This is a genomic window from Streptococcus hyointestinalis (genome assembly GCF_041225505.1).
GTDB lineage: Bacteria > Bacillota > Bacilli > Lactobacillales > Streptococcaceae > Streptococcus > Streptococcus hyointestinalis_B.
In genome coordinates this window covers 1-83038 of record NZ_JBCLSK010000004.1, presented here as the reverse complement: position 1 = coordinate 83038, position 83038 = coordinate 1, and the positions used below count along the sequence as shown (strand labels likewise).

The 83038-nt window shown below is 43.3% G+C and carries 81 protein-coding genes, 3 pseudogenes and 1 other annotated feature; of the genes and pseudogenes, 11 read left to right on the top strand and 73 right to left on the bottom strand.

What is annotated here, in order from left to right:
- Positions 1-90: 90 nt before the first annotated feature.
- From AALA56_RS02110 to metK, 7 genes are all read right to left on the bottom strand, one after another.
- Complete coding sequence (locus AALA56_RS02110; RefSeq protein ID WP_369908548.1) at positions 91-981, bottom strand: lactate/malate family dehydrogenase; 891 nt, start codon at positions 979-981, stop codon at positions 91-93.
- Between the two features lie 14 nt (positions 982-995).
- A complete protein-coding gene (locus AALA56_RS02105) occupies positions 996-2225 on the bottom strand; it encodes a sensor histidine kinase (RefSeq protein WP_369908550.1) in 1230 nt (409 codons plus the stop codon).
- Positions 2226-2250: 25 nt separating this feature from the next.
- Complete coding sequence (locus AALA56_RS02100; RefSeq protein ID WP_369908547.1) at positions 2251-2931, bottom strand: response regulator transcription factor; 681 nt, start codon at positions 2929-2931, stop codon at positions 2251-2253.
- Complete coding sequence (locus AALA56_RS02095; protein WP_369908546.1) at positions 2931-3560, bottom strand: GTP pyrophosphokinase; 630 nt, start codon at positions 3558-3560, stop codon at positions 2931-2933. The genes AALA56_RS02100 and AALA56_RS02095 overlap by 1 nt, the downstream gene beginning before the upstream one ends.
- Before the next feature lie 113 nt (positions 3561-3673).
- Positions 3674-4936, bottom strand: coding sequence for a UDP-N-acetylglucosamine 1-carboxyvinyltransferase (locus AALA56_RS02090; protein ID WP_369908545.1), 1263 nt, complete (start codon positions 4934-4936; stop codon positions 3674-3676).
- Between the two features lie 153 nt (positions 4937-5089).
- On the bottom strand, positions 5090-6310 hold the full coding sequence (locus tag AALA56_RS02085) for an L-lactate MFS transporter (RefSeq protein WP_369908544.1): 1221 nt from the start codon (positions 6308-6310) through the stop codon (positions 5090-5092).
- A 152-nt stretch (positions 6311-6462) separates the two neighbouring features.
- Positions 6463-7653, bottom strand: a complete 1191-nt coding sequence (gene metK / locus AALA56_RS02080; protein ID WP_369908543.1) for a methionine adenosyltransferase — start codon at positions 7651-7653, stop codon at positions 6463-6465.
- 191 nt (positions 7654-7844) lie between these two features.
- Here metK and AALA56_RS02075 point away from each other — a divergent pair, with 191 nt between their 5' ends.
- Complete coding sequence (locus tag AALA56_RS02075) at positions 7845-8633, top strand: biotin--[acetyl-CoA-carboxylase] ligase (RefSeq protein WP_369908542.1); 789 nt, start codon at positions 7845-7847, stop codon at positions 8631-8633.
- On the opposite strand, the gene AALA56_RS02070 is transcribed toward AALA56_RS02075, so the two are convergent.
- From AALA56_RS02070 to udk, 11 genes are all read right to left on the bottom strand, one after another.
- Positions 8605-8799 (bottom strand): DUF3272 family protein, encoded by a 195-nt coding sequence (locus AALA56_RS02070; protein WP_164683264.1) that lies wholly within the window; start codon positions 8797-8799, stop codon positions 8605-8607. The genes AALA56_RS02075 and AALA56_RS02070 overlap by 29 nt on opposite strands.
- 60 nt (positions 8800-8859) lie before the next feature.
- Positions 8860-10530 carry a DNA polymerase III subunit gamma/tau gene (gene dnaX / locus AALA56_RS02065; RefSeq protein ID WP_369908541.1) on the bottom strand — a complete coding sequence of 557 codons (1671 nt, stop codon included), beginning with the start codon at positions 10528-10530 and terminating at the stop codon, positions 8860-8862.
- The gene (locus AALA56_RS02060; protein WP_369908540.1) at positions 10530-11027 is read right to left on the bottom strand and encodes a GAF domain-containing protein; all 498 of its coding nucleotides are present in this window, start codon (positions 11025-11027) and stop codon (positions 10530-10532) included. Before AALA56_RS02060 ends, dnaX begins: the two co-directional genes overlap by 1 nt.
- Before the next feature lie 80 nt (positions 11028-11107).
- Positions 11108-12154 (bottom strand): zinc-dependent alcohol dehydrogenase family protein, encoded by a 1047-nt coding sequence (locus AALA56_RS02055; protein ID WP_369908539.1) that lies wholly within the window; start codon positions 12152-12154, stop codon positions 11108-11110.
- A gap of 107 nt (positions 12155-12261) precedes the next feature.
- Entirely contained in the window at positions 12262-13047 is a 786-nt protein-coding gene (locus tag AALA56_RS02050) for an L-threonylcarbamoyladenylate synthase (RefSeq protein ID WP_369908538.1), read from the bottom strand.
- A gap of 132 nt (positions 13048-13179) precedes the next feature.
- Positions 13180-13782, bottom strand: a complete 603-nt coding sequence (gene leuD, locus AALA56_RS02045; protein ID WP_369908537.1) for a 3-isopropylmalate dehydratase small subunit — start codon at positions 13780-13782, stop codon at positions 13180-13182.
- 11 nt (positions 13783-13793) lie between these two features.
- Positions 13794-15176, bottom strand: a complete 1383-nt coding sequence (leuC, locus tag AALA56_RS02040) for a 3-isopropylmalate dehydratase large subunit (protein WP_369908536.1) — start codon at positions 15174-15176, stop codon at positions 13794-13796.
- Positions 15154-15441 (bottom strand): DUF1294 domain-containing protein, encoded by a 288-nt coding sequence (locus tag AALA56_RS02035; protein WP_369908535.1) that lies wholly within the window; start codon positions 15439-15441, stop codon positions 15154-15156. Before AALA56_RS02035 ends, leuC begins: the two co-directional genes overlap by 23 nt.
- Positions 15438-16475, bottom strand: coding sequence for a 3-isopropylmalate dehydrogenase (leuB, locus tag AALA56_RS02030; protein WP_369908534.1), 1038 nt, complete (start codon positions 16473-16475; stop codon positions 15438-15440). The genes AALA56_RS02035 and leuB overlap by 4 nt, the downstream gene beginning before the upstream one ends.
- A gap of 9 nt (positions 16476-16484) precedes the next feature.
- Entirely contained in the window at positions 16485-18038 is a 1554-nt protein-coding gene (locus tag AALA56_RS02025) for a 2-isopropylmalate synthase (protein WP_369908533.1), read from the bottom strand.
- A gap of 274 nt (positions 18039-18312) precedes the next feature.
- Positions 18313-18948 carry a uridine kinase gene (udk, locus tag AALA56_RS02020; RefSeq protein WP_164683274.1) on the bottom strand — a complete coding sequence of 212 codons (636 nt, stop codon included), beginning with the start codon at positions 18946-18948 and terminating at the stop codon, positions 18313-18315.
- A 162-nt stretch (positions 18949-19110) separates the two neighbouring features.
- Between udk and AALA56_RS02015 the strand changes: the two genes are divergently transcribed.
- On the top strand, positions 19111-20196 hold the full coding sequence (locus tag AALA56_RS02015; RefSeq protein WP_369908532.1) for a DEAD/DEAH box helicase: 1086 nt from the start codon (positions 19111-19113) through the stop codon (positions 20194-20196).
- A 22-nt stretch (positions 20197-20218) separates the two neighbouring features.
- Here the strand turns inward: AALA56_RS02015 and AALA56_RS02010 are convergent, their stop codons facing one another.
- From AALA56_RS02010 to AALA56_RS01975, 8 genes are all read right to left on the bottom strand, one after another.
- Positions 20219-20464 (bottom strand): hypothetical protein, encoded by a 246-nt coding sequence (locus tag AALA56_RS02010; protein ID WP_369908531.1) that lies wholly within the window; start codon positions 20462-20464, stop codon positions 20219-20221.
- On the bottom strand, positions 20461-20955 hold the full coding sequence (gene folK, locus AALA56_RS02005) for a 2-amino-4-hydroxy-6-hydroxymethyldihydropteridine diphosphokinase (protein WP_369908530.1): 495 nt from the start codon (positions 20953-20955) through the stop codon (positions 20461-20463). The genes AALA56_RS02010 and folK overlap by 4 nt, the downstream gene beginning before the upstream one ends.
- On the bottom strand, positions 20948-21313 hold the full coding sequence (gene folB / locus AALA56_RS02000; protein WP_369908529.1) for a dihydroneopterin aldolase: 366 nt from the start codon (positions 21311-21313) through the stop codon (positions 20948-20950). Before folB ends, folK begins: the two co-directional genes overlap by 8 nt.
- Positions 21314-22120: a dihydropteroate synthase gene (gene folP / locus AALA56_RS01995; RefSeq protein ID WP_369908528.1), complete on the bottom strand. Its 807-nt coding sequence runs from the start codon at positions 22118-22120 to the stop codon at positions 21314-21316.
- The gene (locus tag AALA56_RS01990; protein WP_369908527.1) at positions 22117-23364 is read right to left on the bottom strand and encodes a bifunctional folylpolyglutamate synthase/dihydrofolate synthase; all 1248 of its coding nucleotides are present in this window, start codon (positions 23362-23364) and stop codon (positions 22117-22119) included. The genes folP and AALA56_RS01990 overlap by 4 nt, the downstream gene beginning before the upstream one ends.
- Positions 23365-23415: 51 nt before the next feature.
- A complete protein-coding gene (gene thrB, locus AALA56_RS01985; protein WP_369908524.1) occupies positions 23416-24279 on the bottom strand; it encodes a homoserine kinase in 864 nt (287 codons plus the stop codon).
- Between the two features lie 2 nt (positions 24280-24281).
- Entirely contained in the window at positions 24282-25568 is a 1287-nt protein-coding gene (locus AALA56_RS01980; RefSeq protein ID WP_369908523.1) for a homoserine dehydrogenase, read from the bottom strand.
- Between the two features lie 103 nt (positions 25569-25671).
- Complete coding sequence (locus AALA56_RS01975) at positions 25672-26358, bottom strand: YjjG family noncanonical pyrimidine nucleotidase (RefSeq protein WP_369908522.1); 687 nt, start codon at positions 26356-26358, stop codon at positions 25672-25674.
- A gap of 164 nt (positions 26359-26522) precedes the next feature.
- On the opposite strand from AALA56_RS01975, the gene AALA56_RS01970 reads away from it, so the two are divergent.
- A complete protein-coding gene (locus AALA56_RS01970; RefSeq protein WP_369908521.1) occupies positions 26523-26747 on the top strand; it encodes a hypothetical protein in 225 nt (74 codons plus the stop codon).
- A 73-nt stretch (positions 26748-26820) separates the two neighbouring features.
- On the opposite strand, the gene AALA56_RS01965 is transcribed toward AALA56_RS01970, so the two are convergent.
- The 8 genes from AALA56_RS01965 to trpE all read right to left on the bottom strand — a co-directional run bounded on the left by AALA56_RS01965 (position 26821) and on the right by trpE (position 35055).
- On the bottom strand, positions 26821-28521 hold the full coding sequence (locus tag AALA56_RS01965; RefSeq protein ID WP_369908520.1) for a hypothetical protein: 1701 nt from the start codon (positions 28519-28521) through the stop codon (positions 26821-26823).
- Between the two features lie 261 nt (positions 28522-28782).
- A complete protein-coding gene (gene trpA / locus AALA56_RS01960) occupies positions 28783-29556 on the bottom strand; it encodes a tryptophan synthase subunit alpha (protein ID WP_369908519.1) in 774 nt (257 codons plus the stop codon).
- A gap of 1 nt (position 29557) precedes the next feature.
- Complete coding sequence (gene trpB, locus AALA56_RS01955) at positions 29558-30766, bottom strand: tryptophan synthase subunit beta (protein WP_369908518.1); 1209 nt, start codon at positions 30764-30766, stop codon at positions 29558-29560.
- Positions 30756-31340, bottom strand: coding sequence for a phosphoribosylanthranilate isomerase (locus tag AALA56_RS01950; RefSeq protein ID WP_369908517.1), 585 nt, complete (start codon positions 31338-31340; stop codon positions 30756-30758). Before AALA56_RS01950 ends, trpB begins: the two co-directional genes overlap by 11 nt.
- Positions 31327-32097 carry an indole-3-glycerol phosphate synthase TrpC gene (gene trpC, locus AALA56_RS01945; protein WP_369908516.1) on the bottom strand — a complete coding sequence of 257 codons (771 nt, stop codon included), beginning with the start codon at positions 32095-32097 and terminating at the stop codon, positions 31327-31329. Before trpC ends, AALA56_RS01950 begins: the two co-directional genes overlap by 14 nt.
- The gene (trpD, locus tag AALA56_RS01940) at positions 32094-33098 is read right to left on the bottom strand and encodes an anthranilate phosphoribosyltransferase (RefSeq protein WP_369908514.1); all 1005 of its coding nucleotides are present in this window, start codon (positions 33096-33098) and stop codon (positions 32094-32096) included. Before trpD ends, trpC begins: the two co-directional genes overlap by 4 nt.
- 26 nt (positions 33099-33124) lie before the next feature.
- On the bottom strand, positions 33125-33700 hold the full coding sequence (locus AALA56_RS01935) for an aminodeoxychorismate/anthranilate synthase component II (RefSeq protein WP_369908513.1): 576 nt from the start codon (positions 33698-33700) through the stop codon (positions 33125-33127).
- Positions 33697-35055: an anthranilate synthase component I gene (gene trpE, locus AALA56_RS01930; protein ID WP_369908512.1), complete on the bottom strand. Its 1359-nt coding sequence runs from the start codon at positions 35053-35055 to the stop codon at positions 33697-33699. The genes AALA56_RS01935 and trpE overlap by 4 nt, the downstream gene beginning before the upstream one ends.
- 401 nt (positions 35056-35456) lie before the next feature.
- Between trpE and AALA56_RS01925 the strand changes: the two are divergent.
- Positions 35457-35633: pseudogene (locus tag AALA56_RS01925) on the top strand (DUF1275 domain-containing protein); the annotation flags it as partial.
- Between the two features lie 41 nt (positions 35634-35674).
- On the opposite strand, the gene AALA56_RS01920 reads toward AALA56_RS01925, so the two are convergent.
- From AALA56_RS01920 to AALA56_RS01875, 10 genes are all read right to left on the bottom strand, one after another.
- Positions 35675-36889 carry a tyrosine-type recombinase/integrase gene (locus tag AALA56_RS01920; protein ID WP_369908511.1) on the bottom strand — a complete coding sequence of 405 codons (1215 nt, stop codon included), beginning with the start codon at positions 36887-36889 and terminating at the stop codon, positions 35675-35677.
- A gap of 16 nt (positions 36890-36905) precedes the next feature.
- Positions 36906-37136, bottom strand: a complete 231-nt coding sequence (locus AALA56_RS01915) for a DUF3173 family protein (protein WP_369908510.1) — start codon at positions 37134-37136, stop codon at positions 36906-36908.
- Positions 37129-37713 carry a replication protein gene (locus AALA56_RS01910; RefSeq protein ID WP_369908509.1) on the bottom strand — a complete coding sequence of 195 codons (585 nt, stop codon included), beginning with the start codon at positions 37711-37713 and terminating at the stop codon, positions 37129-37131. The genes AALA56_RS01915 and AALA56_RS01910 overlap by 8 nt, the downstream gene beginning before the upstream one ends.
- A gap of 130 nt (positions 37714-37843) precedes the next feature.
- Entirely contained in the window at positions 37844-38464 is a 621-nt protein-coding gene (locus AALA56_RS01905; RefSeq protein ID WP_369908508.1) for a hypothetical protein, read from the bottom strand.
- A gap of 1 nt (position 38465) precedes the next feature.
- Positions 38466-39542, bottom strand: coding sequence for an AAA family ATPase (locus AALA56_RS01900; RefSeq protein ID WP_369908507.1), 1077 nt, complete (start codon positions 39540-39542; stop codon positions 38466-38468).
- Entirely contained in the window at positions 39542-39856 is a 315-nt protein-coding gene (locus AALA56_RS01895) for a hypothetical protein (protein WP_369908506.1), read from the bottom strand. The genes AALA56_RS01900 and AALA56_RS01895 overlap by 1 nt, the downstream gene beginning before the upstream one ends.
- Before the next feature lie 230 nt (positions 39857-40086).
- Complete coding sequence (locus AALA56_RS01890) at positions 40087-41325, bottom strand: hypothetical protein (protein WP_369908505.1); 1239 nt, start codon at positions 41323-41325, stop codon at positions 40087-40089.
- A gap of 36 nt (positions 41326-41361) precedes the next feature.
- Positions 41362-42819 carry a nucleotidyltransferase gene (locus AALA56_RS01885; protein WP_369908503.1) on the bottom strand — a complete coding sequence of 486 codons (1458 nt, stop codon included), beginning with the start codon at positions 42817-42819 and terminating at the stop codon, positions 41362-41364.
- A 12-nt stretch (positions 42820-42831) separates the two neighbouring features.
- Complete coding sequence (locus tag AALA56_RS01880) at positions 42832-43524, bottom strand: hypothetical protein (protein ID WP_369908502.1); 693 nt, start codon at positions 43522-43524, stop codon at positions 42832-42834.
- Between the two features lies 1 nt (position 43525).
- Positions 43526-48202 (bottom strand): DEAD/DEAH box helicase, encoded by a 4677-nt coding sequence (locus AALA56_RS01875; RefSeq protein ID WP_369908549.1) that lies wholly within the window; start codon positions 48200-48202, stop codon positions 43526-43528.
- Positions 48203-48375: 173 nt separating this feature from the next.
- Between AALA56_RS01875 and AALA56_RS01870 the strand changes: the two genes are divergently transcribed.
- Positions 48376-48948 carry a DUF1275 family protein gene (locus AALA56_RS01870; RefSeq protein ID WP_369908501.1) on the top strand — a complete coding sequence of 191 codons (573 nt, stop codon included), beginning with the start codon at positions 48376-48378 and terminating at the stop codon, positions 48946-48948.
- 23 nt (positions 48949-48971) lie between these two features.
- Here the strand turns inward: AALA56_RS01870 and mmuM are convergent, their stop codons facing one another.
- The 7 genes from mmuM to AALA56_RS01835 form a co-directional block, all read right to left on the bottom strand.
- Positions 48972-49919 (bottom strand): homocysteine S-methyltransferase, encoded by a 948-nt coding sequence (gene mmuM / locus AALA56_RS01865; RefSeq protein ID WP_369908500.1) that lies wholly within the window; start codon positions 49917-49919, stop codon positions 48972-48974.
- Positions 49920-49930: 11 nt separating this feature from the next.
- Positions 49931-51307, bottom strand: coding sequence for an amino acid permease (locus tag AALA56_RS01860; protein WP_369908498.1), 1377 nt, complete (start codon positions 51305-51307; stop codon positions 49931-49933).
- Between the two features lie 123 nt (positions 51308-51430).
- Positions 51431-52027, bottom strand: a complete 597-nt coding sequence (gene yihA, locus AALA56_RS01855) for a ribosome biogenesis GTP-binding protein YihA/YsxC (RefSeq protein ID WP_115269099.1) — start codon at positions 52025-52027, stop codon at positions 51431-51433.
- Positions 52028-52039: 12 nt separating this feature from the next.
- Complete coding sequence (clpX, locus tag AALA56_RS01850; RefSeq protein WP_369908497.1) at positions 52040-53269, bottom strand: ATP-dependent Clp protease ATP-binding subunit ClpX; 1230 nt, start codon at positions 53267-53269, stop codon at positions 52040-52042.
- Positions 53270-53316: 47 nt separating this feature from the next.
- Positions 53317-53487: a hypothetical protein gene (locus AALA56_RS01845; protein ID WP_115269095.1), complete on the bottom strand. Its 171-nt coding sequence runs from the start codon at positions 53485-53487 to the stop codon at positions 53317-53319.
- Between the two features lie 2 nt (positions 53488-53489).
- On the bottom strand, positions 53490-53996 hold the full coding sequence (locus tag AALA56_RS01840; protein WP_369908496.1) for a dihydrofolate reductase: 507 nt from the start codon (positions 53994-53996) through the stop codon (positions 53490-53492).
- A gap of 79 nt (positions 53997-54075) precedes the next feature.
- The gene (locus AALA56_RS01835; RefSeq protein ID WP_369908495.1) at positions 54076-54915 is read right to left on the bottom strand and encodes a thymidylate synthase; all 840 of its coding nucleotides are present in this window, start codon (positions 54913-54915) and stop codon (positions 54076-54078) included.
- A gap of 155 nt (positions 54916-55070) precedes the next feature.
- On the opposite strand from AALA56_RS01835, the gene AALA56_RS01830 reads away from it, so the two are divergent.
- Complete coding sequence (locus AALA56_RS01830) at positions 55071-56255, top strand: hydroxymethylglutaryl-CoA synthase (RefSeq protein ID WP_369908494.1); 1185 nt, start codon at positions 55071-55073, stop codon at positions 56253-56255.
- Positions 56236-57513, top strand: a complete 1278-nt coding sequence (locus AALA56_RS01825) for a hydroxymethylglutaryl-CoA reductase, degradative (protein WP_369908493.1) — start codon at positions 56236-56238, stop codon at positions 57511-57513. The genes AALA56_RS01830 and AALA56_RS01825 overlap by 20 nt, the downstream gene beginning before the upstream one ends.
- Positions 57514-57549: 36 nt before the next feature.
- On the opposite strand, the gene rfbB is transcribed toward AALA56_RS01825, so the two are convergent.
- From rfbB to AALA56_RS01795, 6 genes are read right to left on the bottom strand one after another with little or no spacing between them, the layout of a single operon-like run.
- Positions 57550-58596 (bottom strand): dTDP-glucose 4,6-dehydratase, encoded by a 1047-nt coding sequence (rfbB, locus tag AALA56_RS01820; protein ID WP_115269083.1) that lies wholly within the window; start codon positions 58594-58596, stop codon positions 57550-57552.
- Between the two features lie 53 nt (positions 58597-58649).
- Positions 58650-59243: a dTDP-4-dehydrorhamnose 3,5-epimerase family protein gene (locus tag AALA56_RS01815; protein WP_115269081.1), complete on the bottom strand. Its 594-nt coding sequence runs from the start codon at positions 59241-59243 to the stop codon at positions 58650-58652.
- Positions 59243-60112 carry a glucose-1-phosphate thymidylyltransferase RfbA gene (gene rfbA / locus AALA56_RS01810; RefSeq protein WP_369908492.1) on the bottom strand — a complete coding sequence of 290 codons (870 nt, stop codon included), beginning with the start codon at positions 60110-60112 and terminating at the stop codon, positions 59243-59245. The genes AALA56_RS01815 and rfbA overlap by 1 nt, the downstream gene beginning before the upstream one ends.
- A gap of 55 nt (positions 60113-60167) precedes the next feature.
- Positions 60168-61271 carry an NAD(P)/FAD-dependent oxidoreductase gene (locus tag AALA56_RS01805; protein WP_369908490.1) on the bottom strand — a complete coding sequence of 368 codons (1104 nt, stop codon included), beginning with the start codon at positions 61269-61271 and terminating at the stop codon, positions 60168-60170.
- A 9-nt stretch (positions 61272-61280) separates the two neighbouring features.
- Positions 61281-62069: a Nif3-like dinuclear metal center hexameric protein gene (locus AALA56_RS01800; RefSeq protein ID WP_369908489.1), complete on the bottom strand. Its 789-nt coding sequence runs from the start codon at positions 62067-62069 to the stop codon at positions 61281-61283.
- Positions 62066-62743, bottom strand: coding sequence for a tRNA (adenine(22)-N(1))-methyltransferase (locus AALA56_RS01795; RefSeq protein WP_369908488.1), 678 nt, complete (start codon positions 62741-62743; stop codon positions 62066-62068). Before AALA56_RS01795 ends, AALA56_RS01800 begins: the two co-directional genes overlap by 4 nt.
- Before the next feature lie 91 nt (positions 62744-62834).
- On the opposite strand from AALA56_RS01795, the gene AALA56_RS01790 reads away from it, so the two are divergent.
- The 3 genes from AALA56_RS01790 to AALA56_RS01780 all read left to right on the top strand — a co-directional run bounded on the left by AALA56_RS01790 (position 62835) and on the right by AALA56_RS01780 (position 64503).
- Entirely contained in the window at positions 62835-63191 is a 357-nt protein-coding gene (locus tag AALA56_RS01790) for a hypothetical protein (protein ID WP_369908487.1), read from the top strand.
- Positions 63121-64137 carry an Mbeg1-like protein gene (locus AALA56_RS01785; RefSeq protein WP_369908486.1) on the top strand — a complete coding sequence of 339 codons (1017 nt, stop codon included), beginning with the start codon at positions 63121-63123 and terminating at the stop codon, positions 64135-64137. Before AALA56_RS01790 ends, AALA56_RS01785 begins: the two co-directional genes overlap by 71 nt.
- Positions 64138-64239: 102 nt before the next feature.
- Positions 64240-64503, top strand: a complete 264-nt coding sequence (locus AALA56_RS01780) for a hypothetical protein (protein WP_369908485.1) — start codon at positions 64240-64242, stop codon at positions 64501-64503.
- Between the two features lie 27 nt (positions 64504-64530).
- Here the strand turns inward: AALA56_RS01780 and AALA56_RS01775 are convergent, their stop codons facing one another.
- The 10 genes from AALA56_RS01775 to miaA all read right to left on the bottom strand — a co-directional run bounded on the left by AALA56_RS01775 (position 64531) and on the right by miaA (position 74188).
- The gene (locus tag AALA56_RS01775) at positions 64531-65220 is read right to left on the bottom strand and encodes a DnaD domain-containing protein (protein ID WP_276770600.1); all 690 of its coding nucleotides are present in this window, start codon (positions 65218-65220) and stop codon (positions 64531-64533) included.
- A 9-nt stretch (positions 65221-65229) separates the two neighbouring features.
- Entirely contained in the window at positions 65230-66174 is a 945-nt protein-coding gene (metA, locus tag AALA56_RS01770; RefSeq protein WP_369908484.1) for a homoserine O-acetyltransferase MetA, read from the bottom strand.
- A 107-nt stretch (positions 66175-66281) separates the two neighbouring features.
- The gene (locus AALA56_RS01765; RefSeq protein WP_369908483.1) at positions 66282-66794 is read right to left on the bottom strand and encodes an adenine phosphoribosyltransferase; all 513 of its coding nucleotides are present in this window, start codon (positions 66792-66794) and stop codon (positions 66282-66284) included.
- Between the two features lie 80 nt (positions 66795-66874).
- Positions 66875-67453, bottom strand: a complete 579-nt coding sequence (locus AALA56_RS01760; protein WP_369908482.1) for a sugar O-acetyltransferase — start codon at positions 67451-67453, stop codon at positions 66875-66877.
- Positions 67450-69669 carry a single-stranded-DNA-specific exonuclease RecJ gene (gene recJ, locus AALA56_RS01755; RefSeq protein ID WP_369908481.1) on the bottom strand — a complete coding sequence of 740 codons (2220 nt, stop codon included), beginning with the start codon at positions 69667-69669 and terminating at the stop codon, positions 67450-67452. The genes AALA56_RS01760 and recJ overlap by 4 nt, the downstream gene beginning before the upstream one ends.
- A complete protein-coding gene (locus AALA56_RS01750; RefSeq protein WP_369908480.1) occupies positions 69666-70430 on the bottom strand; it encodes an SDR family NAD(P)-dependent oxidoreductase in 765 nt (254 codons plus the stop codon). The genes recJ and AALA56_RS01750 overlap by 4 nt, the downstream gene beginning before the upstream one ends.
- Positions 70430-71359: a ribonuclease Z gene (gene rnz / locus AALA56_RS01745; RefSeq protein WP_277281330.1), complete on the bottom strand. Its 930-nt coding sequence runs from the start codon at positions 71357-71359 to the stop codon at positions 70430-70432. The genes AALA56_RS01750 and rnz overlap by 1 nt, the downstream gene beginning before the upstream one ends.
- A gap of 1 nt (position 71360) precedes the next feature.
- A complete protein-coding gene (locus tag AALA56_RS01740; protein WP_369908479.1) occupies positions 71361-72005 on the bottom strand; it encodes a cystathionine beta-lyase in 645 nt (214 codons plus the stop codon).
- Positions 71998-73236 carry a GTPase HflX gene (gene hflX / locus AALA56_RS01735; RefSeq protein WP_369908478.1) on the bottom strand — a complete coding sequence of 413 codons (1239 nt, stop codon included), beginning with the start codon at positions 73234-73236 and terminating at the stop codon, positions 71998-72000. Before hflX ends, AALA56_RS01740 begins: the two co-directional genes overlap by 8 nt.
- Before the next feature lie 64 nt (positions 73237-73300).
- A complete protein-coding gene (gene miaA / locus AALA56_RS01730) occupies positions 73301-74188 on the bottom strand; it encodes a tRNA (adenosine(37)-N6)-dimethylallyltransferase MiaA (RefSeq protein ID WP_369908477.1) in 888 nt (295 codons plus the stop codon).
- Between the two features lie 120 nt (positions 74189-74308).
- On the opposite strand from miaA, the gene AALA56_RS01725 reads away from it, so the two are divergent.
- Complete coding sequence (locus tag AALA56_RS01725) at positions 74309-74485, top strand: DUF3042 family protein (RefSeq protein ID WP_115269045.1); 177 nt, start codon at positions 74309-74311, stop codon at positions 74483-74485.
- Between the two features lie 99 nt (positions 74486-74584).
- Here AALA56_RS01725 and AALA56_RS01720 read toward each other — a convergent pair.
- The 6 genes and pseudogenes from AALA56_RS01720 to rplJ form a co-directional block, all read right to left on the bottom strand.
- Positions 74585-74674: pseudogene (locus AALA56_RS01720) on the bottom strand (hypothetical protein); the annotation flags it as partial.
- Positions 74675-78927, bottom strand: a pseudogene (locus tag AALA56_RS01715) (glycoside hydrolase family 70 protein); the annotation flags it as partial.
- 279 nt (positions 78928-79206) lie between these two features.
- On the bottom strand, positions 79207-80985 hold the full coding sequence (uvrC, locus tag AALA56_RS01710; protein WP_369908476.1) for an excinuclease ABC subunit UvrC: 1779 nt from the start codon (positions 80983-80985) through the stop codon (positions 79207-79209).
- Between the two features lie 70 nt (positions 80986-81055).
- The gene (locus tag AALA56_RS01705) at positions 81056-81610 is read right to left on the bottom strand and encodes a TetR/AcrR family transcriptional regulator (RefSeq protein WP_369908475.1); all 555 of its coding nucleotides are present in this window, start codon (positions 81608-81610) and stop codon (positions 81056-81058) included.
- A gap of 178 nt (positions 81611-81788) precedes the next feature.
- A complete protein-coding gene (gene rplL, locus AALA56_RS01700) occupies positions 81789-82157 on the bottom strand; it encodes a 50S ribosomal protein L7/L12 (protein WP_115269041.1) in 369 nt (122 codons plus the stop codon).
- A gap of 62 nt (positions 82158-82219) precedes the next feature.
- A complete protein-coding gene (gene rplJ / locus AALA56_RS01695; protein ID WP_369908474.1) occupies positions 82220-82717 on the bottom strand; it encodes a 50S ribosomal protein L10 in 498 nt (165 codons plus the stop codon).
- A gap of 27 nt (positions 82718-82744) precedes the next feature.
- Positions 82745-82879 (bottom strand) — a sequence feature (ribosomal protein L10 leader region).
- Between the last annotated feature and the right edge of the window lie 159 nt (positions 82880-83038).

Sequence of the window (83038 nt, the reverse complement as noted above, 5' to 3'; positions counted from 1 at the left end):
ACCAGTCTCCTGTAAAGTACAGAAAACTGGCCTCATGAATGTGTTTTTCTTGTGTCCCATTATAAGGGTGCAGTGCCCTAGACTACTTTTTTACTTTGGATGTGCTTTAGATAGAATAGCTTGGGCTGATAGGGACAGCTTTTTCTCTTCCTCCTCGCTCAAGGACAAGGGGTAAGTGGAGACAATGCCGCCTCTACCAACGATAGCTGGATAGCTGAGATAGACTCCAAACTGCTCATGATAAGTCGAGACAGGATAGACACTACGGCTATCTTGGAAAATGGTCTCAATCAGCTGTTGGCAACACTTGGCGATGGCAAAGTTGGTGTAGCGTTTGCCATTAAAGACTGCCTGACCGCCTTTGCGTACGCTCTCTTCAAAGCTGACAGGCTCAATACCAGACAGCAAAACCGTATCAACTGTCGACCAAGCGATAAACTGCGAATCCCCATGCTCACCAAGCACATAACCTGATAGCGAGCTGGGATTGATACCAGTTTCCTGCCAGAGCTGTCTCTTCAGACGGCTGGTGTCCAGCAAAGTTCCTGTCCCAAAGATTTTTTCCTTTGGATAATCCAGCTCTTTTTGGAGCAATGTCGTGATAGCGTCGCAAGGATTTGAGATGACGATGATAATGCCAGCAAAAGCAGTTGCTTTTAGCTTTTCAGCGATGTCTTTGACATTCTTGCGGTTAATTTCTAGCTCCACCCAGCGGTCGGGATTGTCTCCGAAGTAAGCCTTGATGTCACCAACCGAGATGACTAAAATCTCTGCATTAGAAAGAGCTGTATAGTCATTTGTCCTGATAGTGACAAAACCTCTACTTGCAGCAAAGCTATCCTCCAAGTCCAGCTTGTCTGCTAGGAGCTTATCTTCCCTTTTATCAATCAAAACAAGCTCATCAACAGCTCCAGACTGTACCAGATTATTTGCTAGAGTGCTTCCGACATTTCCTAAACCAATGATTCCTACCTTGTGCATACCTTCTCCTTTTACTATAAAAAGACAATAAAATGAATGGTGTCATCTTTATAAGTGACCTTGATACTCCCTTTAAACAAATGCACCATGCTCTCTGCGATGGACAAACCAATACCATAGCCCGATGTCTCGCTATGGTGCGACTCATCCGCTCGATAGAAGCGCTCAAAAAAGCGACTGTAGTCCACATCACGCCCAGCCACATAAGTGTTTGAGACTGCCAAGCGAGCTCGTCTGCTGCGCTTTGGTTTGGTCAGAGTCACACTGACTGTGCCTTCTGGATCGCAGTATTTATTGGCATTGTCCACTAGCAAAGTCACCAGCTCAAAGAGGGATTTCTCCTCTGCCTTGACATGGATATTGGGCTGGATGGACATCTCAAAGGACTTGCCGTCACGAATAACTGGTCCTTTAAAGTCCTCAGCCGCATCCTCTGTGATGGCTGAAAAATCCAAATCTTTTAGCACCAACTCCGGCTGCTCTTCTAGCCTTGCCTGCGTGACTAAGCTATTGATAAGCCCTGTCAGGCGAACAATCTGGTCTTTAGTGGACTTAGTCCACTCAGACTCTCCGTTCATGAGTTCTTCAAGCTCAGTATTGGCAGAGATAATCGCTAGAGGCGTTTTGAGCTCGTGCCCTGCATTAGTGATGAAGCGGCGCTGTTTCTTGTAATTATTAACGAAAGGACGAATGGCACGCCCAGAAAAGACGACAATCACCACCACAAAGAAACCAAGACAGACGATACTCAGCCAGACAGCGGTATTTAGCAGGCGATAAGATGTGGAAGTAAAGACCGAAACGTCCAGCACCACCAGTAGATAAGTGTTGTTTTTTTGCTTGGTGACCTTATAGGCATAGGGCACACCCGATATACGAAGACGCCCCGCACTATCACCAATGTCAAAAATATCATTGCTGTAGCTCTCAACCTCATCCTCACTCAAAGCTCTGATGTGGTCAGTATTGAGCGATTTTATCTCGTTGTTTCGAGACAAGGTCGCACTGAAATAAGAATAGCGACTCAGCGTGTCCTCCGTCACAGGCTCGCCCAGAGCTTGACTGATTTCAGAGAGCTTTGGAAATTCACCGCCATTGTCTGAGAGAACGGTTAGGATATTGTTAATTTGGGTGTTGCTCTGATTGTCAACGACTAGCGTGGTAATGCCAAAAACCGTCCCCAAAATAACACAGACAGCTGCTGTTGCGATGGCGATAAACTGCAAGCGCAGCCTTTGAAACATATTGAGTCGGAAAAAAGCTAGCGTCCTATTCATGCGAAACCTCAACTAGGGTGTAATCACGTCCCTCATCTCCGATAATGTCCAAGTTAGCACCGATAGATTTCAGCTTCTGACGCAGATAAGACACGTACATAAAGACATAGCCGCTGTCGACACCATCAGCGTCATTTGACCAGACATGGTTAAACAAACGCTCGGTTGAGAGAGTCTTGCCGACATTGAGCATGAAAAACTCGAGCATTTTGGCTTCTTTACCAGCTAAGCGAATGGTGTTTTCACTGCTCAGCTCTTGCTCACCGACGTTAAGTGTAACGCTGCCAACCTCAAGGATATTAGGCGTGAAGCTATCCACTCGTCTTGCCATTGAGCGCAGGCGTGCCAGCAACTCTTTTAGCGAAAAGGGCTTGGTGAGATAGTCATCTGCTCCAGCGTCTAATCCTGTCACACGGTCATCAATCTCAGACATTGCCGTCAGCATGATGATGTGCGCTTGACTGCCTGACTGTCTGATTTCCTCAACGGCTTCGATACCTGTTTTCTTTGGCATCATGACATCCATGACCATAACGTCATAGGCGTTTTGGCTTGCCATATCTACTGCCATCTGCCCATCCTGTGCCACATCAACCTTGTAGCCCTCATGGGCTAGTGCGGTGCTTAGCACTCGTGCCATCTGCACTTCATCTTCTGCAATCAATACCCGCATTACTCTTCCTCCTTGCTACTCTCCACGATAAGCTGTCTAATAGTCTGCATGGTCAAATCAACTGACGCCATCTCATCAGCGCAGCGCTTGAGCTCACGCACGATCCTCTCGGGATTTTTAATCTCGTGCTTGTACTTCATCTGGTGCTCGAGACTCGCCCAAGAATCCTGCGCAATCGTGCGCAGTTGAATCTCGATGAAATAGCGCCCTGGCTGATTGCCCTCACAATCTGGTCTGTCCGTCTCAATCTCTAAAATCAAGTGATAAGAGCGATAGCCATTGGGCTTGGCATGTAAGATATAGTCCTTTTCAGTGACAATCCTACAATCCTCGTAGTTTCTGATAAGCTCCACCAGTCTATAAATGTCATCCACAAAACCGCAGATAATCCGTAGACCAATGCTGTCACGAATAACTTTGAGCGCTGATTGTTCGGTTTCTGGCAGACCTTTTCGCCGGCACTTTTCACGCATACTGTCCTCTGCTTTGATACGAGCGTTGAAATGCTCATAGAGTTTGTAGCCTGTTTTTGCTTTTTGGGCTTTGTTTTCAGCCATGATACGCTGGCTAAAGGTCTCTAAAATCTCCTGCAAATAGGGTTCGTATTCCCCATAAATACTGGTATCCATAACTTGCCTTTCTTATCGTTACTTTCTATCCATTATAGCACACTAAAGAGGAATTGCACCTTAAAAGGTCATCAATAAAAAGCGATGAAAGTCTCTTTCACCACTTTTTGCTCTTATTCATCAACGATGGTAATGGACGCACCCAGCGCACGCAATTTATCAATGATATTGGCATAGCCACGCAGGATGTACTCAATATGGGTAATCTCTGTCTTGCCTTTTGCCATCAAGCCAGCAATAACCAAAGCAGCACCAGCTCGTAAATCAGACGCAGCAACCTGTGTCCCTGTTAGCTCATTTGGTCCATGCGCTACGATACGACCGCCAACAAGACTGATGTCAGCTCCCATACGAGCGAGTTCTGGCACATGATTGACCCTTTTTTCATAAATGGTATCAATCACCTGTGAACGCCCATCAGCTTTTAGTAAAAGCGGTGTCAGCGGTTGCTGCAAATCTGTCGCAAAACCTGGATAAGGCGCGGTTGTGACGGAAACACCACGCAAGCTGTCTTGCTTTTCAACAAAGATAGCGTCCTCTTCGACCGTCATACGAACACCCATCTCCTCAAGCTTAGCGATAAAGGACTCCAAGTGTTCGTAGAGGACATTACTCACACGCATCCCCTCGCCAATAGCTGCCGCAAGAGCGATATAAGTACCTGCCTCGATACGGTCTGGAATGACCTGATGACGTGTACCGTGCAACTCCTCGACACCGACGATAGTAATGGTATCTGTCCCCGCCCCACGAATGTGAGCGCCCATGTTATTGAGCAGGGTCGCCACATCAATGATTTCAGGCTCACGGGCGGCATTTTCAATAACCGTGCGTCCTTTTGCCTTGCTGGCTGCAATCATGGTGTTGATGGTTGCACCAACAGAAACAGTATCCATATAAATGTGCGCTCCGTGCAATTCCTCACCTTCTGGAACGGCAATGCGCATGACCTCACCCTCATAGGAAACTTGCGCTCCCATAGCTTCAAAGGCTTTTAAATGCAGGTCAATAGGACGTGGACCAAGGTCGCACCCTCCAGGAAGCCCTACAATCGCACGCCCAAACTTGGCTAAAAGGCTACTGTAAAAGTAATAAGACGCTCGGAGATTTGTCACTTTTGAAAAGGGCAAGGGCATGTCTTTGAGCCCTCTTGGGTCAATGGTGAGACTTGTTCCACAACGCTCCACATGCACACCCATATCTAGCAAAATACCAATGAGATTTTCCACATCTGAAATGGCAGGCACGCCGTCTAATGTCACGACATCATCTGCTAGGATAATGGCTGGAATGAGGGCAACGACGCTGTTTTTAGCGCCCGAAATCACCACTTCACCCTTTAAAGACTTGCCACCTTCAATTACAATTTTTCGCATACTGTCCAATCTTTCTTATACATGAATTCAACCTTTTCATTTTACCACAAGCCTACCTCTTTAGCAATAACTTGCCCTTAGTTTCTCCTACTACGAAATTTTATCAATCTGTCAATCAAGAGAATAAAAAAGCTGCTAAAGCAGCTTTTTGTCTTAGGCATTCTTTTTGACAAGTCTTGTCAGATAGAGTGACAAAAGAAGAGCGATGAGGTAGATAACGATGAAAACCAGCAAAGTAGTGGTGTAATTGTTAAAAAGCTCATAGGTGGACGACAGCAAAATAGGACCTGCCAAACCTGCCATTGCCCAAGCCGTCAGAGCAAAACCGTGAATGGCTGCTAGCTCTCTTGTCCCAAAAATATCACTCAGATAAGCCGGCAAAAGCGAAAAGCCAGCACCGTAGCAAGTCATGACAAGGGACATAGCAATGATAAAGATAATCGGTGCGTGAGCGACCAACAGCAGCGCAGAGATGATAAGACTCACCACCAACAGAAGCGTAAAGGTCAGAGGACGTCCGATGTAGTCTGACAAAGCTGCCCAGAGAAGACGCCCAAAGCCGTTAAAGAGTCCTAGGATACCAACCATAAGAGCTGCTGCTTCTGCTGACATACCAGTCATGTCCTGCGCCATAGGTGACGCTGCTGAAATTAAACCCAATCCACAGGAAATATTGATAAAAAGCATAAGCCAAAGCAGGTAAAATTCTTTTGTTTTTAGGGCTTGATTAGCAGTCATGCCTTTTTCAGCAGGTGTGGTAGAATGTTTTTTAGTGCTTGCTTTAGACAGACTGGCAAGCTCTTCTTCGGTCGGTCTTTTGATAAATTGTGAGACGACAAACATAACCACAAAGTAGATGACCCCTAGGATGTAGAAGGTCTTGCTGACACCAAAATCAGCAATCAAGACTTGAGCAATAGGACTTGTCAACAGCGAAGCAAAGCCAAGTCCCATAATGGCAAGACCTGTCGCTAACCCCCGCTTATCTGGAAACCACTTGATAATGGTAGAGATAGGCGTGATATAGCCAGCACCCAGTCCCAAACCGCCTAAAATGCCATAAGCAAAGTAGAGCAACCACAACTCCTGTCTATCAATGGCAACTCCTGTCAAGATATTGCCCAGCGCATAGAGAACAGCGGAAATGGTCCCTGTCACCCGTGGTCCGAACTTTTCTACCAGCCGCCCCATAAAAGCAGCCGACAATCCGAGAAAGAAAATGGCCAGACTAAAGGCAAAAGCAACGGACGATGCACTCCAGCCCGTCTCTTCCATGATAGGATTGCGATAGACACTCCAAGCATAAGTTGACCCCAACATCAAGTGCAGGATAATGCCCGAAATAGCAACGATATAGCGATTGGTTTTCTGCATGAAAAACTCCTTATATATGAACGTTTTATTATTTTTTTGTTTTATCGTTCGTGTTTAGTCTAACAGCTTTTCACCTAGAAACCAATTCATTTGACTGGAAAACGCTTTCTTTGTTACGTGATAAAAAAGCTCCTTTACAGGAACTTTTCATTTTATTGCACAGCTGCTTTAAGTGCTTCAACCTTGTCCACTTTTTCCCACGGAAGGTCAATGTCTGTACGTCCCATATGTCCGTAGGCTGCAGTTTGCTTGTAAATGGGGCGTTTCAAATCCAACATCTGGATGATACCTGCTGGGCGCAGGTCAAAAATAGCACGCACAGCCGCTTCTAGCTTGCTTTCAGCAACCGCACTTGTCCCAAATGTATCAATGCGCACTGATACTGGGCGAGCCACACCGATAGCGTAAGCCAGCTGAACCTCTGCTTTTTTAGCTAGACCGGCTGCGACGATATTTTTAGCAATGTAGCGTGCCGCATAAGAAGCCGAACGGTCTACCTTGGTCGCATCCTTACCAGAGAAGGCACCGCCTCCATGGCGAGCATAACCACCATAGGTATCAACGATAATCTTGCGACCAGTCAATCCTGAGTCCCCTTGAGGTCCACCGATAACAAAGCGCCCTGTCGGATTGATGAAGTACTTGGTGTCCTCGTCCAAATATTTTTCTGGAATGACAGCCTTAATCACTTGCTCAATCACATCTTTTTGGATTTGCTCATTGGTCACGTCTGGGTCATGCTGGGTTGAGATGACGACGGTATCCACACGCACGGGTTGGTCATTTTCATCATACTCGACAGTGACTTGGCTTTTAGCATCTGGGCGCAGGTAAGACAGAGCGCCTGACTTTCTCAAATCAGCTAGTTTTTTGACCAACTTGTGAGAAAGCGAGATAGGTAGTGGCATGAGCTCTGGCGTCTCGTCTACCGCAAAGCCAAACATGAGTCCTTGGTCACCCGCACCAATCAAATCAAGCGGGTCTTGGTCTTTATTGCCACGCACTTCAAGAGCTTCATTAACCCCTTGGGCAATGTCTGGCGACTGCTCAACCAGTGACGGATGAACCCCGACAGACTCCGCAGAAAAGCCGTACTCTGCTTTGTCATAGCCAATCTCTACAATAGTATCACGCACCACACGGTTGATGTCCACATAGGCTGTTGTGGAAATCTCACCAAAAACGTGGACGCTCCCTGTATAAACGGCTGTCTCTGCTGCCACGTGCGCTTCTGGGTCTTTTTCCAAAATCGCATCTAAAATAGCATCTGAAATCTGGTCGGCAATCTTGTCTGGATGTCCCTCAGACACCGACTCCGAAGTGAATAATTTACGTTCTGACATGAACGGTCCCCCTTTTAATAAATAGTGTGTTAAAAAGTTACAAAGCACTGACCAAATAAAGCGGTCACCTTATCGGGACTTAATAACTGTTTAAGTATAACACTTTTTAGCCTTTATAGAAATAGCTGACACCTGATTTTTGATAAAAACTTTATATCAGTATTTCGCCAAAACTATTGTATAATGGTCTTATGACAAAAGGAAATACAAGTTACACAGATAGATTAGACCCCCAGTGGTTGCAAAAAGAGCTCGCTTTTTCAGTGACTTTGATGGAAAATAGCCAGTCCACACAGCTCGACGCCAAAAAAGCCAAAGAAAAAGAAGCCCTCGTGCTTCCTCATCTCTTTATAGCCAACCACCAGACAGCAGCTGTCGGGCGCTTCTCACGTCCCTTTTTTGCCAGCAATAATCAAGGTATCTACATGTCTCTCTACCTGCCAGTAAAAGCCGAAAAAGAGCTGTCTACCTACACCATGATGGCAGCTTCTAGTATCGTCAAAGCGATTAAAAAATTGACCCACATCGACACACAGATCAAATGGGTCAATGATATTTACCGCAATGGTAAAAAAATCGCTGGTATCCTAACAGAAACCACAACCAATAAGAAAACAGGGCAAACAGACGGTGTCATCATCGGTATCGGGATAAACTTTGCTATCTCAGACTTCCCAGTGGAGTTACAAGAAAAAGCAGGCAGTCTTTTTGACGACACGCCCTCTATCAGCCGAAATGCCCTCATCAAAGAGATTTGGCGACTCTTTTTTACCATTCCAGAGTATGACCATATCAAGATTTATAAGGAAAAATCGCTGGTACTTGGACAGAGAGTGCAGTTTAGTGAAAATGGCAAGCGCTTTTCAGGTCTTGCCACAGACATCCTCAATTCAGGGACACTTGTCGTAGAGCTAGACAATGGCGAGGTCAAATACCTCTCAAGCGGTGAGATTAGTCTTGATTCTTGGTCAAATCAATAATAGCGTCTGTCGCTTTTGAGACGAGATAAGCACGACGCAAATCACGATACAGCAAAAATGCCCAAACGCCTGCAAAGAAATAAGACCCTGCAAAAAAAGCTTCATTCATAAAGTAAGTCTCAGCTGCACAAAGAACAGCTGTCAGTAAAAAACGTTGTATGTTCATAAAACCATTATACCACATTCTCAAAAAGAGAGGCTAGTTGTACTAGTCTCTCTTTTAGTTCTAATCCTCCACCAGCTCAATCTTATCTGCTAGAAAGTGAAAATTTTCTGGGATGGTGGAGTCTAAAATGTTTTCCTCAGCAGGTTGGTCCTGCTGCTGCACTTTTCGCTGCTTAGCAAACTCTCCACGAATGCTGTTAAAATCCGAACGCCCAACCGCTAAGATGTTTGGTGAGAAGCCAGCGACCTTGCTCATGATATTACCAAAAATAGCGTTGAGGTCTGAGCGTTTCATGGCTTGCTCGGCGTTAAAGGCAGCGTCAAAAGCCAAAATGGCATTTTCACTATTGGCTAGCACTGGCTCTGAACCACGTAAAAGCGCCCTGTCCTGAACGGAAATGCTGTCCAAGATTTCATTCCAAGCGCTCTTGAGCGCTTCGAGGTACTTCCGTGACTTCTGACTGTCGACCACCGTTTCTTCCATGATGGTCAAAATCTTAGCTCGGTCTACCTTGTAGGTAAAGCTACTCTTAGCTCTGGCAGGAGTACTGCTAGCTTTTGGCGTCTGCGTGCGCAAGCGCTCTATTTCTTGCTTGAGCTCTGTTATCTCGCTACGCAGACTATCCAGCTTTTCAGCGACACTTTCTGGTAAAGTTGTAGTCTTACTTTCTGCTAGCTCGACCAGCTGAATAGTCATCATCTCGGCATAAATCCTTGGCTGACTGGCAGACTTGATGACACCAAGCTGCTCGGTGACCGTGTCAATCATCTCAAAGAGCATGTCATTGTCTAAGGACATATTTTCTTTGAAATCTTCGGTTTGGCTAGACAAGCTCCCGCCTGCTTTTGCCACCAGTAAATCTCGCAAATAAACCAGCAAATCCGTCGCCAAACGGCTCATGCTCTTGCCACTATCAAAAATCGTCTCCAAGTTTTCCAGCGCTTTATTGGCATCTTTTTGAGCGATATGATAGACATACTCGTCTAGAGCTCGCAAAGAGATACTGCCCGTTATCTCCTCAGCAATGGCAAGCGTCACACGATTGTCAGCGCTAAGACTCAGCGCTTGGTCGAGAATAGACAGGGCGTCCCGCATTCCCCCTTCAGCTCGTCTGGCAATAAGCGTCAGCGCTTCTTTCTCATAGCTAATCACTTCTTTCTCCAAAATAGAAGCTAAGTGTTCTTCAATCGCCTGCTGTTTAATCGCCTTGAACTCAAAGCGTTGTACACGAGAGAGGATAGTCGCTGGAATCTTGTGCAATTCCGTCGTCGCTAGAATAAAAACGACATTCTCCGTAGGTTCTTCTAGCGTTTTCAAAAGAGCGTTGAAAGCACCTGTTGAGAGCATGTGCACCTCGTCGATGATATACACCTTGTAGGTCGCACGGCTCGGAGCATAGGTCGACTTATCTCTGATGTCACGGATTTCATCGACACCGTTATTGGACGCCGCGTCAATCTCGATAACATCCTCAAGCGCACCGCTGGTGATATCTCGGCAAATATCGCAGTGATTGCAGGGCTCGCCGTCCACTTGATTGGGACAGTTCATGGCTTTAGCAAAAATCTTAGCTGCGCTGGTTTTCCCTGTCCCACGTGGTCCAGAGAAAAGATAAGCATGACTAATCTTACCTGACGCCACCGCTTGCTTGAGCGTGGTTGAGATAACCGACTGCCCCACCATCTCATCAAAAGTCTGGCTACGGTATTTACGGTATAAAGCCTGATACATTATGCTCTCACCTCAAACATTGAAAAGTCCCACTCTGTCCTTGACAACAGAATATCTAAAAATGCCTGCAAAAAGTCTAGGTCAAGGTCGTCATAATCTGCTACTTTCTGAGAATCCAAATCTAAAACACCCAGCAAATGCCCGTCCTTTAGCATAGGCAGGACAATCTCACTTCTTGCTGCTGAGTCGCAGGCGATGTAGTTAGCGTGCTTGGTCACATCCTCAACAATCATCGCTTTTTGCGACTGAGCGACCTCACCACAGACACCCTTACCAAGCGCAATCCGTACACAAGAGACGTGTCCTTGAAAAGGACCTAGGACAAGCTCATCTCCGTCGTAGAGATAAAAGCCAGCAAAAACGGTGTTTGGCAGAGTTTCTCTTAGCAGAGCTGAGGCGTTTGCGAGGTTTGCGATAACATTTGTTTCCCCTGTAAATAGCGCTTCTGCCTGCGCTAACATGAGCTGATAGTTTTCTTTTTTTCGTGCTTTTTCCATACTGTTTATTATAGCACATTTGCCACACAAACGCTTTAAATGTAAGTAAAAAACAAGATGAGAAACTCATCTTGCCTTTACTAATCAATGGTAATCATGGCTTTGATAGTCTTACGCTCTTGCATGTCCTTATAGGCTTGGTCAATGTCAGAAAGACAATAGGTTTGCGTAAAGACCTTTCCTGGGTTGATGTCACCATCAAGCACTGCCTTTAAAAGCACCGCCTTGTCATAAGTCGTCACAGAAGCTGGACCACCGGCAAAGATAGTGTTTTTCATAAAGTAATCGCCCATGTTGATGTCGCCTGTGTGAGGGACACCGACACGTCCAACGACTGCACCCGGACGAGTAATGGCAATAGCTGTATCGGTAGACAAGTGTGTCCCCACGCACTCAAGCGCCGCATCCACACCGTCACCATTTGTCAATTCCAGAACCTTAGCGATACCTTCTTCACCACGCTCAGCCACGACATCTGTCGCCCCAAACTCAAGAGCGAGCTGTTGACGGTCTTCGTGACGACTCATGATGATAATGCGCTTAGCGCCACGCAGTTTGGCTGCGATAACCGCACACAGACCAACCGCACCATCACCGACAACGGCAACCGTATCGCCTGCCTTGACATTTGCCACACGTGCAGCATGATAGCCCGTTGGCATCACATCTGCTAGTGCTAGGAAGGATTTTAGCATACCTTCGCTATAATCGTCGGGCTGACCTGGGATTTTGACCAAGGACCAATCAGCATGGGTGTAGCGCACATACTCTGCTTGATAGCCGTGTGAGAAGTTAGTTGCAGCAGAATGACTTTGACAGCCTCCCTCAAATCCCGCACGACAAGCAGCACAATGCCCACAGCCATGCGTGAAAGGAGCAATGACAAAATCTCCTGCCTTTATCGTGTTGATAGCGTCGCCAACCTTTTCAACAATCCCAATGATTTCATGTCCTGAATTGTCTGAACCGGCTTCTTTGGCGTCATCTCCTCGGTAAGCCCACAAGTCAGACCCGCAAACACAAGTGCGCACCACACGGATGACCGCATCGTCTTGCTCTATGATTTCTGGCATGGCAGCTTCTTGGATAGCTACTTGACCTTCTTTGATAAATACAGCTTTTTTCATTGTATTTTCCTTTCTGCTCTTTGTTTGTCTCCCATTATAAGCTTTTACCTTAAAAATAACAAATACCTATTAGTTATGGCTTACCATAACCAATAGGTATGATAATTTTAGTAGTATTCGCCTTGACGATAGTCCCAAGAGTTGAAGGTATCTGACAAGTGCATCATGATTTTATCAATGTCAAGCCCTTTGCGGATAACGACTGGGCATGGTGTAATTGAGCGACTGCTTGCGCCTTGCTCAGGGATGAGCTTACCATCCTTATCCACCATAGACACCATAACCCCTTGCTCGTAACGTGTCTCAACCGTCTTATCTGGCTGGATAGACGCTACATAGTCGTCTGCTTCGATGACAAGGTCAACCATAGACTCGATACGCTCACCGATACCCTCGACCTTACCACGGTTTCCTTTACCAGATGGGTTAGCTGACGATGCATAGACCATACGCCCTTCTTTTTCCCACATTTCTTTTGCCAATTGCTCACCAGCTTTACCGAACTTGATGACAAAGCATGAGGTACCACGCACGTCTGTCATGAGTTCTTCACGTCCGTCACCAATGGCAACGAGCTTTTCGTAAGCGTCTTTACGCCAAGGAAGGATACAACCAAGAAGGATGTCCTCATCCCAGTGTTTTTGGTAAAAAGCGTCGATTTCGGGAGTGAGCTGTGCTAGACTACGAAGCTCGTCCATTGAACCACAAAGCACGACACCTGGTTTGTTGCGGTTACGCTCTTTAGCTTTAAACTTACGCTCCAAACCTTTTCGGTCAGCTGTCATGATAATGTAGCCAACTTTTGTCGGGCAGACGATAACGCCACCCTCACCACGCATAATCTCAAATCCTTCCTGCGAAAGATTGCCATCCCATTGAATGTGTTTTGTCATCTTGTTTTCCTCTTCTGTATTATTTTCAACTTTTTAATAGTATCATCATTGTTTTGACAAACAAATGACTTATAAAACTTAGTTTATCATGTCAATTCTGACTTTTCAAGTATTTTTCTAAATTTTCAAAAATTATTTTTCATCGTCACGCCAATAAGCTGGTCGCTTCTTTTCATAGGCTGTAATCAATTCCTCATACTGCAAGGTAATGCCGATATCATCTAAGCCATTTAAAAGCTTATGCTTCCACTCACCATCAATCTCAAAGCTAAAATCGCCAATAGGTGTGATGAGTAACTGCTTTTCAAGGTCAACCGTTATGGTCTCCTCTGGTGAGAGCTTAGCCAGCTCTTCACGCACCTCTCTTGGCTGAACGATAGGTAAAAGCCCGTTGTTGAGTTCGTTATTGTAGTGAATGTCACCAAAAGAGCCTGCAATCACCACTCGAAAACCGTAGTCAGCCAGCGCCCAAGCAGCGTGCTCACGTGACGAGCCTGCTCCAAAATTATCCCCTGTGATGAGAATGCCTGCATTCTTATAGGGCGCTTGGTTGAATATAAAATCGGGATTTTCCGTATAATTGTCATCCAAATAACGCCATTCGTACATGAGATACTTGCCAAAGCCTTTTTTATCAATCAACTTCAAAAATTGCTTGGGCAAAATCTGGTCAGTGTCGATATTATCATTCATCAAGGGAACTGTAGTCCCTGTGTAAACGGTAAATTTTTCCATAGGTCTCCTTGCTAAGTGGCTTCTTCTAGCTCTCTCACATCGACAAAGCGTCCAAAAATAGCTGCCGCTGCTGCCATAGCTGGACTACAGAGGTGCGTCCGTGCACCAACACCCTGCCTGTCTTCAAAGTTACGATTGCTGGTAGAGGCGGCGTGTACTCCCGTTGGTACCTTGTCGGGATTCATCCCAAGACACATAGAACACCCTGGGTCACGCCACTCAAAGCCCGCTTCCTTGAAAATCTTATCCAGTCCCAGTTGTTCGGCAGCTCGTTTGACAGGACGACTGCCAGGCACCACAATGGCAGTCATATTGGGAGCGATGTGCTTGCCTTCGACAAAGCGAGCTGCCACCTGAAGGTCGCTCAATCTGGCATTGGTGCAAGAGCCTAAAAAGACATAACCCAGCTCGATATCACTGGCTTTTTGTCCCGGCTCTAAGTCCATGTAAGCATAGGCACGCTCGTCATTGAGGTCACGACTCTCTGGAAAGGCTTCGCCATAAGCCACACCCATAGAGGGATTGGTGCCCCAAGTGACCATCGGCGCTAGCTCTGACACATCAAGCGTGATGACCTTGTCATAGGTCGCATCCTCGTCGGACACCAGAGTCTTCCAGTCAGCGACCGCTTCGTCAAAACGCTTTGGACAATGCGGTTTGTCCTTTAGATAATCATAGGTGGTCTGGTCGGGATTCATAATCCCCATCTTAGCCCCAAGCTCAATGGACATGTTGCAAATGGTCATGCGCTCTTCCATACTGAGGTTGGAGATAGCCTCGCCTTGATACTCCACCACATAACCGACACCAAGAGACACGCCGTATCTAGCAATCAAAGCCAAAATGTAGTCTTTAGCATAAACACCCTTTTGCGAACGCCCAACAAAGCGCACCAAGAGTTTCTTTGGCTTGACTTGCCAGAGCGTTTGCGTCGCAAAGACATGCTCCACTTCTGTCGTTCCAATCCCAAAGGCAATAGCACCAAAAGCGCCATGTGTGGCTGTGTGGCTGTCGCCGCAGACGATAAATTTCCCCGGCTGAGTACGTCCCGTCTCTGGTCCAACCATGTGAACAATGCCCTGCAATTCTGAGCCATGATCCACATGCGGAATGCCGAATTCTTTGACATTGCGAGCAAGGGCATCCATCTGCGCCTTGGAGATGACATCACGGATATCATAGATATTGACAGTTGGGACATTATGGTCAAAAGTCCCAAAGGTCAGGTCTGGACGGCGCACTTTGCGCCCAGCTTCTCTCAGACCGTCAAAAGCCTGCGGACTTGTCACTTCATGGATATAGTGCTGGTCGACATACATGAGCTGCGGCTCACCTTCTCTACCTGTAATTACATGACGTTCCCACAATTTATCAAAAATGGATTTTCCACTCATTTGTCATCCTCCAAAGATAATAGCTAACCAGTAACAGCACGATAATACCTAGCGCCCAACTCAGCTGAAAGTACCACTTTCTTGTCTTATGATGAAAGACAAGAGCACCGAGATAAGCTCCTACACCACCTAAACAGTAAGTCATGGTGAGGAGACTCTTTTCAGACAAGCGCCAGCCCCTCACTCTAGCCTGCCGTTTATCATAACCATAGCAGCAAAAGACAAAGCTATTCCACACAAGCACCACTAAAAGATATAGTCTCATAGGTTGTCAATAATCGCCTGTGTCATCTCGCTTGTTTTGGCATTGCCGCCAAGGTCTTCGGTCAATATGCCTGCTGACAGAGTCTTCTCAACAGCTCTTTCAATCATGCTTGCCGCTTCTTTTTCTGCAAAGCTGTCACGCAACATCATGGCAACAGACAAAATCATGCTGATCGGATTGGCGATATTTTGCCCAGCAATGTCAGGTGCAGAGCCGTGAATAGGCTCGTAAAGACTTGGTCCATTAGCAGAATGGCTGGCTGACGGCATAACACCAAGCGTACCTGGTAGGACACTGGACTCGTCAGACAAAATGTCACCAAAGAGATTTTCCGTCACGATGACGTCAAATCGGCTAGGATTTGTAATCATGAGCATAGCTGCGCTATCGACCAATTGGTGCTCTAGGGTCACTTCTGGGTAGTCTTTTGCGACTTGGTCAGCGACTTTACGCCAGAGTTTTGAGGTGGCAAGGACATTTTGCTTGTCAATGCTAGTGACTTTTTGCTTGCGCTCTTTGGCTAGCTCAAAAGCTTTGCGCACGATACGCTCGATTTCAAAAGCAGCATAGGCGTTGATGTCCTGTGCGCTGTCATCCTCAAGATGATGTTCGCCAAAGTAGATACCACCTGTCAGCTCACGCACGACAACAAAATCAACATCTCTTATAATGTCCTCTTTAAGTGGCGATAAGTGCTTTAGCGCCTCGAAAATACGCACCGGACGGATATTGGCAAAGAGATTGAGCGCTTTACGAATAGCAAGCAATCCCTGCTCAGGGCGTACTGGCGATGTGTCGTACTTAGGGCTTCCGATAGCGGCTAGTAAAATAGCATCTGCAGACTTGGCTGCCTCAAGCGTGTCTTTTAGCAGAGGTTCACCAACAGCGTCAATGGCTGCTCCGCCAAACACTCTGTCATCAATCTCGTAGCGAAAGCCTGTCTTTTTCGCCACAGCAGCTAGAACTTCTAGTCCTGCTGCCATGATTTCTGGACCGATACCATCGCCTGCTAGGGTCACAATTTTCTTTGTCATAAACACCTCTTAAAAATCTTTTTCAGAAAGCTTGCGCTTCATTTCGCCAGCGTTTTCTTTTTGCGCTAGGGCATTAGCATTAACGTAAGCGATAGCTCCAGCTTTTAGGACGTCAAAGTCAATACCTGAAGCGTTGAAAATAGTACCTGTATCTACATTTTCAATGGAAACAGACACACGTGCCTGCGCATCAATCCCATCCGTCACCGCATCAATCGTGTAGCTGAGCAGTTTCACCGTCTGGTTAAAGAACTTGTCAATAGCATTGTAAATCGCCTCAACAGAGCCTTTACCGTTGGCTAGGATAGCGACTTCTTCGCCGTCTGTATTGGTCATAAAGACCTCTGCTGTATTGGTTTCGTCGCTGTTTGAGGTCAACGTCAGATTGCTAAAGTGGAAGCCTTCTGGGTTTTCAATCTCAACACCTGAGACAAGAGCGATAATATCAGCATCTGTAATCTCATGTTTCTTATCTGCCAATTTTTTGAACTTGGCAAAGAGACTCTTGATTTCCGCCTCATCAAAGGTCAACTCAAGTTCTTTGAGCTTTTCAATGAAAGCGTGACGACCAGAGAGCTTGCCAAGTGGCAGTGAGTTTTTCTTGACGCCAACTAGCTCTGGGGTGATGATTTCGTAGGTTAGTGGATTTTTCAACACGCCATCTTGGTGGATACCAGACTCGTGTGAAAAGGCATTGCCACCAACAACAGCCTTGTTTTTTGGAATGGCAATTCCTGAAAAACGAGATACCAAGTCCGCAGTATTGACGGTTTCGTTGAGTTTGATAGGGCTTTTAGCTTGATAGAAATCTTCTCGGATGTTGAGCGCTACAGCGACTTCTTCTAGCGCAGCATTTCCCGCACGCTCACCAATACCATTGACCGTTCCCTCGATACGACCAGCGCCATTTTTGATGGCAGAGAGTGTATTTGCTACTGCCATGCCGAGGTCGTTGTGACAGTGTGGGCTAAAGATAATCTTGCGGTCTGACTTGACATTTTCGATGAGGTGTTTGAAAATAGCACCGTATTCTGTAGGTGTAGTAAAGCCGACAGTATCAGGGATATTGATGTAGGTCGCACCAGCGTCCACAGCGGTTTGGCAAACCTCTAAGAGATAGTCAAGCTCCGTGCGTGTCGCATCCTCTGGCGAGAACTCAACCACATCAAAATACTTCCTAGCATAGCTGACCTGCTCTTTGATGATGTCAAGGATTTCTGCTTTTGATTTTTTGAGTTTGAACTCACGGTGGATTGGGCTTGTTGCGATAAAGACATGGCATTGACGGTATTTGGCGTCTTTGAGCGCTTCATAACAAGCGTCAATGTCTGATTTGACCGAACGTGCTAGACCTGACACAGCGGTTGTCGTCATAGTTTTGGCGATTTGCTTAACCGCCTCAAAAGAGTCTGGACTGGCTGCTGGGAAACCTGCCTCAATGACTGAAATGCCCCATTTTTCAAGCTGTTTTGCGATAGCTACTTTTTCTTTGATGGAAAAATTAACGCCTGGTGTCTGCTCACCGTCACGAAGTGTGGTATCAAGAAATTCAACTGTTTGCATCTGCTTCACCTTTTCTAATTCTAATATACTAAAAAACATCCCACTACCAAGCGAGATGTTTTTCCCGCTTGGTAAGCCAAACAGGACTAATGCTTTTGCACTAGCCCAGACACCTCAATAGCAAAACGATTGAAACTGTACGCATTTGACTTCTCCTTGAATGTTTGTTGATAGTAGTATATAATTTTCAGACTATTTTGTCAATGATAATGTTCAAAGTTTTTTGACTTTTTTACATAGAAAAAGACTCAGCTGTTGCCAAGTCTTTTTACTCTTATTCTTCAGTAGCATCTGCTAAAATGCTTGCCACCTTGGTGTTAATCAAGTCAATAGCGACGACATTGCTGACACCCTCAGGAATAACCACATCGGCATAGCGTTTTGTCGGCTCGATAAACTGGTGATACATAGGCTTCACCACACTTGTATACTGCTCGATAATGCTATCTAAGCTACGCCCACGCTCCTCCATATCACGCTTGATACGGCGGATGATACGAATATCATCATCCGTGTCCACAAAGACCTTGATATCCATCAAATCACGCAAACGCTTATCCTCAAGCACCAAAATCCCTTCAACGATAAAGACGTCTTGAGGCTCTTGACGATAGGTTTCGCTGCTACGAGTGTGCTGCGTATAGTCGTAGATAGGAATATCGACTGGGCGCCCTGCAATCAGCTCGTTTAGGTGCTCAATCATCAAATCCGTATCAAAGGCAAGCGGGTGGTCGTAGTTGGTTGTGACACGCTCTTCAAAGGTCAGATGGCTTTGATCCTTGTAGTAAGAATCGTGCTCAATCATAGCGATATTTTCATCTGGAAAATGAGACAAAATAGCTCGTGACACGCTGGTTTTTCCCCCACCAGAGCCACCAGTGACACCGATAATAATTGGTTTTTTAGGCATAATTACTCCATTCTCAAAAATGCTTTCCTATCTATTTTACACTATATTTGCCATTTGAAAAGCCCCAAAAGGCAACTTAGACAAAATGTAAGCTTTCGAACACTTCTGTCTCCCTAGCTTTTTTGGTATAATGGTAAAAACAAAAGAATTTGAGGATTTACTATGAACCGTTTTCCTGATAGTTGGAACACACTTTTTGAGGAAAAAAATATCACGACACTCACACCTATTCAAGAGGCACTGTTTGAGCCTATCACTAAAGGGCAAAATGTCCTTGGTATCAGCCCGACAGGAACTGGAAAGACTCTTTCTTATCTTCTGCCCTTGCTCTTAAAATTGCAACCTAAAAAAGCACAGCAATTGCTTATTCTAGCGCCTAATTCAGAGCTAGCTGGGCAGTTGTTTGAAGTCAGTAAAACTTGGGCAGAGCCTCTTGGCTTACAAGCGCAGCTCTTTTTATCTGGCTCTAGTCAGAAACGCCAAATTGAGCGCTTGAAAAAAGGACCAGAAATTCTCATTGGGACTGCTGGTCGGGTTTTTGAATTGGTCAAGCTCAAAAAAATCAAGATGATGAAGGTTGACACCATCGTCTTAGACGAGTTTGATGAGCTTTTGAGCGACTCTCAGTACAGCTTTGTCACGAAAATCTGCCACTATGTTCCTCGTAACCACCAGATGGTCTACATCTCAGCCACACAAAAAATCGCACAGGACACTCTAGCGGATGAGACGGTGCGCATTGACCTGTCTGATACGGAGACGGCACCCATCAAGCACTACTATGTCATGCTTGATAAGCGTGACAAGACCGACTTTTTGCGTAAGCTCTCAAACACCCCTGACTTTAGAGCGCTGGTCTTTTTCAATATCTTGTCTGAGCTTGGAGCTTGTGAGGAGCGTTTACAATTTCACCAAGCGTCAGCTGTGTCTCTTGCCAGTGACATCAATGTCAAATTCCGCAAGGTGATTCTGGATAAGTTTAAACAAAACGAAATTGCCCTGCTTCTTGCCACTGACTTGGTAGCTCGTGGTCTTGATATTGAGGCACTTGATTATGTGGTCAATGCAGAGCTGGCTCGAGACAAAGAAACCTACACACACCGTGCTGGACGTACAGGACGCATGCGCAAGGAAGGCTCTGTCATCACACTTGTCACCAACAAAGAAGAACTCAAACGACTTAAAAAATACGCTCCCGTGCAGGAAATTGCTCTAAAAAATCAGCAATTTTATATCAAAGAAAATTAGATTGGACAACCAATCTAGTTTTTCATTTTTTCGTTTGCCGGTAATCATAAACCAGCACGACAATTGCTAAAACGATAACAGCATAAAAGCCAAAGATGATGATACCAAGATGTGTCATTATCATTAACCACAACAAGAAAAGACAAAATACAAAGAAAAGCTTGCCCCAAAAGCCTCGCTTTCGCTTTAAGAACCACTCGATAAAACCCTCTTGAGCGGAAAAGCGCCCGTCTCTGTAGTCTTGTCGTAATTTCTTAAAGTTTCTCATGACAAGCTCAACTCGCTGTGATAGTGAATATCAGACCTGTCTAGCTGCTCCAGATACTCCGCTAGCTTATCGCCGTTTGGCAAAGTAAGCTTAGGCTCAATATCCAGCAAGGGCTGCAAGACAAAGGCACGCTGGCACATATAAGGGTGAGGTAGGGTGAGCTGAGCACTTTTTAGCGTCTGGTCATCATAGAGCAAAAGGTCAATGTCAATCGTTCGAGGTCCCCAATGCTCATGGCGCACACGCCCTAGCTGAGTCTCGATTGCCTGCGTTTGCTCTAGCAGCTCTGCTGGCGAAAGCTCGGTCTCAAGGAGACAGCAAAGATTTAAGAAATCGTCTTGATTGGTATTGCCCCAAGCGGCGGTCTCATAGATAGGCGATACAGCGACTAGCTCTGTACTATCTAGCTGGCTAAGCGCTCTCACCGCCTGCTCTAGGTAAGCTTTACGCTCGCCCATATTGCTGCCTAGACTGAGGTAAACTTTACTCATGGCGTTCACGCTCCAATGCAATCCCTACACTATCATAGTGCCCGTTAATGGGGGGATTTTCCTTGGTGATTTTAAGAGAGACTTTCTTAATTTTTGGAAATATCATGAGCAAATCCTCACAAATCACACCCGCTAAGCGCTCAATCAGCGCATAGCGTTCCTTTTCCACATGTTCTTTGATACAGTCAAAGACTTGTCCGTAATGCACCGTGTCCTCTAGATTATCTGTCTGTGAAGCAGCCAGCAAATCAACGCTCAAGACACAGTCCACTCGAAAAATCTGACCTAAAACCTGCTCCTCTGAAAAAGCACCGTGATAGCCGTAAAAACGACAATTTTCTAAATATATCTTATCCATCTAATCCACCAACTGTTCAATGACCTCGACAAGGTCTTTATTAGCTTTGACGTTGTGTACCCGCACAATATGACAGCCCTTCATCAGCGCCCAAGCAGACAGAGCCGCCGTGCCTTGGTCACGCTCTAACATATCACGATTGCCGCCAAGCAGATAATTCACCGTGCGTTTACGCGAAATGCCAAAAAGCACTGGATAGCCTAGAGCTGTCACACGCTCCAAACCCTTTAACAACTCAATATTTTGCGCTTCGTTCTTGGCAAAACCAAAGCCTGGGTCAATCCAGATGTTTTCCTCTGGCACACCTGCCTCACGTGCTGCCTGTGCTCGCTCGCTCAAAAAGTCACAAACGTTTTGCGTCACATCGTCATAGTGTTCTTCTTTTTGATTGTGCATGAGGATGATAGGCGCCTTTTTTTCTGCTGCCAACGCTAACATTTCCCCATCGTAAAGCCCTGCCCAGACATCGTTTAAAATATGAGCGCCAGCTTCAAGTGCTGCTCTAGCAACAGGTGTCTTGTAGGTGTCTATTGATAATAGCACCTCTGGGAATGCCTCTCTAATCGCTATGGTAGCTGGGACAACACGCTTGATTTCTTCCTCTTCAGTCACAAAGCTAGCACCAGGTCTTGTCGACTCACCTCCAATGTCAATAATGGCTGCGCCGTCTGCGATGAGTTGCTCTGCCTGCTTGAGAGCGTTCTCCACGCTGTCGTATTGTCCGCCATCTGAAAATGAATCTGGGGTGACGTTTAAAATCCCCATGATAGCGGCTTTACCGTCTATGTGATAAGGTCCGATATTCATGCTAACTCCTTTGTGATATACTGTCTAACTTGCGAGATAAAGTAGAGAGACCCCGTGATGAGGTAGAAAACCTCTGGATTATCTGCTGTGTCTACCCAGTCCTTCCAAGAAGTCACCTTGTCATACTTTTCAGGATAATCCTGTAGTTCCAGCGCTCGTGGGTAGTCAAAAGTCGTCACACTGACCTGACCTAACTCTTCTAGCTGCTCAAGCATGGCTGCAGCTGGCTTTGTATTGATAGCTGCAACCAAAATCTTGATGGGCTTGTCGGTGTAGTCTTTCATTACGGCAACCAAGGCTGCTATGCTTTCTTGATTGTGAGCGCCGTCAATCATGAGATTTGGGCGCATTAGCTCTGTTCGCCCAGCCCAGTGTGTGCTCTCTAGTCCTTTTTTGATGACATCTTTTGTCACACGAGGGTAATCTTTCTCCAGCAAAAGACTAGCTGTAATGGCGAGACTAGCATTTGCCATCTGATGAGCTCCAAGCAGTTGCAGGTGAATAGCTGAAATCTCACATGTCCCTTTGCGGTAGGTAAAGCTATCCCCTGCAATCTCTATGCTAAAGTCACGTCCTAGGCAGTAAGTCGGACTGTCTGTCTCTCGTGCTTTTGCCTGAAAGACACGCTCAACATCAGCTCTGCTATTGGCATAAATCAAGGGAACCTTTTGGTCTAGAACACCGACTTTTTGACGAGCGATAGCTTCGTGGGTCTCACCGAGAACCGCCTGATGGTCAAGCCCAATCGATGGGCAAATGACAGCCAGCGCTTTAAAGACATTGGTCGAGTCGTAAAGCCCACCCATGCCAGCCTCGATAAAGGCGATGTCAACAGGATGAATATGCCCAAAATACTCAAACATCAAGAGCGTAATCACTTCAAACTCTGTCGCAGGCTCCAAGTCAGACTCAAGCGGCATGCGCTCCACAACAGGCTTGATACGCTCCACCGCCTGCAAAAAATCCGCCTTTGCCATCATCTCGCCATTGACACTAATGCGCTCCCTAAAGTCCAAGATATAGGGCGAGGTAAAAGTCCCCACCTCATAGCCAGCTAAGCTAAAAATGTGCTGCAAGTAGCTAGTCGTAGAGCCTTTGCCATTAGTGCCAACGATATGGACAGCCGATAAGTTTCGCTCGGGATGTCCCAGCTGCTCAAGCATCCAATCCATACGCTCAAGCCCCGGCTTTATGCCAAAAGTGAGCTTACCATGTATCCACTCCAGAGCTTCTTGATAAGTCATGATCTTCCCTTCTAAAGAAAAATGGCTTGTTGACTAGCCATTTTATCCTATTTATTCTGTTACTACTAAACCATCTGTATCTAGGCTCAAGACCTCAATGCTACCATCAAGCCCTAGCTTTTCAAGCTGGTCTACAAATGGCGTCGCCTTGTCTTTTGCAATCAAGGTCATAACAGTTGGTCCTGCACCTGAGAGATAAGTCGCATAAGCGCCATTTTTGTGAGCTAGTTCCTTGATAGGAGCAAACTCAGCTACCAACTGCTGACGAAAGCGCTCATGGAACAAATCCGCCTCAATAGCTTTTCCACCCTTTGCCAAATCACCTGTTAACAGAGCAGAGACAGCAAGATTGGCGATACTGCTTGCCTTGACCGCTTCGCTATAGTCAAAAGTAGTCGGCAAAACACCACGGCTGTCGCTGGTTTTGAGCTCATAGTTTGGAATGAAAGCGACAAAAGCACAGTCTGGAAAGGGCGCTACCACGCTTGTCGTCTGCTTACCATCGTAACTTGCGACAACGAGATTACCAAACAAAGCTGGTGCGACATTATCTGGGTGCCCTTCGATTTGTGTCGCTAGGTCAAGTTTTTCTTGATCGCTAAGCTTAAGCTCACCTAGCTGATTAGCAAGCTCAATACCTGCGACAATGACAGAACTGGATGACCCTAAGCCACGTGCTAGTGGGATATCAGACATCATATCAATCTTGTGCGGTACAAGGTCAGACTTCACTTTGAGTGCTGTTTGGATGAGGAGATTGCGCTCATCTGTCGGGATGTCGCCCAAATCATGCTGCACTTCCCACTGACTAGACGGTTCTAAGACCGTAATGATCAGGTATTTGCTGACAGCAACCCCAACGGAGTCAAAGCCTGGCCCAATATTCGCACTCGTTGCTGGAACTGTGATTTTCATGCTTATTCCCCTAAGACCTTAAATGTATTGAGAAGTGTCATATCGCTAATGGCTGAGAGTTTTTCAGTGATATGCGCTAGCTGTGTCTTACTCATGCTGTGCGTGATGATAACAACACGTGCTTGGTTGTCGCTTGCTTTTTGTTGCAAGACTTGCTCAAATGAGATGTCCTCAGCGTTAAACAACTCAGCAAGGCGAAGGAGTTGTCCCTTTTCGTCTGGCGTTGTGATGGCAAAATAGTAATGACTCTTCACGTCACTAGCGTCTGCCAAGCGTATTTCTCGGCTAAATTCGTTAAATGGTTTTCCAACAGTGTCGTCTGACAAACGGCGAGCAATGCGTACAATGTCAGCTGTTACAGAGGTCGCTGTTGGCTTTTGCCCAGCCCCTGGTCCGTAGTACATGGACTCACCGATGCCGATAGACTCGACAAAGACAGCGTTCATCACGTCATTGACACTGGCTAGTGGATGGTCTTTTGGTAAGAAAGTCGGCGACACTTCGGCAGAGATACCAGAGACAGTCTCACGAATATCACCGACCAACTTGATGACATAGCCTAGCTCTTGCGCTACTGCCACATCATCTGGCGTAATGGTTGAAATACCTTGGTGGTCAACCTGCTCAAAATCAATGGTCATGCCAAAACCAAACTGACTCAAAATAACCGCTTTATAACCAGCGTCAATCCCTTCAACGTCGTTGGTTGGGTCGCTTTCAGCATAACCTAAACGCTGTGCTTCAGAAAGCGCTGCGTCATAAGTCCAGCCTTCATCAACCATTTTGGTCATCATGAAGTTAGAGGTACCGTTTAAGACACCTAAAATACGGGTCACCTTGTCAGAAGTGAGGGAGTTGGCTAATGTCCGCAAGATAGGAATACCACCTGCAACAGCTGCCTCATAGTAAAAAGCAAGTCCTTTTTCTTGAGCGAGAGAAATGAGCTCTTTGCCGTGTGTGGCAATCAAGTCTTTATTAGCTGACACGACGTGCTTACCAGCTTCAAGCGCTTTTGTGATAAAGGTTCTTGCTGGCTCGATACGTCCCATCAACTCAACGACGATTTGAATGTCATCGTCACTCAAGATCGCATCCACATCCGTCACAAAGTTGTAGGCGTGTCCTGCTGCGACAAGTCGCTCTTTTTCGGCGTCGTCTTTGACCAAGACTTTTGCAATTTCTAATTTATCTTTAGCGGCTTCTTCAATTTTTTGACCATTTTCCTGCAATAAAAACGGAATCCCGCTCGCAACTGTTCCAAATCCTAATAATCCAATTTTAATCGACATAGGGCTCTCCTTTTTTCTTTACACACTTCTAAAAAGGTGGTGATTAGCTCTATTATACCAAATTTTAACGACAATTTAATCATTGAAGGCTACTTTTTTACATTTATCTCAATAAAAGAGCACGTAAATCATCATAATCTGACAAAGTATAGCTTGGCTGCACTGGGCTGTTATTGTCTAGCTGCTTGGGATTGTACCAAGCGGTATCAATGCCAAAGGCAGCTCCCCCAGCCATGTCCGCCGTCAAACTATCCCCAATCATCAGCGTCTGCTCTTTTGAAAATCCAGCAATGCGCTCGCTTACCTTTTCAAAAAAATCAAGAGATGGTTTTGCCGTCGCCAACTGCTCAGAGATGAAAATAGCATCAAAATAAGGCAAAAGACCAGAGCGCTCTAAACGCCCCTGCTGGATAGCTGTAACGCCATTGGTCGCTGCGTAAATCTGATAACCAGCCTGCTTCAAATCCGCTAACAGCTCACGTGCCCCCTCGTAGGTCTGCCCTTGCTGACTGAGAAAACGCTGATAAAGTTGCGCTAACTCTTTGCCATCCTTTTCCAATCCAAAATGCGCAAAAGCACGTGAAAAACGGGTGTTGATGAGCTCAGGCTTAGTGATGTCACCCTTTTCCAAATCACGCCACATCCCTTTATTCATAGGGATATAGTAGTCTTTAAAAGCTGACACGTCCATAAAGCCCTCATGCGCAAGAAGCGCATCCAAAGCCCTATCCTCAGCACAATCAAAATCAAGCAAAGTGTGGTCAAGGTCGAATAAAAGATATTTGTACAAAAGTTATTTTCCTTTCTGTAAGGGAGAAAAACAAGCTCCCCTTTAGTTATTGAGAATATTATATCATAAGTATATGTTATAATCTGTCTTGTAGGTACAATAGCTAAATAACCACTTTGTTAATCAAAGTATAGGTCATTTATATTAACCATCGGAGGTGTATTATGAAATTACGTGACATTTTTGAACTTGGAACATACGGCTACAACCCAGACTGTAAAGTTGACATTTTTGATATGGCAAACTTTGAGGAACGGCTAAAAAACGAAGGATTTTCTGAGGTTCTAATTCCCACAGACGAAGATGTCGATATTTATCCTTATGGCTTCTTGATTGAAGACACCATTTTGATTGCCATGCCAGATGAAACAGATGACAATGGCTGTTGACGAAGAGAAATAGCCTATAAAAATAAGTTTCACATATCGTGAGACTTATTTTTGAAAAGAAAAATATATGGACTCATATATTAAAACAAACAGACAAATCGTCATCAGAAACGTAATGTTTCCATGCGACTGTAAAGCCATAAGATTCTTTATACTCTTCATACCATCTGACATAGTAGGGGACACCTAGCAAATTCTCAATAACCTCATCTTCTGCACCCGAAAAGAGATAAGCAGCTATTCCAATATCCTTATCACCCACTTGCCAGTTATAGCCTAGTTCGTATTGACCATGAAGATTATCAATGAGTCGTGCTTTTCTCAAATCAATGTCCGTACAGATTTTTAAATGCTGAAAATCCTCAAAATCGACGGAATAAGGTTTGATAGAGTAAGAAGCTTCAACAAAATATTTAGCGTCTTTGTCTGGATAAGAAGCCTTGGTCTTCATTTTGACGGGTTCATCATTTAATGCTAACCAAAAGTGTCCTATTGGCGTTTTTAAGACATCATATGGCACATCAGCAACTGTGTGATTCTTTTTCTGTGACAGATCGCATACTACTCCACTAGCAAGTAAGGTCTGGAGTGACTCTATAAGCTCTTTACTATCGCCTTGAGACTTCCTTATAACGGTCTTGATTTTATCCAGTGGATAAGGCGGTTTATGCGCTGGAGATTCAAAAACTCTAATGACATGCGCTTCTTTTTCTGTATTAGCCTTTCCGACGGGAACGATGACATAGTCACCATCAACAATCGCTTTATCTGGACAATAATAAGTATAAGGATTGCCATCCAATGAATACTGCACTTGGCAAAATCGTAATCTTTTATGTGGTTTCCACAAGAGTCCTGGCTCTAGAGGACGTCTTTCAAAATAATAGCCCTCATCAGAATCCCACTTTTCATCCGTCATCCAACGATTACAGTATGGACAACAATAATCGTCATAGTCTTCTAGATAACACTGATCCAAGCCACAACTAGGACATGCTCTGTCTTGCTCGATGGAACCAGCTAATGCCACACCATTGATATAGAAAATAGCTTCATCTTGAGAATCATAAACATATGTCTCAACAAAATGCTTTCCATAACTTAGCCAATCGCTAAGAGAAAGGCCATTAACACTGTAAATGGTGACATCAGACCAACGCTCTTTTAAAGATTTTCCGTCATACAGTTTTGTTTCAAACAAAGCGTCAGCGCAAGTAAACGCATTAACTTCTTGTTTATCCGACCTTCTCGCCCAGTAGGGTTTTTCTTTTTCCTTATCATAGCCGATATAGTAAAAGAAATCATCATAATTTCCCTCAAAATCAAAAGCTACTTCAATCCCTTCTCCCTTTCTAAATTCTTGAAAAAGGTAGTAGCTATCTAGCTTTGACATTTTAGTATCTGATTGGACATTGACTTCATGAGGAACGCCTAATGAAAAAGTTGCAGCTTTGAAAGAAAAATAGCCATTGACTAGTTGAAACTTAAAGGTATCGTCTTCCAAAAGGTGCTCATAGAGCCACCAAGGTGACAAGCCATCCATATCTTTCATTGTGAAATGACTGACACCTTCAAACCTCAAATCCCAAACCAAAGCTTCAGAGTTGGTATTGTCTACAGCCAGACAGTCTTCTTCAATAGTCAGAAAAATCGTATTGGACGCACTATCGTAGGAAAAAGCCCCAATGATATAATCGTGAAAAAAACCAGCTGTCTTTAAATAATCTATCAACTGTACTTTTTCTCTTATGTACCGCTTTCGTTTTGTCCACATAATCATTCCTCTTTCATAGGAAAACTAATATCAAACTCCTTCAAACAAGTATTGATGAGTTTTCTCTTATCTAAACCATCTCTCTAAAGTTTGGAAATACCAAAAGATTAGTATTAGATGTGTTTTACTTTCTCTATTATATCACAATCCCTTAGCTATTTATTCTTCTTGAAAGTGAATACTTAAACATATCAAATCCAAAAAGACGACATCATCACAAAAGCAAAAAGCTCTTGAAACACTATTCCAAGAGCTTTTCCTTTACCCCAAACTTTCTCGTATAAAGTTTGCAATTTCTGTATCTTTTTTGTCAGCTAGGGCTTGGACGATTTTGGAGCCGACGATGACGCCGTCTGAGACGTGATTGAAGCGCTCGACGTCCTCGTGTGTCGAAATGCCAAATCCTGTCAAAACAGGGATAGGTGCTAGGTCTCGTAAGCGTGAGAGGTGCTCGTCCAAGTCCTTACGGTAGCTGCTTGCCTTACCAGTCACCCCATTGACAGCAACGGCGTAGATGAAGCCCTCGGCGTCTTCGACTAACATCTTTTGGCGCTCAAGCCCTGTGGTGAGACTAACCAGTGGCACGAGAGCAATGTCCGTTTCTTCAAGCAGCGGTTTGATAAAGTAAGCCTGCTCATGTGGCAAGTCTGGAATAATGAGTCCCTTGACAGGCGTGTCCGCCAAGTCAGCGATAAACTGCTCCAAACCATACTGGAAAATCGGATTGAAGTAAGTCATGATAATCAGAGGCGTTTTTGTCTCGATGGCTTTCAGCGCCTTTACAATTGTATGCGGTGTTGTGCCCTTTTTCAGACTGCGATTGCCAGCCAGCTCGATAACAGGACCATCCGCCACAGGGTCTGAAAAGGGAATACCAATCTCAATGGCAGACACTCCCAAATCCGCTAGAAAAGTAATGGTCTCAGCCAACCCATCAACACCCTTATCATGGTCACCCGCCATGGTATAAGGGATAAAAATGCTACTACCCGCTGCTTTTTTTGCCTGCAAGAGGCATGTTAGTGTTTTTTCCATCCTAGACTCCTTTTTGTTCCTTCTCAAAACGCTCTTTGACCTGCATAACGTCCTTATCACCTCGTCCTGACAGGCAGACGATAATAGACTTGTCCTTGCCGAGTTCCTTGGCTAGCTTGACCACATAGGCAATAGCGTGGCTGGACTCCAAGGCAGGGATAATGCCCTCAAGGCGTGACAGCAACTTGAAGCCCTCAAGCGCCTCCTCGTCTGTGATTGGCACATAGTGAGCTCGTCCGATAGCATTAAAATGCGAATGCTCTGGACCGACACCAGGATAGTCCAGTCCCGCTGAAATCGAAAAAGCTTCTAGGATTTGCCCTTCGGCGTCTTGCAAAAGATCCATGAGTGAGCCGTGAAGAACACCTGCTCTGCCTTTTGTCATGGTCGCCGCATGCTCTTCTGTATCCAAGCCAAGACCTGCCGCCTCAACACCGTACATGGCAACAGACGTGTCGTCAACAAATGGATAGAAGAGCCCCATGGCATTTGAGCCACCACCAACACAAGCAACAAGAGCATCTGGCAAATCTTGCCCAGTCAAATCTCTAAATTGCTCCTTGGCTTCACGACCGATGACCGACTGAAAATCACGCACAATCTCTGGAAATGGCGCTGGACCAAGGACAGACCCCATGATATAGTGCGTGTCCTCTACATTTGCCACCCAAGCACGAAGAGCAGCGTTAACAGCGTCTTTGAGCACCCGTGAACCGTCTGTGACGGCTTCCACCTTAGCGCCCAGCAACTCCATGCGAAAGACATTGAGCGCTTGACGTTTGACGTCCTCTTCTCCCATGTAAATGGTGCACTCCATGTCAAACAGCGCTGCTGCTGTCGCTGTCGCAACCCCATGCTGACCAGCACCTGTCTCTGCGATAATCTTGTTTTTACCCATGCGTTTGGCTAAAAGCACTTGCCCAAGAGCATTGTTAATCTTGTGCGCTCCTGTATGGTTGAGGTCCTCACGCTTGAGGTAAATCTTAGCGCCACCCGCATAATTACTCAAACGCTTAGCAAAATACAGCGGATTTTCCCGCCCCACATAATAGGTCAAGAGCTGGTTAAGCTCCTCTTGAAAAGCTGGATCAGCTTTTGCTTCTCTATAAGCCTCGTCCAACTCTAAAACTGCTGTCATCAGTGTTTCTGGGACGAAACGCCCTCCAAAATCACCAAAAAATCCCTTTTCATCTGGTTGTTTATAAGCCATGTTTTACTCCTTTTATAAATGCTTTTATCTTGTCCACGTCCTTCTTGCCATCTGTCTCCACCCCTGAGGACACATCCACAGCATAAGGGTGAAAGTGGGCGATACAGTCTGTGACATTTTCTGAGGTCAAGCCCCCCGCTATAAAGCAAGGTTTGGTAACGTTTTGTGCGTCAAACGCCTCCCAATCAAACCTCACTCCGCTGCCTGCAGTCGGTGCGTCAAAGAGATAGTAATCCGTTACTTCGCTAGATGACTGACTGTCTTTTCCAACCGCTAGCGCACGGATGATAGGTAGCCCCAAGCTTCTACAAGCCTCGTCGTAGTCACCATGTATCTGGATGAGATCTAACTCCACCTCTCTTAACACTTCCTGCAGTTCTTCTAGGCTTGGGCTGACAAAGACGCCAACTTTTTGGATAGTAGCTGGTATCAGCTGCGCTAAAGTGTTTGCTTCTTTTGGACTAACCTTTCTCCTGCTGTCCGCAAAGACAAAGCCGATATAGTCAGCGCCAGCTTCAACCGCTGCCTGCACTGCTTCTTTCGTCCTTAGCCCACATATCTTAACCTTTGTCAATAGCAAGCTCCTTTAGTTTAGTCGTAACATCCTCAGACTGCATGAGGGTCGTTCCGCAGAGGATACCGTCATAGGCTGGCACTAGGCGCTTGACGTCGTCCGCTGTGACGATAGCAGACTCTGAAATATAGACTGGCTCACTCTTGAGGTAAGGAATCAGGTCTACGCTGGTTTGCAAATCCGTCTCAAAGGTGGTCAAATCACGGTTATTCACCCCGATAATCTTAGCACCAATCTGATGAGCAATTTCAAGCTCTGCTAGATTGTGCGTCTCAACCAAGACCTCTAGCCCCAAAGACGTCGCAAAGTCAAAGAGTTCTTGCAGACGTTCCTTGCTCAGTACTGCGACAATCAGCAAAATCACCGTCGCACCAGCATTGCGCCCTCTGATAATCTGCTTTTCATCGATGATAAAGTCCTTGTTCAGCATCGGAATCGCCACCTCGTCTGAAATCTCACGCAGATAATCCATGTGCCCCTTGAAAAAGGGTTCGTCTGTCAAGACAGAAATCATGCTGGCACCAGCTGCCTCATAGCTTCTCGCTTGCTCCAACAAATCAACATCCAGGTTGATAGCACCTAGGCTAGGGCTTGCCTTTTTGACCTCAGCGATGACATGTATCCTATCATTGTGCGCCTTGACGTAGTCGTAAAAGGAATAGGTCTTGCGCAGTGGCTTGATGTCCTCGACTTCTAGCTTTGCATTTTCCTCTTCTTTGACCGCTAGGATACGTTCTAAAAACTTCCCGTCGCTCATACCTGCACCTCCTTGAGTTTGTCTAAAACAGCTAGCGCTTTACCTGAAGCAAGTACCTCGCGAGCAAGCGTAACGCCGTCTTTTAGTGTCTCTACCTTACCCGCTGCAAAGAAACCGAGCGCTGCATTGACGATAGTCGTTTCTCGAAATGGACTAGGCTCATTTCTAAGAACACTAAGGAGAATAGCCGCATTTTCCTTGGCGTCACCACCTTGTATCTCACAAAGCGGTACCTCGTCCATGCCCAAGTCCGCATAGCTAAACCGCCCCTTGGTAATCGTGCCGTGGTCTAGCAGTGTGTAGTGATTGACACCGTAGAGCGCAGCCTCGTCCATATTGTCTGGACCTGTGATGATGACCGCACGCTTGCGCCCAAGGTGGTCAAGAAGTTTGGCACAGGTCTCCTGCAAATCCTCTCGATACAAGCCCATGAGCTGATAATCCAAGTCCATAGGGTGGTTAAGCGGTCCTATGATATTCATAATCGTAGGAATGCCTAGCGTTTGTCTGGCTGGTCCCACATAGAGCATGACAGGGTGCATGGACTGAGCAAATAGAAAGGCTAAGCCAGCCTCATCAAGCGCTCTTTCAATCACTTCTGGACTAACATCCAGCTTGATACCCAGCTCTTCAAGCACATCGGCTGAGCCAGACTTTGAAGAAATCGAGCGATTGCCGTGTTTAGCAAGTTTAATCCCTCCTGCAGCCAGTAAAAAACTCGTCGTCGTTGAGATATTAAAACTAAAAGAGCGGTCGCCTCCAGTCCCACAGTTGTCCATCAGGTCACGAAAGTTTCCTGGCACTTTCTTAGCATGACTGCGAATGACCTTAATGAGACTAGCAATCTCATCAAAACTCTCTCCTTTGGCGGTCAAGCCCAGCAAGAACGCTGCCGTCTCAGCGTCTGACAACTGCCCTGAAAAAAGCTTTTCAGCAACGGCTGTCATCTCTTCTGCGCTCAAATCCTCTTTTGCCACCAACTTTGCAAATATTTCCTTCATCCTCTCATCCTCCCTTTCAAAAAAGCTTAGCCCATACTCTCCTTTACAAGAGTCACAAAGTTTTCCACCATCTTCATGCCCTCATCTGTCCCAATAGACTCAGGATGGTACTGCAAACCATAAATCTGCAAGTCTTGGTTTTGAATAGCCATGATTTCGTGGTCATCGGTCGTTTTTGCCGTCACTTCAAACCCTTCTGGTAATTGCGAGACGACAATGGAGTGGTAGCGCATGACAGGTGTTTCTTTTGTGATATCTGTAAAGATAGGAGATACCTTTTCAATTGCCATCTGACTTTGCTTACCGTGCATGACCTGTTTTGCAAGGTCAAGTTTGCCACCAAAACTCTCAGCAATGGCCTGATGTCCCAGACAAATCCCTAAAATCGGCTTTTGACCAGCAAAATCCTTGATTAAGTCCTCCATCTGACCAGCGTCACTAGGCCAGCCTGGACCAGGTGACAAGACGATACCGTCTGCCTTTTTGGCAACATCATAGAGACGCTCATCGTCATTTCTAAGGACATGCACCTCATCAAAACGGCTGAGGTATTGCATGAGGTTAAAGGTAAAGGAGTCGTAATTATCCACTAATAAAATCATTCTAAGTCTCCAATCTTTGTCATCGCTTTGGCTTTATTGAGGGTTTCGTAGTACTCGTTTTCAGCGACACTATCGTAGACAATGCCTGCTCCCGCCTGCACATAAGCTCTACCATTTTTCAAAATCATAGTCCGAATAGCAATGGCAAAATCCATATCACCAGTAGCCGACAGATAACCGATAGCACCAGCATAAATGCCACGCTTTTCCTGCTCAAGCTCGTAGATACGCTGCATGGCACGCAGTTTTGGCGCACCTGAGACGGTACCTGCTGGCAAGGTTGCCTTGAGGGCATCCATAGCAGACATGTCATCACGCAACTCGCCCTTCACAACGCTGGTTAAGTGCATGACATAGCGAAAATACTCCACTTCCATGTACTTGCTGACCTGCACAGTATCAGTCTTGGCGATACGTCCGATGTCATTGCGCCCTAGGTCAACCAGCATGCGGTGCTCTGCAGTTTCCTTGACATCCGCTAGCAACTCTCTAGCCAGTCTTGTGTCCTCTTCTTCTGTTTTTCCCCTTGGGCGTGTGCCTGCGATTGGATTGGTGACAACAGTCTTTCCCTTAACAGATACTAGGCTCTCTGGACTGGCACCAATCACCTGATAATCACCAAAATCAAAGAAATACAGGTAGTTAGACGGATTGACCACACGCAGATTGCGGTAGTAATCCAACGGATTGCCCTCTATGTCGGCTGAAAAGCGCTGACTGAGCACACACTGGAACATATCCCCTTGGCGAATGAGCTGCTTAGCTTGATTGACCATGCGCTCAAAGGTCTCTTTTTCTAGATGACTGCTAAACTGCAGAGGAGCGATTGCCTTTGGCGCCAGCTCATCAGCACTCATGGTTTCTAGTTGCCCTAGCACCGCATCAAGTGCTTTCTGATCTGCTTCTACATCACGCTTGCTGTAAGTGTTATCCTCAACCACGCGCACGATTTCTTTTTTATGGTCAAAAATGAGATAGGACTCATAGACAAAAAAGTGCATATCTGGCGTACCCACGGTATCCTTTGGAATAGCACCCAGTGGCTCATAGAGGTGGAGCATATCATAGCCTACATAGCCCAGCGCCCCACCTGCAAATGGAATAGCATCCGCTTCTTTGCCTGTCACTACAAGCGCATTTAAGTAATCCAGCGGATCTTGCTTTACGACCTGCCCATTTTGTTTAAGGACTCCGTCTTGATAGGTAATCTCATAGACAGGATTGTAGGCGATGATAGAGTATCTGGCATTCTCCTTTTCACGAGGAATACTCTCTAAAATCACCTTGTGCTCGCCCTTTAGACGCTTATAAGCTAAAATCGGTGTCAAGCTATCTGCTGCCAAAATCTTTTCCATCTTGTCCTCCCTCTCAAAAAACGAAAAAACCTCGCACAGAAAAACTCTGTACGAGGGCGTTATTGCTAACACGGTGCCACCTCAATCTTAGGTACACAAAAATACCTGTCTCATACTCGTCAAACAACGAGTTGCACGATAAGGAGTGCCCACCGAATTGTTATGGTTTCAAATTCATTTCTACATCAGCCCAATGTTCACCTAAAGCTGCTGTCTGCTTGCAGTAACCGCAGACTCCCTGAAAGCAACTCTAACTTACTTTTCTGATTGTTAACATTGTACAAAAAGCATTTTAAACTTGTCAAGAGATTTTTGCAAATTTTCTAAAAATAATCATTTACCTTTTTATCTGTGTCATTTGTCAAAAAGTGGTACAATATGGAATGTTAAAGGGGGAACTTATGCTGAATCTCAAATACATGCCTCAGCACAATCGTTTGAATGCTATTTTACTTGGGTTTATGGGTGGCGCTTTGGATGTCTACTGCCACATGCAGTTTGACTCTCTGGTAGCGACCCAGACGGGAAATATCTTGCTGCTTGTTGCAGACTGGGATGACAGCCCTCTCTCTAAAAGTAAAAGTTGCATAACTGCTATAAACCTTATGATATCTAGGTTTTAGCTTATTTCATTTTCTTTGGTGGGGTCTTGGTGGGGGATTTCTATTAGTCCTACGCTACGTAAAACTTGTGTTATCTCCGTTCCACCACTTACTCTTTCCCTATCATAGAGATGAGAATACGTATTAAGCGTTGTTGCTTTATCAGTTCTTCCTGAACGTGCTGAAACATAAAGAACATCTTTTTTCAATACATTAATCATGAATGAATCATGACTATGTCGTAACCCCTTTCCAGTAATAACTGGCACACCTGCTTTTTCTGCATGCCTTTTTAACATTCTGCTTAACGTACTCTTATGCATTGGTTGACCAAAACGAGCTAGTACATAGGAATCATCGCTATTATTGACTTGAATAGCTCTCCAGTTTTTTAAAACTTTCAATGTCTCATCATCAATTTCAATGAATCGCTTTCCTGCTTCTGTTTTAGTTTGCATTTTTCGGATGTATGTGCCGTTACCATTTGATTCAAGCGTTGATTGAATATGAATGACCTTATTCTCTAAATCAATATCAGACCAAATCAAACTTAACCCTTCTGATACTCGCATACCAGTCATAAAGTACAACCAAACAGCTGTATAGTGTTGACGGTCATCATAATTTGTTAAGTCAAAGGTCTTTAATACCTTTTGTAACTCGTCTAATCTCCAGAAACGTGTTTCAGATCTTCTGCCTTTAGGATTATCTAAATTCTTACAAGGAAGAGATTCAATATATTCAAGTCTTTCAGCGTAACCTAAACATTGCTTAAATCTTGACCATAAACCTTTGGCATAATTGGGAGAGTATTTCTCAATCAATTCAAGTCTATATCTCTCACAATCTCGAACATTGATTTCTATTAGTTTCTTATTTCCGAATCGTTCTACAAATGAATTGTACTGCGTGACTGCTGTTTTATAAGTGACCGACTGAACGGATTTCTTATAATAAGGAAGGTAGATTTTTTCCATAAATTCTTTGAAAGTTATGTCCTTATCGTTTTTGCCTTCCTCGATAGAAGCTTGAAACTGTTGCTGATTAAATTCCATACGTACACGACAAGCTTCATCAAAAGCTTGCTTTTCAGTCCTAAAATCATTTCCGAACTGATCTTTATAGGACTTTCTACGTTGCCGTTTTCCAGTTTTCTTGTCAATACCAAATTCAATTTGATAATAAATTTTACCTTTATTATTGCGTGAAACACCTTTATATTTTTTTACCATTTAATTGCCTTTCTTTTTAAGGCAACTCAAATCCCAACAGTTCTTCTACAATATAGGTTGGAGCAAGGTTTAATCTTACATTGTCAAAGGGCGATTTATTTAATTCTACCATATTGTTTGAAAAAGCTCCATCATTATAAAACTCTTGGACTGCTATTGCCTTAGCTTGTTTAATGATGTCTCTTGCTGTGTGTTTGGGAAATCCCAAATCCATCAGCTGATGATGTGTTATTGTTTTATCACTCATTCATTTCTTCCTCCTCTCTTCTACTGTGTCTTTTTGAGTCCAAATACTTCGCAAAGAAGTAGGTTTTATTCATAATCAAGTCAAGCAACATGAGATTCTCTTTCCGTGCATACCTGACAAGATTGTTAAACTCTGTGAAGTTGTATTCTTCGATAATATCAATGATTAGTGAGAGAAATTTATCGTTATTGTTACTGATAAGAAATTTTTCCAAATCAAAACCATAACCTGATTCAATGTCATTGATGTCATACAGAGTTTTCTCTGGATCCTCGGCATGTGTGAAATAGTCATACATGCCTTTAGGGCTCATTACCACTTCTACGTGAGCTGGCGTGTTCAAGTTACTTGTCAATAATTCTGAAACTTGCGAGTAACTTTTTAGCGTTTCAAAGAAGAGTGCTCCGTGTTTATGAGCTTTCTTAAATTCTCCAGTTTCTTTATTGACATCCTTATCGTGCCACGGACTAAGTATAAATGGAATGTGCATGCTTTCAAGAATTTCTAAATAATTTTCAGGGGCACTTTCTTTGTAAAGTAAGAAAGTCCACTTATTTGAACGTTTTTCTTTTGCCATAATTCCCCTTTCTGTGTTTACTGATTATTGGTGTAATGGGGGTCGTAGTAACCCCATTACACCAGACAAACAATTATTTGAAACGCTGTATCCTTGGCATTCACGTTGTGAGCCAAGCACAGCGTTTCCCTTACCGTTCAGTCCCTATGAACCATAAATCACTACCTTCTCTTTCTGGAGATGAGAAGTAATAGTCAGGATTACGATTTGAAATCTCCTCCCTAATATCATCTTCCATCTCTTTGAATAGCTTTTGTGCCTGCTGGGTGTGAGGTGCTTTTAAGAGTACCGTAACGTTATCTTTTCGGATATCCACCACTAACCATCTAACAGCTTTATTGAATTGAATCAGTACTGGATTTTTATAATTAGCTGTTTGATTTCCATCCGTTTCTATTGGTTCATAGGTCAGCTCTTGCTTCAAGAAAGCCTTTAACCGAATCGTCTGATAGATAGACTTCCAGTAATTCAATAGCAAATCATTCACAATGCGTTGATACAACTCGATACCAACCAATACAACTAAACTAAGCAACAATACAATACTAACTTTATTGCTAAGTTCTAATAATAGACTAACTTTGTCAATGATGAACGCTAAAAGTTTCCTTATTGTTTCTGTCTGACTTGATTGGAACAGGAGCAGTTCACTAAGTAACTTACTAGCAAAGCTAAGCCCAAAACTATAAGTCAAGCTAATAACAAGAAAACGATTAAGATGATAGGTTTTTTGAAAATACGTTTTCGTCATATCACAATACCCCTTTCTTGGTATAATAGGTCGGACATAATAGTGGTAAAACTTGATAAGGATGCTCATTATCAATGATTTGCACTAGTCCAGTACCTTTTCCAATAGGGATTACAATTCCTTCTGGGTCTAAATCTGGAAATAAGAACTGAGTCGTTTTCTTATTGATGTTTCCTATCTGAATCAAGAGATTCAGTTGTTCCCTAACTGATACAGGAATAGTATTATGGTCAAATCTCTGACTGACAAGTAATAAATGAACCTTTGTAGCTCGTCCAAGTAAGGCAATCTGAGACAAAAGAGAAAAGAAAGATTCTTTAATAGTCTTATTTACTCCCTCAGATAAAGCAAGTACCTCATCAATGACAATGGTTAAATGGTCGAATTGATGATTAGGGTTATCATAAAGAATCTCTTGTCTTTGTTGGATAAGGTTTAGGCAATTACTCAATTCCTCATTAATTTGACTGACAAAATCACTTTTAGAACGACTCTGCTCAGGATGGATAACAGCAATCTGATTTTCCCTTGCCCACCTAGATGGTGTATCAAATTTTGGGTCAACGATGATCAAGTCTGAAATATCTTTTAATAAACTAAGGAAATAAGTCAAGGTATAGGATTTGCCACTTCCTGAATTTCCAGCAATTGCCATACTAGTAATCTTGTTATAATCAAGCTCCAAATTTTTCATCAAGGGAATTTTACCACCAGCTTGGTTCTTAGAAAATTCTTCAAGGTCAGAAATAACCAAACGTTCAGATACTCCCTTTTTCCATGGAAAGAATAACGCACGTTCTACATGAATATCATCTGAATCTAGTGCCATAAAGTAGGCTGAATTCTGCTTTAGTAAGGTATATCTTGGATATAATGAAGCGTTAGCGATTAAGAAAATCTTCTGATATAGGTCATCATCAATGATATAACCAGCAGGTAGGCGAGGGATAAAGAGAAATCCCTCTTCCATAACCTTACAATTAAAACTATTAGTGTAAGATGTCTCTCCCTGCATGATTGAACCTAACGCCATATTTAAACTTTGTAATAAATATTGCTCTAGTTCTCTATCGGTCATCATTTCACCTCTTTAACACCATCAGCCTTGAAATAAACATTGTATCTGACTTCACATGCTTGTAGATTCTCAAACTCCACAATAGACATATAACTAGGAAGTTCGATTTCATTTTCAAATTTAACAATGAATGGTGGGAGTCCTTTTTGACTAAACCAAGCCTTATAAGCAATAATTTCACCGGTTGGTTTCCCATCTTCAAACTTGATCTGTGGTTCAAGTTCTGTGCTCAAGCAATAAAATGCTTGTTTACTGTCTATGTACTCATTTGCGGTATTTATAGAGTAGCCACTCTTTCTATTTCTAGTCTTCATATCGAAGCCTCTCCTTTCTTAGGAAGAATTAGGAATCAGCAACTTCCTAATTAAGTGAACCAAAAGATTTGCAACTCTCTTGGTTTGACGCCCCCAAAGCCTTGCTGTGCTCTGGTAATTCTAGTATAGAATTTTCTCAAAGATAACTATCCAAAGTTTTGGAGAAAAATCATATGCACTTGAACTCCTTTTTGAACACCAAAAAAAGAACGCAGATAACGTTCCTTTTTTTATAAATATTCAGGTAGTTCTTTCCATTCAATACAGCTAATAAAGGTATTCTGATAATCAACAAGCTCGTCTATTAAAGACAGAGTCATTTTATTTATTTTTTCTTGGAATAACTTTTGAGCCTTATTGTTTTCTTGTAGCATTCCGGGAATTTTCTGTTCAACCCTATTTAACCTATGATCGATATAGCCATCACCTCTTGGTTGATTCAGGACACTATCCAGAAATTCTTCAGCATAAACAACTTGCTCATCGTTTATAAATGGTGTGCTTGTGTCGGTAATTTGATCGATACCCTCAAAATATTTTTTCTCTTCTATTATTTTGAACTTTTCTTCGTTACTCATAGTTGATTCATTAAGTTTATGAAAATCTTCCTGCATTCTAACCCACTCATCTACTATTTTTCTAAGGTCTTCTTGACTTTCATTGCCTTTAAACTGAAAATCATAGCTTGGCATAGGGGGGATATATCGCTTCATGGGTATCTTAGTGTGATAATCTGGCGTTAGATTATCTACAAGAAACTCATCAATCAGATTTTTAACCATAAATCCAATTTTAAACACACTATCTGATTTTAACTTCTTAATCATATTAGGAAAGATAAATTTAGCGATTTTATTTTTCAACCACCGATCAACCTCTGTGTTGATTTTGGTGAAAATAAATTTTTCCTTCCCTGATTCATCAATTATATTTTGGATTACATCACTTTGGAAGGATGACATAATTGTTTCTTTTGATAGTAACCAAAAGATTTTAAAGATTGACTCATAATCAATAACTTCTGTAGGAGCAAGTTCTTCTTCAAAGCGTTTAATTTTATACCATCTGCCAAAATCTCCAAAAACGTATAATAACTCTTCAAAGGATTCTAGTACTTTCTTATTCGGTTGACCTATTGACTTAAATTTATAAAGAAAGTCATCAAACTCGTCAGGCGTAAAATGAACAAATATAGTAAAGAATAATCGAAATAGTTGAAGTTCTAGTTCCTTTTGTTTTCCAAAGATTAAGTGCTCTTTTGTTACTTTAAAATAATCAACATAGTCTTCTAAAAGACGGTCTGAAACAAAGTTGCCACTTTTAGGAACACTAGCTTTCTCTAATCTCAAGATAGCTGATTTTTGTCCATAAGAAATAATTTCAGGTTGTAGTTTTCTCCCTTTATTATTTCTAAGTTCTTTAAATCTAGAAGCTATTGAAGGTATTAAGATTTGTTCAAAATTAATCATACACTACCTTTCATAAAAGACTTATTTTCCATATCATTACCTAGCAAAATCAAAAGTAAAATTATCTACGATATTTACCTCAAATGGTTGACTCTTCCCAAAGCAGATACCATCCTTCACAAGATATGCTTCCACAAAATGACGTCCAGTATATAAGGTTCTTTCTTTTTTTATTTTTTTTCCTTCAATCAATTCAGAGCTGTAGAAATCCCCTCTCAATGAATTTGCATTTTTCGCTTCTTTACCAGTATTAGTAATCTGCCACCAAATTTCGTATTGCTTTAAATCATTAGCTTTCACTTCAAATTTTAAATCACCATGCTTATTTAATGCCGTCCCACTTCTTATTGTTTTCCATCTAAATCCATTTTGAGAATACATAGCCTTAACAAACACATCCTTTACTAGACATTTAGTCCATTTTGACTTTTGATGATGTCTCAATGAAGTTACATTAATAATTGGAAACTGACTTCTAGCATTCTTGAATAAAGACCTTTTCAAGTATTGAATTCGATTAGGATATGTTATTTCATCATTTCCAATATTAAAATCTGATTCCAATTGCTTCAACCAATTATTAAAGGCTTCAAAATATCTTTTATCTTTATCCCATTTACCAGATAAAACTTCTGAATAGTTCACTGGATTATAAACACAAGGTTTACCATTACGGAGTTCTATACCATCTTTCAAATGATTAATAATATAGCTTATAACATCCAAAAAATCATTGTGAATAGAACTTGCAAGCCGGTACTGTTTTGCTGCCAGTGTTGTGATGATAACAGAACCTGGTTTAAATTCAATATCATCTTCAAAACAAATTTCTGCATGCCTTTTTAAAATCTGAACAATTCTTTGCAATGGCGTTCTAACTTTATATTCAGGTACCTTCTCAATAGATGCATAAAATCTTTTAGCAATTTTTTCTTGATATACAGTGTACTTTGATACTTCTCTAAACCAATCAGCATATCCTTTGGGGTTGCTTTTTTCCCAGTTTGAAGATATTTCAAAATAGTTATCTTTAGTTTTATCAGTGATGGCTATATATCCATCATCCTTATTATGTAATGGGACAGACGGTAAAATATCAATATGAAAATTGTTATCATCAACATACTTTAATGTCCAACATCGCTTACTTTCCTCTGGTACATTAGACATCGATTTTGATTTAGCATAATTTTTTACAATCTTTCCTAAGTTATGTTTTAAAGAAAATTGAGATTGATATTCTCTTCTAAGAGATGTAAAGTTACAAACTATATCAATATCATAAGATCCATCTTCTGTTAGAGGCTTGATTGCTGTCCCCAGTTTAAATGATCCCTGCAAATATATATCAGGCCTATAAGAACTAAGTTCTGAATTTTTGATATATTCAGCAATTGAGTTGTATCTTTTTGTCGCTTCTTCATATTTAGAATCAGACACATCTAATTCTTCAATTAATTCTTTAATTTCTTTTCCAATAATGATATTTTCCAACAGTCTCCCTTTCTAAATTATATACTTCGAGGTTTCAGAAATTTTCCTATCCAAGCCATTTTGGGATAAACATTGTCTTTCAATCTCATTTGCCTCGATAAGTTGATAATGGCTACTTTTTATCACCTCATCAAGTATTCCTTTTGGTATTCTTACTTCAAAAATTTCAAATATTTTAAGCTCATCCATTTTAAAGTGAGTTGAAAACGTGATAGGCTCTTTAATAGTTTTTAGATATTCAATCTGTGATTGTTTCATCAGATTTTCAATAGATATACCCGATGGTTCCAACTCTTCAATGAGTTCCCTATTGACCGTGACCTCTCTATTCTTTCTCGTATCAAACCAGTCAATAAATTTTACAAGATGTTTGCCTGTTATTACTAGCCTTAAATCTCCATTTTCATGAAAATGACTTTCAGATTCATCTTTTAATTCTAGATTTTCCTTCAGCCCATTAAATGAATTGTAGTATTTATAAACACCTCCAACTGGCTGATATTGGTCTATTCGATTTCCCTTTATTAACAAATATTCGTTATTATATCTTATTCGAAAAAGATAAGCACAGCTCAATCTTATACTTTTATTCCATCGGATAAGTGATTGATAGTATATTTTTAATCTTAATCTATTATGAGAAATAGTTGAGAAAAGAAAAGTAATAAATGCAACAATCAGATTAACAAAAATATCCTTTATCATTTTACTCCTCTACTTCAAATTTTGGTAAGCTGTTGATTAGATCGACCGTTTGAATTGAGACATTAATAATTCTTAACAATAGATTAAAGATATATTTTTCATCATTACTATAATCATTTGGGTCATCAGTGATACCTGATTTTTTGTCTGTTTTCACTTGATATTGATCCATAATCCATTCAATAGCTGAGCGTCCATTGACCATATACTGATAGGCTTTTTCTGGGATATTTCTGATGGTGATGTCGTTATTATAAATAATAGTTGAACGGTCATCTTTTTTGATGAATTTCATCTTAGTAACCTTATAAGATGGATTATCTAATAAAGAAACATCTACACCATCATAAACTGGAACTTCCTCATAGTTAAGGTGCAAATCCATAAGTGCCTTACCAACTTCAACATATTGTTCTTTGTTTTTGACAATCGGTATCCGTGCTAAATCTTTTTTCAAATCATTAGCATACTTTTCTTGATACTCTTTAGAATTTAACAAACCATAAACATAAGCAAAGGTATCATCTAAACTTAATCCGAGTCTGTCCGCAAAAGCCTGATTCATGTTGTCATTAGATTGGAAAAGTTGCGTCTCATCAACTTCATTGTCATAACGCATGAAGCCTTGACCGTTCATTTGAAGCTGAATATCAGGAATAAGGTTAGTGACAATAATAGAAAAATCTCTTGAAGTTCCTCGTCCTGTAGTCGTAATAACTAAATTATTTTGACCAAATTTTTTGTAGTACTTTCCTGGCCTTTCAACGATTTCATCACTATAGTAAAGCCATTTTTTGGTAAATGGACGATACATAGACAGCTGAAGATAATCTTCCTTGAAAATAAATCTCTTAGAACGCTTAATACTATCTTCAAGTTTAGCAGACCACTTCACAAAATTTTCGTTTCTATTCAGAAGACTTTTTCTCTCTTCTGGTAAAATAGTTATCAATCGATCAAGTTCAAAATTATAGTTTGCAATCAATTGTTTAGAGTTGTTTAATATATCTTGTTTTGAAAATCCTGAAATCCAAGTATCACGATTTGTAGCAATCCCAACGGCACTTTGATTAAATATAGATAAACCCTCATCTACTAAACTTACATACTTCTGATAATTTGGGTCACGTTGATTAAGCCAGTCGTTATTGTTATCAGGTGTAATCTCTTGCCAATCAATAGCTGAAATGTCCCCAAAATCAGAAATAATGTTGAGTTTGTCCTTCTGTGATAAGTAGCCGCCAATATCATGATAGTGAAGTTCATGGCTGTCAGAATCATCTTTAACAAGAATAGAAATAGCTACTGGTGTTCGACTACCTGAACCAAATATTTTCCCACCTTCCCTTCGAGATTGTTCACCAAGAGTGCGTTGGTCACCACGAAGGTTAAAGATATAGAGATGATTAAATTCTTCATAGAGACCTGCACGTAGACCATCTGCAGAGTTAGTATTGAGATAGTTACCATTGGTTACAAAACCAATCACCCCCTGTCCTTTAAGATGGTCTGAAGCCCAACGAAAGGCTTTAACATAAGAGTCATAGAGACCTTTGGTTAGTCCTGCATTAGACTTAGTGACATAAGTCTCTGCCAAACGTTGGTCTAGTTTAGGATATGAGATGTTTTGGTTATTATCATTCTGACTACCTTGACCAATAGAATATGGCGGATTTCCAATAATCGCTGTAATCGGCTTTTCTTGTTGGCGTTTGAGACGCTCATCATTTGTCCCAAAGAACGAATCATCGAGTGTGTCCTCTTGTTCTGTTGATTCAAAGGAATCTGTAAGAACAATTCCTTCAAATGGTATATACGGTTCATCACCATTAATATCATCAAATACCGCCTCGATATTGATAGCAGCGATATAATAGCTTAAAAGAACTATTTCATTGGCGTGAAGTTCTTGTGTATATTTTCTTAGAATATCATTATAAGTGATTTCACCCTTATCCATAAGAGTTTTAAGATATTGTAGCGTGCGCGTAATAAAAGTACCTGTTCCTGTAAATGGATCAAGAATATGAACATTTTCGCTTGCTAATGTTTTACCAAAATGTTTACGTAAGACTACATCAACAGATTTAACGATAAAATCAACTACTTCAACAGGTGTAAAGACAATTCCTAGACGTTCTGTCGTTGACTTGAAACCAGTAGAAAAGAATTTATCATAAAGAGTGATAATAATTTTTTGTTTAGCTTGTGCATTATCAATCCCTTCAGCACGTAAACGAACAGATTCATAAAATGGTTGCAATTCTTTTTGCTCTTTCTCAAAGCCATATTGAGATAATTCAGCAATTATTTTTTCCATAGCTGAGCTAACTGGATTATTCTTAACAAAACTATATTCACCAAATAAAGCGTCAAACACCGGTAAGGTAATTAAGTGCTGTGCCAACATTTCAATAGCTTGTTCTTGGTCAATGGATTCATTAATATTATGCTGTAAACTACGTAGAAAACGCTCAAAAGCTACCTTGCTATCTGGGTTTTGCTCTAAAATAATCTTAATTCCCTGAATGTGGCGGCGTGCAATATCAGCAACATCCTTAGACCAGTCTTCCAGATAACGTCTATCACCCACTTTTTGAACAATTTTACCGTAAATAGCACCTTCTACAGCTTCCCATTCAAGCTCAAGCTCGGTTTGATATCCAGCTGTTGACTCTTCTACATATCCATCGTTAAAATTTGGGTCGTCTGGTGCACCACCAACCCCAATAACTTGGATATTTTTAGGCTTAGACTTGTTCAATTCTAACTTATTAATAGTAGCTTCAAAACGTTCATCTACTGAACGCAAAGCATTAAGAACTTGCCAAACGACATCATACGATTTATTGTTGTCCAAGATCGTTTCTGCTGTTTCTCCCGCAGGAACTACAATTGGAAGAATAATATAGCCATATTCTTTACCTTCAAATTTGCGAATAATACGACCGACTGCTTGAACAATATCAACTTGTGATTTGCGTGGTGATAGGAAAATAATAGCATCTAGATTAGGAACATCAATCCCTTCGGTTAAGAAACGTACATTCGATAAAATGCGTGCTGAATTTTCTGGGATATCATCGCTTGCCAACCAGTCTAATGCTTCATTTTTTTCAAGTGCATTCATACCACCGTCAACATGCCGAACATTTACAGAATAACCTTCTTCACTATCAAGATAATCATTCACAACACTTTCAAACTGCTCAGAAAGACGTTGACTATCCTTGATAGTGCGTAAGAAAGCAATGGCACGCTTCATAGGTTCACCAGAAACTTTATTTGTAAAACTTTCTCGCTTAATCATTCCATTCCAAACACCAATAATACGACCGACATCATCAATATTTAAACCATTTTCTGAGTCAGCTAATGATTTTTGCATATCTTTTTGGACAACTGTTTCATCTACGGCTAACACCATTAGTTTATAATCTGTCAAAATATCATGACTGATAGCATCACCAAACCCTAAACGATAAAAAACTTTACCATATAAGCTTTCATCATCCATACTTGAAATAACTATTGAATTATCTTTAGCTTTTTTCTTAGCATCCATACCATATAGTTTTGGTGTTGCTGTTTGATAAAGTCGTTTCTTAGCTTTGATATTTAAGTCACTATGAACTTTTGTAAATACTGAATCTTGATCACCTAGAGCTTTGGCACCAGTTGTACGGTGTGCCTCATCAGCAATAATTAAATCAAATTCTGGGAATCCATTCTTTCGCGCCTGTCCCAAAACTTCAATTGATTGATATGTACTAAAAACGACTAACAACTCTTTTTTAGGTAATTTTGCTAATTCTTCATAGTTTTCAACAATAGTTTTAGCAGATGTTGTTGCTGGATATCCGATATCACTAGCTTTTATTGTAATATTTGATTCATCTTGTCTAATACTGCCACGACTAGCATTTCTATCACTTGTTACCGCCATTGATGACATAGTCATCTCGGTATCATTATTCCAACCACGTAATGTTTGAGTAAGAAGCTGAATACTAGGAACTAAGTAAAGAACAACATACTGTTCTTTAGCTGCTGCTTTTGCCATAGCTTCGGTAATTTTCAAACTAGTAAAAGTTTTACCAGTACCTGGAGCCATGATTAATTGACCTCGGTCATTAGTTTTATAATGCTCTAAAGCCGATTCGATTACTTCTCTTTGATAGTAGCGTGGTTGTTTTTTAGACTTGACTTCTACTTCTTCTGGTCGTTCAAAAGAAAATTTGTTCCAATCAATTTGAGAATTTCTAAGATCTGATAAACCAATACGTATAACATCACTTCTGTCAGCTAAGGCTTTTTCCGCATTTTTACCCCACTTATCTGTGGATGCTACTATAATTCCTGATTCATAGTAATCTTTACCGAGCTCACCTAAAAACGAATCTATATTGGATTTTTGAATAGCATGGTCGTAAAATTTAGCTTGAATCGCTACTAGTTCCCCAGTAAATTTTTCAGCAACTAAATCTACCCCGATATCTGTTTTCGGAATACCGTATTTTTCTGGGACATCTGCTAACATCCACACACTTTTAAATTCATTTTTATATGTTGGTTCATTTTGAAAATATGCTCTTACAAGATATTCAAAGTATGTTCCTCTGTCACGTTGTGTTTCAGCAGAGTTCTTTATTTGATTTACAAGATTATCAAAACTCATTGTATAACCCCTTTTCTCACATGAGCAAGGGACTAAGGGTACCCTTACCCAAAATATTTTTTCTATTATATCATGTTTTTTTTTAAAAATAAAAAACACCCCACCAAACTTTCGTTTGGTGGGGTGTTGATGGGGAATGAAAACATTTTCCACCTTATTTTCGCTCTTCGACATTGCAAAAACCTTGCTATGCTGGGATTTCGCAATGTAATTGCGTACCCCTATTATTTAAGAGTATCATACGCTTACTTTCCATCCTCTTTTTATCTATTGGTTTTCTTCTAGCGACAGCTATCAAAAAAAGAGCACAAACCGCTTACTGGCAGACTTACTGCATTCTACCCTTGCTTATCAGCTCTGCTATTTTACCCTTTTTTCCAAAAGTTGCCGCTCTTTGGGTGATACTGCTTGCGACAGCGACTGGCATGCTGACACTGACCTTTACAGGAAGCCAGATTGAGTCGCACGCCTATACTATTTTGATGACATCGGGCAATTACCGCAAAATGCTGACCAGCTGGTACCAATATCTAACGATCCACGACAAATCGCCAGAGCTGAAACGGCAAGCAACCAATTACAGTTTTGTCGTCTCAAGCTTTGTGCTGGGAGCTGTCAGTGTCGCTTTTCTAGACAATATCCTGCACGAGAAAACCTTGTGGCTGGTCACGCTTAGCCTAGCGACTGTCTGCTATCACTACACCGCCATTGTCATCCGCTACAAACTCAAATACAGCAATGTCTAAAAGGTTGGGAAATCCCAACCTTTTTAGTTTTTCAAAGCCTTTGCTAGGCAAAAAATGTCCTCGGGGCTCGTTCTGCAGCAACCACCGACCACTTTTGCCCCCAGTTTGTGCCAAGCTCTGCTGTTTTCAAGCAGCGTGTGGGCATTGTCTGGTGTAGATGTCCAAGTCTGACTACTACCGTCATAAATCTCACCAGAATTGGGATAGGTCACTAGTGGCTTTTGCGAAATGCTTCCTATGCGCTCAAGCAAAGGAGAAATAAGGCTAGGACTGCTACAATTGATACCAAAAGTCAGCACTTGTGCACTACTGTCACACAGCTGTGCCACCTCCTCAATCGGCGTCCCATCAGCGATATGCTGACTATCCTGCGCCGTAAAGGACATATAACTTTCCACATCAGGAAACTCTGTCGCAAGCAAGTCGATAAGAGCGCTCGCCTCAAGAAAGTTTGGGATGGTCTCGATAGCTAAAAGGTTACTACCAGCTTCTAGCAAAGCATTGATACGTGGACGGTGAAAGTCTTGGTATTCTTCTTTTGTGAGTTGATAATTGCCAGTGTACTCCGAGCCGTCCGCTAGATAAGCAGCGTAAGGACCGACGTCTCCAGCAATCAAGGGATAGGGGCGTTTTTGCCTTTCTTCATCTGATAAACCGCTCCAAAAAGCTTCTCGTGCCTCCTTTGCAAGCAGAACGCTCAAGGAAATAACTTCCAGGGCTTCTTCTTCCGATAAACCAATGGCTTCTAGTCCTTTTGTTGTGGCTTGGTAGCTAGAAGTTGTGATGATGTCAGCACCTGCCTCTAAGTAGACCGTGTGTAAGTCTCTGATGACACTTGGTTGTTCCAATAAATACTTAGCAGACCAGAGTTTTCCTGAAACGTCATAGCCACGCTTTTCCAGCTCTGTTCCCAGTGCACCATCTAAAATAACATAGTCTTGACTGGCTAGTAAGTCTTTAAATTGTCCCATAATACTCCTTTCTACCACTTTTTATAACGCAGATAATGGTATACGTAACAGAAAATAACAAAGGGAATCCCAAAGTACAAACCCGCACGCTGTGAAGCGTCCCAAGCAATCCCGATAATCGAAATCAAAAGTAAAACAATAGTGATGTAAGGCAAAACAGGCGTAAAGGGCGTTTGATAAGCCAACTCATCCAGAGAATGCTCTTTTAAAAATGCCTTTCGGAAATTGATCTGTGCCATAGGAATGGACAGCCAGACCACCACAACAGCAAAGCCTGCAATAGACACCAAGGCAAGATAGACTGTGTCTGCTGCATAGATACTTGAAAACAGCGCTAGAACGGCACCTGCCATAGACAAGAGAAGCGCACGCATGGGAACACCGTGTTCGTTTATCTTGACGACTTTTTGAGACAGCATGCCTTCATTTGCCAAGGACCACAGCATACGGCTAGAAGCGTAAAGCCCAGAATTGCCCGCAGATAAAATAGCTGTCAAAATCACGACATTCATGATGTCAGCCGCAAAAGGCATGCCCATCTTGTCAAAAACATCGACAAAAGGTGCTGTTGAGACACCCGCCTCTTTCATGGGCAAAAGAGACGCCAACACCACAATGGTCAAGACAAAGAAAATTACCAAGCGCCCAATAGTTGTTTTGATGGCTCTAGGCACGGCTTCTTTGGGATTATCCGTCTCACCTGCTGCGATTCCTATCAACTCCGTGCCTGAAAAAGCATAATTGACGGCTAACATGACAGATAAAACTGCCGTGAAACCTTTTGGAAAGGCACCGTTTGCTGTGAGATTGGTCAATAAAATCGCCTGATGTTTGCCTTCAAAGGAAACCAAGCCAAACATAGCACCAAGCCCCAAGATGATAAAAATAATAATCACAATCACCTTAATGGATGAGAAGAAAGACTCTGCCTCGGCAAAGCTGCGTACGCTGAGCGAATTGATGGCAAAGATGACAACAGCAAATAAAGTCGCAAAAATCCATGTAGGAACAGCTGGAAACCAGCGTCCCATCAACATAGCAGCGCCTAAAAACTCTGTCCCAAGCGCTACCGTCCAACAAATCCAATACAGCCAAGCCACCGTAAAGCCAGTACCTGGGCTGATAAACTTTGTCGCATAGGTGTGAAAAGAACCCGTGACCGGCATAGCAACAGCCAACTCACCAAGAGACAGCATGACCAGATAAACAACGATAGCACCCACCAAATAAGACAAAACAGCCCCCAGAGGACCAGCTTGTGCAATGGTATAGCCTGAACTCAAAAACAGACCTGTCCCGATGACACCACCCAGAGACAGCATAAACAAATGACGACTGGTCATTTTGCGCTGAAACTGACCTTCGTTTTCAAAATTATAATTTTCCATAGAACCCCTCTTTATTTCTAATAGACTTATCATAACATAAGATAGTCCGAAATGGTAATAGTCCTTAATCTATGGATACTATAGCAAAAAACTATAACGAAAAGGCTGACAACGCAGCCTCTGTTATAAATGCTCTAAAATCGTGTCCCAAGCCTCGTCAATACCGATACGCTCAACAGATGAAAAGACGAGAAAGGCATCGTTGTTATCAAAGTCCAGACTTTTTTTGATAAGACTTTCCTGTTTATTCCACTTGCCACGTGGTACCTTGTCAGCCTTGGTCGCAACGACAATGACAGGAATATCATAGTATTTCAAAAACTCATACATCTGGATGTCATCACTGCTTGGCTCATGGCGAAAATCCACGAGACTGACGACCACACGCAGATTATCACGAGTGACCAGATATTCCTCAATCATCTTGCCCCACTTAGCACGCTCTTTTTTGGAAACCTTAGCATAGCCATAACCTGGTACATCGACAAAACGCAACTTGTCATCAATATTGTAGAAATTAAGCAGCTGCGTTTTACCTGGTTTACTAGAGGTGCGAGCGAGGTTTTTACGTCCTAGTAGTGTATTGATGAAGCTAGATTTGCCAACGTTTGAGCGTCCTGCAAGCGCCACTTCTGGGAGGTCATCCTTTGGATAGTGCGACTGATTGGCAGCACTTAGCAAAATGGAAGCATTGTGCGTATTTAAATATTCCTCAGCCATAGCGCCTCCTTGCTAAGCCGTCTCTAGTACAGGCTTGTCTGTACCTTCAACAGCGTCCTTAGTGATACGAACCTTAACCACGCCTTCTTCGCTTGGCACTTCAAACATAACATCAAGCATGGTTTCCTCGATGATTGAGCGAAGACCCCGTGCCCCAGTCTTACGAGCAATGGCCTTGTCAGCGATAGCTTTGAGAGCATCCTCATCAAAGTCAAGCTCTACACCATCATAGGAAAGAAGGGTTTGATACTGTTTAACAAGAGCATTGCGTGGCTCTGTCAAGATACGCACCAAGTCGTCTGCTGTTAAGCGCTCAAGCGCCGCCACAACTGGCAAACGTCCGATAAACTCTGGGATAAGCCCAAACTTTTGAATGTCCTCAGAGATGATTTCTTGCATGTAAGAGCTGTCATCATCAATCTTGCGGTTGGTTTGCCCAAATCCGATAACCTTCTCACCCAGACGTTGTTTGACGATGTCCTCAATACCATCAAAAGCCCCACCAACGATAAAGAGGATATTTTTCGTATCAATCTGAATCATTTCTTGGTTTGGGTGCTTACGTCCACCTTGCGGTGGCACACTAGCGACAGTCCCCTCGATGATTTTTAGAAGGGCCTGCTGAACACCCTCACCTGAGACATCACGGGTGATAGAGACATTTTCACCTTTTTTAGCGATTTTATCAATCTCATCCACATAGATAATCCCACGCTCGGCACGCTCGATATTAAAATCAGCGGCTTGGATGAGTTTTAGGAGGATATTTTCCACATCCTCACCGACATAGCCAGCCTCTGTGAGTGACGTTGCATCGGCAATGGCAAAAGGCACATTAAGGCTTTTAGCCAAGGTTTGTGCCAAAAAGGTCTTTCCTGAACCTGTTGGTCCAATCATGAGGATGTTTGACTTTTGCAGGTCAACATCTTCTTCGTCACGGCTCTCAGTGAAGCTGACACGCTTATAGTGGTTGTAAACAGCGACAGCCAAAGCACGCTTAGCACGGTCTTGACCCACGACATATTGGTTTAAAATATCTAAGAGTTCTTTTGGTTTTGGAACTTCTGCTAAGTCCTCTAGAACCTCTTCTGCCAGCTCTTCACGGATGATTTCCTGAGAAAGCTCGACGCATTCATTACAGATAAATACGTTGTTGCCAGCAATAATTTTCTTGGCCTCATCCTGACTTTTACCACAGAATGAGCAATAAACTTTAACATCGTTATTTCGATTTCCAGCCATTAGTTCTCCTAAATGTTTATTTTATTGTATTTTCAGCGAATAGATTGTTAAAATAAGGTGCCGTAAAAGGCATGTATAGTGTTTACAAGATTGGTAAAGGTATTTAACAAGAAAATAATGCCTAAACCGTAGCGCTTTTTCTTAAAAGCAGGGATAGCTAAAGCAAAGCATATCGCAGCTAAAAAAGCGGTAAATAAGCCGAGTAAACTTTTTTCCATAGCTACCTCACATCTTTGTTATCATAATATTCTACCGTAAAGGCATAAGCGTTTTTGGCATCCGCATCAAAGGTCCTCTCTGCTGTTTTCACAAAAGAGCTTTTTATCAAGTTTGGAAAATAAGTGTCTCCTGTAAAATCACCATGAACGACGGTTTTGATAGCCTTGTCATAATAACCATCAAAAGAGGCGTAAACCTTAGCACCGCCTATGATGTAGAGCGTTTTGTCCTGCTGGTGAAACCAAGCAAGCGCCTCATCTACACTGTGGACAATGGTGACACCTTCAGCTGTGTATGTCGTATCGCTCGTTAAAACCAGCGTCTCACGTCCAGGCAGCGGGCGTTTATTCATCCCCTCAAAGGTCACACGTCCCATGAGTAGCGCCCCACCTAGCGTTGTTTCCTTGAAATGCTTGAGCTCTTTTGGTAAATACCAAGGCAGCTTGCCACACGCTCCGATGAGATGCTTTTCGTCCTCAGCCCAGAGGGCAATTACATTGTGTGTCATCTTGTCTCCTTTTTACTTTCTATTATTGTAACAAAAAGCGTCAAAAAATGCTGAGATAAAGATGGACGCTTTCTTTTCTTTAAATCGCTAAGTCAAAATGCAGTTGTGGCTTGATTGGCGCATAATCTACCAGCTCAAAATCTTCTGGCTTGATGTCAAAAAAGTCTGTACCATCAGGCACATTTAAGACTAAGCGTGGCTTGCAATCGCTCGGCTCACGTCTAAGGAGTTCTTTTGCTTGTTCAAATTGATTGTCGTAGATGTGTAGATTATTGATAAAATAAAAGAACTTACCGACTTTCCAGCCAAAGTGCTTGGCAATCATCATTTGAAGTGCGACATATTGCATGGCATTGATATGATGAGAGACCAGCATATCATTGGAGCGCTGCGTTAGGGTCGCATCCAGATAAATGTCACCGTCCACACGACGCACATCATACATGGTCTGAAAAGCACAAGGCAAAAGCCCTTCGGTCTCTTCAAAAGCCTCATAGTCCCAGAGTGAGATGACATTGCGACGGTTCCAAGGGTTAGCTTCAAGCTGTTTGAGGATTTTTCTGATGATGTCGTGCTTTTTCACCACAGCTCCGTAGCGCTGACCGATGGTGTCAGTATCTCCAACTTCCCACTCGTTCCAATATTTGACCTTGTACTTGTCATTTAAAAGCTCTAGGCTATTGGATTGGTCTTGGTAAATCCAAAAAATCTCACGAATGGCATTTTTTATTGGGATAGGACGAAGCGTTGTGATGGGAAATTCTCCCTTACTCAAATCATACTCAGCAAAAGCACCTGTGATGTATTTTGAGTTGGCTTGTCCACCAGATTGATAGACAGGACGGGCGTTTTCAGAAAAGACGCCCTCTTCCATAATCTTTTGTATATTCTCTTTAAAAATCTTATCCGCTTTGGTCATGATATCCTCCAAAAGCATATTCTACCAAAAAAGCGCACTTCTAGCCACTAGAAAACTTCTCTTAAAAGTTTACCATTTTTAAAGTACGACTTTAGGCGGTTTTATGTTAAAATGTTGAATGGGATAATAACATTACTTGTAAGAAAGGGAACACTATGACTATCGGAATTGATAAAATCGGTTTTGCAACTGGTCGCTATCGTCTTGATATGGGAGATTTGGCTCAAAGTCGTGGGGTTGACTCTGAAAAATTCAGTAAAGGATTGCTTCTTTACGCTTTGAGCATTACACCTATCACAGAGGATATTGTCACTCTAGGTGCCAGTGCTGCAAACAGTATTTTAGATGAGAAGGACAAGGCTAGCATTGACATGGTTCTTGTCGCAACAGAATCGAGCATTGATCAAAGTAAGGCAGCTGCCGTTTATATTCATCATCTTTTAGGTATTCAACCTTTTGCGCGTAGCCTCGAGTTTAAGGAAGCCTGCTACAGTGCGACTGCTGCACTCAACTACGCTAAACTACATGTGGAAAAACATCCTCAATCAAAAGTGCTGGTCATTGCCTCAGATATTGCCAAATATGGTATCAATACACCAGGTGAGCCGACACAAGGCTCAGGTAGTATCGCTATGCTTGTCAGCCAAAATCCTCGCATTTTGGAGCTTCACGATGACAATGTCGCACAAACTCGTGACATCATGGACTTTTGGCGTCCAAACTACAGCACAACGCCTTTTGTGGACGGCATGTACTCGACCAAGCAATATCTCGATATGCTCAAAACCACTTGGGCAGAATACCAAAAACGCTCTGGAAAAACCTTGGCTGATTTTAGCGCCTTTTGCTTTCACCTGCCTTTTCCAAAGCTAGCCCTCAAAGGCTTCAATAAAATCATGGATAAGAGCCTTCCAGACGCTAAAAAAGAGGCTTTAAAAGCCAACTTTGACGCTTCAATCACCTACAGCCGTCAAATCGGAAACATCTACACTGGCTCGCTCTTTTTAGGTCTACTCTCCCTTTTAGAAAATAGCGACAACTTGCAAGCTGGGGAGAACATTGCCCTCTTTAGCTACGGAAGCGGTGCAGTGGCTGAAATCTTTAGCGCAACACTTGTTGATGGTTTCAAGGCACAGCTCAAAACCAACCGCAAAGAAGAGCTTGAGTCACGCCAAAACATTTCGGTTGCTGATTATGAGACAATTTTCTTTGAAGAAGCTGCGCTTGATGAGGCTGGCAATGCTAGCTTTGCTGACTATGTGACAAATGATTTTTCACTTGTCGCAATCAAGGAACACCAGCGTATATACGAGGCAAAAGATGGACAAGAAAATAATTAACTGGGCTGGATTTTCCAAGAAAACAGCAAAAGAGCGGGCGCTTTTCTTAGAAAAGCTAGATTTATCATCTGACAGCGTAGCGACTCTTGAGCAGGAAAAACTGCTCCCTCTTGACATTGCCAACCAGATGGTGGAAAATGTCGTCACACGTCATGCTCTGCCTTTTTCCGTGGTGCCTGATGTCTTGGTTGATGGCAAGGTCTATCAAGTGCCCTTTGTAACCGAGGAGCCCTCTGTCGTCGCTGCAGCTAGCTTTGCTAGCAAGATTATCAAACGCTCTGGTGGCTTTAAAACCCAGCAAGACAAACGGCAAATGATTGGGCAGGTTGCCCTCTATGATGTAGACAACAAAGCGCAAGCGATAAGTGCTATTCTTGCTAAAAAGGCAGAACTGCTAGCACTAGCTAATAGCGCTTATCCGTCCATTGTCAAACGTGGGGGCGGAGCTTGTGAGCTGAGCGTGGAGGAAAAAGGTGATTTTCTCATCGTTTATCTGAGCTTTGACACCAAGGAAGCTATGGGTGCCAACATGGTCAATACCATGATGGAATCTCTAGTGCCGACACTTGAGGCGCTCAGCGGCGGCAAGTCGCTCATGGCTATTCTCTCAAACTACGCTACGCAATCTCTTGTGACCAGTACCTGCCAGATACCACTTCGCTACCTCAGCCGCAAACTTGATGAAGCTGAACAGTTAGCACACAAAATAGCACTGGCTAGTCAACTAGCGCAAGTCGACCCTTACCGAGCCAGCACGCATAACAAAGGGATATTTAACGGTATCGACGCTGTTGTACTGGCTACGGGTAATGACTGGCGGGCTATTGAGGCGGCTGGGCATACCTACGCTAGTCGCAAAGGCAGCTATCAAGGGCTGTCCACTTGGAGTTACAACTCGTCTACGAAAATGCTTGAAGGCACACTCACACTGCCTATGCCTATTGCCACCAAAGGCGGCTCTATCGGGCTCAATCCTAGCACAAGACTAGCGCATGACTTGCTAGGACAGCCAAAAGCTACAACCTTAGCAGCCATCATTGCTTCTATCGGCTTAGCGCAAAATTTTGCAGCGCTAAAAGCCCTCACCAGCACAGGCATCCAAGCCGGACACATGAAACTGCAAGCCAAATCGCTAGCGCTTCTAGCTGGCGCCACAGAAAGCGACGTAGCGCCTCTGGTTAAAGAACTGCTCAAACAGCCTACTATGAACTTAGCAGTTGCTAAACAACTGCTAGAGCAAGTACGACAAACTAACTAAACAAAAAATCTACCATAGTCATGGTAGATTTTTTCATTATTTGATGATTTCTTGTGTCTTAGCGTAGTTGGCTTCGACAGCTTCTTTTTCAGCTTGCCACCAGTCTTTGTGGTCTGTGTACCATTTGATGGTGTCTTCAAGCCCTTGCTCAAAGTTGGTGAATTCTGGCTCCCAGCCAAGCTCTTCACGCAATTTTGTGGAGTCGATAGCGTAGCGCAAATCGTGACCGGCACGGTCTGTTACGTGATCATAAGCGTCTTTTGGTTGCCCCATTTTCTCAAGGATAAGCTCAAGCACTTCCTTGTTATTCTTTTCACCGTCCGCTCCGATGAGGTAAGTTTCACCGATACGTCCCTTAGTCAAAATCGCCCAAACACCTGATGAGTGGTCATTGGTGTGAATCCAGTCACGCACGTTTTTGCCTTCACCGTAAAGTTTTGGTTTGATACCGCTCAAGATGTTGGTAATTTGACGTGGAATGAATTTTTCGATGTGCTGGTAAGGTCCGTAGTTATTTGAGCAGTTAGAGATAGTTGCTTTAACGCCAAATGAACGCACCCATGCTTTGACAATCAAGTCTGACGCTGCCTTAGTTGATGAGTAAGGCGAGCTTGGGTTGTAGTTGGTTTCAGCTGTGAATTTCTCACCTGGACCTTCACCGTGACCTGGCAAGTCCTCACGTAGTGGCAAGTCACCGTAAACCTCGTCTGTAGAGACATGGTGGAAGCGAATATCGTACTTGCGTGCCGCTTCTAAAAGAGTGTAAGTCCCTACAAAGTTAGTGTAGATGAAAGGACTTGGGTCGTTGAGCGAGTTGTCATTGTGGCTTTCTGCCGCATAGTGCACGATAGCGTCTGCCTTAGCAGCCAGTTTATCAACCAACTCAGCGTCTGCGATGTCACCAACAACAAGCTCTACACGGTCACCCAAGATTTCCTCGATGTTAGCTCGGTTTCCAGCATAAGTGAGCTTGTCCAAGACGGTCACGTGAACATCTGGATGATTGTTGTAAACATAGTGCACAAAGTTTGAGCCGATAAAGCCAGCTCCACCTGTCACGATAATATTCTTGTAGTCTGACATGGTTTCTCCTGTTTGTTTTCTAAATCGTACTTATCTTGTGTTCAAGATATCTCTTACAAATCTTCTGCTCTCAGTGGTTTAACATCTTTTAGCAATGGGTGGTTTTTGTCTGCTTCTGACACTTCTGCTTCTTCTAGGTTTTCCCATTTAATGTCAAGACTTGGGTCTGCATAGTTGACAAAAGCATACTTAGGCTTGAGTTCAAGCGCCCAGTAGTCATTAACCAAATAGCTATAAGCTACCTTGTCAGAGAGCACTTGGAAACCATTTGCCACACCACGAGGGACAAAAATTCCCTTGCTGGCGTCAATGATAGCTTGGTAGGTATTTCCAAACGTATCGCCCTCACGCAAGTCTACCCAAGTTCCCAGAACCTTTCCTTCGTCAGCAACTGAGATGTACTTGTCCCAAGGCTCAGCGTGAAGCCCACGCAAGACATTTTTACGTGAAAAGCTGACATTGTTTTGTAATTTCCCTTCAGCAAAGAAGCTTTCTGGAAAGCCAAGCGGCACCATTTTTTCCTTTTGGAAATTTTCCTTGAACCAGCCACGGTTATCGCCGTGAACAGGAATATCAAACTCCAACATGCCAGGAATAGCGTCTACTTTTTTAGCAGCAAGTGTTTTGCCAAAAAATTCTTCTGTCATTAGTCCTCTCCAATCAAGCGAAGCAAGTATTGTCCGTATTCATTTTTCTTCAAAGGTTGTGCCAACTCACGCACCTGCTCTTTAGTGATGTAGCCCATGCGATAAGCGATTTCTTCAAGATTAGCCACTTGGACGTTTTGCATGCGTTGTACGGTTTCGATGTACTGAGCTGCTTCGAGTAGGCTTTCATGTGTCCCAGTATCGAGCCAAGCAAAACCACGTCCCATCAGCTCAACAGATAAGTCCCCACGATCAAGGTAAGCTTTGTTGACATCTGTGATTTCAAGCTCACCACGAGGGCTGGGTTTGATGTTTTTAGCAATCTCAACAACGTCGTTGTCGTAGAAATAAAGACCAGTTACCGCATAGTTTGATTTTGGTTGTTCTGGTTTTTCCTCGATAGAGATGGCATTCATGTTCTCATCAAACTCGACAACACCAAAGCGTTCTGGGTCTTTGACTTGATAACCAAAGACAGTTGCCCCTTTTTCCTTGCTTTCAGCACGTTGGAGCATTTTAGACAGCCCTGGACCATGGTAGATATTGTCTCCCAAGATAAGGGCAACGCTATCATCTCCGATGAACTCTTCACCGATAATAAAGGCTTGTGCCAAACCGTCTGGGCTAGGTTGTTCTGCATAAGACAGCGAAATACCAAACTCAGAGCCATCACCAAGAAGATCCTCAAAACGTGGCAAATCCTGAGGTGTTGAAATAATCAAAATCTCCTTGATACCTGCCAACATCAGCGTAGACAGTGGATAGTAAATCATTGGCTTGTCATAGACAGGCATGAGCTGTTTAGAGGCTGCACGAGTCAAAGGGTAGAGACGTGTGCCAGAGCCTCCTGCTAAAATAATACCTTTCATACGGTTTTTCCTTTCTTGTTTGTCCTCTTTATTTTATCATTTTTTAAGGACACTGTCACCCCTCATCTTGTAAGCGGATATACTTTTCAATAGGATAGTCTATTCTCTCTAACAGCAATGGCTCACCTAGGACAAGCTGGGCTAGTTGCTGCCCCAATAAAGGTCCTATGGTCAAGCCTGTTGAGCCTAGACCGCTTGCTGCATAGACATGTGCTAGGTGTGGGACTTCTCCAAAAAAAGGGGAAAAATCACTAGTGTAAGCTCTGATACCGACACGCTCTCGTGTCTTTTTTGCTTGGTCCCATTTTGAAAAATAAGGCTGCGCCTTGCGCTCCATATCGTCTAATACAGCCTCATCAAGGCTGATATCAAAACCTTTGTCATTTTCATGACTAGCGCCCAAAGTTAAACGGTGTTTATCAAAAGGAATGATGTCAATCTCTCCTTCTGGCATGACAACAGGGTAGTCCTGTGTGTCTCTATCCTCAAAATAGTAGTCTCGCAGCTGCCCTTTTTGCGGACGAATATCCACCGTGTAGCCAAGTGGCTCTAAGCACTCAGCAAGCCAAGCACCAGTTGCCAGTATCACCTTATCAAAGTGCTGCCCGTCTACCAGATAGCCGTCGTCAACTGGTGTCAACGTCACTTTCTTTGCAACGACCTGTGCGCCTGCTGCTTTTAAGAGCGTCTCTGTCAGCAAGTGCCCATCAACTCTCGCGCCACCTGCAGCGTAGAGCAGTTTTGAAAAGCCCTCCAAGTCTGGGAAACGCACCTTGGCTTCTGCCTCATCAAGAATAGCCAGCTCTCCAATCAATGGAGACTCCTTACGCCTTGATAATGCCAGCTGATAAAGCTCATCCAACTTTTCTTCGTCCTTTTTGAGAACAAAGACACCTGTCCGCTGATAAAAGTTAGAAGAAATACCATCCGCCTCTAAATCAGACAAAAGCTGAGGGTAAAAATCAGCGCCCAGACGAGCCAGACGATACCAGGCTTTATTGCGCCGTTTGGAAAACCAAGGGCTGATAATCCCCGCTGCCGCCTTGGTCGCTTGCCCAATGCCTTCGTCAAAAACAGTGAGCTCAACGCCTTTTGCCCTTGAGAGATAGTAAGCGGCACTGGCTCCCACAGCGCCCGCTCCAATCACTGCAACTCGCATACAACCTCCTTACAAGTGGAAAAAGGGATTGGTGTTTGCTGTGCTCTCAACAATGCTCACGTCCCAATCGTCCTCAACTTGCCACTGGCGCAATTTTTCAGCGACCTTGCTGACAAAAAGCACCTCGATGTGATGACCGGGGTCAATGGCTAAAAGCCCATCTGTCAACATTTCCTGCGCTGTATGGTAGTAAATGTCCCCTGTGATAAAGACATCCGCCCCCGCACGAAGAGCGTCCTTATAAAAACTCTGACCACTACCTCCGCAAATAGCAACACGTGAAATGAGCTTTGTTGTGGGCTGATAAGCCACCAAGCGTACACTATCAAGGTTAAACACTTGCTTGACCTTTTTAGCAAAGATTTGAAAATCCTGCGTTTCTACCGTCCCCACACGCCCGATACCAAAGCCATCTTTGGTTGGGCTGAGAATGCTTGTGTTCTTTATATCTAGCAAGTCACAGAACCAGTCATTGAGTCCATCTGGCACAATGTCGATATTAGTGTGGCTGACATAAACAGCAATATCGTGCTTTATCAAATCGAAGTAAATGTGATTTTGCGGGCTGGCAACTAGATTTTTCAGCGGACGAAAAATCGGTGCGTGCTTGACAATAATCAAGTCCACCTGCTTTTGGATGGCTTCTGCGACAGTCTCCTCACGAATATCAAGCGCCACCATGACCGTCTTGATGTCCTTGTTTAGCGTTCCTATCTGAAGCCCTGAAATGTCGCCCTCCATGGACAAATCCTGTGGGCAGTAGGCTTCGTAGCGCTCGATTACTTGACTAGCTTTCACTTGAGAACCTCCTTTATCCTATCGATTTTTTCTATCAGTAGCTCACGCTCTTTTGATTTATCCAGCGGCACACGAGACAGCGCCTTTTCTAGCTTAGCACACTCCACTTGCCATTTTTCTGTGAAAATAACTGAGCTTTCTTTCATGAGATAGGGACCAAAGCGAAGCTCGCCTTCTGACAGGCTCATCTCACCTTTTTGCGCTTTTATGATTTCGTAAAATTTCCCTTTGTCCTTGAGCACGACTTCCTTGTCAATGGCAAATCCGTTTGCAGCTAACCAAGCACGGACATCATCCTCACGGTTGTTGGGCTGTAAAATCAAACAGTCAACATCCGCCAGCTTGTCCTTGCCTTTTTCCAAAATCTCAACAATCAAGCGCCCACCCATACCGCAAATGGTGATACAGTCTATCTGGTCAGAAGACTCAAGCGCCTCAAGCCCATTGGCTAGGCGAACAGTAATCTGAGATTGAAGCTTGTGGTCACGAACGTTAGAAACAGCAGACTCATAAGGTCCCTTGACCACCTCACCCGCTAGGGCAAAGGCGATTTTTTCTGCTTCAATCAAAGCAATCGGCAGGTAAGCATGGTCACTGCCGACATCTAGAAGACGTGCCCCATCAGGCACAAGCGTCGCTATTGTTTCTAGTCTATAAGATAATTGTAATTCCATTGTTTTTCCTTTAATGTAATGATTTCATTTTATCATCAAACGCCTAAAAAATAAAGGTCTATCCTCTCTACTGTTGTGTTATAATAACACTATGAACATCGTGGATTACCTCAACCAGCATAGTAACACTAGCTTAAAACAGCGCCCTTTCAATGCACTAGACATTGCCTGTCTAACAGAGATAAGCTATCTGACCTTTTCGGATAGTTTAACTTCTTCCTTTGAACCACAAGAAGGCTTGAGCCTACAGGACTTAGCACTTGCTTACCAAAAACGCCATAACAGAGAGCCTAAAGAACTCCTTATCGCTTATGAGGCTCGTGTTGATTTGCTACATCGCTTAGCTACTAGTAAGCGCTTCAAAGACGTCATCGCTTTTGCCTACAGCGATTATTTTAGTGAGCTTGGAGGAGACGCAGTTTGCTGCGACCAGCTTTTACCTAGATGATAGAATTCTTGTCGTTTATCGTGGGACAGACAGCAGTGTGATTGGTTGGAAAGAGGATTTTAATCTTTCTTACATGGAGAGTATCCCATCGCAACGCCTAGCTGCCAACTACCTCAACCTGCTAGCCGAAACGACCGATAGCTCTCTCATTGTCTCTGGGCACTCTAAGGGTGGCAATCTAGCACTCTACGCTGCCTGCTACTCTCAAGCTAGGGCAAACATCTCTGATGTTTACCTCTTTGATGCTCCAGGTCTCCAAGAACATCTGACCAAAAGCACTGCTTTTAAAGAAACGCTTCCTAAAATTCACGCTTTTCGCCCACAAGTGTCTCTGGTTGGTGTCTTGTTTCATCTGCCTGTAGAAACTGCTATTATCAAAAGCTATGGTATCAGCGCCATGCAACACCTACTTTTTCTCTGGCAAGTCGATACCAAGACCTGTTGCTTTGTCACCACAGACCATGCAACACCCAGCAGTCGCAAAATGCAGGCAATCGCTAATCTCTACCTAGCACAAGCCAGCAAAACTGACAATCAAACCGCTATTGCCTTTGTCTGGAAGCTCTTTTTCAAAAAAAGAGCTGATAAAGAGCCCTTTTCTGTGCGACTAAAAAATGTCTATTCAGCCATGACATCAAGCACAAAAGCTGAGCGCCAAAGGCTTCTTGCTGTGCTATCTATCTTTTTTACCTCTTGGTACACTGGCGACATCGAGCAAGACCTCTCTGACCGCCAAAAACTAAAACCTCGCCGCATGTTTCTAAAGTTCTTTTACCTGCCTGAACGACTCGCCAGCAAATCCCCTTATCTAGGCTTGGTCACTATCGCTTTTCTGCTCTGGGGCGCTTACTTTTTCCTGCGCAATCAAGAGCTGAATCTGCTGGTCTTTTCTAGCCTTTATCTGCTTGCTTTACTAGTGACTGGTATCACAGCCATCCATCGCTGATTAAAAGCACCAAAGCGTCTGTCTTTTGACTATCTTCCAGGGATTTACAGTATCGCTACCATCGTCCTAACCATCCTACACACGCAGAAATTCTCTGAAATTTTGCCACACTCCATGCTTGGCTTTCTCCTTTTGCTCATCGCCAAACTCCTCTTTCAAGCCTACTACATCAAAGCTTACTTTCCCGAGTTTAGCAAAGCACTAAATATCATCAGCCTTCTAGGTGTCATCTTTATCCTTATGGCTTATCATTTTCCTAGTCTAATGGCATTTGTCACCAATCAAGGTCTAGCCTGTCTTTTTCTCTATAAGATGATTTTGATTATCACACTGACCTATCGTTCTTTTAGAGCGAGGCAAACGTAAAAGCATTTGGAAAACTCCAAATGCTTTTTAATCATCCATCCAAAGATTGTTAATAGCAGATAAAAAGTCGTCTGAGATGGGCACTTCCTTTGTCTGCTTGTTTTCACGCTCATTCAAGCGCTCCTTGACTTGGCGGGCAGTTCTGAGATTGTCATGCCGCCAATTGCGCAGAATAGCGTTGATGTATTTGAAGTTGGTTTTCCCATTGAGAACAGCCTCACGAAGCGCCAAGCGGATAACCTCAGGTTCTGTATTGTCCTCGTCAATAGTCTTTTGCAATTCCTCAATCTCAAAGGGACTCAAGAAACGCCCAAGTTCACGCTCAAAGTCACTAACCAAATCTTTAAAGGCATTGCTAGGTGTTTGAGGCAGGCTCTCCTCTGCTACTGTGTCCTTTTTTGTGAGGGCGTCTAGCTTGTCAAGCGCTGGACTAGCGTCAAAAATCACCTCAATCTCACCCGCCATATCAATGGTTTTAGTGTCTAGCAGCCCTTGACTAGTAAGGTTACTAATCATACGATTGACATCGCTCAAGGACTTGCCAAGAGCGCTAGCAATCTGACTCGGTGCTAAATCATCGAGCTTGGTTGTATTTTGCAAAAAGAAAAATTGCCAAACCAAAAACTCCTCGCTTGAGGTAAAGAGTTCACTATAGTGAAACAATAAATCACTCGGTAAGACAAGATTACCATGACGAAAGTGCTCTAAATAACTCATAAATCCTCCCTACAAACAGGCATAGTAAGTGTAATCATCGTTTAGCTCTTCTAAACGATAAGGGGTTTCTTGATAAACCGCATAGTTAAGCCAATTACTAAAGAAAGTCGCAGCAGGCAGATTCCAGCACATTTGTGGTCTTTTTGTCGGGTCATCGTCTGGAAAATAATGCTTAGGCACTTGCGGATGTTTTCCAGCTTTGAGGTCACGCTGATACTCTTTTTCTAGCGTATCACGGCCATACTCCAAATGCCCAAAGCTGTAGACTTCCCGCAAATCTTTGGTCGCCAAAATAGACAAGCCAACTTCCTCTCCTGATGCTAAAATGTCCAGTTGAGCTAAGTTTTCTAAGCTCTCTTTGGTCACCTCAGTGTATCTGGAGTGCGGTGACTTGAAGCTGTCATCAAACCCTCTCATCAAAGGATTGAGATGGTCTAAAACGTCCTGACGATAGATACCAGACAATTTTTGAGGCATTAAAACCTTGTCAATGCCGTAATTGTAATACAAACCAGCCTGCGCTCCCCAGCAGAGATGAAGCGTGGAAAAGACATGTTTTTTACTCCACTTGAGAAGCTGGCACAGCTCCTGCCAATAATCCACTTCCTCAAAAGCCAAAGTCTCAACAGGCGCTCCTGTGATAATCATGCCGTCATAATAGCGGTTCTCGATGTCCTCAAAGGTCTTATAAAAGGTCTCCAAGTGCTCTGCCTTGGTGTTTTTTGAGGTGTGCGAGGACATGTAGAGCAAATCAATGTTAATCTGCAAAGGTGTATTAGCTAAGAGGCGCAAAAGCTGGGTTTCTGTTGCTTCCTTTGTAGGCATGAGGTTGACAATCAAGACCTCAAGCGGACGAATGTCTTGGTGATCGGCACGCTTATCGTCCATCATGAAAACATTCTCAGAACGTAAAATATCTAGAGCTGGCAGTGCATTATCAATTTTGATTGGCATGAAAACATCTCCACTTCTATAATATCGTTATCCTCTATTATAGAACATGGAGATATAGGTTTCAATTATATATTTTCTCTAGTTAGATATAGTTATAAACTATAGGATTAGTAGTGCATTAAGACTTTGTAGTCGTAATCACCGATAGCTTCACGTCCTTTGAGGTCATCAAGCTCAATCAAAAAGGCACAACCTGCAACAACGCCACCCAAGCGCTCAATCATATCGATGGTTGCTTTAACAGTACCACCAGTTGCAAGCAAATCGTCAACGATAAGGACACGTTGACCAGGCTTGATAGCATCAGCGTGCATAGTGAGCGTGTCAACACCGTACTCTTTTTCGTAGTCGGCTGAGATAACCTCACGTGGGAGCTTACCAGGCTTACGCACCGGTGCAAAACCGACACCAAGCTCATAAGCAACAGGACAACCAATGATAAAACCACGTGCTTCAGGACCGACAATCATATCGATTTCTTTGTCCGTTGCGTATTGCACAATTTCACGTACAGCGTAGCTGTAAGCATTACCATCAGCCATCAATGGGCTGATATCACGAAATACAATCCCTTTTTGAGGATAATCTTTAATAGAGGCAATGTAATTTTTTAAATCCATTTCCTTACTTTCTAGGCTTTTACCAAAATATTTTTTACAGTCTATTATATCATAACTTTGAGTATTCGTACATGGAAAGTTTAACCTTTGTCAAGGTCATTTGGAATGTCCTTGATGACTTTTGCTGGAATGCCACCGACGACGCAGTTAGAAGGAACGTCTTTGGTGACGACTGCTCCTGCTGCGACAACGACATTGTCTCCAATAGTCACTCCTGGTAAAATCGTGACGTTGCCGCCAATCCAGACGTCATTACCAATGGTGATAGGCTCTGCAATGCCCTGCTTTTCCCTGCGCCCAGCAGGCGACAAAGGGTGTCCTACGGTAGTAATCAAGGTGTTTGGTCCAATCATGACATTGTTGCCGATGGTCACAGGGGCAATGTCCAAAATCACACCGTTATAGTTGATTAAAAAATCATCTCCGACATGGATATTTTTGCCATAGTCACAGTTAAAAATCGGCAAAATCTGCGGATTTTTCCCCGTTGAGCCAAGCAAGTCCACAATTGCCTTGTGGCGCTCGTTGGTGTCTAAAACACTAATGCTGTTGAGCTTTTGACAGCCAACGACTGCTTGGAGTTTGCGTTCATTGACCGCCTCAGCTGTAAAGCGATAAGGCAGCCCTGCTTCTAGTTTTTCAAGTTCAGACATGCTCATAGGTTTTCGTCCTCCTTGTCATGTGTGAAATAGTCGTAAATCTCTCTTGGCGTCGCAAGTGCCATCAGTTCTTGAAAGGCGACCTGTTTTTTCAAGTCTTGGTAGATGGTGCTCTCTGAAATCTCACGTTTTTGGGCGTCTTTATTGACCGTCATCACGCCGTCTGTAATGGTGACAAACTGCAACTCTTCAAAGATTTGAATCATTTTGATGAGTAAGATGTCTTGGATTTTAAGGTAATGACTAAGCTCACCCAGCTTATAGCGCACGTCAAACTCTGGAAATTGATAAATGGTCTTATAGAGTTTAGCAAATTGCTCACGTGTGCCAAAGCCGGTCAGGTAGTAAGGTTTTGCGATAGCATTTTTAAAATAAACCGCCTCAAATGCATGGTTTCTAAAGAGTTGGCGCAAATCCTCCTCATGCTCTGGCACAGCTTCAACGGCAACCAGACTGCTCTCTGACTGCTCAAAAATATCTGGCACTCCCTCTGGAATCATAGCTGTCTTTGCCCTACAATCAATGAGCTGCAAGCCATTGACACGAGCGTCAACCAGCATGAGCTGAAGAGTCGTCTTGCTGTTCCATTCATTGATAGCCAGTGTCACGGCTAGCTCTAGATCCTGTGCCTGCTGAAAATCGAGCAAGCGACTGCCTTGATGAAAGGCAACCAAGTCATAAGACACACCGTCTTGCGAAAGCTTGAGTTTTAAGTGTGCATTGTCTTGCCCCATGGTTCTTGCTTGCTCAACCGTGATGTCTCTTAGCCAAAAGACAGGCTTTGGATTGTCCATGCCAAAAGGTGCCAAGGTGTTGATGTCTCGGATAAGCTCGAGATTAAGCGACTCAAAGCGCAACTCAGCGTCTAGCTGCAAGGTTTTCTTGCGAGACATGTCAAGATGATTGTCCGAGATATAGTGGATAAGGGTCTCCTCAAGAGCCGCTAACTTGTCCACTTCTAGGGTCATACCAGCAGCTCCGCTATGTCCACCAAAGGCGACAAAAAGCTCACGATGCCCGTCAAGCGCCGCAAAAATATCCAGCGCCTCAACGCTTCTAGCGCTTCCCTTAGCCTTGCCACCATCAATGGTCAAGACAATAACTAGCTGAGCGATTTTCTCTAGAATACGCCCTGCGACAATGCCCAGAACACCCGGGTGCCAGCCCTCTTTTGCTAGGACCTGCACCGGTTTTGACAAGTCCACCATGTCCATGGCTTCATTGTAGATGGTCTGCACGAGGGCTTTACGCTCTTCGTTTTTAGCGCCAATCATCTTGGCAATGTCAGCAGCTTCCTCGTCGTCAAAGCCCGTTAACAGCTCGATGGCAGGGTTGGGGTCGTCAAGGCGTCCAAGGGCATTGAGTTGCGGTGCGATTTGAAAGCCAATCGTCTCCTCATCAATATCCTCTGGACGGACAGACGACTGTCTGAGGAGCTCTTGTAAGCCCATGCGCTCAGTGGTTTTTAAGATCTGCAAGCCCATTGCCACCAGCTGGCGGTTTTCATCTGTTAAGCTGACCATGTCCGCAATCGTTCCGATAGCAACAAGGTCTAAAAGCTCTGTTGGCACCGTCTCTAAAAGAGCGCAAGCCAGCTTAAAGGCGACTCCGCACCCTGCCAAATAAGGAAAAGGGTAGTTCCTGTCTGGATGTTCAGGGTGCACGATGGCATAAGCCTCTGGCAATTCTTCTGGAAGACTATGGTGGTCTGTGACAATCACATCCACACCCTGCTCCATAGCGTAAGCAATCGCTTCGTGCCCAGCAACACCATTATCAACCGTTAGGATGAGCGAGATAGCCTGCTGTTCAATGAAATACTTATAGACACTTTGATTGGGACCATAGCCATCTGTAAAGCGATTGGGCAAATAGACCTGAACCTCTGCACCTAGCATTTCAAGTGCTTCTTTAGCGATAGAGGCTGATGTCATCCCGTCAGCGTCATAGTCTCCGTAGATGAGAATCTGCTCGCCATTTTCAATAGCTAACCGCAGGCGACTCACTGCCTTGTCCATATCATGCAGGAGATAAGGGTCATGCAGTTTTGAAATGTCAAGGGTCAAAAAGTCCGTCAGCTTCTCCTCGCTATCAATCCCACGATTGTAGAGAAACTGACTCGTCGTCTCATCAAGCTTATGCGCTTTTACCAGCTCTAAAAAAGCCTCATCAGGCGTTTTCGGGTCAAATACCCACTCGTATGTTGCTGAAATCATTTGAAATTAAAGACCTTTCTGCTTAAAAAGTCAGCTGTTTTTGGAAAGAGCGTGTAGGCTTTGTGAGCGGCGTTTAAAAGCGGTGGTAGGTTAATTTCACGCTTGTTTTTACCAAGGTTCGCTATGATTTTATCTGCCACTTGCTCTGGATTCAGCGTAAAGCGCCCAACGCTTTTGAGGTAATTGCCCGATGGGTCTGCTGTATCAAAAAAGCCTGTGCTAATCGGACCTGGATTGACCGTGGTCACATAAACCTTTTTATCCGCTAGCTCTAGGCGCAAGCTATTTGAAAAACCAATGACCGCAAACTTGCTTGCCGCATAGACCGAAGCCTTGCTCGTTGCCATAAGCCCCGCCATGCTAGCGATATTGACAATGTGCCCATGACCTGCCTGTGCCATCTTCTCTCCGATAAGGCGAGAAAAGAGCATAACCGCAAAGGTATTGACCGCAAACATCTCTCGAATCTCAGCATCTGTGTAGTTTTCGTAGGTTTTAAAAGAGCCAAAGCCAGCGTTATTGATGAGAATATCAATGCGACCAAAGCGCTGATAGAGCTGCTCAACCAGCTGCTCGACCTCTTTTTCATCTGTGATGTCGCAGCTATAGAGCGCTGTTCTAGCTCGCTTGCCGTAGAGTTTTTCCAATTTTTTCTCATCACGCCCAAGCAGGATAAGCTGGTCACTGCTAGGGAGTTTTTTTACAATTGCCTGCGCCAAGCCGCCACTAGATCCTGTTATTAGTATTACTCGCTCTGCCATTAGATTGTGAACTCCTCTAAATCTCGAACCATGCGTGTCTCAGGGAAAATCTCTCTAGCGTCCGCTTCTAGCTGCCTGCAGTCTCGCCCTAAAAAGCGAGCGCTGACATGATTTAACAGCAAACGCTTGGCTGACGCTTCCTTAGCTACCTCAGCAGCTTGAGTAGCTGTCGAGTGCCCATGCGCTCTTGCGATTTTCTCATCGCCCTTGCCATAGGTCGACTCGTGGACGAGCACGTCCGCTCCTAAGCCTAGACGCACGCTAGCATTGGTCTTTCTGGTATCACCTAAAATGGTAATGACCTTGCCCTTACGAGGCTCGGAGATATAGTCTTTTGCGATAATCTCACGCCCATCCTCCAGCGTCACGTTTTCGCCATTTTTGACCTTGCCAAATAAAGGACCAAAAGGCACACCCGCCGCTTTTAGCGCTTCCGCATCCAGCGTTCCTTCCAAATCTTTTTGCATAACTCGGTAGCCAATGCAGAAAATAGTGTGGTCAAGCGCCTCAGCATAGACAGTGAATTTATCCGTCTCCAAAACCTTGCCCAAACTGTCTTGAGTCAACTCATGAAAATGAATGTGGTAAGGCAGTCTTGAGCCCGACTGACGCAGACTAGTGAGGACATAGTTTTTAATCCCTGCTGGACCGTAGATGTCAAGGTCGGTCTGCTCTTCATTTGCCTGAAAAGCTCGGCTAGACAAGAAGCCAGGAAGACCAAAGATATGGTCACCGTGCATGTGAGTGATAAAAATCTTGCGCACCTTGCGTGGTTTGATGGTCGTTTCTAAAATCTGATGCTGCGTCCCTTCACCGCAGTCAAACATCCAGATTTCATTGATTTCGTCTTGAAGTTTGAGCACCAAGCTCGAGACATTGCGAGCCTTGGAAGGCTGTCCTGCTCCTGTTCCTAAAAATTGGATTTCCATATTAGTCCTTTCTGTCCTTGATGTAGAGGGTGGCTTGTTTGCCGTCTGATTGGTAATAGCGCTGTCCGCTATAGGCTTTTGCCAAGTCTAAAAGTTCTTCATGGTTAAAGCTTGTGATTTTTATCACATCATTTTCTAAGCGCAGCACTTGCCCCAAAAGACTGTCCTCTGGTGTCTCATCCGCTAGGATATTTTCAGAAAAATCCAGCGCTTCCATCATGATGGTGTCGTCTTTTACATATACCACATAATGCGGGAAAATCTGCGCTAACTCAAGTAAGACAGCCGTCGAGATGGGCTCTAGCGTTTCAGAGAAAACCTGCGCCAGCTCTCTTTCTGAAACATAGGCAAAACCGTAGGACTTTCCAGATAAATTCAGACGCACAAAAGGCTTTGTTTCTTCAAAACTAGGCTGAGCCACAAAAAGCTTGAGTGCCTGTGACAAGTCAAAATAATAGTCCGTCGCAGCTTTTGGCGATTGCTTTTGATAAATCTCAGCAAAGTAAGCGTTAATCACACTGGGCGGAGGGGTGATAAAAGTGAGCTTATCAGCGTCTGATAAGTTTTTTAGGCAATTGGTCAGATAGACCTTATCAAGGCTTGTAAAGCCGCCATAACGCAGCGCCAAGTCGATATAATCAGTCATAAAACGTGTCTAACCTCCATTTATTCTTAGTGGAAATGTAACCTGAAACTTCTTCTATGTCTTGTGTGCCGTCAAATGGCTCTAGCAGAGCCACCTTTTGCAGTTGATAGAGCTTGTAGAGTTCGTTTGAATTGACCTTGATAGTGAAAGGTTCAAACTGCTCACGGATTTGATCAACAATCAAACGGCGTAGCGATTGCTTGCTATTTTTATCCTTAGCAGACAAGCGGATATTGGGAAACGTGGTTGCCGTCAAGCTCTCTACCTTATCCATTTTATTGTAAATAGCAAGGCGAGGGATAGTTGACATATCCAGCTCATCAAGGAGATCTAGGACAACCTTTTCCTGCTCCGCATGGTTGGGGTCATTGGCGTCAATGACATGGAGCAACAAATCCACATGCCTGCTCTCTTCTAGCGTGGACTTAAAGGCAGCAACCAACTCCGTCGGCAAATCCTGAATAAACCCAACCGTGTCGGTCAGCGTTGCTTGGAAATGTTCAGCTAGATAGACCTGTTTTGTCGTAGCGTCGAGCGTTGCAAAAAGCTCATCGGCTTCGTATTGTTTATTGTCCGTTAGAGCGTTCATGATAGTGGACTTGCCAGCATTGGTGTAGCCAATCAAGCCAATCTTAAAAGTACTGTCGTCCAAGCGTTTTTCACGACTGGTGGCTCGATTTTTAGCCACCTGCTTGAGCTGGCGCTCAATATCTGTGATTTGCTGGCGAATGGAGCGACGATTGAGCTCCAACTGGCTCTCACCAGGACCACGGCTACCGATACCACCAGCTTGGCGACTGAGCATAACGCCCTGCCCTACTAGTCTAGGCAGCATATACTTGAGCTGTGCTAAGTGCACCTGCAGTTTTCCCTCGTGACTGCGAGCACGCATGGCAAAAATATCCAAAATCAACTGCATGCGGTCAATGACCTTAACTCCCAACGCCTGCTCTAGGTTGGTATTTTGCCGTGGCGTCAAGCGATTATTGACAATGACGGTATCAATTTCTTCGCTGTCAACAATTTGGGCAACTTCTTGTAATTTTCCTGAGCCGATGAAGGTTTTGCTGTCATAGCGCTCACGGTTTTGGACAAAACTGTCTATGACCTTTGCCCCTGCGGTTCTTGCAAGGCTCTCTAGCTCAGCCATAGACATGTCGCTGTTTTCTTGCTCTGGGAGCGTCACTCCTAGGAGCAGCACACGCTCCTCTTCTTTTTGCGTCTCAAACATCGCCTCACCTCCTTTATTGCGTAACTTTCATTATAGCATATTTCAGCTATTTACGTTTGCTTTGCTACTTGCTTTCTAAAAAATCACGCACAGCCTCTATGATAGCGGCACGACTCTCGCTGTCACTGATATTATAAAAGTCCACCGCCATGCGATTACGAAACCAAGTCAGCTGGCGCTTGGCAAAGCGGCGAGTGTTTTGCTTGAGCTTATCAAGCGCCACATCAAGACTAACCTCGCCTGCAAAGTAAGGAAAGAGCTCCTTATAGCCAATAGCACGGCTAGCTTGTACATCAGGATAATTTTCGTGGAGCCACTTGGCTTCATCCAGCAGCCCCTCCTTGACCATTTGGTCAACACGGGCATTGATACGCTGATAAAGCTTTTCACGCTCATCGTTTAGCCCGATGATAAGAACGTCATAATCTGGTGTTTGATTTTCCATGTCATTTCCAAAACTAGCCAACTCCAAAGCCCGTATAGCACGCCTACGGTTAGACAAAGGCATAGAAAGCCCATAAGCGCTCAACTCTTTTTCTAAAAGAGCATCCGACAATCCTTCTAACTCTGCTCGGTAGGAAAGAACCGCCTCTTGGTCAACCTGTCCGCCCAAGTGATAGCCCTCAAGAAGACTCTGCAAGTACAAACCCGTCCCTCCGACAATAATGGGCACATGACCACGCTCAGTAATCTCACTAATCGCTTGTCTTGCTTCCTTGACAAAGTCAAAAGCAGAGTAAGTCTCAAACACCTCTCTAACATCAATCAAATGATGTCTGGCTGCCGCCTGCTCAGCTTTGCTTGCCTTTGCCGTTCCGATATCTAAATTTTTGTAGACCTGCTGGCTATCTCCGCTGATAATCTCACCGTCAAATATCTGTGCCAGCTCCACACCTAGCGCCGTTTTGCCCACAGCTGTCGGACCTACCACACAAATTAATTTTTGGGACATGACTTCCATCCTTTTTTCGTTTTTTACTTGCTATTTTCACAAGCATAGGTTACTATATATTATAACACAGAAGCTGAGAGGGAGACCTTTCAATAACGAATAACCAAAAGGAGAATGATTATGGCTAAAAAATTTGCATTTGCTAAAGGTGTTGTTACAGGTGTCGCTGCTACTGCTGCTACTGTCGCAGGAGCCGTCTATGCTGTCAAAAAGACAATCATCGAACCTGAAGAAGAAAAAGCTGCCTTTATCGAAGAAAATCGTAAAAAAGCAGCTCGCAAACGCATTGCTCGCTAATCTTATTTGTCATAGTAAAAAACCGCTGTACAGCGGTTTTTTTGTTACATCCAGATAACTTTGATATATCGGACTCTGACAGTCTTTATCCGATAGTGTCTACAGTATCTTTTTTTTAAGTGAAAGCTCTGCTCTCGTTGAAGCGTTAAGCTTAACCACTCGTCCAGCCCTGTTAGCATAGTACCAAGTGTTTCCTACTTGGAAGAAGCGAGAAACATACAGTTCTCCTGAGTCAGTGTCATAGTAAGACTGGCTACCATCGCTGTTTGTTACAAAGGCTCCTTTGACTTGCTTACCATCTGTGGCAAAGTACAAACGTTGACCGTTGATGGTTTGAGAACCCGTCACCACATGACCTGTACTGTCGGCATAGTACCAGCTGTCACCTACTTGGAAGAAACGAGAAACATACAATTCTCCTGAGTCGGCGTCATAGTAAGACTGGCTGCCATCGCTGTTTGTCACAAAGTCGCCTTTAATTTGCTTGCCGTCTGTAGCAAAGTACAAGCGTTGACCGTTGATAGTTTGAGAACCCGTCACTACATGACCTGTGCTATCGGCATAGTACCAGCTATCGCCTACTTGGAAGAAACGAGAAACATACAGCTCTCCTGAATCAGCATCGTAGTAAGACTGGCTGCCATCGCTGTTTGTCACAAAGGCTCCTTTGACTTGTGTGCCGTCTGCTTGGAATAATAAGACTTGCCATCAATAACCTGACTGCCTACAACCGCCTTGCCATCGCTGCCAGCATAAGCAAACTGACCACTGCCTTTTTCGATTTCAAACCAACGATTTGCCACAGCATTTCCAGAACCAGCCTCAAAGTAATAAAGATTACCATCAGTATCACGAATGGCAATATCCTTTTGTTGGAAACCATCCGTATCAAAATATTGTTTGCTGCCGTTAATAGAAACAATGCCTCGTGCCATCACACCATTAGCGTCAAAATAACGCCAATCGCTGCCAAAGAGATAATAGTCGTTGCGGTACTGTGCACCTAGCTTGCTGTAGTAATAATAATTGCCACTAGCGTCCATGACAAAAGCGTCACGCAATTGAACACCATTTGGCAAGAAACGATAGAAATCATCACCTATCTGGTAAGCACCTGTCACCATGTAGCCATTCTCATCGAAATAGTACAAGTTGCCGTTTTCATCTTGGATAAAGACAGACTTAGCACGAGACCCACTTGTAGAATAATAATAGTAACCCGTATCGTCCTTGGCAAATCCTGTCACGGCTTCTTGACCTAGCAATTGTTTTGGTAGGATAACGGTGTTTTTATCCACTCTAAAGTAATCGTTTGAGCCCCAATCTTTTAGTACATAATAAGCTCCACGTCCCAAAATATTGGTTCCATTGAAGTATTTAGCTTCCCATTGCTTAATGGCAACTGTTGGGTCTATTTTTTGACCACTGGATACTTGGATACGCTCAAAAATGCTAGGGTATTTCTCCGCAAGCTCTTCTAAGAAAGCTCCGCCATAAACCGCTTGATAATCATCGCCATTAGTGCGTGTCTTGGCAGCGTAGAGCAATTCTTTGATAACAGCACCACTACGGTACTTCCCATAACTATCAGTACGGTTAGCTGTGACAATCTGCTCACCAGGAAGATTATAAATCTGATCAGGCACCCAGTCAGCAATCACTTGGATACCAGCAGCGTGAAGAGAACGAACGGCATCTAGCAAGTCATTGAAAGAACCATACTTGTTGTTTTTACTCATAGCAATATCATAGCGATCTTCAAAGGCGTAGCCGTTTCCGATGATAGCGTCAAGGAAACTTCCATCTTCACTAGCGACATATTGTGGTGCCATCTCAAAGGAGGTAATTCCCCAAGCCTTGAACAAGTCTGCATTTTGAGCGATGAGTTTGTTGGTGTACTGAGCGTCGTTTTCAACAAAGTCTTGGAAGTTAGAGAAACCTTCATAGATAACTTGTGAATCAAGCGCAGCTGAGCTTTCATAGACCAGATTTGAGCTGTTCTTTTCAGTTGATGCTGCTACACGAACATCCTGTGTATCACTTGCGCCAACTGGGATCCAAACAGCCAAGTAACCATTCATATCAACAGTAGCATAGCCCTTAATCTCACTTGGTGAGAAGGTCAGATTGCCATTATCGTCCGTGTATTTGATATAAGCACTAGCTTCTTGGTCGCTAGCAAACTGAAGAATGCCATTTTCAGTTCCCAAAAGAAGTGGACGATAGGCTTGGTTCTTGTGCGCAGCTCCCATATTGACCGTTATGGTATTGGCAAAACTATCATCGCCTTGATAAAGTTCTAGTTTAGGGTTGTTGGATACAATGGTCAATATACCTGAATAACGTGTCTCCTCTGTTCCCAAGTCTTCTGCTGTATCAGCACCTTTACCATAGCGTACAGATGTCAAGAGCTCCGTTCTGTCATAAGCTGTTTTTCCTGCATTATTGAGGCTTTCATTAGCTCCTGCTGGGTAATGAAGTTTCATGTCTTGACCACCAGAAACATACTTGATACGCCCTTTTAGCAAGGTCTCAATAGAATCATAGTAAGGCGATTTTTTAGCCATGTATTGCCCATCATCTGTGTACATGTCACCATAGTAAACACGTGTAATGGCATCTTTATTGGTCAACACGAGCGCATAAGCCGCAGGCACATTGAACTGAGTATACTTCTTATCCGCTTGATTCATATCTTCATTATAAATCTTGAAGGCTTCTTTGATTTCATCAAGCGTGATATTAGTCAAGCCATCTGTATCTGTACGCCCTAACTCTTTATTGATAATCTTAGCAATAACTGTTTGAACCTCTGAATCGTGTGCTCGTACAAACACATAGTTCGCCATGCGCTTGCCATCTTTATAAGCCTTGCCAGTTGTTGGGGCAATATCTGAACTACGGTTATTGTAGCTGTTTGTGATGATTGGTGCTAGTGATGGCGTTCTGCTCTCATCTCCTTCGACAGGACGCATGAGTGAGTAAAGGAGAGACAGACGATTTTTATTGTCAATTGGCAGTTGAGCACCTGACATAGCCTCATTGTAGTAAGGATCGTTTTCAGACCAAGCTTCTAAAATAGAGAGATGATCGATAGCGTTGGCTTCGCTATCAGCAACACCATACTTAGCCTTGAAGTAGTCAGAAGTGATTTGCAACAAGTCAGCATTGACATTGTCAACCGCATCAACACGAACACCGTCAAAGTTAGCGCTAGCATCACCTGCTACAATCTCACCAAAGTTCATGATAAAGTGTAGCCAGTTTAATTGCTCTGCTTGAACAACGGGATTAGAATTATCAACGTCATTAGCAAGAAGCAATTCATAGCCATCTGTTTCTAAATTATTGTACTTTTCTAACAATTCATCAACTGCTTTAGCGCCAAGTTCACTATCTAAATCTCTATCACGTGTTACCTTGGTAATCGTTTCATTAAACAAACGATAGTCAGAATTGGCTTCTGGCGTCTTATCACTATTGATAAAGGTCAGAGCCCCACCTTGCAAGTGGTCTTGATTTTTTCCAGCTGTGTTATCTTCTGTTTGGCTATTCCAGTTAGGTTGTGTCGCTACAAATGTTGAAATCCTCTCACGTAGCCAAGCCGTACCATCCACGTAGATTTTCTTTTCAATGGCTTTTTGAATATCTTGAGCCGCTTTGTTTAGCTCTTCTTGGCTGGCTGTAGCTTGGACAATATCACCAAAACCTGCTGCCGCCATGTAATTGACATAAGCTAGCTGCGTTTGCTTATCAGGCCACCATGCCATCAATAAAGGACGGACATCCGTCTGACGTGATGGTAACCACTGTTCTCCATTTGAGAGAATTTTCTTTGGACGATACCAAGTATTGGCTGTCAAATACCCATCAACCAGCTCGACTCCTTTTTCATCTAACTGGACAAAAGCGTTATTTTCACTAAAAGTATCATTGAGACTGGTCAAACCTTCCCTGCTAAACCAAGTTTCGGCACTATTTTCAAGAACACCATCCTTACCAAAATAAAGCAGCTTGCCATCTTCAGATTCAACGACAAAATTGGTCTTATAAGTACCATCTTCAGCGATATAATAAGTCTTACCGTCAATCGTCTGAATACCTGTCGCTGAGGTTTTTGAAACCGCAGTTTCTTGAGCCGTCAACGACTCCGTCTGAACACTTGTATTCTCTTCTTGGCTAGTAGACGTTTCTGCTTCTGTCTGGCTGTCACTTTGAGAAGACTCTGTTGTGACTTCTTGTGTCGTCGTCACCTCTTGCGTGTCTGAAACCTTTGTGTCAGAAGAGCTTTCTTCAGTCGTTTCCTCTTGACTAGAAGCGGCTTCTTCACTTGTAGATGAAGCTGTCGTTTCATCTACTTTTTGCTCAACAGTCGTGCTTGCTACTTGCTCACTCACAACACTATCAGCACTTGCTTGTGTGCTAACAGCACCTCCCAACATAAGTGTAGTAGCGGCAATTGCAACTGTTACCTAGTGCTTTTTGACCTTACGTCGCTTATAACGCATTTTGGTCTCCATAATTAGTTCTCCTTTTCCTTAGAAAGCTTATGCTTTCCTAATGCGGTCTCAACAAGTCTAACAAGGATTGTCATCATTCTTAAAACCATTTCCATTGTAACAAATCATGAGAGATACAGCAATAACAGTCTTCTCTTTTAACCAGCCCTTAATGGTTTTAATAAGAAAATTACTAAAAATAACTCGATACAATGTATCAAGTTATTCTTTTTGATTTAGAGTTGTTTGGATATTTTCAGCGACAGTCCGTGGGATACCACAGTTGACGATATCATCAACACTTGCCTTTTGGATATTGGTGAGGTTTTTAAAGTGTTTCATCAAGAGTTGCTTGCGCTTTGGACCCAGCCCAGAAATGCCATCTAGCTTAGAGGAGAAAGAGTTTTTAGAGCGCACTTGACGGTGAAAGGTAATGGCAAAGCGGTGCACCTCGTCTTGGATACGCTGCAATAAAAAGAACTCCTCAGACTGTCTAGGCAGCGGCACCACCTGCAAGGGATTACCAAAAAGCAACTCGTGCGTCTGGTGCTTATCATTTTTTTGCAGACCAGCGATGGGAATGTCTAAGCCAAGCTTATCTTCAATCACTTCTCTTGCGACATTGACCTGCCCTTGCCCTCCATCAATCACGATAAGGTCTGGCGGTGTCAAACCGTCCTTAAGCACACGACTGTACCTGCGATAAATAACCTCACGCATACTAGCGTAGTCATCAGGACCCACCACAGTTTTAATCTTAAATTTGCGATAATCTTTCTTACTTGGCTTGCCATTGACAAAGACCACCATAGCAGACACAGGGCTTGTCCCTTGGATGTTAGAGTTGTCAAAAGCCTCGATACGCACAGGTTTTGGAATATTGAGCAAATCACCCAGATTTTCAATAGCGCCATGCGTTTTTCGGATGTCCTTTTCCAGCAAATCAAACTTTTGTTGGAGACTGACCCTAGCGTTCTTGGTCGCTAGATTGACCAGTTGCTTTTTCTCACCACGCTGGGGCTTGATGACCTTACTCTTGACCAGAGCCTGCACCAAATCTTCATCAATGTCCTTTGGAATGAAAATTTCCTTTGGCAGCAGGTGCTTTTTATCCTGATAAAACTGACCAATGTAGGTCAAAAAGTCCTCTTCAGGCTCATTGTAGTAAGGAAACATATTGACATCTCGCTGGATGAGCTTGCCATTTCGCACAAAGAAAACTTGCACGCACATCCAGCCCTTATCCACAGCATAACCGAAAATATCACGGTCTTTCATATCCTGATGAATGACACGCTGCTTGGTGCGTAAAACCCCAATCGCCTCAATCAAATCCCGATACTCTGCCGCACGCTCAAACTCCATCTGAGCAGCTGCTGCTTGCATTTTATCCCTCAAGCCGTCCACGATTTTATTGTCTTTTCCGTTGAGAAAGTTTTTGACATCCTCTTTTAAGCCGTCCCAATAAGCCTTGTCCGTATGGCAAATGGTATGGGCATTACACTGCCCCAAATGATAGTAAAAACAGACCTTGTTGGCTGGATTGGTACATTTCTTAAAAGGAAAGAGACGGTCTAACAAACGCTTAATTTCCGTTGCGGCACCCGAGTCTGGATAGGGTCCAAAGTACAGCCCGTCATTTTTCTTAACTTGACGTGTGATGAGTAGTCTTGGATACACCTCATCTGTAATCTTGATGTAAGGATAGGACTTGTCATCTTTTAGCTTGATATTGTACTTGGGCATGTTTTCTTGGATGAGATTAATCTCAAGCAGAAGCGCCTCTGTGTTAGAACTTGTGACAATATACTCAAAATCCTCAATCTCAGACACCAAAAGCTCGGTTTTGGTATTGTGACTGGCATGAAAATAGGAGCGCACACGATTTTTTAAATTTTTAGCCTTACCCACATAGATGATAGTCCCATTTTTGTCCTTATGGAGATAACACCCAGGGCTATCTGGTAAAAGCTCTAATTTATGCTTAATCAGTTCATTCATGCTTTTATTATAACAAATTTTACCCAAAAGACAGCAAAAAGAGACTAGACCAGCTAATCTCTTTTTCGCTTTAACGACCAAATACCTCACCAGTCCAAAACTGGTAGACAAGCATAGCCATTTCTTGTGTTGTAACACGACAATGTCTTTCAAACCATTTACTTTTCATTTGCACCAAACCGCCAAAAAGATATGTCCACAAATACTCTGCATTCGGACCTAAGTCAGCGGTAAAATAACTCTCAACGTAGGGCTGCAAGCCTTGAACATAAGTCAGAGCAATGTCATTGATAATCCAGTGCGCATTTTGCACATACAAAACCTCGATACTCTTTTGGTATTGAAGCCAGTAATCAAAGTAAGTCTTCAATACTCCAAGCAAATCCTCAGGCTGTCTAGAGTCAATCACATTGAAACAATCTTTATATAAATAATCTAAATAAGTCTTTAAAACATCCTCTTTTGAGATAAAGTGGCGATAAAATGTTTGGCGTGTCAAAGAAGCTTCCTCAACGATTTCCTTAATGGAAATATCTTCGAGAGGTTTTTGGTGCATCAGAGTCAACAAAGCACGGATAAACAACTCTTTTGAGCGTTGACTTCTTCTGCTAACAAGTTCAGACATCACGTTCCTCCTAATTCATATAGTACTGTGCACAATAACACAATATAATTAAAACTTTCTTAAAATAGTTCAATAATTGAAAACCCTTTACTTATTTTCGATAAGAAAACCCCACCATGGCTTGCAAGGCAGGGTTTACACATATCGACTTTACAAAGCAAGTCTAGCTTAAATCCGATTATTTAAGAGTTACGCTAGCTCCAGCTTCTTCAAGTTTAGCTTTAAGTTCTTCAGCTTCAGCAGCTGCAACACCTTCTTTAAGTACAGATGGTGCGTTGTCAACAAGTGCTTTAGCTTCTTTAAGACCTTCACCTGTGATTTCACGAACGACTTTGATAACAGCAACTTTCTTGTCACCACCAGCAGTCAATTCGATATCGAATGAATCTTTAGCAGCACCAGCGTCAGCAGCACCATCAGCAGCAACAGCTACAGGAGCAGCTGCAGTTACACCAAATTCTTCTTCGATAGCTTTTACAAGATCGTTAAGCTCAAGGATTGAAGCTTCTTTAATTTCAGCAATAATGTTTTCAATGTTCAATGCCATTGTAGTTTCCTCCAAAATAGTTAAATGATAAAATAGGTTTGTAGCTTAAGCTACTTGAAGCATTAAGCTTCTTCTTTTGCTTCTGCAACCGCTTTGATAGCGTAAGCCACGTTGCGAACAGGAGCTTGAAGTACTGAAAGGAGCATAGAAAGCATGCCTTCGCGGTTTGGCAATTTAGCAAGAGCGTCGATTTCTTCTTTAGTAGAAACAGCGCCTTCGATTGCACCACCTTTAATTTCAAGTGCTTCAGCATCAGCAGCAAATTCGCTAAGAATTTTTGCTGGCGCAATAACATCTTCGTTTGAGAATGCTACTGCAGATGGTCCAACAAAGATGTCTTTCATCTCGTCAAGACCTGCTTTTTCAGCTGCACGAGTCAAGATAGAGTTTTTGATAACTTTAAACTCAACACCGCTTTCGCGAAGATTGCGACGAAGAACTGTATCTTGCTCAACTGTAAGACCACGAGAGTCTACAACAACGATACTTGCTGCTGCTTTCATCTTTTCAGCGACAAGTTCGACTTGTTCAGCTTTTTTAGCAATAATTGCTTCACTCATTAGTTTTACCTCCGTTTTTATTTTTGGGATAGATACAAAAAAACGTATCTACACCTAGACACGAAAGTACAAAACCGTTATTTCTAAATCACGTTTTGTGCCTCGGTAGGACTATTATGAGCACCGCTCCCCTACTGTCTTAGGTCAGTTTTATTCAAAACCTCATCTAGTATATCGTGAAGTTTTTTATTTGTCAAGCTTTTTTGAGATTATTTTGGGATTTTTTTCTGAAGAGGTTATCAATTAAAAGTTCTAAAATGAAGTTAGCCACTTAAAAGTATGAAAAAACACCTCAGAGAGATATAATTGTAATCACCACAA

What these genes read in the sequence shown, in the direction of transcription:
- AALA56_RS01860 (WP_369908498.1), bottom strand. Translation starts at nt 51,307, where the DNA reads ATGGAAAATTATAATTTTGAAAACGAAGGTCAGTTTCAGCGCAAAATG.
- AALA56_RS01830 (WP_369908494.1), top strand. Translation starts at nt 55,071, where the DNA reads ATGACTATCGGAATTGATAAAATCGGTTTTGCAACTGGTCGCTATCGT.
- AALA56_RS01815 (WP_115269081.1), bottom strand. Translation starts at nt 59,243, where the DNA reads ATGACAGAAGAATTTTTTGGCAAAACACTTGCTGCTAAAAAAGTAGAC.
- AALA56_RS02085 (WP_369908544.1), bottom strand. Translation starts at nt 6,310, where the DNA reads ATGCAGAAAACCAATCGCTATATCGTTGCTATTTCGGGCATTATCCTG.
- folK (WP_369908530.1), bottom strand. Translation starts at nt 20,955, where the DNA reads ATGAGTAAAGTTTACCTCAGTCTAGGCAGCAATATGGGCGAGCGTAAA.
- AALA56_RS01740 (WP_369908479.1), bottom strand. Translation starts at nt 72,005, where the DNA reads ATGACTGATTATATCGACTTGGCGCTGCGTTATGGCGGCTTTACAAGC.
- AALA56_RS01880 (WP_369908502.1), bottom strand. Translation starts at nt 43,524, where the DNA reads ATGATAAAGGATATTTTTGTTAATCTGATTGTTGCATTTATTACTTTT.
- AALA56_RS02105 (WP_369908550.1), bottom strand. Translation starts at nt 2,225, where the DNA reads ATGTTTCAAAGGCTGCGCTTGCAGTTTATCGCCATCGCAACAGCAGCT.
- AALA56_RS02095 (WP_369908546.1), bottom strand. Translation starts at nt 3,560, where the DNA reads ATGGATACCAGTATTTATGGGGAATACGAACCCTATTTGCAGGAGATT.
- AALA56_RS01795 (WP_369908488.1), bottom strand. Translation starts at nt 62,743, where the DNA reads ATGGAATTACAATTATCTTATAGACTAGAAACAATAGCGACGCTTGTG.
- leuB (WP_369908534.1), bottom strand. Translation starts at nt 16,475, where the DNA reads ATGACAAAGAAAATTGTGACCCTAGCAGGCGATGGTATCGGTCCAGAA.
- AALA56_RS01765 (WP_369908483.1), bottom strand. Translation starts at nt 66,794, where the DNA reads ATGGATTTAAAAAATTACATTGCCTCTATTAAAGATTATCCTCAAAAA.
- AALA56_RS01900 (WP_369908507.1), bottom strand. Translation starts at nt 39,542, where the DNA reads ATGACCGATAGAGAACTAGAGCAATATTTATTACAAAGTTTAAATATG.
- rfbB (WP_115269083.1), bottom strand. Translation starts at nt 58,596, where the DNA reads ATGTCAGACTACAAGAATATTATCGTGACAGGTGGAGCTGGCTTTATC.
- recJ (WP_369908481.1), bottom strand. Translation starts at nt 69,669, where the DNA reads ATGATTTCAGCAACATACGAGTGGGTATTTGACCCGAAAACGCCTGAT.
- miaA (WP_369908477.1), bottom strand. Translation starts at nt 74,188, where the DNA reads ATGTCCCAAAAATTAATTTGTGTGGTAGGTCCGACAGCTGTGGGCAAA.
- hflX (WP_369908478.1), bottom strand. Translation starts at nt 73,236, where the DNA reads ATGTTTGAGACGCAAAAAGAAGAGGAGCGTGTGCTGCTCCTAGGAGTG.
- AALA56_RS01895 (WP_369908506.1), bottom strand. Translation starts at nt 39,856, where the DNA reads ATGAAGACTAGAAATAGAAAGAGTGGCTACTCTATAAATACCGCAAAT.
- yihA (WP_115269099.1), bottom strand. Translation starts at nt 52,027, where the DNA reads ATGGCTGAGGAATATTTAAATACGCACAATGCTTCCATTTTGCTAAGT.
- AALA56_RS02090 (WP_369908545.1), bottom strand. Translation starts at nt 4,936, where the DNA reads ATGCGAAAAATTGTAATTGAAGGTGGCAAGTCTTTAAAGGGTGAAGTG.
- AALA56_RS02055 (WP_369908539.1), bottom strand. Translation starts at nt 12,154, where the DNA reads ATGAAAAAAGCTGTATTTATCAAAGAAGGTCAAGTAGCTATCCAAGAA.
- AALA56_RS01965 (WP_369908520.1), bottom strand. Translation starts at nt 28,521, where the DNA reads ATGTGGACAAAACGAAAGCGGTACATAAGAGAAAAAGTACAGTTGATA.
- AALA56_RS01910 (WP_369908509.1), bottom strand. Translation starts at nt 37,713, where the DNA reads ATGGCAAAAGAAAAACGTTCAAATAAGTGGACTTTCTTACTTTACAAA.
- AALA56_RS02110 (WP_369908548.1), bottom strand. Translation starts at nt 981, where the DNA reads ATGCACAAGGTAGGAATCATTGGTTTAGGAAATGTCGGAAGCACTCTA.
- AALA56_RS02075 (WP_369908542.1), top strand. Translation starts at nt 7,845, where the DNA reads ATGACAAAAGGAAATACAAGTTACACAGATAGATTAGACCCCCAGTGG.
- AALA56_RS01845 (WP_115269095.1), bottom strand. Translation starts at nt 53,487, where the DNA reads ATGGAAAAAAGTTTACTCGGCTTATTTACCGCTTTTTTAGCTGCGATA.
- AALA56_RS01875 (WP_369908549.1), bottom strand. Translation starts at nt 48,202, where the DNA reads ATGAGTTTTGATAATCTTGTAAATCAAATAAAGAACTCTGCTGAAACA.
- thrB (WP_369908524.1), bottom strand. Translation starts at nt 24,279, where the DNA reads ATGAAAATCACAGTTCCAGCAACGAGTGCGAATATTGGGCCAGGCTTT.
- AALA56_RS02015 (WP_369908532.1), top strand. Translation starts at nt 19,111, where the DNA reads ATGAACCGTTTTCCTGATAGTTGGAACACACTTTTTGAGGAAAAAAAT.
- AALA56_RS01970 (WP_369908521.1), top strand. Translation starts at nt 26,523, where the DNA reads ATGAAATTACGTGACATTTTTGAACTTGGAACATACGGCTACAACCCA.
- AALA56_RS02035 (WP_369908535.1), bottom strand. Translation starts at nt 15,441, where the DNA reads ATGAGACTATATCTTTTAGTGGTGCTTGTGTGGAATAGCTTTGTCTTT.
- dnaX (WP_369908541.1), bottom strand. Translation starts at nt 10,530, where the DNA reads ATGTATCAGGCTTTATACCGTAAATACCGTAGCCAGACTTTTGATGAG.
- leuD (WP_369908537.1), bottom strand. Translation starts at nt 13,782, where the DNA reads ATGGAAAAATTTACCGTTTACACAGGGACTACAGTTCCCTTGATGAAT.
- AALA56_RS01905 (WP_369908508.1), bottom strand. Translation starts at nt 38,464, where the DNA reads ATGACGAAAACGTATTTTCAAAAAACCTATCATCTTAATCGTTTTCTT.
- AALA56_RS01775 (WP_276770600.1), bottom strand. Translation starts at nt 65,220, where the DNA reads ATGAGTTATTTAGAGCACTTTCGTCATGGTAATCTTGTCTTACCGAGT.
- trpE (WP_369908512.1), bottom strand. Translation starts at nt 35,055, where the DNA reads ATGGAAAAGATTTTGGCAGCAGATAGCTTGACACCGATTTTAGCTTAT.
- AALA56_RS02050 (WP_369908538.1), bottom strand. Translation starts at nt 13,047, where the DNA reads ATGACAAAACACATTCAATGGGATGGCAATCTTTCGCAGGAAGGATTT.
- metA (WP_369908484.1), bottom strand. Translation starts at nt 66,174, where the DNA reads ATGCCAATCAAAATTGATAATGCACTGCCAGCTCTAGATATTTTACGT.
- trpA (WP_369908519.1), bottom strand. Translation starts at nt 29,556, where the DNA reads ATGGAAAAAACACTAACATGCCTCTTGCAGGCAAAAAAAGCAGCGGGT.
- AALA56_RS01915 (WP_369908510.1), bottom strand. Translation starts at nt 37,136, where the DNA reads ATGAGTGATAAAACAATAACACATCATCAGCTGATGGATTTGGGATTT.
- AALA56_RS01725 (WP_115269045.1), top strand. Translation starts at nt 74,309, where the DNA reads ATGGCTAAAAAATTTGCATTTGCTAAAGGTGTTGTTACAGGTGTCGCT.
- rplJ (WP_369908474.1), bottom strand. Translation starts at nt 82,717, where the DNA reads ATGAGTGAAGCAATTATTGCTAAAAAAGCTGAACAAGTCGAACTTGTC.
- AALA56_RS02025 (WP_369908533.1), bottom strand. Translation starts at nt 18,038, where the DNA reads ATGCAAACAGTTGAATTTCTTGATACCACACTTCGTGACGGTGAGCAG.
- mmuM (WP_369908500.1), bottom strand. Translation starts at nt 49,919, where the DNA reads ATGGGACAATTTAAAGACTTACTAGCCAGTCAAGACTATGTTATTTTA.
- AALA56_RS01935 (WP_369908513.1), bottom strand. Translation starts at nt 33,700, where the DNA reads ATGATTTTATTAGTGGATAATTACGACTCCTTTACCTTTAACCTCATG.
- AALA56_RS02070 (WP_164683264.1), bottom strand. Translation starts at nt 8,799, where the DNA reads ATGAACATACAACGTTTTTTACTGACAGCTGTTCTTTGTGCAGCTGAG.
- AALA56_RS01805 (WP_369908490.1), bottom strand. Translation starts at nt 61,271, where the DNA reads ATGCGAGTTGCAGTGATTGGAGCGGGCGCTGTGGGAGCCAGTGCCGCT.
- rfbA (WP_369908492.1), bottom strand. Translation starts at nt 60,112, where the DNA reads ATGAAAGGTATTATTTTAGCAGGAGGCTCTGGCACACGTCTCTACCCT.
- AALA56_RS01840 (WP_369908496.1), bottom strand. Translation starts at nt 53,996, where the DNA reads ATGACACACAATGTAATTGCCCTCTGGGCTGAGGACGAAAAGCATCTC.
- AALA56_RS02060 (WP_369908540.1), bottom strand. Translation starts at nt 11,027, where the DNA reads ATGGAAAAAGCACGAAAAAAAGAAAACTATCAGCTCATGTTAGCGCAG.
- rnz (WP_277281330.1), bottom strand. Translation starts at nt 71,359, where the DNA reads ATGGAAATCCAATTTTTAGGAACAGGAGCAGGACAGCCTTCCAAGGCT.
- trpD (WP_369908514.1), bottom strand. Translation starts at nt 33,098, where the DNA reads ATGAAGGAAATATTTGCAAAGTTGGTGGCAAAAGAGGATTTGAGCGCA.
- clpX (WP_369908497.1), bottom strand. Translation starts at nt 53,269, where the DNA reads ATGGCTGGAAATCGAAATAACGATGTTAAAGTTTATTGCTCATTCTGT.
- folB (WP_369908529.1), bottom strand. Translation starts at nt 21,313, where the DNA reads ATGGATAAGATATATTTAGAAAATTGTCGTTTTTACGGCTATCACGGT.
- AALA56_RS01750 (WP_369908480.1), bottom strand. Translation starts at nt 70,430, where the DNA reads ATGGCAGAGCGAGTAATACTAATAACAGGATCTAGTGGCGGCTTGGCG.
- udk (WP_164683274.1), bottom strand. Translation starts at nt 18,948, where the DNA reads ATGCCTAAAAAACCAATTATTATCGGTGTCACTGGTGGCTCTGGTGGG.
- AALA56_RS01705 (WP_369908475.1), bottom strand. Translation starts at nt 81,610, where the DNA reads ATGTCTGAACTTGTTAGCAGAAGAAGTCAACGCTCAAAAGAGTTGTTT.
- AALA56_RS01835 (WP_369908495.1), bottom strand. Translation starts at nt 54,915, where the DNA reads ATGACCAAAGCGGATAAGATTTTTAAAGAGAATATACAAAAGATTATG.
- AALA56_RS01760 (WP_369908482.1), bottom strand. Translation starts at nt 67,453, where the DNA reads ATGAGCATGTCTGAACTTGAAAAACTAGAAGCAGGGCTGCCTTATCGC.
- trpB (WP_369908518.1), bottom strand. Translation starts at nt 30,766, where the DNA reads ATGGCTTATAAACAACCAGATGAAAAGGGATTTTTTGGTGATTTTGGA.
- rplL (WP_115269041.1), bottom strand. Translation starts at nt 82,157, where the DNA reads ATGGCATTGAACATTGAAAACATTATTGCTGAAATTAAAGAAGCTTCA.
- AALA56_RS02010 (WP_369908531.1), bottom strand. Translation starts at nt 20,464, where the DNA reads ATGAGAAACTTTAAGAAATTACGACAAGACTACAGAGACGGGCGCTTT.
- trpC (WP_369908516.1), bottom strand. Translation starts at nt 32,097, where the DNA reads ATGAGCGACGGGAAGTTTTTAGAACGTATCCTAGCGGTCAAAGAAGAG.
- folP (WP_369908528.1), bottom strand. Translation starts at nt 22,120, where the DNA reads ATGAATATCGGACCTTATCACATAGACGGTAAAGCCGCTATCATGGGG.
- AALA56_RS01920 (WP_369908511.1), bottom strand. Translation starts at nt 36,889, where the DNA reads ATGGTAAAAAAATATAAAGGTGTTTCACGCAATAATAAAGGTAAAATT.
- metK (WP_369908543.1), bottom strand. Translation starts at nt 7,653, where the DNA reads ATGTCAGAACGTAAATTATTCACTTCGGAGTCGGTGTCTGAGGGACAT.
- AALA56_RS01890 (WP_369908505.1), bottom strand. Translation starts at nt 41,325, where the DNA reads ATGATTAATTTTGAACAAATCTTAATACCTTCAATAGCTTCTAGATTT.
- AALA56_RS01980 (WP_369908523.1), bottom strand. Translation starts at nt 25,568, where the DNA reads ATGTCGATTAAAATTGGATTATTAGGATTTGGAACAGTTGCGAGCGGG.
- uvrC (WP_369908476.1), bottom strand. Translation starts at nt 80,985, where the DNA reads ATGAATGAACTGATTAAGCATAAATTAGAGCTTTTACCAGATAGCCCT.
- AALA56_RS01790 (WP_369908487.1), top strand. Translation starts at nt 62,835, where the DNA reads ATGAACATCGTGGATTACCTCAACCAGCATAGTAACACTAGCTTAAAA.
- AALA56_RS02100 (WP_369908547.1), bottom strand. Translation starts at nt 2,931, where the DNA reads ATGCGGGTATTGATTGCAGAAGATGAAGTGCAGATGGCACGAGTGCTA.
- AALA56_RS01990 (WP_369908527.1), bottom strand. Translation starts at nt 23,364, where the DNA reads ATGACTTATCAAGAAGCTCTGGAGTGGATACATGGTAAGCTCACTTTT.
- AALA56_RS01825 (WP_369908493.1), top strand. Translation starts at nt 56,236, where the DNA reads ATGGACAAGAAAATAATTAACTGGGCTGGATTTTCCAAGAAAACAGCA.
- leuC (WP_369908536.1), bottom strand. Translation starts at nt 15,176, where the DNA reads ATGAGTGGAAAATCCATTTTTGATAAATTGTGGGAACGTCATGTAATT.